This window comes from Kribbella sp. NPDC050459 (assembly GCF_040655315.1).
GTDB lineage: Bacteria > Actinomycetota > Actinomycetes > Propionibacteriales > Kribbellaceae > Kribbella.
Map to the genome: position 1 here is coordinate 55,587 of NZ_JBFAJQ010000016.1, position 111,559 is coordinate 167,145.

Annotated in this window: 111 protein-coding genes, 2 tRNA genes and 4 pseudogenes (2 of these 117 only partly in view); 63 read left to right on the forward strand and 54 right to left on the reverse strand. The window is 68.1% G+C overall.

The window, feature by feature from the left end; all coding sequences use genetic code 11:
• The 5 genes in view from AB0I12_RS36275 to AB0I12_RS36295 are tightly spaced (at most 24 nt apart) and all read left to right on the forward strand, a layout consistent with a single transcriptional unit that may run on beyond the window.
• A protein-coding gene (locus tag AB0I12_RS36275) for a hypothetical protein (protein ID WP_359938894.1) crosses the window boundary here: on the forward strand, positions 1–531 show its 3' portion. The gene continues 453 nt to the left of window position 1, outside the view; only the last 531 of its 984 coding nucleotides appear in the window; the start codon falls outside the window, past its left edge; the stop codon is at positions 529–531.
• 6 nt (positions 532–537) lie between these two features.
• Positions 538–1,890: an SRPBCC family protein gene (locus tag AB0I12_RS36280; protein WP_359938896.1), complete on the forward strand. Its 1,353-nt coding sequence runs from the start codon at positions 538–540 to the stop codon at positions 1,888–1,890.
• A gap of 24 nt (positions 1,891–1,914) precedes the next feature.
• The gene (gene gvpJ, locus AB0I12_RS36285) at positions 1,915–2,391 is read left to right on the forward strand and encodes a gas vesicle protein GvpJ (RefSeq protein ID WP_359938899.1); all 477 of its coding nucleotides are present in this window, start codon (positions 1,915–1,917) and stop codon (positions 2,389–2,391) included.
• A 2-nt stretch (positions 2,392–2,393) separates the two neighbouring features.
• Positions 2,394–3,149 (forward strand): GvpL/GvpF family gas vesicle protein, encoded by a 756-nt coding sequence (locus AB0I12_RS36290; protein ID WP_359938902.1) that lies wholly within the window; start codon positions 2,394–2,396, stop codon positions 3,147–3,149.
• A gap of 8 nt (positions 3,150–3,157) precedes the next feature.
• Positions 3,158–3,385: a gas vesicle protein GvpG gene (locus AB0I12_RS36295; protein WP_359938905.1), complete on the forward strand. Its 228-nt coding sequence runs from the start codon at positions 3,158–3,160 to the stop codon at positions 3,383–3,385.
• 114 nt (positions 3,386–3,499) lie between these two features.
• Here the strand turns inward: AB0I12_RS36295 and AB0I12_RS36300 are convergent.
• Positions 3,500–3,739 (reverse strand): annotated as a pseudogene (locus tag AB0I12_RS36300) (pentapeptide repeat-containing protein); the annotation flags it as partial.
• Between AB0I12_RS36300 and gvpO the strand changes: the two are divergent.
• From gvpO to AB0I12_RS36340, 8 genes and pseudogenes are all read left to right on the forward strand, one after another.
• Positions 3,692–3,955, forward strand: a pseudogene (gvpO, locus tag AB0I12_RS36305) (gas vesicle protein GvpO); the annotation flags it as partial. The pseudogenes AB0I12_RS36300 and gvpO overlap by 48 nt on opposite strands.
• 4 nt (positions 3,956–3,959) lie before the next feature.
• Complete coding sequence (locus tag AB0I12_RS36310) at positions 3,960–4,301, forward strand: gas vesicle protein (RefSeq protein WP_359938908.1); 342 nt, start codon at positions 3,960–3,962, stop codon at positions 4,299–4,301.
• Positions 4,294–5,055, forward strand: a complete 762-nt coding sequence (locus tag AB0I12_RS36315; RefSeq protein WP_359938911.1) for a GvpL/GvpF family gas vesicle protein — start codon at positions 4,294–4,296, stop codon at positions 5,053–5,055. Before AB0I12_RS36310 ends, AB0I12_RS36315 begins: the two co-directional genes overlap by 8 nt.
• The gene (locus tag AB0I12_RS36320) at positions 5,052–5,240 is read left to right on the forward strand and encodes a gas vesicle protein (protein ID WP_359938914.1); all 189 of its coding nucleotides are present in this window, start codon (positions 5,052–5,054) and stop codon (positions 5,238–5,240) included. Before AB0I12_RS36315 ends, AB0I12_RS36320 begins: the two co-directional genes overlap by 4 nt.
• Complete coding sequence (locus AB0I12_RS36325; protein ID WP_355697486.1) at positions 5,233–5,526, forward strand: gas vesicle protein K; 294 nt, start codon at positions 5,233–5,235, stop codon at positions 5,524–5,526. Before AB0I12_RS36320 ends, AB0I12_RS36325 begins: the two co-directional genes overlap by 8 nt.
• 17 nt (positions 5,527–5,543) lie before the next feature.
• Positions 5,544–5,882 carry a hypothetical protein gene (locus AB0I12_RS36330; RefSeq protein ID WP_359938917.1) on the forward strand — a complete coding sequence of 113 codons (339 nt, stop codon included), beginning with the start codon at positions 5,544–5,546 and terminating at the stop codon, positions 5,880–5,882.
• 14 nt (positions 5,883–5,896) lie between these two features.
• Entirely contained in the window at positions 5,897–6,268 is a 372-nt protein-coding gene (locus AB0I12_RS36335; RefSeq protein ID WP_359939336.1) for a phage holin family protein, read from the forward strand.
• Positions 6,269–6,307: 39 nt separating this feature from the next.
• Positions 6,308–6,571 (forward strand): hypothetical protein, encoded by a 264-nt coding sequence (locus tag AB0I12_RS36340; protein WP_359938920.1) that lies wholly within the window; start codon positions 6,308–6,310, stop codon positions 6,569–6,571.
• 66 nt (positions 6,572–6,637) lie between these two features.
• Here AB0I12_RS36340 and AB0I12_RS36345 read toward each other — a convergent pair whose 3' ends face one another.
• Positions 6,638–7,621: an iron-containing redox enzyme family protein gene (locus AB0I12_RS36345; RefSeq protein WP_359938923.1), complete on the reverse strand. Its 984-nt coding sequence runs from the start codon at positions 7,619–7,621 to the stop codon at positions 6,638–6,640.
• Positions 7,622–7,674: 53 nt separating this feature from the next.
• Here AB0I12_RS36345 and AB0I12_RS36350 point away from each other — a divergent pair, with 53 nt between their 5' ends.
• Positions 7,675–7,872, forward strand: a complete 198-nt coding sequence (locus AB0I12_RS36350) for a CDGSH iron-sulfur domain-containing protein (protein WP_359938926.1) — start codon at positions 7,675–7,677, stop codon at positions 7,870–7,872.
• A gap of 3 nt (positions 7,873–7,875) precedes the next feature.
• Here AB0I12_RS36350 and AB0I12_RS36355 read toward each other — a convergent pair whose 3' ends face one another.
• The 4 genes from AB0I12_RS36355 to AB0I12_RS36370 form a co-directional block, all read right to left on the reverse strand.
• Positions 7,876–8,955: a glutamate-cysteine ligase family protein gene (locus AB0I12_RS36355; RefSeq protein ID WP_359938929.1), complete on the reverse strand. Its 1,080-nt coding sequence runs from the start codon at positions 8,953–8,955 to the stop codon at positions 7,876–7,878.
• Between the two features lie 10 nt (positions 8,956–8,965).
• The gene (locus AB0I12_RS36360) at positions 8,966–10,468 is read right to left on the reverse strand and encodes an FAD-dependent oxidoreductase (RefSeq protein ID WP_359938931.1); all 1,503 of its coding nucleotides are present in this window, start codon (positions 10,466–10,468) and stop codon (positions 8,966–8,968) included.
• A 74-nt stretch (positions 10,469–10,542) separates the two neighbouring features.
• Positions 10,543–10,920 (reverse strand): VOC family protein, encoded by a 378-nt coding sequence (locus tag AB0I12_RS36365; protein ID WP_359938934.1) that lies wholly within the window; start codon positions 10,918–10,920, stop codon positions 10,543–10,545.
• Positions 10,921–10,968: 48 nt separating this feature from the next.
• Positions 10,969–11,526 carry a hemerythrin domain-containing protein gene (locus AB0I12_RS36370; protein ID WP_359938937.1) on the reverse strand — a complete coding sequence of 186 codons (558 nt, stop codon included), beginning with the start codon at positions 11,524–11,526 and terminating at the stop codon, positions 10,969–10,971.
• A 682-nt stretch (positions 11,527–12,208) separates the two neighbouring features.
• Between AB0I12_RS36370 and AB0I12_RS36375 the strand changes: the two genes are divergently transcribed.
• From AB0I12_RS36375 to AB0I12_RS36385, 3 genes are all read left to right on the forward strand, one after another.
• Positions 12,209–12,715 (forward strand): pyridoxamine 5'-phosphate oxidase family protein, encoded by a 507-nt coding sequence (locus AB0I12_RS36375; RefSeq protein ID WP_359938940.1) that lies wholly within the window; start codon positions 12,209–12,211, stop codon positions 12,713–12,715.
• On the forward strand, positions 12,715–12,936 hold the full coding sequence (locus AB0I12_RS36380; RefSeq protein WP_359938943.1) for a DUF2945 domain-containing protein: 222 nt from the start codon (positions 12,715–12,717) through the stop codon (positions 12,934–12,936). Before AB0I12_RS36375 ends, AB0I12_RS36380 begins: the two co-directional genes overlap by 1 nt.
• A 113-nt stretch (positions 12,937–13,049) precedes the next feature.
• The gene (locus AB0I12_RS36385) at positions 13,050–13,502 is read left to right on the forward strand and encodes an SRPBCC family protein (RefSeq protein ID WP_359938945.1); all 453 of its coding nucleotides are present in this window, start codon (positions 13,050–13,052) and stop codon (positions 13,500–13,502) included.
• A 10-nt stretch (positions 13,503–13,512) separates the two neighbouring features.
• Here the strand turns inward: AB0I12_RS36385 and AB0I12_RS36390 are convergent, their stop codons facing one another.
• Together AB0I12_RS36390 and AB0I12_RS36395 are read right to left on the reverse strand one after the other, a co-directional pair.
• Positions 13,513–13,887, reverse strand: a complete 375-nt coding sequence (locus AB0I12_RS36390) for a hypothetical protein (protein ID WP_359938948.1) — start codon at positions 13,885–13,887, stop codon at positions 13,513–13,515.
• A 173-nt stretch (positions 13,888–14,060) separates the two neighbouring features.
• The gene (locus tag AB0I12_RS36395) at positions 14,061–14,303 is read right to left on the reverse strand and encodes a hypothetical protein (protein ID WP_359938951.1); all 243 of its coding nucleotides are present in this window, start codon (positions 14,301–14,303) and stop codon (positions 14,061–14,063) included.
• A 947-nt stretch (positions 14,304–15,250) separates the two neighbouring features.
• Here AB0I12_RS36395 and AB0I12_RS36400 point away from each other — a divergent pair.
• On the forward strand, positions 15,251–16,075 hold the full coding sequence (locus AB0I12_RS36400; protein WP_359938954.1) for an aminoglycoside adenylyltransferase domain-containing protein: 825 nt from the start codon (positions 15,251–15,253) through the stop codon (positions 16,073–16,075).
• Between the two features lie 220 nt (positions 16,076–16,295).
• Here the strand turns inward: AB0I12_RS36400 and AB0I12_RS36405 are convergent, their stop codons facing one another.
• Complete coding sequence (locus AB0I12_RS36405; protein ID WP_359938957.1) at positions 16,296–16,601, reverse strand: hypothetical protein; 306 nt, start codon at positions 16,599–16,601, stop codon at positions 16,296–16,298.
• A 419-nt stretch (positions 16,602–17,020) separates the two neighbouring features.
• Here AB0I12_RS36405 and AB0I12_RS36410 point away from each other — a divergent pair, with 419 nt between their 5' ends.
• The 4 genes from AB0I12_RS36410 (at position 17,021) to AB0I12_RS36425 (ending at position 19,786) form a co-directional block, all read left to right on the forward strand.
• Positions 17,021–17,905 (forward strand): oxidoreductase, encoded by an 885-nt coding sequence (locus AB0I12_RS36410; RefSeq protein WP_359938960.1) that lies wholly within the window; start codon positions 17,021–17,023, stop codon positions 17,903–17,905.
• Between the two features lie 425 nt (positions 17,906–18,330).
• Positions 18,331–19,254: a hypothetical protein gene (locus AB0I12_RS36415; protein ID WP_359938963.1), complete on the forward strand. Its 924-nt coding sequence runs from the start codon at positions 18,331–18,333 to the stop codon at positions 19,252–19,254.
• A 72-nt stretch (positions 19,255–19,326) separates the two neighbouring features.
• A complete protein-coding gene (locus AB0I12_RS36420) occupies positions 19,327–19,536 on the forward strand; it encodes a hypothetical protein (RefSeq protein ID WP_359938966.1) in 210 nt (69 codons plus the stop codon).
• Complete coding sequence (locus AB0I12_RS36425; RefSeq protein WP_359938969.1) at positions 19,478–19,786, forward strand: enolase C-terminal domain-like protein; 309 nt, start codon at positions 19,478–19,480, stop codon at positions 19,784–19,786. Before AB0I12_RS36420 ends, AB0I12_RS36425 begins: the two co-directional genes overlap by 59 nt.
• 2 nt (positions 19,787–19,788) lie before the next feature.
• Here AB0I12_RS36425 and AB0I12_RS36430 read toward each other — a convergent pair whose 3' ends face one another.
• The gene (locus AB0I12_RS36430; RefSeq protein ID WP_359938971.1) at positions 19,789–20,259 is read right to left on the reverse strand and encodes a VOC family protein; all 471 of its coding nucleotides are present in this window, start codon (positions 20,257–20,259) and stop codon (positions 19,789–19,791) included.
• A gap of 201 nt (positions 20,260–20,460) precedes the next feature.
• On the opposite strand from AB0I12_RS36430, the gene AB0I12_RS36435 reads away from it, so the two are divergent.
• A complete protein-coding gene (locus AB0I12_RS36435; RefSeq protein ID WP_359938974.1) occupies positions 20,461–21,687 on the forward strand; it encodes an MFS transporter in 1,227 nt (408 codons plus the stop codon).
• Positions 21,684–22,148 (forward strand): helix-turn-helix domain-containing protein, encoded by a 465-nt coding sequence (locus AB0I12_RS36440; RefSeq protein WP_359938977.1) that lies wholly within the window; start codon positions 21,684–21,686, stop codon positions 22,146–22,148. The genes AB0I12_RS36435 and AB0I12_RS36440 overlap by 4 nt, the downstream gene beginning before the upstream one ends.
• Before the next feature lie 28 nt (positions 22,149–22,176).
• Here AB0I12_RS36440 and AB0I12_RS36445 read toward each other — a convergent pair whose 3' ends face one another.
• A complete protein-coding gene (locus AB0I12_RS36445) occupies positions 22,177–23,550 on the reverse strand; it encodes an NAD(P)/FAD-dependent oxidoreductase (protein WP_359938979.1) in 1,374 nt (457 codons plus the stop codon).
• A 131-nt stretch (positions 23,551–23,681) separates the two neighbouring features.
• A complete protein-coding gene (locus AB0I12_RS36450; RefSeq protein WP_359938982.1) occupies positions 23,682–26,459 on the reverse strand; it encodes an AAA family ATPase in 2,778 nt (925 codons plus the stop codon).
• A gap of 223 nt (positions 26,460–26,682) precedes the next feature.
• Here AB0I12_RS36450 and AB0I12_RS36455 point away from each other — a divergent pair, with 223 nt between their 5' ends.
• From AB0I12_RS36455 to AB0I12_RS36470, 4 genes are all read left to right on the forward strand, one after another.
• A complete protein-coding gene (locus tag AB0I12_RS36455) occupies positions 26,683–27,813 on the forward strand; it encodes an alpha/beta fold hydrolase (protein WP_359938985.1) in 1,131 nt (376 codons plus the stop codon).
• A 31-nt stretch (positions 27,814–27,844) separates the two neighbouring features.
• Positions 27,845–28,132 (forward strand): DUF3040 domain-containing protein, encoded by a 288-nt coding sequence (locus AB0I12_RS36460; RefSeq protein WP_359938987.1) that lies wholly within the window; start codon positions 27,845–27,847, stop codon positions 28,130–28,132.
• 126 nt (positions 28,133–28,258) lie between these two features.
• Positions 28,259–31,063 (forward strand): AAA family ATPase, encoded by a 2,805-nt coding sequence (locus tag AB0I12_RS36465; RefSeq protein WP_359938990.1) that lies wholly within the window; start codon positions 28,259–28,261, stop codon positions 31,061–31,063.
• A gap of 136 nt (positions 31,064–31,199) precedes the next feature.
• Positions 31,200–31,865, forward strand: coding sequence for a DUF6875 domain-containing protein (locus AB0I12_RS36470; RefSeq protein ID WP_359938993.1), 666 nt, complete (start codon positions 31,200–31,202; stop codon positions 31,863–31,865).
• A 276-nt stretch (positions 31,866–32,141) separates the two neighbouring features.
• Here AB0I12_RS36470 and AB0I12_RS36475 read toward each other — a convergent pair whose 3' ends face one another.
• Together AB0I12_RS36475 and AB0I12_RS36480 are read right to left on the reverse strand one after the other, a co-directional pair.
• The gene (locus AB0I12_RS36475) at positions 32,142–32,960 is read right to left on the reverse strand and encodes a serine hydrolase (protein ID WP_359938996.1); all 819 of its coding nucleotides are present in this window, start codon (positions 32,958–32,960) and stop codon (positions 32,142–32,144) included.
• A 174-nt stretch (positions 32,961–33,134) separates the two neighbouring features.
• Positions 33,135–33,800: a fasciclin domain-containing protein gene (locus tag AB0I12_RS36480; protein WP_359938999.1), complete on the reverse strand. Its 666-nt coding sequence runs from the start codon at positions 33,798–33,800 to the stop codon at positions 33,135–33,137.
• Positions 33,801–33,990: 190 nt separating this feature from the next.
• On the opposite strand from AB0I12_RS36480, the gene AB0I12_RS36485 reads away from it, so the two are divergent.
• From AB0I12_RS36485 to AB0I12_RS36510, 6 genes are all read left to right on the forward strand, one after another.
• Entirely contained in the window at positions 33,991–35,079 is a 1,089-nt protein-coding gene (locus AB0I12_RS36485; RefSeq protein WP_359939002.1) for a hypothetical protein, read from the forward strand.
• A 195-nt stretch (positions 35,080–35,274) separates the two neighbouring features.
• Complete coding sequence (locus AB0I12_RS36490) at positions 35,275–36,654, forward strand: glutamate decarboxylase (RefSeq protein WP_359939005.1); 1,380 nt, start codon at positions 35,275–35,277, stop codon at positions 36,652–36,654.
• 27 nt (positions 36,655–36,681) lie between these two features.
• The gene (locus AB0I12_RS36495; RefSeq protein WP_359939008.1) at positions 36,682–37,509 is read left to right on the forward strand and encodes a hypothetical protein; all 828 of its coding nucleotides are present in this window, start codon (positions 36,682–36,684) and stop codon (positions 37,507–37,509) included.
• A 177-nt stretch (positions 37,510–37,686) separates the two neighbouring features.
• Positions 37,687–38,715 (forward strand): thiamine pyrophosphate-dependent dehydrogenase E1 component subunit alpha, encoded by a 1,029-nt coding sequence (locus AB0I12_RS36500; protein WP_359939011.1) that lies wholly within the window; start codon positions 37,687–37,689, stop codon positions 38,713–38,715.
• A gap of 9 nt (positions 38,716–38,724) precedes the next feature.
• On the forward strand, positions 38,725–39,771 hold the full coding sequence (locus AB0I12_RS36505) for an alpha-ketoacid dehydrogenase subunit beta (protein ID WP_359939014.1): 1,047 nt from the start codon (positions 38,725–38,727) through the stop codon (positions 39,769–39,771).
• Complete coding sequence (locus AB0I12_RS36510; protein WP_359939017.1) at positions 39,768–40,001, forward strand: lipoyl domain-containing protein; 234 nt, start codon at positions 39,768–39,770, stop codon at positions 39,999–40,001. The genes AB0I12_RS36505 and AB0I12_RS36510 overlap by 4 nt, the downstream gene beginning before the upstream one ends.
• A 36-nt stretch (positions 40,002–40,037) precedes the next feature.
• Here the strand turns inward: AB0I12_RS36510 and AB0I12_RS36515 are convergent, their stop codons facing one another.
• The gene (locus tag AB0I12_RS36515) at positions 40,038–40,379 is read right to left on the reverse strand and encodes a nuclear transport factor 2 family protein (protein WP_359939019.1); all 342 of its coding nucleotides are present in this window, start codon (positions 40,377–40,379) and stop codon (positions 40,038–40,040) included.
• Between the two features lie 207 nt (positions 40,380–40,586).
• On the opposite strand from AB0I12_RS36515, the gene AB0I12_RS36520 reads away from it, so the two are divergent.
• The 5 genes from AB0I12_RS36520 (at position 40,587) to AB0I12_RS36540 (ending at position 45,197) form a co-directional block, all read left to right on the forward strand.
• Entirely contained in the window at positions 40,587–41,027 is a 441-nt protein-coding gene (locus AB0I12_RS36520) for an SRPBCC family protein (protein WP_359939022.1), read from the forward strand.
• Between the two features lie 135 nt (positions 41,028–41,162).
• The gene (locus AB0I12_RS36525) at positions 41,163–42,047 is read left to right on the forward strand and encodes an ATP-binding cassette domain-containing protein (RefSeq protein ID WP_359939025.1); all 885 of its coding nucleotides are present in this window, start codon (positions 41,163–41,165) and stop codon (positions 42,045–42,047) included.
• Positions 42,044–43,339 carry an ABC transporter permease gene (locus tag AB0I12_RS36530; RefSeq protein ID WP_359939028.1) on the forward strand — a complete coding sequence of 432 codons (1,296 nt, stop codon included), beginning with the start codon at positions 42,044–42,046 and terminating at the stop codon, positions 43,337–43,339. The genes AB0I12_RS36525 and AB0I12_RS36530 overlap by 4 nt, the downstream gene beginning before the upstream one ends.
• Positions 43,340–43,381: 42 nt before the next feature.
• Positions 43,382–44,413 (forward strand): alpha/beta fold hydrolase, encoded by a 1,032-nt coding sequence (locus AB0I12_RS36535; RefSeq protein ID WP_359939031.1) that lies wholly within the window; start codon positions 43,382–43,384, stop codon positions 44,411–44,413.
• A gap of 49 nt (positions 44,414–44,462) precedes the next feature.
• A complete protein-coding gene (locus AB0I12_RS36540) occupies positions 44,463–45,197 on the forward strand; it encodes an isoprenylcysteine carboxylmethyltransferase family protein (RefSeq protein ID WP_359939034.1) in 735 nt (244 codons plus the stop codon).
• On the opposite strand, the gene AB0I12_RS36545 is transcribed toward AB0I12_RS36540, so the two are convergent.
• Entirely contained in the window at positions 45,194–45,874 is a 681-nt protein-coding gene (locus AB0I12_RS36545) for a response regulator transcription factor (RefSeq protein ID WP_359939037.1), read from the reverse strand. The two genes, AB0I12_RS36540 and AB0I12_RS36545, sit on opposite strands and share 4 nt — an antisense overlap.
• The gene (locus AB0I12_RS36550) at positions 45,871–47,097 is read right to left on the reverse strand and encodes a sensor histidine kinase (protein WP_359939040.1); all 1,227 of its coding nucleotides are present in this window, start codon (positions 47,095–47,097) and stop codon (positions 45,871–45,873) included. The genes AB0I12_RS36545 and AB0I12_RS36550 overlap by 4 nt, the downstream gene beginning before the upstream one ends.
• A gap of 188 nt (positions 47,098–47,285) precedes the next feature.
• Between AB0I12_RS36550 and AB0I12_RS36555 the strand changes: the two genes are divergently transcribed.
• Positions 47,286–49,472: an MMPL family transporter gene (locus AB0I12_RS36555; RefSeq protein ID WP_359939043.1), complete on the forward strand. Its 2,187-nt coding sequence runs from the start codon at positions 47,286–47,288 to the stop codon at positions 49,470–49,472.
• 160 nt (positions 49,473–49,632) lie between these two features.
• Here the strand turns inward: AB0I12_RS36555 and AB0I12_RS36560 are convergent, their stop codons facing one another.
• On the reverse strand, positions 49,633–51,900 hold the full coding sequence (locus AB0I12_RS36560; protein WP_359939046.1) for a N,N-dimethylformamidase beta subunit family domain-containing protein: 2,268 nt from the start codon (positions 51,898–51,900) through the stop codon (positions 49,633–49,635).
• Between the two features lie 363 nt (positions 51,901–52,263).
• On the opposite strand from AB0I12_RS36560, the gene AB0I12_RS36565 reads away from it, so the two are divergent.
• On the forward strand, positions 52,264–52,440 hold the full coding sequence (locus AB0I12_RS36565) for a hypothetical protein (RefSeq protein WP_359939049.1): 177 nt from the start codon (positions 52,264–52,266) through the stop codon (positions 52,438–52,440).
• Between the two features lie 539 nt (positions 52,441–52,979).
• The gene (locus AB0I12_RS36570; RefSeq protein WP_359939051.1) at positions 52,980–55,178 is read left to right on the forward strand and encodes a hypothetical protein; all 2,199 of its coding nucleotides are present in this window, start codon (positions 52,980–52,982) and stop codon (positions 55,176–55,178) included.
• Between the two features lie 36 nt (positions 55,179–55,214).
• Here AB0I12_RS36570 and AB0I12_RS36575 read toward each other — a convergent pair whose 3' ends face one another.
• The 5 genes from AB0I12_RS36575 to AB0I12_RS36595 all read right to left on the reverse strand — a co-directional run bounded on the left by AB0I12_RS36575 (position 55,215) and on the right by AB0I12_RS36595 (position 58,105).
• Positions 55,215–55,361, reverse strand: a complete 147-nt coding sequence (locus AB0I12_RS36575; RefSeq protein WP_359939053.1) for a hypothetical protein — start codon at positions 55,359–55,361, stop codon at positions 55,215–55,217.
• Positions 55,362–55,529: 168 nt separating this feature from the next.
• Positions 55,530–55,703, reverse strand: a complete 174-nt coding sequence (locus tag AB0I12_RS36580; protein ID WP_359939055.1) for a hypothetical protein — start codon at positions 55,701–55,703, stop codon at positions 55,530–55,532.
• 522 nt (positions 55,704–56,225) lie between these two features.
• On the reverse strand, positions 56,226–57,005 hold the full coding sequence (locus AB0I12_RS36585; RefSeq protein WP_359939057.1) for a hypothetical protein: 780 nt from the start codon (positions 57,003–57,005) through the stop codon (positions 56,226–56,228).
• Positions 57,006–57,026: 21 nt separating this feature from the next.
• Complete coding sequence (locus AB0I12_RS36590) at positions 57,027–57,581, reverse strand: DUF2510 domain-containing protein (protein WP_359939059.1); 555 nt, start codon at positions 57,579–57,581, stop codon at positions 57,027–57,029.
• Complete coding sequence (locus AB0I12_RS36595) at positions 57,581–58,105, reverse strand: toll/interleukin-1 receptor domain-containing protein (RefSeq protein WP_359939062.1); 525 nt, start codon at positions 58,103–58,105, stop codon at positions 57,581–57,583. The genes AB0I12_RS36590 and AB0I12_RS36595 overlap by 1 nt, the downstream gene beginning before the upstream one ends.
• 397 nt (positions 58,106–58,502) lie before the next feature.
• On the opposite strand from AB0I12_RS36595, the gene AB0I12_RS36600 reads away from it, so the two are divergent.
• Entirely contained in the window at positions 58,503–59,339 is an 837-nt protein-coding gene (locus AB0I12_RS36600) for a zinc ribbon domain-containing protein (RefSeq protein WP_359939065.1), read from the forward strand.
• Between the two features lie 558 nt (positions 59,340–59,897).
• Here AB0I12_RS36600 and AB0I12_RS36605 read toward each other — a convergent pair.
• The 3 genes from AB0I12_RS36605 to AB0I12_RS36615 all read right to left on the reverse strand — a co-directional run bounded on the left by AB0I12_RS36605 (position 59,898) and on the right by AB0I12_RS36615 (position 63,299).
• Positions 59,898–61,130: a TRAFs-binding domain-containing protein gene (locus tag AB0I12_RS36605; protein WP_359939068.1), complete on the reverse strand. Its 1,233-nt coding sequence runs from the start codon at positions 61,128–61,130 to the stop codon at positions 59,898–59,900.
• 191 nt (positions 61,131–61,321) lie between these two features.
• The gene (locus AB0I12_RS36610) at positions 61,322–62,017 is read right to left on the reverse strand and encodes a hypothetical protein (protein ID WP_359939071.1); all 696 of its coding nucleotides are present in this window, start codon (positions 62,015–62,017) and stop codon (positions 61,322–61,324) included.
• A 163-nt stretch (positions 62,018–62,180) separates the two neighbouring features.
• Entirely contained in the window at positions 62,181–63,299 is a 1,119-nt protein-coding gene (locus AB0I12_RS36615; protein WP_359939074.1) for a patatin-like phospholipase family protein, read from the reverse strand.
• Positions 63,300–64,451: 1,152 nt separating this feature from the next.
• Here AB0I12_RS36615 and AB0I12_RS36620 point away from each other — a divergent pair.
• The gene (locus AB0I12_RS36620) at positions 64,452–65,768 is read left to right on the forward strand and encodes an IS110 family transposase (protein ID WP_359939077.1); all 1,317 of its coding nucleotides are present in this window, start codon (positions 64,452–64,454) and stop codon (positions 65,766–65,768) included.
• A 238-nt stretch (positions 65,769–66,006) separates the two neighbouring features.
• Here AB0I12_RS36620 and AB0I12_RS36625 read toward each other — a convergent pair whose 3' ends face one another.
• Positions 66,007–66,663, reverse strand: coding sequence for a helix-turn-helix domain-containing protein (locus AB0I12_RS36625; RefSeq protein WP_359939079.1), 657 nt, complete (start codon positions 66,661–66,663; stop codon positions 66,007–66,009).
• 93 nt (positions 66,664–66,756) lie between these two features.
• On the opposite strand from AB0I12_RS36625, the gene AB0I12_RS36630 reads away from it, so the two are divergent.
• The 3 genes from AB0I12_RS36630 (at position 66,757) to AB0I12_RS36640 (ending at position 70,651) form a co-directional block, all read left to right on the forward strand.
• Positions 66,757–67,695 carry an NADP-dependent oxidoreductase gene (locus AB0I12_RS36630; protein WP_359939082.1) on the forward strand — a complete coding sequence of 313 codons (939 nt, stop codon included), beginning with the start codon at positions 66,757–66,759 and terminating at the stop codon, positions 67,693–67,695.
• 27 nt (positions 67,696–67,722) lie between these two features.
• Complete coding sequence (locus tag AB0I12_RS36635; RefSeq protein WP_359939085.1) at positions 67,723–68,403, forward strand: SDR family NAD(P)-dependent oxidoreductase; 681 nt, start codon at positions 67,723–67,725, stop codon at positions 68,401–68,403.
• Between the two features lie 781 nt (positions 68,404–69,184).
• Positions 69,185–70,651, forward strand: coding sequence for an alpha/beta fold hydrolase (locus AB0I12_RS36640; RefSeq protein ID WP_359939337.1), 1,467 nt, complete (start codon positions 69,185–69,187; stop codon positions 70,649–70,651).
• 45 nt (positions 70,652–70,696) lie between these two features.
• Here AB0I12_RS36640 and AB0I12_RS36645 read toward each other — a convergent pair whose 3' ends face one another.
• Together AB0I12_RS36645 and AB0I12_RS36650 are read right to left on the reverse strand one after the other, a co-directional pair.
• Positions 70,697–71,266 carry an OsmC family protein gene (locus tag AB0I12_RS36645; RefSeq protein ID WP_359939087.1) on the reverse strand — a complete coding sequence of 190 codons (570 nt, stop codon included), beginning with the start codon at positions 71,264–71,266 and terminating at the stop codon, positions 70,697–70,699.
• 12 nt (positions 71,267–71,278) lie between these two features.
• The gene (locus AB0I12_RS36650; protein ID WP_359939090.1) at positions 71,279–72,442 is read right to left on the reverse strand and encodes an NAD(P)/FAD-dependent oxidoreductase; all 1,164 of its coding nucleotides are present in this window, start codon (positions 72,440–72,442) and stop codon (positions 71,279–71,281) included.
• A gap of 166 nt (positions 72,443–72,608) precedes the next feature.
• Between AB0I12_RS36650 and AB0I12_RS36655 the strand changes: the two genes are divergently transcribed.
• A complete protein-coding gene (locus AB0I12_RS36655) occupies positions 72,609–73,286 on the forward strand; it encodes an AzlC family ABC transporter permease (RefSeq protein ID WP_359939093.1) in 678 nt (225 codons plus the stop codon).
• The gene (locus AB0I12_RS36660) at positions 73,283–73,600 is read left to right on the forward strand and encodes an AzlD domain-containing protein (protein ID WP_359939096.1); all 318 of its coding nucleotides are present in this window, start codon (positions 73,283–73,285) and stop codon (positions 73,598–73,600) included. The genes AB0I12_RS36655 and AB0I12_RS36660 overlap by 4 nt, the downstream gene beginning before the upstream one ends.
• Before the next feature lie 1,224 nt (positions 73,601–74,824).
• Here the strand turns inward: AB0I12_RS36660 and AB0I12_RS36665 are convergent.
• Positions 74,825–75,193: an SbcC/MukB-like Walker B domain-containing protein gene (locus AB0I12_RS36665; protein WP_359939339.1), complete on the reverse strand. Its 369-nt coding sequence runs from the start codon at positions 75,191–75,193 to the stop codon at positions 74,825–74,827.
• Between the two features lie 411 nt (positions 75,194–75,604).
• Between AB0I12_RS36665 and AB0I12_RS36670 the strand changes: the two genes are divergently transcribed.
• Positions 75,605–75,769 carry a hypothetical protein gene (locus AB0I12_RS36670; RefSeq protein WP_359939099.1) on the forward strand — a complete coding sequence of 55 codons (165 nt, stop codon included), beginning with the start codon at positions 75,605–75,607 and terminating at the stop codon, positions 75,767–75,769.
• Positions 75,770–75,778: 9 nt separating this feature from the next.
• Here the strand turns inward: AB0I12_RS36670 and AB0I12_RS36675 are convergent, their stop codons facing one another.
• From AB0I12_RS36675 to AB0I12_RS36685, 3 genes are all read right to left on the reverse strand, one after another.
• A complete protein-coding gene (locus AB0I12_RS36675; protein ID WP_359939102.1) occupies positions 75,779–76,069 on the reverse strand; it encodes a hypothetical protein in 291 nt (96 codons plus the stop codon).
• Positions 76,070–76,625: 556 nt separating this feature from the next.
• Entirely contained in the window at positions 76,626–78,098 is a 1,473-nt protein-coding gene (locus AB0I12_RS36680; RefSeq protein ID WP_359939104.1) for a family 20 glycosylhydrolase, read from the reverse strand.
• A 1,463-nt stretch (positions 78,099–79,561) separates the two neighbouring features.
• Positions 79,562–80,104 carry a PadR family transcriptional regulator gene (locus tag AB0I12_RS36685; protein ID WP_359939107.1) on the reverse strand — a complete coding sequence of 181 codons (543 nt, stop codon included), beginning with the start codon at positions 80,102–80,104 and terminating at the stop codon, positions 79,562–79,564.
• Positions 80,105–80,221: 117 nt separating this feature from the next.
• Between AB0I12_RS36685 and AB0I12_RS36690 the strand changes: the two are divergent.
• Together AB0I12_RS36690 and AB0I12_RS36695 are read left to right on the forward strand one after the other, a co-directional pair.
• Positions 80,222–81,045 (forward strand): annotated as a pseudogene (locus tag AB0I12_RS36690) (SDR family NAD(P)-dependent oxidoreductase).
• A complete protein-coding gene (locus AB0I12_RS36695; protein WP_359939110.1) occupies positions 81,042–81,869 on the forward strand; it encodes an SDR family NAD(P)-dependent oxidoreductase in 828 nt (275 codons plus the stop codon). Before AB0I12_RS36690 ends, AB0I12_RS36695 begins: the two are co-directional and overlap by 4 nt.
• 273 nt (positions 81,870–82,142) lie before the next feature.
• Here the strand turns inward: AB0I12_RS36695 and AB0I12_RS36700 are convergent.
• Both AB0I12_RS36700 and AB0I12_RS36705 read right to left on the reverse strand, forming a co-directional pair.
• A pseudogene (locus AB0I12_RS36700) lies at positions 82,143–82,325 on the reverse strand (IS110 family transposase); the annotation flags it as partial.
• A 203-nt stretch (positions 82,326–82,528) separates the two neighbouring features.
• A complete protein-coding gene (locus AB0I12_RS36705) occupies positions 82,529–83,227 on the reverse strand; it encodes a helix-turn-helix domain-containing protein (RefSeq protein WP_359939114.1) in 699 nt (232 codons plus the stop codon).
• Positions 83,228–84,374: 1,147 nt separating this feature from the next.
• On the opposite strand from AB0I12_RS36705, the gene AB0I12_RS36710 reads away from it, so the two are divergent.
• Together AB0I12_RS36710 and AB0I12_RS36715 are read left to right on the forward strand one after the other, a co-directional pair.
• The gene (locus AB0I12_RS36710) at positions 84,375–85,517 is read left to right on the forward strand and encodes a toll/interleukin-1 receptor domain-containing protein (RefSeq protein WP_359939117.1); all 1,143 of its coding nucleotides are present in this window, start codon (positions 84,375–84,377) and stop codon (positions 85,515–85,517) included.
• 104 nt (positions 85,518–85,621) lie between these two features.
• A complete protein-coding gene (locus tag AB0I12_RS36715; protein ID WP_359939120.1) occupies positions 85,622–86,251 on the forward strand; it encodes a helix-turn-helix domain-containing protein in 630 nt (209 codons plus the stop codon).
• An 86-nt stretch (positions 86,252–86,337) separates the two neighbouring features.
• Here the strand turns inward: AB0I12_RS36715 and AB0I12_RS36720 are convergent.
• The 3 genes from AB0I12_RS36720 to tenA all read right to left on the reverse strand — a co-directional run bounded on the left by AB0I12_RS36720 (position 86,338) and on the right by tenA (position 88,677).
• Positions 86,338–86,410: transfer RNA gene (locus AB0I12_RS36720), tRNA-Lys, on the reverse strand.
• 60 nt (positions 86,411–86,470) lie between these two features.
• A complete protein-coding gene (locus AB0I12_RS36725; RefSeq protein WP_359939123.1) occupies positions 86,471–88,018 on the reverse strand; it encodes an NAD(P)/FAD-dependent oxidoreductase in 1,548 nt (515 codons plus the stop codon).
• On the reverse strand, positions 88,015–88,677 hold the full coding sequence (gene tenA, locus AB0I12_RS36730) for a thiaminase II (protein ID WP_359939126.1): 663 nt from the start codon (positions 88,675–88,677) through the stop codon (positions 88,015–88,017). The genes AB0I12_RS36725 and tenA overlap by 4 nt, the downstream gene beginning before the upstream one ends.
• 92 nt (positions 88,678–88,769) lie before the next feature.
• Between tenA and AB0I12_RS36735 the strand changes: the two genes are divergently transcribed.
• Positions 88,770–90,494, forward strand: a complete 1,725-nt coding sequence (locus tag AB0I12_RS36735) for an aminotransferase class V-fold PLP-dependent enzyme (protein ID WP_359939129.1) — start codon at positions 88,770–88,772, stop codon at positions 90,492–90,494.
• Here AB0I12_RS36735 and AB0I12_RS36740 read toward each other — a convergent pair.
• Both AB0I12_RS36740 and AB0I12_RS36745 read right to left on the reverse strand, forming a co-directional pair.
• The gene (locus AB0I12_RS36740) at positions 90,427–91,593 is read right to left on the reverse strand and encodes an ankyrin repeat domain-containing protein (RefSeq protein WP_359939132.1); all 1,167 of its coding nucleotides are present in this window, start codon (positions 91,591–91,593) and stop codon (positions 90,427–90,429) included. The genes AB0I12_RS36735 and AB0I12_RS36740 overlap by 68 nt on opposite strands.
• A gap of 113 nt (positions 91,594–91,706) precedes the next feature.
• Positions 91,707–92,672, reverse strand: a complete 966-nt coding sequence (locus tag AB0I12_RS36745; protein WP_359939135.1) for an SMP-30/gluconolactonase/LRE family protein — start codon at positions 92,670–92,672, stop codon at positions 91,707–91,709.
• Between the two features lie 145 nt (positions 92,673–92,817).
• Here AB0I12_RS36745 and AB0I12_RS36750 point away from each other — a divergent pair, with 145 nt between their 5' ends.
• Genes AB0I12_RS36750 through AB0I12_RS36760 form a run of 3 tightly spaced genes read left to right on the forward strand, consistent with a single transcriptional unit; the run spans position 92,818 to position 95,637 of the window.
• Positions 92,818–93,990, forward strand: a complete 1,173-nt coding sequence (locus AB0I12_RS36750; RefSeq protein ID WP_359939138.1) for a sensor histidine kinase — start codon at positions 92,818–92,820, stop codon at positions 93,988–93,990.
• The gene (locus AB0I12_RS36755) at positions 93,987–94,631 is read left to right on the forward strand and encodes a response regulator transcription factor (RefSeq protein ID WP_359939141.1); all 645 of its coding nucleotides are present in this window, start codon (positions 93,987–93,989) and stop codon (positions 94,629–94,631) included. Before AB0I12_RS36750 ends, AB0I12_RS36755 begins: the two co-directional genes overlap by 4 nt.
• 13 nt (positions 94,632–94,644) lie before the next feature.
• Positions 94,645–95,637: a cation diffusion facilitator family transporter gene (locus AB0I12_RS36760; RefSeq protein ID WP_359939144.1), complete on the forward strand. Its 993-nt coding sequence runs from the start codon at positions 94,645–94,647 to the stop codon at positions 95,635–95,637.
• Here AB0I12_RS36760 and AB0I12_RS36765 read toward each other — a convergent pair.
• From AB0I12_RS36765 to AB0I12_RS36790, 6 genes are all read right to left on the reverse strand, one after another.
• Complete coding sequence (locus AB0I12_RS36765; RefSeq protein ID WP_359939147.1) at positions 95,634–95,984, reverse strand: hotdog domain-containing protein; 351 nt, start codon at positions 95,982–95,984, stop codon at positions 95,634–95,636. The two genes, AB0I12_RS36760 and AB0I12_RS36765, sit on opposite strands and share 4 nt — an antisense overlap.
• Positions 95,985–96,173: 189 nt before the next feature.
• Positions 96,174–96,950: a hypothetical protein gene (locus AB0I12_RS36770; protein ID WP_359939150.1), complete on the reverse strand. Its 777-nt coding sequence runs from the start codon at positions 96,948–96,950 to the stop codon at positions 96,174–96,176.
• A gap of 15 nt (positions 96,951–96,965) precedes the next feature.
• Entirely contained in the window at positions 96,966–97,454 is a 489-nt protein-coding gene (locus tag AB0I12_RS36775; protein ID WP_359939153.1) for a SigE family RNA polymerase sigma factor, read from the reverse strand.
• 593 nt (positions 97,455–98,047) lie between these two features.
• Positions 98,048–98,120: transfer RNA gene (locus AB0I12_RS36780), tRNA-His, on the reverse strand.
• Between the two features lie 79 nt (positions 98,121–98,199).
• Positions 98,200–98,823: an oligoribonuclease gene (orn, locus tag AB0I12_RS36785; RefSeq protein ID WP_359939156.1), complete on the reverse strand. Its 624-nt coding sequence runs from the start codon at positions 98,821–98,823 to the stop codon at positions 98,200–98,202.
• A 51-nt stretch (positions 98,824–98,874) separates the two neighbouring features.
• Positions 98,875–99,768 (reverse strand): class I SAM-dependent methyltransferase, encoded by an 894-nt coding sequence (locus AB0I12_RS36790; RefSeq protein ID WP_359939159.1) that lies wholly within the window; start codon positions 99,766–99,768, stop codon positions 98,875–98,877.
• 77 nt (positions 99,769–99,845) lie between these two features.
• On the opposite strand from AB0I12_RS36790, the gene AB0I12_RS36795 reads away from it, so the two are divergent.
• A complete protein-coding gene (locus AB0I12_RS36795; protein WP_359939162.1) occupies positions 99,846–100,325 on the forward strand; it encodes a GNAT family N-acetyltransferase in 480 nt (159 codons plus the stop codon).
• A gap of 24 nt (positions 100,326–100,349) precedes the next feature.
• Here AB0I12_RS36795 and AB0I12_RS36800 read toward each other — a convergent pair whose 3' ends face one another.
• The 3 genes from AB0I12_RS36800 to AB0I12_RS36810 form a co-directional block, all read right to left on the reverse strand.
• Complete coding sequence (locus AB0I12_RS36800) at positions 100,350–100,553, reverse strand: cold-shock protein (protein WP_130381366.1); 204 nt, start codon at positions 100,551–100,553, stop codon at positions 100,350–100,352.
• Between the two features lie 94 nt (positions 100,554–100,647).
• On the reverse strand, positions 100,648–101,442 hold the full coding sequence (locus AB0I12_RS36805; protein ID WP_359939166.1) for a hypothetical protein: 795 nt from the start codon (positions 101,440–101,442) through the stop codon (positions 100,648–100,650).
• Between the two features lie 12 nt (positions 101,443–101,454).
• The gene (locus tag AB0I12_RS36810) at positions 101,455–102,009 is read right to left on the reverse strand and encodes a dihydrofolate reductase family protein (RefSeq protein WP_359939169.1); all 555 of its coding nucleotides are present in this window, start codon (positions 102,007–102,009) and stop codon (positions 101,455–101,457) included.
• Between the two features lie 191 nt (positions 102,010–102,200).
• Here AB0I12_RS36810 and AB0I12_RS36815 point away from each other — a divergent pair, with 191 nt between their 5' ends.
• Entirely contained in the window at positions 102,201–103,172 is a 972-nt protein-coding gene (locus AB0I12_RS36815; RefSeq protein WP_359939172.1) for a 2-dehydropantoate 2-reductase, read from the forward strand.
• A gap of 53 nt (positions 103,173–103,225) precedes the next feature.
• On the opposite strand, the gene AB0I12_RS36820 is transcribed toward AB0I12_RS36815, so the two are convergent.
• From AB0I12_RS36820 to AB0I12_RS36830, 3 genes are read right to left on the reverse strand one after another with little or no spacing between them, the layout of a single operon-like run.
• Positions 103,226–104,578 carry a sugar ABC transporter substrate-binding protein gene (locus tag AB0I12_RS36820; RefSeq protein WP_359939175.1) on the reverse strand — a complete coding sequence of 451 codons (1,353 nt, stop codon included), beginning with the start codon at positions 104,576–104,578 and terminating at the stop codon, positions 103,226–103,228.
• 11 nt (positions 104,579–104,589) lie between these two features.
• Positions 104,590–105,453, reverse strand: coding sequence for a carbohydrate ABC transporter permease (locus AB0I12_RS36825; protein WP_359939178.1), 864 nt, complete (start codon positions 105,451–105,453; stop codon positions 104,590–104,592).
• Positions 105,450–106,379, reverse strand: coding sequence for a sugar ABC transporter permease (locus tag AB0I12_RS36830; RefSeq protein WP_359939180.1), 930 nt, complete (start codon positions 106,377–106,379; stop codon positions 105,450–105,452). Before AB0I12_RS36830 ends, AB0I12_RS36825 begins: the two co-directional genes overlap by 4 nt.
• Before the next feature lie 135 nt (positions 106,380–106,514).
• Between AB0I12_RS36830 and AB0I12_RS36835 the strand changes: the two genes are divergently transcribed.
• Positions 106,515–107,552: a LacI family DNA-binding transcriptional regulator gene (locus AB0I12_RS36835; protein ID WP_359939183.1), complete on the forward strand. Its 1,038-nt coding sequence runs from the start codon at positions 106,515–106,517 to the stop codon at positions 107,550–107,552.
• 80 nt (positions 107,553–107,632) lie between these two features.
• Here AB0I12_RS36835 and sucD read toward each other — a convergent pair whose 3' ends face one another.
• Together sucD and sucC are read right to left on the reverse strand one after the other, a co-directional pair.
• Complete coding sequence (gene sucD / locus AB0I12_RS36840) at positions 107,633–108,532, reverse strand: succinate--CoA ligase subunit alpha (RefSeq protein WP_359939186.1); 900 nt, start codon at positions 108,530–108,532, stop codon at positions 107,633–107,635.
• Between the two features lies 1 nt (position 108,533).
• A complete protein-coding gene (gene sucC / locus AB0I12_RS36845; RefSeq protein ID WP_359939189.1) occupies positions 108,534–109,691 on the reverse strand; it encodes an ADP-forming succinate--CoA ligase subunit beta in 1,158 nt (385 codons plus the stop codon).
• A 133-nt stretch (positions 109,692–109,824) separates the two neighbouring features.
• Here sucC and AB0I12_RS36850 point away from each other — a divergent pair, with 133 nt between their 5' ends.
• Both AB0I12_RS36850 and AB0I12_RS36855 read left to right on the forward strand, forming a co-directional pair.
• Entirely contained in the window at positions 109,825–111,159 is a 1,335-nt protein-coding gene (locus AB0I12_RS36850) for an OFA family MFS transporter (RefSeq protein ID WP_359939192.1), read from the forward strand.
• Positions 111,160–111,248: 89 nt separating this feature from the next.
• Positions 111,249–111,559 carry the 5' portion of a hypothetical protein gene (locus AB0I12_RS36855; RefSeq protein WP_359939195.1) on the forward strand. Its footprint extends 160 nt past the window's final position, so the window shows 311 of its 471 coding nt (coding positions 1–311); it begins with the start codon at positions 111,249–111,251; its stop codon lies beyond the right edge, outside the window.

Here is a 111,559-nt window from a genome sequence, read left to right on the forward strand (position 1 = left end):
GGCAGCGACGAGGACTCCGCCGAATCGAGCGACGACGACAGCGGATCCGGCCGCCGGGCGGACGACAACGGATCCAGCGGCGGTGCGGACGACGACGGCTCCGGACGCGGCTCCGAACGCAGCTCCGGACGCAGCTCGGCGCGGCGCGGGTCGCGGGATCGCGGCTCGTCCGGTGAGGGCTCGCGCCGTACCGCCAAGCGGACGGCTCCGCGCGCGGCGAGCAGCAACGGCTCGGGCGGTTCGGGCAGTTCGGGCAGTTCGGGCAGTTCGGGCAGTTCGGGCAGTTCGGGCAGTTCGGGCACCGCGAAGAAGACCGCGGCGCGGAAGGCTCCCGCCAAGAAGACCGTCGCGAAGAAGGCGCCCGCCAAGAAGGCGACTGCGAAGCGGGCGCCCGCGAAGAAGACCGCACCGCCGGCGAAGAAGGCCGCCGCCAAGAAGACCGCGGCGAAGAAGACGGCTGCGAAGAAGACCGCGGCCAAGAAGAGCACGAGCAGGTCGACGAGCGGTTCGTCGGCCCGGAAGCGTGGGTGACCGGTGATGGCCGAACGATCGCGCGACGAGGAACAGAACGGCTTCAAGTCGATCCTCGACGAGCTCCCGGTCGACCGGCTGAAGGGTGAGCTCCAAGAGGCACTCTCGGTCGCCGCGGAGCGCACGGCAGAAGCGGCCGGGGACAAGATCTCCAGTCTCACCGAGCGGCTGACCGACATGGCCGCCGGTGGCGGTGTCGCGGGGAAGGCCCTGGCCGAGGGCGGGAAGGCGGCGGCCGGCGGCGGGTCGCCCTTGCTGGGTGCGTTGAAGGGCGGAGTCATGGGAGCCAAGGACAAGGCGGTCGAGGCGCTCGGCGGCGGGGGATCGGGCGGTTCCGGCGGCAAGAAGAACCCGTTGAAGGCGACGACGATCATCGAGTCGATCGACGTCGGCGTACCGATCGAGGTCGCGTACAACCAGTGGACGCAGTTCCAGGACTTCTCCGGCTTCATGAAGAAGGTCGAGCGGGTCGAGCAGCAGACCGACGAGAAGCTCGCCTTCAAGGCCAAGATCCTGTGGTCGCACCGGACCTGGGAGGCGTCGATCCTCGAGCAGGTTCCGGAGGACAAGATCGTCTGGCGCTCGAAGGGCGAGAAGGGCCACGTCGACGGCAGCGTCACGTTCCACGAGCTCGCGCCGAACCTGACCCGGGTGATCGTCGTCCTGGAGTACTACCCGCAGGGCCTGTTCGAGCGGGTCGGCAACATCTGGCGCGCGCAGGGCCGCCGGGCACGGGTCGAGCTGAAGCACTTCCAGCGGCACGTGATGACCGACGTGATCCTGCACCCCGACGAGGTCGACGGCTGGCGCGGCGAGATCCACGAGGGCCGCGCGCAGGAACCCGGCGAGGACGAGGACGACGCCGAGGAGTACGACGAGGACGAAGAGCCGGCCGACGAGTACGACGAGGACGAGTACGAGGACGAGGGCGAGGACGAAGCGCCCGAGGACGAGTACGACGAGGACGAGGAACCGGCCGACGAGGACGAGGACGAAGAGCCTGAGGACGAGTACGACGAGGACGAGTACGAGGACGAGGGTGAAGAGCCCGAAGACGAAGAGCCCGAAGACGAAGAGCCCGAGGACGAGTACGACGAGGACGAAGAACCGGCCGACGAGGACGAGGACGAAGAGCCCGCCGACGAGTACGACGAGGACGAGTACGAGGACGAGGGCGAAGAGCCCGAAGACGAAGAGCCCGAGGACGAGTACGACGAAGACGAAGAGCCGGCCGACGAGTACGACGAGGACGAGTACGAGGACGAGGGCGACGAGGAAGCGCCCGAGGACGAGTACGACGACGAGTACGACGAGGACGAGGAAGAACCCGAGAAGCGGCCTCGCCGCCGGGCGAGCTGATCGAGCCGATCGGAAGGAAGAGACATGACCATCGCGGCCAACGGCCAACGCCGGTCCGGAGGGTATCTGGACCGGCCCGCCCCGAGCAGTCTCGCGGACGTCATCGACAGCATCCTCGACAAAGGGCTCGTCATCGACGCCTACGTGCGGGTCTCGCTGGTGGGTATCGAACTGCTGACGATCGACGCACGCATCGTCATCGCCAGCGTCGACACCTACCTGCACTTCGCGGAGGCCACGAACCGGCTGGACCTGTACGAGAAGAGCAAGGACCTGCCCGAGGTCATCCAGGACATGACCGAGGGCACGGCGCAAGGCAAGACGAAGGGCCTGCTCACCGGCGCCAAGGAAGCGCTGTTCGGCTCGGATTCCGACGAGGACGACCGGCAGCTCGAGCGGGGCGACGAGGACGAGGAAGGCGAGGAGTACGAGGAGGCGCGCCCGCGTCGCCGTCGTCCCGCCAAGAAGGCCGCGGCCCGTCGCCGGAGGACTGAGGAGTGAGCGTGACGACACCGGGCGACGTCGGCCTGGGGTGCTACGTCTACGGCATCGTGGGCGCGGATCTCGTCGTACCGCCCGACCTGAGGGGTATCGGCGACCAGGTCGTCGGCGTGGCGCCATACGGCGATGTGGCCGCGGTGATCAGCCTTGTCGACAGCGAGGAAGCACGCGCCGGCCGGGCGGACCTGCTTGCTCACGGCCGGGTGCTCGACACGCTCGCCGGACTCGGCCCGGTGATCCCCGTGCGGTTCGGATCCGTGCTGCAGAACCGGGACGCCGTCACGAGCGAACTGCTCGAACCCGACCACGAACGCTTCCAGCTGATGCTCCAGGAGCTCACAGGGCGCGTGCAGTTCACCCTGCGGGCGCGGTACGACGAGCAGCAGGTGCTGAGCGAGGTCGTCGCGGAGAACGCGGAGATCGCCCGGCTCCGCGAGCTGACCCGTGAGCAACCGGACGAGTCGACGTACGGCGCGCGCGTCAGGCTGGGCGAGCTGGTTTCCCGGGCCCTGGAAGTCAAGAGCACCGAGGACGGGCGCACGCTGCTCGCCGAGCTCGACCGGCACGTGACCGCGCTGAACGTCCGGGAGAGCGCCGGGATCGACCGGCTGCTCGACGTCGCCGTCCTGGTCGAGCAGGCCCGCCGCGCGGAGTTCGAGCGCGCCGTCGAGGGCCTGGCCGAGACGTTCGCGGGCCGGGCCCGGCTGAAGCTGATCGGCCCGACCGCGCCGTACGACTTCGTGGATGCGGAGGCGTGATGGGCCTGATGACGAACCTGCTGACGTGGCCGCTGGCGCCGGTGCGGGCCACGGTCGCGCTGGCCGAGCAGATTCTCCGGCAGGCCGAGGCCGAGTACTACGATCCGGCCCGGATTCGTCTGCAGCTGGAGCAGATCGACGCCCTCCGGGAGAGCGGTCAGCTCGACCCGGAGCAGGCCGCGATCTGGGAGGACGAACTGATCAGCCGGCTCTCCGCACGACGCGAGGAGACCTGAGCTTCGATGGCAACTACGCGGAAGACCACACAGAGCCGGACGCCGGCCAAGCGGAGCACCGCCAAGACGAGCACCGCCAAGACGAGCACCGCCAAGACGAGCACCGCCAAGACGAGCGCCGCCAAGACGAGCGCCGCCAAGACGAGCGCCGCCAAGACGAGCGCCGCCAAGACGAGCACGGCCAAGACGAGCACGGCCAAGACGAGCACCGCCAAGAAGAGCACCACCAGGAAGAGCGCCGCGAAGAAGAGCGCCGCCCCGCCGCGGGCCGAGCCACAACCCAGGCCGGAGCCCGAGGAACAGACGGAGCGCAAGCCCCGTTCGCTGCGCACGGTGGCGATCTCCGCCGCGCACGAACTCTCGGAGCTGATCGGGCAGAGCCCGGAGGGCATCGTGGCGGTCGAGAAGCGCGACGAGGGCTGGCTGGTCCAGGTCCAGGTCGTCGAGTCGCGCCGGATCCCGGCGACGACCGACATCCTGGCGGTCTACGAGGTCGAGGTCGCCGACGACGGTTCGGTCACCGGCTACCGGCGCGCGGACCGCTACGTCCGTGGACGGATCCAGGAGTAGACCGATGAGCGAACCGACGATCTCCACGCGCCGGGCCGGGATGGACCGTTACGGGTTCACCTCGCCGGCGCCGCGTCCGGAGGGCCTGGCCGACATCCTCGAGCGGGTCCTCGACAAAGGCATCATCATCGCCGGTGACATCAGGGTGAACCTCGTCGACGTCGAGCTGCTGACCGTCAAGATCAGGCTGCTCGTGGTGTCGGTGGACAAGGCGATGGAGATGGGCATCGACTGGTGGAAACGCGATCCGATGCTGTCGGCCGAGGCCGCCGACGCCAAGGAGCTGGCCGACGAGAACCGCGAGCTCCGCGCGCGGCTGGAGGAGCTGGAGCGCGATCGTGAGTGAGACCGGAACCTACGTCTACGCCGTGGGGCGGAACATCGACGAGGAGCCGCTGACCGGCCTGGAGGGGGTCGGCGACGCGCCGGTCCGGCTGCTCGGTCACCGGGAGCTGACGGCCGTGGTGAGCAGCGTCGACCTGGCCGAGTTCGGCGAGGCCGCCCTGCGGCGCAATCTCGAGAACCTCAGCTGGGTGGAGAAGACCGCGCGCCGGCACGACGAGATCGTCCGGCGGGCGGCGGCGATCACGACCGCGCTCGCGCCGTTCCGGCTGGTGACGATCTACAAGTCCGACGACGCGGCGCGCGTCCGGCTCGAGGAGCTGTACGGCGACCTGGTCCGCGCGCTCGACCGGGTCGAGCGGCGCAGCGAGTGGAGTGTGAAGGCGTTCTGCCGGGTGCGGCCCGGACCGTCCGCGCCCTCGGCGCCGGCGGGTTCCGGCGTCGCCTACCTGGAACGCCGCCGGGCCGAGATCCGGGACCGGCACGAGGCCGCGACCGAGCAGCAACTGCTCGCCGACCAGCTGTTCTGGGACCTGGTTCCCGCGGCCGCGGCGACCCGGCGGCTCTCGGCGCAGGACCAGCGGCTCAGCGGGCGCCGCGAGACGATGGCACTGAACGTCGCGTTCCTCGTCGACGACGACCGCAGTACGGACTTCTTCGAACTCGTGGACGCGACGCGGGCCAGGTACCCGTCGCTCGACGTCGAGGTGAACGGGCCGTGGCCGCCGTACTCGTTCGCGGTACTGGACAAGCCATGACCGTCCAGGCCTCCGCGGCGACGGCGGCAGAGCCGAGCCTGGTCGACCTCCTCGACCGGCTGCTCGGCAAGGGCGTCGTGATCACCGGCGACGTCGTGGTGTCCCTGGCCGAGGTCGACCTGGTGCGCATCCAGCTCTCGGCGGTGATCGGCTCGGTCCGTGAGGAGATGGGGATGGATGACTGAACCTGTGCTGCCGCTGGCCGATCGGATCGAGGCCAACGCCGACAACGTCGAACGCGAGCTGCTCAAGCTCGTGCTGACGATCGTCGAGCTGGTCCGCCAGTTGATGGAACGGCAGGCCATCCGCCGGATGGATCAAGGTGACCTCAGCACGGCACAGGTCGAGGAGCTCGGGCTCGGCCTGATGCGACTCGAGGAGGCTATGACCGCACTGCGCGAGCAGTTCGGTCTGAGCGCGACCGACCTCAACATCGATCTCGGCCCGCTCGGCTCGCTCCTGCCGGAATAGGTCTGGACGTGGTGATGATGAAGGTACTTCGAGGAATCGGTGCGGCACTGATCTGGCTGCTCGCGACGGTCGTGATGATCCTGGCGGCGGTCCTGTGCATCACCCTGGTGCTGCTGCCGCTCGGTCTGCCCCTGATGGCGCTGGGGCTTCGCCTGTACGGGTACGGCGTACAGCTGCTCGTCCCGTCGGCGCCCGAGATGAAGCGCGGGATGCGCAAACGTCTCGGGCTGCGCGCGCACGGCGACCTGTCGGGTGATGCCCAACGGGCCGGCAAGCGGGTCCGCAAACGCGGCAAGAAGGCCGGCCGGAAGCTGCGGAAGAAGACCGGCCGGGTGGCCGGGGCGGTCGGAGGCTGACGATGCAACTCGTGATGAGACTGGTCGTGAACGCGGTGGCGCTGGCCGTCGCCGCCTGGCTGCTCCAGGGCATCACGTTCAGCGGTTCGAGTACGGCGAGCAAGGTGGTCACGCTGATCGTCGTCGCCGCGATTTTCGGCTTGGTGAACGCGCTGATCAAGCCGCTGGCGACCATCCTGTCGCTGCCGTTCATCATCCTGACGCTCGGCCTGCTGATCTTCGTCATCAACGCTTTGATGCTGCTGCTGACGTCGTGGATCAGTGACGGCCTCGACATCCCGTTCGAGGTGGACGGCTTCGGTACGGCGCTGATCGGCGCGCTGATCATCACCGTGGTCAGCTGGCTGATGAACGTCGTACTCCCGGACAGACTCGAGACGAACTGACCGGAGAGGGACAGAGATCGTCCGACGGAAGGAGTCACCATGTCCAAGAATTCACTGGGCGACAAACTCGAACGGCAGGTCGAGAATCTCAAGACCGGTCTGAAGGACGTCGCACACAAGTTCACCGAGCCCGACCCGGACCCGCACACCGAAGGCACGGCCGCAGCCATCACCAGCGCGCGGGTGCGTGGCCGGGAACCGTCGAAGGACGAGCTGTACGCGGACGCGAAACGGCTCGGCATCAAGGGACGCTCGAAGATGACGAAGGCCGAACTCGCGAAGGCCGTCGGGCGTACGTCCTGACACGAACGACGGGACTGCCCCGCGCCCGGCAGGCGTGGGTCAGTCCCGGACGGGGGCACGCCTGGATCAGCCGTAGCGGGCGGTTGTGTGGTTCGGGGTGGTCCACCTGGTCAGGAGGTTGTCGGCGAAGAGGTCGTCGAGGGTGAGGGCGCAGCGGGCGCCGAAGAGTACGTCGGGGAGTGCCTCGGGGTGTTGGCGGACGTAGCTGCCGCACAGGTCGTGGGCCGCTATCTGTTCGTGGACCGCGTCGGCTTCTACGTGTTCGGTGAAGTAGCGGGCCGCTTCCTCAGAGGCGCCGAGCCGGATGGCGCCGGTCGCGTACTGGCGGTTCGGGAGCGTGGAGGTCATCTCGAGCGCGGCGAGGTGGCCGAGCAGTGCCGCCGTCCACCGGCAGTGGATCGCGAACAGCGACATCACGTTCGACAGCGCCAGCGTGACCGCCGGTACGTCGGGGACGTAGCGCCCGTACGTGTCGTCGAGGTCGAGCCAGCGCATCGTCGTACGGAACAGCTCCGAATGCATCCGCTCGGCCCGCCCGCCGCCGTACTCGTCGGCCTCGATCTCGACCAGCGCGGCCTTCGCCGGGCCGTCGAGACGGGCGATGCCGAAGCTGTGCGGATCGGCCTCCTTGAGCTGGTACACGGACCGGTTCAGCACGAACTCGCGGAACTGCTCGCGGGTCGCATGCCGACGCAGGTACGGCGCGAACCGCGGCCCGTCCGCCTCGGTGATCAAGCCCCGCAGCTGCTCCGCGACCGGCCGCTCGTCCGCCGCGACCCGGCAGGTGGCCTGCAACCAGCCGATCCACGGCCGCTCCGCCCGGCTGCGGAACGCGACGATCGCCGGATCCCACTGCAGCTCGGGATCGACGCCGTCGAAGCCGCGGTACTGCAGCTCGTACGAGACCCAGAGCGCGAGCTGCAGATCGTCGTCGGCGTACGGGAGATCGCGGACGCCGACCTCGGGGCCGCCGCCGCTCGCAGTGTCGCCGTGCGTGAGTCTGTCGTTCAGCCAGGCGGTGAGTGGTCCGCGCGGCGGTGGTAGCTGCATACGGGACCGGTACCCGCGGGATAACCGTGGATTCCGGTGGGTACCGCGCTGTCATGACCGAGATCCGTGCCTACCCGGACGGTCCGTTGCTGGTCCGCGGCGAGTTCGAACTCCTGGACGAGAACGGCGATCCGCTGCCGGCCGCCCGCCGGACCGTCGCGCTCTGCCGCTGCGGCCGCACCAGCATCCCCCCGCTCTGTGACGGCACGCACACACTGCCGATCAGGAAGCCGCCGCAGCCCTCCGAATGAGGCTCATGGTGCGAAGACCTCCGCCAGCCAGGGCATGAGTTTGCGCGGGCCGAGTGCGCGGAGTTGTTCCACAGGCGGGTCGGCAACCAATGCCCGTACGTCGTCCAGATCGACTGGTGCGTAGGGCTCCGCGGCGTCGATGAGGTCGTAGAGGCAACGGCTGGTGGAGCGGGCCGTGCCGGTGCGGAGGTCGAGCAGCTCGCCTCGGACGCCGTGCCGCAGCGCGGCCCATCGGTTCTCCGCGATCCGCCACGTCGGCGCCGGAGGCGGCAGTTCGCCGCGGTAGTACAGGTCGGTGAGCCGGGCGACGAGCGCGGACACGAACCGGACGATCGCCTCGGTCCGGTCCGACGTCGCCTGTACGTCGAGCACGCGCAACTCCAGCGTTCCGTACCGGATGTGCGGGCGTAGCTCCCACCACCACTCCGACTCACGCCCTTGAACAGCCCACTTCAGGTCCTCGGCGAACTGCGTCCACGACGCGATGATCGGCGGCACGCCTTGGCGGGGCAGCTCGGAGGCGATGATCGGCCGGACCGAGCACAGCCCCGTGTCCCGTCCGGCGGCGAACGGTGCCGCGCCCGCAAGTGCGGCCAACTCGGGCAGTAGATCCCGTAGCGCGTGATAGACGCCCAACGTGCAGTCGGCGTCGCCGAAGGCCAGGTGGATCTGCAGCGAGGACACCAGTTGCCGGCCGATCATCTCGCCGTACCGAGCCTTCAGCCCGTCGGCGCGGTCGGTCGGCGCGAGCGCGACCGGAAGGTCGGCCAGCGGATGCACCGCTGCGGCGATCGGGACCACGTCCGCAGCGCACGCGGCGGCGATCCGTGCGCGACCCCAGCGCAGTTCGCCGACAGCGTCCACGGCGCTCATGTGCACCGACGTCGCGATCTCCACCTGGCAGGAGGGCAGCTCCTGCTTCACCCTCGGGTCGTCGATCTCCGCCACCACTTCGGCAGCCGGTGCGGGCCGCCAGGTGTCCCGCCGTACCAGCAGGATCTCTTCCTCCAGGCCGATCGTTCCGGCGACGGTACGGTCGAACACCGAGCGGACGCAGTGCGGACCGGCCTCGTCGGCGTGCATCGGAGACAGCTCACGACTCGGGCTTGGCGAGCGGTTCGGTGGCTGGACCGTCCAGAACCGCGCCGTCGGGTGCGAAGCGGGAGCCGTGACAGTTGCAGTCCCAGGTCGTGTCGCCCTCGTTCCAGCGCAGCGGACAGCCCAGGTGGGTGCAGACCGGTACGACGGTGTGCAGCCGCCCTTCATGGTCCAGGTATGCCCCGACTGTCTTGCCGTCAAGGTCGTACAGGCCGCCTTCACCGACCTCCACGTGGTCGAGGCCAGAACCGAGCAGTCGACGGAGGTGACCGGCGGCGAACTCCTTGCCCACCTTCAGGTTGTCCTGCACCAGCTTCGCCACAGACCGCGGGTCGCCGATCCGGCCGGCGTCGAACAGCGCGCTCCACCGGTTGTCGCGACCCAGCACGGTGTCGCGAAGGATGCCCGCGGCAACAGTTCCGTTGCTGAGCCCCCACTTGTGCATGCCGGTCGCGACCAGGACCGGTGAGCCCGGCGCCTTCCCGACGTACGGGAGCTGGTCCGGGGTGCTGTAGTCCTCTGCCGACCACCGGTACTCCGGCTGCACCCGCGTGCCCCACAACTCCTCGATCCAGTCGACGAGACCCTGGTACGACGCGTTCGTCTCCTCCTCGGCGCCCGTCTCATGGTCGCCGCCGACCACGATCAGCCCGCTCGGGCCGCCACCCGGCCACGGCCTGGTCGACCGGGTCGGCCCGTCGGCGGAGATCGTCATCGCTGTGGGCGCGTCGACGGGCAGCCGGACGGCGATGCCGTGGGACTGGTTCGGCCGGGTCCGCGCGAAGTACCCGCCCAGCGTTCCGAACGGCAACAGCGTCGCGACGACGGCATGGCGGGCCACGACGTGATGCCCGGTCTGGGTCTGTGCTGCGACGCCGTCGCCTTTCGCGTCGACATCGGTCACGCGGGTCTGCTCGAAGATCCGGCCGCCGGCGGCGCTGAACGCAGCCGCCAGACCGCCCAGGTAGCGGGCCGGGTGCAGCATGACCTGGTCGTCGAAGCGGACAGCAGCGGTGGCGGTGACAGGGAGTCCCATGTCGGCCGGGTCGGCGGAGTGCGCGGGAAGACCGAGCTCTCGCGCCACCTCTGCCTCGCGGTTCAGGTCGGTGTCACCGGTGGAGTAGACGAACGACGGCCCGCGGCGGAGCTCGCAGTCGATCCCGAGTCGGCGGGTGAGTTCGTCGACCTCGTCGACGGCTTCATGGTTCGCCGTGGCGTACTGCTGGGCGGCGTCACGGCCGTGCCGGTCGAGCACCGCGGCGTAGATCGCGCCGTGCTGGGACGTGACCTTGCCGGTGGTGTTTCCGCTCGTTCGCGCGCCGATCCGCCCGCCCTCGAGCAGGACGACCCCGAGCCCCTCCTGCCGCAGATACAGGGCGGTCGTGAGTCCGATGATGCCGCCGCCCACGACGACAACGTCGGTCTCCTGGTCGGCGTCGAGCGGCTCGTACGTCGGCAGGTCGGCGGTGCCCAGCCAGACCGAGTTCTGAATCGTCATGACCAGCCGGTGCCCGGTTGCGTAGCCGCCAACCGCCCGCCGTACGGGAGGAGGTCAGGTGCTCAGTGGGTCGGTCAGTAGCCGGGCAGGAACAGGCAGAACAGGTGGCCGTGCGGGTCGCGCATGACCCGCACGCCGCCGGGCTGCGGCTGGTGCGCTTCGAGGCCGGCGCCCAGGCCGAGAGCGCGATCGACCTCCCGCTCGAGGTCGTCGACCTGGATGTCCAGATGGGCCTGCATCTGCTGCGTCCCGGGTCCCTGGGGCCAGACCGGGGGCACATGGTCCGATTCCAGTTGGAAGCTCAAGCCGGGCCGCTCGCTGTCGGGGTGGCGCAAGCGGACCCATTCAGGCTCCCTGCTGACCTCTACCCAACCCAAGAGCTCCTTGTAGAAGTCGGCCAGTCGCTCTGGATCCGGAGTACCGAGGACCGTGGCGGCGAGGTCCGCGCTCATGCCGTCACCTCTCGCTGCGTCGAACGTGACACCGAGATCTCCATCGCGTCAGCGATCGGCGTGCTTCTGGACAGTCTTCTCGAGCTCGTCCTTGGACAGACCGGAGGTGCCGGCGATGTCGGCGTTACTCGCCTGCTTGGCCAGCTGTTCCTTCGTCATGTCGCCGGGCTGCTCGCCCAGGTGCTGTTTGCGGCTGGCAGCGAACGCCTCACCGAGCTCCGCCCTGCGCTCGCCGGACAGGTTGGAACGCATCCCCGGCAGGACCTTGGTCTCCTCCTCCTCGACGTGGTGGGAGACAGCGTCGACGAGATTCTGCAGAACCTTGTCGAAGTCGGCCGAGGTCGGGTCGGTGGCCGCGAGCGTGGCGAGGAGTTGGTCGGCCTCGATGTGTTCCTGCTGGCTGTGCGAGACCTCGTCCTTCTCGCCGGCCTCCGACGCCGCCACGGGATACACCTCGGCCTCTTCGGCGCGACTGTGTGCCGTCAGCAACGTGGTCAGCACGGGCAGCAGAGTGGGACGCTTCTCCGGACTGTCCTTCAACTCGTCGAACAACCGCTCGACCTCGCGGTGATCCTGCATGATCAGATCGACAACGTCGGCGCTCATCGCAGCTCCTCCCAGAGACTCAAGATGCACCGATCGGTACCCGGCCCGCCGCGGCGCATGCGCACGAAGCGCGCGCCGGGTCTCCTCAGCCCGCGCCACATCGCACCCGCACTGCCCCGGCCTCCGGCCTTGCATAGACGTTGCATAGAGCCGCGCTGTGCGGGCACCGGCCGATCTCGGATCGACCTGCGGTTCGTGACGGCGTCGGTGGTGCGGCCGGGCTTCAGTCCGACGCGGTCATGACTTGGTTGTGCGTGATCGCGATCTGCGGCGCAGTGCCGCAATCGCCACCAGCGGGACTCCGGCGGCCACGAGCGCCAGCAGCACCAGCGGGGTTCGATCCCAGTCGTTGATGTCACCGTCGGCGGCACCGCGCGGCGAGGCACTCGGCGAGGGCTCGGTGGACGGGCCTGCCAGAGGCCTCGTCGTGGAGCTTGTGCAGTACTGCTGAGCGGACTGTGAGACGCCGCCTGCCGTCCCGGCCGGACCCGCGCAGGCAAGCAACAGACACATGGCCGCCAGCAATCCGAAGTCGAGCCCGTAGCGTCCCCATTGCCTCGGGTGGATCTTCATCACACACCTGTACCCAACGCCGACCGTGAATAACATTCGCATAAGTTTGCCGCGTACAGCACCCGGACCCGGGGTACCGAGGCGGCGAAGGGACAGGTGATCAGGACACATGGCTGCTGACAACGGCTCGGTCGCGACCGTGGCGAAGCTGGTCGAACGGGCGACGATCTGCATGTTCACCACCATGACGCCGGACGGGCAGCACGTTGCGCGGCCGATGGCAGTGCAGGAGGTCGAGTTCGACGGCGATCTGTGGTTCTTCGCGTACGCCGAATCGGTGAAGGTCGGTGAGATCGGCGCGAACCCGCAGGTCAACGTGTCGTTCTCGAACTCCAAGCAGAGCGAGTGGACCTCGATCGCCGGCCGCGCCGAGGTGATCGTCGACCGGGCGAAGGCGGAGGAGTTGTGGTCCGCGCCGTTGAAGGCGTGGTTCCCCGACGGCCCGGAGACGGCCGGACTCGTCCTGCTCAAGGTCCACGCCGATGCCGCCGAGTACTGGTCCGGGCCGAGCAGCAAGGTCGTGCGCCTGCTGGGGGCCGCGCGTGCGGCCGTGACCCGCGACCCGGACAAGTTCCCGAGCGAGAACGAGACGGTCGACCTGTCGGGCAACGCCTGATGAGCGAGCAGAAGTTCCACCGGGGCGACGACGTCGAGTGGGACAGCCACGGCGGTACGGCGTACGGCAAGGTCGAACGCGAGATCACCGAACGGACCGAGGCCGGCAGGCGAACGGTCGACGCCTCACCCGACGAACCGCAGTACCTGGTACGCAGCGAGAAGTCCGGCGGTACGGCGGTGCACAAACCGTCCGCGCTCCGTCGTAGGAGGTCGAAGTAATCCGCCTCGGGCTCGGAGTCGGTCGGGCATCGCAGCGGCCGGTGCATCGTCGACCTGCTGAACACCGGGCAGAACGATCTGAGCGTAGGACAAACCCTTTGGAGGTAGGACAGATGGGCACCATCACGCAGTCGATCGACGTGGATGTTCCGGTGACGACGGCGTACAACCAGTGGACGCAGTTCGAGTCGTTCCCGCAGTTCATGGAAGGCGTCGAAGAGATCCGGCAGCTGGATGCCACGCACAACCACTGGGTGGTCAAGGTCGGCGGTGCGACCCGCGAGTTCGACGCGACCGTGACCGAGCAGCACGCCGACGAGCGGGTGGCGTGGAAGTCGGACTCCGGTCCGCGGCACGCCGGTGTGGTGACGTTCCACAAGCTGTCCGACACCAGCAGCCGGGTGACCGCCCAGATGGACCTCGACCCCGAGGGCTTCCTGGAGAAGCTCGGCGACAAGGCCGGTGTCGTCGAGGGCCGCGTGAAGGGTGACCTCCAGCGCTTCAAGGAGTTCATCGAGAGCCGCGGCACCGAGACCGGCAGCTGGCGGGGCGACGTACCGCGGTAGTAGCCGCCGGTTACCGCTTCGGCCTCGGGCCGGCCGACCGGAACAACCAGGGCCGGACGCGCCCGCTGACGAACGGCAGCACCACCCAGGTGAGTAGCGCGGTCAGCGTGCAGGAGCTGATCGCGAGCAGCGCCGGTTGCGGGAGGCCCGGGGCGATCCAGCGGAGAAGCGTTGCCAGTCCGAGCAGGATCGGGTACACCGCGAGCCAGGTCAGCAGGAACGACTTCCAGCGGGGTGACGTGGTCGGCACGGTGAACCAGCTGTGCAGACCGTCGGCGGTGGTGCGCCGTACGTCGGACAACTCATTGCCGCGGGCAATCAACTCGATCCGCCGCGCGGAGTTCTCCCAGGTGTCGAGGTGGCGGCGGTCGTCGAACAGATGCACGAGATGGTTCAGTCCCTGATCGTCGTGCAGCCGGACGGAGGCGAGGTGCCCGTCGCTGCCTTTCGCCGCGGCGTCGAGCTCGGCCGCCCAACGGTCGAACTCGGCCTCCCCGCCCGGGCCGCACGACCCGCGTCACGACGACCGTCACGCCCTGGGGACGTACCACCGGGCCGTCAGTCCGGCGGCTCAACAGGCTGACCTTGACCGGCGTCGGTGACGTCCTGGTCGTCCGGCAGGCGTCGGTCGTCGTCAGGATCAGTCGACTCCGGCCCGGGGGAGCGTTGGCCTTCGTCGTGCTCCACCTGGTCGAAGTGCAGTCCGCCCTTGTCGAGTTCGCCGCTCTCCAAGGCGTCATTGACCTCGGTATCGGAGACGGTCCCCTGCTTGTCGTCGAGACCAGGCCGTTCGAAGCTCATCGTCCACCTCCGGTGACTCGCGTGGACCCCCACCATCAGGACCGCTTCGAACCAGCCGCCCCGGGGGAGGCGCAGTCCGGTGCCCCACCGCGCCGGCACTGAAACCTTGAGGCCCGCGGACGGGGCGCCGGTGAGCCGAGTCAAAGTGCTCCGCGCCGGGCACCGAGATCGATTGCCAGGACGAGACCCGGCCTTCGAGCTTGGCTGCACTCGGCCTGGCCGGTGCGGCCCGACGCGAAGCGATCCAGTACGGCCCCAGTACCCAAGGCCAATCCCCAGATCCCGCTCGGCCGATGCTCAGCCGCCTTGGGCATCTGGGCCTCATGGACCACGACGAGAGCCCGGTCCTCGACGCGTTGGCGGACTACCACCGGCGGGACTACGCGACCTTCTGCCCACCCGGCCACAAACAGGGCCGGGGACCGCGACCCCAGTGAGTGCTGATCTCGTCCGGCCATGGATGTCTCACCCCGGCCGGCGTCAGCAGCTTCCCCGTCCTCGCCGCCTGCGCGTCCTGCAGCTTGACCGTACGGCCGACGACCTAGAGCTCCTTGCCCCGGTACCGGCCGACACCCGCTGGCCTTGAACGCCTTCAGCCACTCCTGGGCTCGGCGACGTCGGAACGGTTGGCCGGTGTGTGCGGGGGAGGACTGTTGCAGGCATGGCTTAGCAGGATGTCCGATCCGGTTGTGCATGCCGACGCTGCGTTCGGGCGTTGGGTCAGCAACCTGGATTCATCGGTGTCGACGCCGGGGGCCAGGAGTTCGGGCCGGGCACGGATTGGCTGTTGCAGTTGGTGGCCAATGATTGCTCGCGGCACACCGTGCGGCGCGACCGAGGATCACATCGCGCACCGTGCAGCCACAGCCGCGCCCGATCGTCCTCGCCAGCATGGTCCTGGTCCTGGCTACGGTGGGCCTTTCCGGCACCCTGACATAGGAGAACTTGTGACCCTCCCAGCCCCCGTCCAGGACCTGTGCGACCACTTCCTGTTGCTGGCCGAGCAGGAGCTCCCCACAGGGCTGCTGACCGGGCTCTATCTTCACGGTGGGTTGGTCTTCGGCGAGTGGGCGCCGCGGGAGTCCGACGTCGACTTCGTCGCCACGCTCGCCCACCGGCCGGAGCCGGCGGAGGTGGAGGCGCTGCGAGGCCTCCACGCGCAGATGGTGGCGTACTCCTCGATCCGGTTCGACGGGCCGCACGTGCTCGCCGCCGACCTGGCACGCGATCCGCGCACGCTGTCTCCGGTGCCGGAGATGATCCCCACCAGGAAGCTCGAGATTCTCGTCTCGCCGTCACGGATGATCACGTGGCACGAACTGGCCCGGGCCGGGATCACGGTCACCGGCCCAGAGCTGTCCACTCTCCGGATCTGGACCGACAAGCAGGCGCTGCATGACTACACCGTGGACAACCTCGACACCTACTGGCGCAGCAACGCCGAAGGCCTGGTCCGGGCAACCCTCGCCGACCTCCCAACGGACCAACGCGAACGCGATTATCTGCTCACGCACTGCATCCTCGCCTCCGTGCGTCTGCACCACCTCTTGGTCACCGGCGAGATGACCGCGAAGTCCCGCGCCGGCCACTGGGCATTGACCCATTACGACGAGCGCTGGCACCGGGTTCTGACCGAGGGCCTACGCCTGCGCGACGCCACCGGCACTTCCGGCTACGCCGACCAGGCCGATCTACTCGCGGACGTCCGAGACTTCCTGGCGCACGTTGTGGAGACCGCCACCGGCAAGCCCGTGGCCCCGACCAACGCCTGATAACCCTCCATCTGGTTCGCGACGGCGAGCCGGCGCGCTCGGTCGACCTGCGATGTCGCGCCGAGCGGGCAGCAGAGGGGGTCGCAATCCGGAAGTCACTCACGGAGCGTCGTGGGTCCCTCGAGAGCCATCGCGAGAGTCGTCTTGCTGGACGCGGCGAGTTTCGATCGCGACCTGCTGGCCAAGGTTGCGCCGGCGCGAACCCTAACCCTCAGGTCCATCAGACACCCATTAGTCCGGATAAGGCCTCCTCCAGCCGGGTCCGGCGATCGGTCCACCGCATCGGGCGTACGTCGACACTGCCGACCGCGAGCACGTCGAACACCACGAGCGACGCGGGTCCTGCGGGTGCGAGGCGGCGTCGTACGGTCGCCACGGTGTTGACCATTCGCTGTCGCAGCGCGTCGAAGTCGAGGCGGGCGCCGTTCCGGACCACCAGTTCGCCATCGAGAACGCAATCCACGCCGATCTGGGTCTGCAGCGCCGCTTGGATGTCGGGGAACTTCGCGGTGAAATCCTTGCGCACCTCACCGCCCTGGCAGCGGCGCCGGCCCGACCCATTGACTGAACTTTCACGCCGGCAACCGCTTCCACCCTCGGCAGTCCGCGGCCAGACCTTGCGCTGCCCGCCAGTTCTTGGTGACGAGCGGGGTAGCCGTCGTCGGGGCACTGGTGCCATGGTGGGTGATGGGGAGTGGTCTATGCCAGGGGGAATTATGGATCAGACAGTCGTAGGCAGATGCGATTCAGGTACTGGGCGCGGAGCCGACCGTGGCTAGGGATCAAGGCGCAGGCCCAGTCCCCCGTGTAGCCGGTGAGCCGGCTTGGCGTTTCATGCAGGCCCCAACCGCAAGCAACTTGGTCGGGATCGACGTCGTCAACCGCGAGATTGTCTGGGCCTGCGGTAGTTACCAAGGCCCAGGAGAAGATCCCGGTCCTGGAGCCGTGATCCGCACCATTGACGGCGGGCGGGCCTGGCAGGACGTCACCCCTCCCGGCGGCGAGCATTTGGCCTTTCATGATCTCGAGGCGTTCGACCACAACAATGCCCTCGCGTTGGCGGTCGGTGCTGGCGAGCTCTCGAAGATCTATCGGACCGCTGACGGCGGCCAAACCTGGGATCTGGTGTTCGCAAACCCGGCCGACGGCCCGTTCTACGATGGGATCGCCTTCTTTGACCACGACAACGGGATAGCCGTGAGCGATCCCGATCCCGATCCCGATCCCGTTCAGCGCAAGTTCGGCATCTTGACCACCAGCGATGGCGGCCGGAGTTGGCACGTTGCCCCCAGTAATGGAATGCCTCTGGCGCTGTCCATCGAAGGTGTCTGGGCGACCGGGACCAGTCTGGTCGCCAAGGGGCCTCGGGACGCTTGGTTCGGCACCGTGGCCGAACCAGACAACTCACGCCTGTTCCACACGCGCGACCGTGGTCGTACCTGGTCGGTGGCCAGCACCCCGATCCCCGCCTTGCCGGCGGACCGGGGCATCGTCTCACTGGCGTTCTGGGATACCCATCACGGCTTGGCCCTTGGAGGTGGTTGGCCCGACACCAACCGTCCAAGCGTGGCCGCTGTGACCACGGACGGGGGCGCGACATGGGCACAAGTCGGTTCACCAACCGGCTTCCGCACCAACATGGCCCTGGTGCCGACGAGTGGAGGCGACACCGCCATTGCCGTTGGCTACACCGGCAGCGACATCACCACCGACGGTGGGCGTAGCTGGCAACTCTTCGACCAAACCGACCTACGCGGCATCGACTGCGCACATGGCAGTTGTTGGGCCGTAGGGATGGGCGGCCGGACCGCCGAGCTAATGCGACGATGAGCGCACCCTACGCCCAGTACTGCCAGCCTCGACCAGGCCAGCTAGTTCAGTGAAGGACTCCGTCCCTCTTCAGCTCGAACCGGGAGCTGCCGGGCATGGCGTGCTCGCCGGGCTGTTCGACCGCCGGGGTCGGGTCCGGTCCGACCGGACCGACGAGATCGGGCGTCGGGTTGGCCGCTTTGTGAATGTTGCTAGCAGCAACCGGTAGGCACCGCCCCTGGGTCTCGCGAGTCCGTGCTGGACCGTCTCAGCTCAGCCGGTACCGGTTTTCTTCGTCGGCGACGGACACTGGGGCGGCGGCCAGGCACACAGCGTTCGTTGCCCGCTACAACCAGACATCGGACTCTGACTGCCGCAGGCGTGAGGCGGTCAGCGCTGAGCGGACGACGTTGCCCGGGCCGGATCGTTCTGCGCATGGTGGAGAGGTGGACACGGACGCGGTGGCGGTGGAGCTCTACGGGTTGGAGCCCGAACTGTTCACCACCGCGCGTAACCAGGTCGCGGAGACCGCCCGCGACGCCGGCGATGATCAGTCCGCCGCGGTGATCATGGCGCTGCGCAAACCCACCCTCGCCGCTTGGCTCGCCAACCAGTTGGTGCGCACCGACCCCGACGGGATTCACGCACTGACCGAGCTGGGGGAGGACCTGCGCCAGACCTACCTGTCGGCCGATGCGACGCGTCGCCGTGAACTTACCCGGCTGCGCCATGACCTCGTGAGTAATCTCGTGCGCACAGCGCGAGAACGCGCCGCCGGCGGACGCCGCGTCACCGCACAGACCGCCGAACGGCTGACCGAAACCCTCGACGCCGCGCTGGTCGATCCCGGCGCGGCGCAGCTGCTCCGTACCGGGCAACTGACCAGCGCCCTGCGACACGTCGGGTTCGGCGTGGTCGACGAAAACGGCGACCCAGCCCGGCTCGCGCCCGTCCGGCCCCGAGTCGTACGGAGCTCATCGCCTCCCCGGAAGACCCGGCCGGCCGCGGCCGCCGTCCAGCGGCAACCGTCAGCCGCGAAGAGGCGACCGACGGTTGATACGACACTGGCCAGTCGCCGGAACGCGCAACGCAAACGACTCGACCAGGCCGAACACGACTACGCAGCAGCGGAAGCTGAACGTGAACAGGCCGAACGGGTGCTGGACGCGCACCAGCACCGTCTCGCGGACCTCGAAGCCGATCTCGTGCGGTTGAACGAGCAACTCGAGCAGACCCGGCAGACGCTGCGGGCGGCCCGCAAACAGACTTCCCGTCTGCAATCCGCCTTCAACCAGGCCGCGCGCAACGCCGCCGCGGTGAAGAAGCGCCGCGACATCGAGAACCAGCGGCTCGACGCACTCGAGCGTTAGTGGCGGCCGCATACGGACCGGACGATGGGGCACCGGGGGAGGGGCATCTGTCCGCGCTGAGAGGAGAAGGCCATGGCCGAGACTCGAGCGAGCCAGAGCAACAGTCGCGAGTGGACCAGCGAGCAGGTTCAGCAGCTACGTCAACTTGCCGGCGGCAACACTCCGGTCGGCGTGATGAGCATCAAGCTGGGACGCTCTGAAGCCGCTGTCCGGTCCAAGGCCGATGCCGAGGGCATTTCCCTCGCGCCCGCGAACCGACCGCCGTACGGCGAGATGCGCTGACCACTGCGCGACGTCTGGCCGGTGTCGAGCGACAGTCTCGACGGTCTGCGGCACGTGCGGTCGCATCGCCGCCCTCGCCGCGGTCCCGAACCTGCGCCACCTGGAGTGGTTCCATGATCACGTCCGGATCGAGCAGATGCTGTTCGACGGCACCGTGGACCCGCACGGTGGAACGGTGACCCCGAGCAGCGAACCGGGCAACGGCCTGACCTGGCGCGCGACCGCCGCTGCGCCGTACCGGGTGATGTGAGGTCAGTCTCTTCCCGGGATGCGTTGGGTGACTTCCTGGAGGACCCAGCGGTTGCCGTCGGGGTCGTCGAAGATCGCCTGGCTGACGTACGAACGGCCGGCCGGGTCGCGGCCTGGCTGGGGTGGTTGTCCGGGGGCGGCGTGCCAGATGTCGCCGACGTCGATGCCGCGGGCGATCAGCTCGGCGTGGGCCGCCTCGATGTCGTCGACGATCAGCAGGAGGCGCTGCAGCGGTCCGGCGGTGGCCGGAGCGAACTGGATCGATGCCGGCGAGCCCGGCGGCGTGAACTGCACACCGCGCACCTTTTCGCTGAACTGTGCGTCGATGTCGAGACGCCAGCCGAGGCGCTGGTAGAACGCCTTCGCGCGGTCGAAGTCGGTGACCGGGATCGGCGTCGCCTCGAACCGCATCGGGACTTTCGCGAGGTCCTGTCCCTCGGGTGGCGACGGGATGGTGAGCTCGGCGTTGCTCATGCTGCGCTCCTTCGATTTGTCAGCTGATGACCGTCCTTTCACTGTCGCGCCACGGCCGGCTGGTCACACCAGTGAGTTCCACGGGCGACCACCCTGGTGTCAGCACCGTGTGGCCGAGGTCACACCCGTTGCTGGATTGCTGAGAGCAATTCAGGTGTTCTGAGTTTCATCGCGCAACTCAGCCTTGGAAGGACTCCCGGCATGACCACCCTCGATCTTCCTGTTGCGGCCGGCTCACGGTCGCGTCGCGTGCTCGGCCGGCGCGGCAGTTTCTGGACCGCCGCAGCGGTCGCAGGGATCAGCCTCTGGACGAGCGCCGCTCCCACCACGTCGTACCCGCTCTACGCCAAGACCTGGCACCTCACCCCGACGGCGACGACGGCGATCTTCGCGGTCTACCCGGTCGTGCTGGTCGCGTTCCTGTTGCTCTTCGGGCAGCTCTCGGACTTCATCGGCCGGCGAGCCACGATGCTGTACGGCGTCGGCGCCATGCTCGTCGGCGTGCTGCTCTTCGCGCTCGCCCCGTCCGTGGCCTGGGTGTACGCCGGCCGTGCGTTCATGGGCGCCGGCGTCGGTCTCGCGTTGACCCCGGCGACCGCAGCGGCAGTGGAGTTCAGCGCTCGCGGCAAGGCCGACCGGGCCGCTCCGATCACGACGGCCGCGACCGCGGCCGGGCTGGCGCTGGCGACGATCGTCGGGGGCGGACTCATCGAGTACGCGCCCGCTCCGTTGCACCTGGACTTCTGGGTCCTGCTGGCCGTCGTCGCGGGCGTGTTCGCCGCGGTCTGGGCGATGCCGCGCCACACCAAGGACGAGGCTCAGGGCCGTTGGCGGCCGCGGGGCGTGACCGTCGCGAAGGGCATCCGACTGCTGTACCTGGCCGCGGCTCTCGCCGTCACCGCCGCCTACGCGTTCGGCTCGGTCTTCCTGGCCCTCGGCGCCCAGATCGTTCGTGACCTGGTCGGCACCGGCAACATCTTCGTCATCGGCCTGCTGCTCGCGATCTTCTCGGTCGCCACCGGGACGACAGCGATCATCGGCCGCCGCTTCCCCGCGCGTCGTCTGGTCCCACTGGGTGCCGTGCTCACGATCGTCGACCTCGGCCTGCTCGAGCTGGCCGCGACCGCGCACTCGCTCCCGTTCTTCGTCGCCACGACCGCGGTCGGCGGCACGGCGTACGGGCTCCTGTTCTCCGGTGGTCTGGGCCTCATCGGCACCCACGCGCCGGCGCACCACCGTGGCGCGACGGTCTCGGCCGTCTACCTCGTCGCGTACATCCTGCAGGGCGCGGCAGCCCTCGCTCTTGGCGTGGTCGCGACCGCTGCCGGCCTGAGTACTGCGTTGCTCCTCGGAGTGACCGTTATCGGTACGCTGGCCCTCCTGGTCCTGGCGGCTACCTTCGCACTCACCCGCAAGGAGGTTGCATGACAACCCAGCCGAGCTGCTCGATCGCCCGGACTCTGGAGTACCTGCGCGACCGCTGGACCTTCCTGATCCTCCGTGAGGCCCACCTCGGCACGACGCGGTTCGCGGACTTCCGGGACTACCTGGGGATCGCCCCGAACATTCTCACGAACCACCTGAACGACCTGGTGGATTCGGGCCTGCTGGAGAAGCGCGAGTACCGCGAGCAGGGGGAGCGAACCCGTTCGTCGTACCACCTGACACCCGCGGGCGAAGACCTCAAGCTCGTCCTCGCCGCCCTCCAGCAATGGGGCGACGTCCACGTGCCGCGCAAACAAGGCCCGACCGTCCTCCGGCACGCGAAGGACTCCGGCGAACTGGTCAACGTCACCTTCACCACCGAGAGCGGTACGCCGGTGGCGACCGAGGACGTGAGCTTCGACCCGGCCCCCGGCCTGCAGTCCAACCGCACCGGTTGGCGCTGACCGCAACGGACGTGGCGGTCGTGCTGAGCTAGCAGGCGTCAGGGCCGGCGGGCGGGATGGCGGCCGAGAGGTTGCAGACGGCTTGCAGGAACGCCTCGGAGAACGTGGGGAACGGCTGGATGACGTCCACCAGAACCGAGACCGGGACGCGGGCCCGGATGGCCACGGTCGCCTGTTGGAGCCATTCGCCGGCCTCGGGCCCGACGGCGTACGCGCCGGTCAGCTGATGACCGTCGGAGACGACGGCGAGGAAACCGGGGCGCACGTCGTACGAGTGGGTGTACGTCGCGGTGCGGGCGACGCCGGCCAGGGAGACGGTGGCGGCGTACAGCCCGACGCCGGACCCGACGGCTGCTGCCTGTGGATCGGTGAAGACCACGCGAGGTACGGCGTCGTAGTGGGCCTCGCGGTACCGGCCGAGGATGTTGTCGGCCACGACCCGGCCCTGGTACTTGCCGACATGCGTGAGCTGCCACAGCCCGGTGACGTCGCCGATGGCCCACAGGCCGGGCCCGGCGGCGAGCCGGTTGTCGACCGGGATGCCGCGCGGATCTGGTTCGATGCCGACCGTCTCCAGTCCGAGCCTGGCTGTGCGCGGTTGCCGCCCGGTGGCGACCAGGAGCCGATCACCGTGGACGTCCGTGCCGTCGGGGAACTTGATGACATAGTCGTCGCCGTCGCGGCGCGCACCGGCTGCGAACCGGCCGAGACGCAGCTCGATTCCGTCGGACTCGAGGACAGCGCCGATCGCCTCCCCGACCGCATTCGGCTCGCGCGGCAGGACACGCGCACTCGCCTCGACCAGCACGACCGACGACCCCAGACGGCTGATCGCCTGGGCCATCTCGACTCCGGTCGGTCCGGCTCCGAGGATGAGCAGCCGTGCCGGGATCTCCTTGGCGCTGGTGATGTGGCGGCTGGTCCACAAGCCCTGGAGCCCGGCCAGTCCGGGGATCGGCGGCAAGGCAGCGTCCGAACCGGTCGCGATCACGATGTGCTCCGCGGTGTACGTCGTACCGCCGACCGCGACGGTGTGCGGCCCGGCGAGCCGCCCGGTGCCGCGCAGGACCTGCAGACCCGTACGCTGCGCCCACGCCTCCTGCCCGGCATCGGAGTAGCCGGACACCACGAAGTCACGCCAGTCGAGAGCCGCGCCCGGGTCCAGGTCACCGGTCAGGGCCTCACCTGCGCCCGGCACCTGGCGGGCCGCTGACAACACCTCCCCGGGGCGGAGGAGGGTCTTGCTCGGGATGCAGGCCCAGTACGAGCACTCGCCGCCCATCAGTTCCCGCTCCACGACTGCAACTCGCAGACCACCGGCGGCGATGGCCGCGGCACAGTGCTCACCGGGCGGTCCCGCGCCGATGACGATGGCATCGAAGTCCCAGCAGTTCGTGGCCATGGCGGCCTCCTCGGGAATCCTGCGAGCGGCGGCGGCGCGACGTGTTCAGTCTCGATCGGCGGAGCCGGTTCCGTCGCCCGGGTGTTGCCCTGGTCCGGCCACGGGCACGTCCGACCGGCGTGCGGCCAGGCTCAGCCGTGGGCCGAGGGGGCACCCGCGCGGAGCGCGTCGCGCAGATGCCGCCGCGCGGCGATGCCGAGCTTGGCGAACACCTTCCGCAGGTGCCACTCGACCGTGCGCGGGCTGATGAACAACTCGGCGCCGATCTCGGGATTGGTGAGACCGTCCGCGGCGAGCCGGGCGATGTGCAGTTCCTGCGCGGTGAGCTTCTGCGGCGTCGTCGCCGTCTGCTTGCGGACCGAGTCGCCGGTCGCGGCGAGCTCACGGCGGGCCCGTTCGGCGAACGCGTCCGCTCCCATCGCCGCCAGGGATTCGTAGGCGATCCGCAACTGTTCGCGTGCCTCGGTACGGCGGTTGGAGCGGCGCAGCCATTCGCCGTACAGGAGCCTGGCCCGGGCGAGCTCGAAGCGGACGCTGGTGCGTTCGAGCCGGTCGATGGCCCGCCGGTACAGGTCCTCTGCCGCTGAGCCGTGGCGGAGCTGGGCCGCGCTCCGGGCGGCAACGCCGAGCGCCCAGTTGGTGCCACTCGCCCGGCTGAGCCGGGTGAGCTGCTCCACTGCGTCAGCCGCCGTGCCTGGTTCTCCGGCCCGCGCGGCCGCCTCGATCAACTCGACCGTTCCCCAGTTCGAGACCGCCATTTCCTCCGGGTACGTGGCGGCGACCCGGACGGCTTCCAGGGCTTCGGGGTACCGGCCGAGTCCGTTGAACAGCATCGCGCGGGCCCACTGCACCAGCGACACTGCGATCCCTTCGCCCCGAGCGTTCGCGTCGGTCATCGTCGCGTCGAAGAGCGGTATCGCCTGCTCCTCGTTGCCACGGAACGCGGCCAGGCCGATGGCGCCGTACGGCGTGAGCCGGGTTTCGGACGCCTGCTCGACGGCAGTGATCTCGTCCAGCAGCGTCGAGGCGGTCGTGAGATTGCCGTTGAACAGGTCGACGAAGACCCGTGTGTTGAGCGCCAGCGGCAGTGCGCTGAGTGCTCCGGCGGCGCGAATGATGTCCAGGTGCCGGGCAGCGAGGCGATCCCAGGCATGCTCGTCCCACAGATCCGCCGCCACGGTTGCTGCCAGCCACAGGAACCGCACGCCCTCCTCGAGGGAGAGCTGATCGGAATCGAAGGTCGCGACGGCGACCTTGAGCAGTGGCGCCGCTGCGGAGTAGCCATCGGTGAGGAGTGTGGCGACGGCCTGCAGGAGCATGTCTCCCCGGCGTGGTCGCAGCGACATCGGCGCCTTGCGCGCCGCGATGGCGACGCCCAGCACGCCCGGCTTCGATGCCAGCCGGCCCGCGAAGAACGTGGCGGTCAGGGCGTCGACGTAGCTGTCGAGCGCGAGCCTGATGTCCAGGGGCTCGAGTCGGCGCGCGGCCTCGAGGAGCAGGGGCAAGGCTTCGGTGCCGCGGTTGGACGCGAACCCGATCCGGGCCCGCAGTACGTCGACGCGGGCCTGCTGCAGGTCGTCGAGGGGCCCGTGCTCGGCCACGGTCAGCAGGTTCGACGCGGCGTCGAAGGTGCCCGCGTGCAGCATCGCCTGGGCCGCGTTCAGCTGACGCTCGGACCGATCAGCCTTGTCCGGGGTCAGCATTGCTGCTCGTTCGAGAAACGCCGCCGCGGCCGCGAGACCGCTTTGTGCCTGGGCCCGGCCGGCGGAGTTCTCGAGCTCCGCGGCCACGGCCTCGTCGGGCCTGGCGGCCGCGTGGGCTCGGTGCCAGGCGTGCCGGTCGGGGTCCACGCCGGGATCCGTGGCCTCCGCGAGAGCCTGGTGGGCGGCCTGCCGCTCGGACACGCTCGCGGACCGGTACGTCACCGACCGGACCAACGGATGCCGGAACCCGACCTTGTCGCGCAGTTCGACGAGTCCGGCTCGCGTGGCCGGGGTCGCCGCGTCGTACGCGAGGCCGAGTCGTTCGGCCGCGCGCCACAGCAGGCCGACGTCGCCCAGTGGCTCGGCCGCCGCGACGAGAAGGAGTCGCCGGGTGTGGTCGGGCAGCGTTTCGAGCTGGCGACGGAAGCCCTCTTCCATCCGGCTGGTGAGTGTCGGCGTCGCGCCCATCTCCAGGCCGAAGGTGAGCTCGGTCCGGGAGAACCAGCGTGGCATCTCGAGCAGTGCCAGCGGGTTTCCGCGCGTCTCGGCCAGGATGCGGTCACGGACGCGCTCCTCCAGCGGGCCGTGGACCGCCCAATCGAGGAGTGCCGCGGCGTGCGTGTCGGTCAGGCCGTGAACTGTCAGTTGCGGCAATCCCGCCCATAGTTCGTCGTCGGTCCTTCTGGCCGCGAAGGCCAGCACCACCGACTCGGCCGCCAGCCGGCGGGCCACGAACGCGATGGTCTGCGCTGATGCGGCGTCGAGCCATTGCGCGTCGTCGATCAGGCAGATCACCGGTTGTTCCTCGGCGGCTGCCGACAGCAAGCTCAGGCCTGCCAACCCGACCAGGAACGGGTCCGGCGGTCTGCCCGCCCGCAGGCCCAGGGCAGTACCGAGCGCGTCGCGCTGTGGAGCAGGCAGGTCGTCGATCTTGGGCAGGAACGGTGCGCACAGTTGGTGGAGGCCGGCGAACGCGAGCTCCATCTCGGACTCCACGCCCGCGACCCGGAGCACCCGGCAACCTGTCGCGGCCCGGCCCAGGTAATCGAGCAAGGCCGACTTGCCGATGCCGGCCTCACCGCGCAGGACGAGCACCGAACTGTTGCCGGATCGGGCACCCTGGATCAGAGCGTCCAACGTGTCGCGCTCGGTGCGCCGCCCGCGGAGCCCCGGCCCCGGCTCCGGCTTGCGCGGTTTCGAGAACACGACTCAGACTCGCACCTCACTTCGAGCCAGGCAATGCTCAACGCGCCTGATGGAGCGGGCCAGGCGGGCCGCGGTTTCTCCCAGGAGCTGAGACCTGCCCACACCACGGGTCGGCGGGACCAGGGACCACACCAGGGTCTTCGACAGGCGCCGGCAGCTATCAACGCGACGAGGCTTCTCGGCGTCAGAGGCCCACATCGGTCACGTCGCGAAAGGAAGCCTCATGCGCACTCCCCACATCGAGCCGCCCGTTCCAGCAGCCAGCGAGCCCCGAAACGCTCTCTACGGGCTCTCGCGCCGCCGCCTGATCGGCACCGCCGCCGCAGCAACCGGAATGTCGCTGCTGGGCGGCCTGGCGACAGCATCCGCCTCCACGGCCGGCTCGAAGCCCGCCGACCTCGGGTCGGTCGGCTCATCGCCGCGGTTGCCGTCGGGGTTCACCAAGATCTTCAAGAGCCGTTTCGTCGAGGCCAACGGGATCCGTCAGCACGTCGTGGTCGGCGGTGACGGGCCGCCACTGCTGCTGGTGCACGGCTGGCCGGAGAACTGGTACGCGTGGCGATTCATGATGCCTGCGCTCGCCCGCGACTTCACGGTCGTCGCGCCCGACCAGCGCGGCATCGGGCTGAGCGAGACGGCCCGAGGCGGGTACGACGCGGCCACTCTCGGCGACGACCTGGCCGCGCTCATGACCGCACTGGGTCACTCGCGGTTCGCGGTCGTCGGTCACGACACCGGCTACATCATCGCGTACGCGCTCGCCGCGGATCATCGCGACCGCGTCGCCCGGCTGGCCGTCGCCGAGATCCCCGGCCCTCCGGGCGTCGCCGAGGACCCGAGCCTGTTCCTCCCGGACGCGTTCAACAACAGGGTGTGGCACATCCCGTTCAACCGGGTGAACGACGAGCTGATCGTGGACATGGTGCGCAGCAACGCCGACGGCTTCTACCGGTACGAGTACACGATCCAGAACGGCGGCATCGCGCTGCCGGAGTACGCAATCGAGTACTACATCAGCCTCTACAACCGCGACCGGGACACCCTGCGCGCGACCTTCGGGCTGTACCGCTCCTGGTTCGACACACTCCTGCAGAACATCGAACGCAAGAAGGCACTGCTGACGATTCCGGTGCTCGGCATCGGCGGAGCCAACAGCTGGGGTCCTCGTGCTGCTGGCGGTATGGAGTCCGCAGCCGAAGACGTGCAGACCCTGGTCATTCCCGGCGTCGGACACTGGGTCGCTGAGCAGGCCCCTGCGCAGATGCTGGAGGCGCTGACCACCTTCCTGGGCCCGTACCGTGAGGAAGCCGCCGCCCGCCTGCACAGCACGACCACGTCCGGCCTGCACCGTTGATCGACGTGGATTCGCACGCGTGAGGTGTGACATGCTCAATGACCACGAGCAGATGATGCTCGACCGGATTCGGCGTCAGTTGGCCGACGAGGATCCGAAGTTCGCGGCGGGCTTCGAGGCAAAGGCGCGCAGCCTCCCCGGCGGCCCGTCGGCAACGTCTCGCCGGCGCGCCTACGCCGTTCTGATCGTCGTCGTCATCGTGCTGGGGCTGATGCAGCTCATCGACGGGGAGAAGGGCGGCGCCCTCTTCATGGCCGTGATCGCCGGCGGCGTCTACATGGCCCGCCGTTTCGACTCACGAATCTCGCCACCCGGCTGACCTCCTGCGAGGTTCGAAGGTACCTGCTTGCCGGAGACTCACAGCGCGAGCATTGCGCGTCTAAGATCCGACCTAGGACAACGCTGCTCAACGCCAGAGGAGGGCCGGTGGGCAAGGGTTGGATGAGTGACGCGGCCGTGCGCTCCGGAGCCGGCGTTGCCTAGGCTGGAACCCGGCGCGTCCACGCTGGTCGATCGTCGCAGCGAACGTCAGGCGCTCGACCAGCTTGTCGCCGATGCCCTCGCCGGCGTGAGCCGGGTGCTCGTGCTCCGCGGCGAGCCCGGCGTCGGGAAGAGCGCTCTGCTGAGCTATTTGTCCGACCGTATCGTCCAGCTGCGTGTCGCCCGGGCGACCGGCGTCGAGTCGGAGATGGAGCTGGCCTACAGCGGTCTGCACCAGCTGTGCGCGGGCATGCTCGACCACCTCAAGCAGCTGCCGGCCCCACAGCGCGATGCGCTCGCGACGGTGTTCGGCCGGAGCAGCGGGCCTGCGCCCGACCAGTTCCTTGTTGCCCTCGCGACGCTGACGCTGCTGGCCGAAGTCGCCGAAGGGCAGCCGCTCGTCTGCATCGTCGATGACGCGCAGTGGCTCGACGATGCCTCTGCGCAGATCATTGGTTTCGTCGGGCGTCGTCTCGCGGCCGAGCGGCTTGCGATCGTGTGTGCCGCCCGTACCGGCAACGGCGCCGACGGCCTGGCCCGGCTCCCGGAGTTGTCCATCCGGGGGCTTCGCGACAGCGACGCCCGCGCATTGCTGCGACGCGTGATCCCGGGGCCGCTCGATTCGGCGGTCGTGGAGCAGATCATTGCCGAGAGTCATGGCGTTCCGCTGGCGCTGCTGGAGCTGCCGCGGACGCGGCAGAGCGCGGATCTTGCCGGCGGTTTCGGCGTGCTCGACAGTCGCCCGCTCGCGACCAAGATCGAACAGAGCTTTGCGGAGCGCCTTCTCCCGCTGGCTCCCGAGACACGGTTGCTCGTACTGACCGCGGCCGCAGAGCCGGTCGGAGATCCTTCGCTACTACGCCGCGCGGCCGAGATGCTCGGAATCGACATGGCCGCCGCCGCGGCGGCAGAGGATGTCGGTCTGCTCTACGTGCGCGAGCGCGTCGAGTTCGCCCATCCGCTCGTCCGGTCCGCTGCCTATCACTCGGCGACCGCGGCGGACCGCCGGCGGGTTCATCAAGCGCTTGCGGATGCCACCGACGTGGAAGCCGACCCTGATCGGCGGGCCTGGCATCGTGCCCGAGCCATCCCGGAACCCGATGAGGGCGTCGCCGCAGAGCTCGAACGCTCGGCCGGGCGGGCGCAGGCTCGCGGCGGTGTCGCGGCCGCAGCCGCGTTCCTGCGCCGTTCGGCCGCGTTGTCCGTCGACCGGACGAGCCGCGCGGATCGCGCGCTGGCTGCCGCGCAGGTGAGCCTCCAGGCCGGCGCGTTCGACGCGGCGCTCGAGATGCTGGCGGTCGCCGAGAGCACACCACTCGACGCTCTCCAGTCTGCCCGCGTGGGACTGCTGCGTGGGCATGTCATGTTCGCCCAAGGACTCGCCACTGATGCAGTGCCGCTGCTGATGGCTGCCGCCGAGCGGCTCACGCAGCTCGATCTCGGGCTCGCCCGCGAGACCTACCTGACTGCCTGCGGTGCCGCTCTGTACGGCGGGCCGGCGAGTGCCGACCTGCTGCTGGACACGTGCCGAGCCGCGCGTGCGCTACCGCATCCGGCGGGGAAGCCGCGGGCCGTGGACACGTTGCTGGACGGCATCGCGTTACTGGTCACGGACGGACGGGCGGCGGCAGCACCGACCCTGATGCGCACCACGAGCGACTTCTCCGGCAAGGACGTGCCGGTCGACGACTGCCTTCGCTGGGCGTGGGTAGCGACCACGGGCCCCAACGCCCTCTGGGACGACGACGGACTGCGCGCGATGTGCACCCGGCAGATCCGCGTCGCCCGCGACGCCGGCGCCCTGGCACGGATGCCCGCGCAGCTGGCCGCCCTAGGCGGTTCGTACGCTCGCAGCGGCGACTTCGCCTCCGCTGCCTCGCTCATGGCGGAATCGAACGCGATCACCGAGGCGACCGGAGCCCGCCTCGCGCCCTATGTGGAGATGGTGGTGCTGGCGATGCGGGGCAGCGAGACCGAGGCCGTGCGCCTGATCGAGGCGACGACGGAGCAGGCCGCTGAGCTGAGGCAGGGCATCGCGACGGACGTCGCGCGTTGGGCGGCCGCCATCCTCTACAACGGCCTCGGACGCTACGAACAGGCGCTCGGGCCCGCGATGGCGGCCAGCTCCTCACCGCTGAACATGTCGACTGCGATGTGGTCCTTGCCCGAGCTGGTCGAAGCGGCGGCACGGACCGGAGCGGTGGACGTCGCCCGCGACGCGGTCGAGCAACTCACAGCGACGACGCGGCCGGCGAGCACCGACTTCGGGCTGGGTATCGAGGCACGGTCGCGTGCGCTCGTCAGCGAGGGTGACGCAGCCGAGGCGATGTACCGGGAGGCGATCGATCGCTTGCGACGTACGCGCCTGCGGGCGGATCTCGGTCGCGCACACCTGCTCTTCGGGGAGTGGCTCCGCAGAGCAGGCCGGCAGTTCGACGCTCGCGAGCAGTTGCGCACGGCCCACTCCCTGCTCGGCGGCATGGGGGTGGATGCGTTCGCGGAGCGCGCTCGCGTCGAGCTCCTTGCCGCAGGCGAAACGATTCGCACGGGTGTCGCCGGAAGTCGCGACGATCTCACACCCCAGCAGGCGCAGATCGCGCGCTTCGCACGCGACGGCCTCTCGAACACCGAGATCGGCGCACGGCTCTTTCTCAGCGCGCGCACGGTCGAGTGGCATCTGCGGAAGGTGTATTCGAAGCTGGGCATCACGTCTCGCAAGCAGCTTCGCTCCGCACTGCGTGAGGGCGATCCGACGATCGCGCACCTCTAGCGATCCCTGGTCGCCAGGCGAGGGCGCAGGCCAGTGGGCTGACCAGGGTCTTCGACGGGCGTCACGCTGCCGCCTGCGGAGCACGCTTGTGGCGTCACGGACCACGACCCGCCAGGTCGTTGCGAAAGGAAACCCCATGACGACACCGACCACCAGTCTCTTCCTCCTCGATCACCTCGCGGACGACGCAATGACGAGTGAGCTCGCGCGGGGAGATCTCGACGCGCTTCGTGCTGTCGCGGACTGGATCGAGACGTTCGTCGTCAGGCCTCACAAGGATCTCGGCCGCCCTGGGCCTGTCTGTCCCTTCGTGCCAGGGGCGCTTGAACGCAACACGCTCTGGCTTGCTCCCGAGCAGCTGGCCGGTCAGGGAGTGCCGCAGGTTGTCGAGCTTCTGAACCGCTACCAGACCTTGTTCCTGGACACACCGCCGACCGACGGTGACGACGTGGACGGCAAGGTGATCGTTGTTGTCTTCACAGACTTGCCTGCCGATCGTGCACAAGGCCTTTTCGCTGATGCCTTGCAGCGGCTTGCGATTCCGTCGTACGGCGACCACGGAATCGTGTTCGGTGCGTTCTACGAAGGCAACGAGGGGACCGCGATCTACAACGGCAGCTTCCACCCGTTCACGTCGCCCGTGCCGTTCGTGTTCGTGAGGCGCGGCGTCATCAGTGACTGGAAGTTCTTCCTCGACAACGAGGAGTTGCTCAGGCTCTGGGGCCGTCGCTTCGGAGAATCGGCAGTCAGCACTCTCGCCGGGGAGCTACGCCGCCTGCCTTGGCGCGCGTGGCACGACTGACCCGACGCTGGCACCGTGGGCAGCCGTCGTGCTCGCGACCATCGTTGCCATGCCCTCGACCGTGCACGCTGAGCAACAACCAAGTCCAGTCCGGCGCGGCGACCAGGCAGCGTGTGCCCAACTGAAGCATCGACCGACGAGGCGCTTGGCCGCGGTCAAGCGTCCCGTAACGGTCAGCGCGCTGAACGAGCCGGCAACCTCCGCTGCTTGGCAAACCGTGCCGAGCGGGGACGTCGTCGGGACACAGGACACCGCCATCCCACCCGCCGGCCGGAGTCACCGTACTGCGGTCAGTTCGTGCCGGTTGTTCCAGGCTTCCAGCGCGATCGCCGCGATCAGCTGCTGCGCTGCCGACTCGGGGAGGTCGGACGTCGTACAGACGACCAGGACGAAGGGCTCCGCGTCCGCGGGGCGGACGATGCCGCCGTCGTGCAGGTTTCGGCCGGCCCAGCCGTTCTTGTGCTCGACACGGGTTCCGGCCGGCAGCAGCGCCGGGATCTCACCGTTCCACTGGTTCGCGGCCAGCAGGTCGCGCAGGTAGCCGTCGTTCTGCTTGCCGACAGCAATGAGCGCGCCGGCGAGTCCAGCTGCGCTGATCAGGTTGGTGATCCCCGCTTCCCGCGCGGTCGCGTCCTCGATACCGCGTTCGATCTTCGAGGCCGGATCGGCCGAGCTGGGAAGCGTGGACTCGATCAGAGCCGAGTGGGCCGCGTCGATGCCGACCAACTCGAGCACCAGGTTCGTCGCCAAGTTGCTCGAGCGGGTGATCATCTCGGTCGTCAGCCAGGCGAGTGACGCCTCGCGCCCCAGTCTTTCCCAGGTCGAGGGCGCGTCGTCATCGTCGCGGTCCATGCCGAAGCGGCCGCCGGCCACGGACGCGAAATCGTTGTGTACGGCGACTGGCTGGTCCAAGGCCAGCTCGCCGGCATCGACCTTTCGCAGCATCGCCATGGCGACCGGCAGTTTCATCGTGCTCGCGGCATAGTGAGGCGCCTCCGCCTCGTGCTCGAAGAGCACGGTGCCGTCCAATCGCCCGAGCCACACCCCGACCTGCCCGCTCCCGTCGATCCGGCCGAGCGTCTCCGCGATTCCCATGGGCCCACCCAATCACAAACCGTGAAGGTCGACCATGCAAGCAGACCCGGGCCCTTTCGCCGTACTGCCTCCGAGGCCGCCGATGAACCTGTGCGCTCTCGATGCACGCCGCAGACGTGCATCGAGAGCGATCAAGCTGCCTGAACGATTTCGGCGCCGGCGAGGCCGGAGAACTCAGATGTCGATCGGGCGGAGGACCAGCCAGATGCCGTGCGCGATCTGGCGGTTGCCCTTGTTGATGTCGAAGGCCCGCGGGTTGATCAGCGGGTTCGCGTCGTTGCGGTCCGCGTCGATCAGCCGGATCAGGCGGCAACGCCGGCTGAGCACGTCCACCTTGATGGTTCCGCCTGGCAGGGCTGTGGCCAGCCTGGCGCCGTCGGAGCGAAGCGCGGTCTTGCTGTTGATCGTCGCACCTGGGATCACGTGGTACAGCAGGACAGCTTCGATGGTGTTGACGCCGAGGAGACCGGCCAGGCGGCTGAAGAGCTGGCTCTCGGACCGGTAGGTCTTCCCGGTCAGGTCCTTTGCCAGACGCTGAAAAGCGCGATCGCTGGGCAGGAACGCGGTGAGCGGGACGGTCCCGTCGGCCAGCACCTTCACCGGGCTGTTCGGTTTGGCGGCCAGGACGGCGCCGACAGCCTGCGTCAGCACGTCGTAGTCGTACCAGTTGCGGTCGAAGGTGTCGCCGTCGGACGCCAGAACGCTGGCGAGGCTCTTGGTGCCCAGCGGGGCAGTGGCGCCGGCGGGCGAGGCGGTGGCGATGACACTGGTCGCAAGCATTCCGATCGTGACCGCTGCCGCGGCCAGGTGCCGGGTCAGCCGTCGTGAGGACTTGGGCATCGGACAACCTTTCGGAAGGGGAGCAGCTGCCCTTGGTGCAGCCGCTGTTGTGAGGTACTTCGCGTTCGTCACCCGCTGCGGATGCGACCCGGTACCGAAATCTTGTACCGCTGTCGTGCCTCAGGCTCCGTGGCGCTAAAGTTATGCACAATTTATGCACAACAGGCCGGACCGGTCGAGGGGGTTCGGGATGGACGGTAGTGACGAGCGGGCCGGCGACTCGCAGGACGACCCACCGGACCGACAGGTCGGATGGACCCGCGAAACAGCGGCGCGGTGGGCGCCGGAGTGGCTGGAGGTTCATGCCGCGCGCAGTCGGGCGTTGCTGCTCGATTTCGTCTCACAACGAGCGGAGGACCATCTCACGGCGCCGGGAGCGACCGTGCTGGACGCGGCTGTCGTGGGCGCGATCTCGAAGTCGGACATGGCGACCTCGACTCTCGCGTACCTCGGTTGGCTGTCCACTCGTCCGGAGTCCCAGGCGGCGGCAGCGGCCACTGCCGCACTGGAACTGCTGACGCTGGCTTCGGCCATCCAGCGCGAACTGTCCGATCGGCGGACCGGCGATCCCGGCGTTCAGGTCGAGATGACTCGCTGGGCTCGTTCCAGGGTCGAACGTCCGGGGACCTTCGGTAGATCGGCGACGGTCGTCCTCGGCGATCTCTGCCTGGTCTGGGCCAATCAGATGTTCGAGGAGGCAGGACTGCCGGCAGCGCTGATCGACCCCGCCCGTCCGATCTTCGAGCAACTGAGGGCGGACCTGGTGCTCGGTCAGCTCCGCGACCTCTACTTCTCCGACCTGCAGCCGAGCGTCACCCTCGCCGCCGACCAGATCGACCTCGGGGTGCCGGCGGTCGCCGGGCCGCTGCAATTCGGCGCGTCACTGGCCGGCTGCACACCGAGCACCCGCGACGTGCTGCGGCAATGCGGCGTCGCGCTGGGCCAAGCAATGCGGCTCCGGAGCGACCTCGTGCGGCTCCCGGAAGACCTGCGCCGCGGCCGGATGTCCACCACGATCGCCACGGCGTTCGAGTACGCCGATGCCGAGCTCGTACGCCGGATCAGTTGCCTGCCAGTCACCCCACTCGTACGCGCCGGCGAACGCGAACTGTGGATCCGCCAGTGGAACCACATCCTGGAAACGACCGAAACCGTAGCCAGGATCGAGACGCTGATCGCCGACCGCCTCCAAGAGGTCCGATTCTGCCTAGGCGTGCTGCCAGACCTCCCAGCCCTACCCCGCGCGGCCCTTCACATCCTGGCCGACCGAGTCGCTTGAAACCCCACCGCCCACCGCCCTGGCCGCCTCCGGAAACTCGTGACCCTCAGTCATCTCTTGGAGCGTACGGTCCGCGACCATCCACGCTCACCGGCAGCGCCTCGGCGTGTAGTCACCCCGACGGGGTGATGTTCGGTCGGAGCCGAGGTGCTGATGATGGCACGTCAGCAGGAGGGGCGCGGCAAAGGAGTCGTCGTGGGTGAGACGGAGCGGTCGTACGAGAAGAGCGCCGAGCTGTTCGGCAGCAGGTTTCTGGCGCAGGAGGTGCCGACCCACGAGTTTCCCCCTGCGGGGATGACGGCAACCGACGCGATGCGGCTGGTGGCCGAGGACCTGGCGCTCGAGGGGCTGCCGGCGCGGAACCTCGCCACGTTCGTGACGACCTGGATGGAGCCGGAGGCGCAGAAGCTGATCGCACTCAACCTGCACCGGAACTTCATCGATCACGCTGAGTACCCGCGGACGGCCGAGCTCGAGCAGCGCTGCATCCGGATGCTGGCCGATCTCTTCCACGCCCCCGGCGAGACGACGGGCGCGCGGACGCAGGGCTCGTCCGAGGCGATCATGCTCGGCGCGCTGTCGCTGAAGTGGAACTGGCGCCAGCGCCGCCGCGACGCGGGACTGCCGACCGACAACCCGAATCTCGTGTTCGGTGGCGACGTCCACGTGGTCTGGGAGAAGTTCTGCCGGTACTTCGACGTCGAACCGCGGATCGTCCCGCTCCAGCGCGGCAAGTACACGATCGGCCCCGAGGACGTCGAGCCGCACATCGACGAGAACACGATCGGCGTCGCGGCCGTCCTCGGTACGACGTTCACCGGCCACAAGGACGACATCGGCGGCATCAACGACCTGCTCGTCCGGATCAAGAAGGAGCGGCACCTCGACGTTCCACTGCACGTGGACGGCGCCAGCGGTGCGTTCGTCTGGCCGTTCCTGTATCCGCACTCCGAGTGGGACTTCCGGCTCGAGCAGGTGCGGTCGATCAACACGTCCGGCCACAAGTTCGGCCTGGTGTACCCGGGCATCGGCTGGCTGATCTTCCGGACCAAGGACGACCTCAACCCCGACCTGGTGTTCAAGGAGAACTACCTCGGCAAGACCGACTCGACGTTCACGCTGAATTTCTCGACCGGGTCGGCGATGGTGGTCGCGCAGTACTACAACCTCGTCCGCTACGGCCGCCCCGGCTACACCTACATCATGGAGAACATGCAGCGGAACGCCGAGGTGCTCGCCGACAAACTCGAGAAGATGGGCGATTTCCGCGTGATCGGACGCGAGTACGAGCGGCTTCCGCTGGTCGCGTTCAAGCTGACCGAGGGGCACGCGTACGACGAGTTCGACGTCGCCTGGCAGTTGTCCGCCGAGCGCGGCTGGATGGTCCCGGCGTACACGATGCCGCCGGACGCGCAGGACGTGACGATCATGCGGGCTCTGGTCAAGCAGACGCTGAGCCGCGAGCAGGTCGACACCCTCGCGCGGGACATCGAGGAGGCGTGCCGGACGCTCGAGAAGAAGGGCGGGGCGCACGAGTCGGAGCGCCAGAAGATGGTGGTCGGCTCCGGCCACTGACCAGGCAGATCGTGACGAGTCGCGACCGTGACCAGGCTGCCGGTCGACGTGCCGCCGGACGCGACCGATCTCGTGGTCGAAGGCCCGCGCCCGTTCGTCACCCGCGTGCAGTACCGGCGTGCCGACGGCCGCGTGGTGCAGTGGGAGGCACGAGCAGGCCGGAAGGCAGCCGGTGCGCGCGGATTCGGTACGACGTGGTGGGCGGGACTGTTGTTCGCCATCGGGTCGGCGTGTTTCGTCGTGGGGCCGATCCCGGAGTACGCGCAGGCCGTGGGTGGACACGGCGACGCGCTCACGTACTTCATCGGCTCGCTGTTCTTCACGTCCGGCGCCTACCTGTCCTACCTGCAGGTGGTGCGGCAGGCCGGCCATCGCTGGTTCGCGTGGGCGCCGCGCAGCCCGGGATTCTGGGCCTGTGCGATCCAGTTGGTCGGCACGCTCTACTTCAACGTGACCACGTTCGCCGGGCTGTTCGACGTACCGTCCGATCTGGAGAACCGGATCGTCTGGCGGCCGGACGCGATCGGCTCGGTGTGCTTCCTGGTGTCGTCGGCGATCGCGTTCGCGGAGGCTGGGCACCGCTGGTGGTCGTGGCGGCCCGGCCAACGCGACTGGCACATCACCGCCCTCAACCTGTGGGGCTCGGTGTTCTTCGGCCTGTCCGCGATCGGCGCCCATGTCACCTCCGCCGGCGAGTTCTCCAACGTCCAACTCGCCAACGGCGGCACCTTCCTCGGCGCCGTCTGCTTCCTCATCGCCTCCCTGCTGATGATGCCCGAGGGCCGCACCGCGGCCGCGTCGTCCGGTTCAGGTGATGCTGTTCATGATCGCGAGCCCAAAGACTCAGGCGCATGACGCCTTCCCGCGCTGCCGCTCGCCGCGGCCCACTTCCTGGACGTAGCGGTGGTGACGTGCATAGTCTCGAAAGTGGCCAGTCGGCCTCTCATGTGATGTCCGCGCTGGCCGTCAGGGAGCCCAGCGATCTGCACGCCGGCACGTGTCCGGCGCGAGACTCATGCACTGGAGGTCGCGATGACGACACACGCTGCACCCTCGACGTCGAGCCCAGAGCCGGGCGGAGGCTTCGTAGACCCCGACGTGCGGGTGAGGCTCTACGAGACCATGGTTCTCTGCCGCACCTACGAGGAGGCGATCCTCCGGGAGTACCACGCAGACAAAGGGCCCGGCTTCGACATCGGCAAGGGGCTCGTCCCCGGGGAAATGCACCTGTCCGCGGGGCAGGAGCCAGTAGCCGCCGGCGTGTGCGCACACCTGACCGAGGAGGACGCGGTCACCGCGACGCACCGCCCGCACCACCTGGCGATCGCGCATGGTATGGACCTGCGGAGGATGACCGCGGAGATCTTCGGCCGGGAGACCGGTCTGGGCCGCGGACGCGGTGGCCATATGCATTTGTTCGATCCCGCTACGCATTTCTCGTGCTCTGGGATCATCGCCGAAGGCTATCCGCCCGCGCTGGGGCAGGCGTTCGCGTTCCAGCGCCGCGGCGGTGGCCAGGTCGCTGTCGCGGTGACCGGTGAGGGCGCCGCCAACCAGGGCGGGTTCCACGAGTCGCTGAACCTGGCGGCCCGCTGGGCGCTGCCCGTGGTGTTCGTGGTCGAGGACAACGACTGGGCCATCTCGGTGCCGCGGTCGGCGTCCACGGCGGTCGGCTCGAACGCCGACCGTGCAGCGGCGTACGGCATCCCGGGCGATCGGGTGGAGGACAACGACGTCGAGGGCGTCTACGACGCCGCCCGGCGTGCGGTCGCCCGAGCCAGGGCGGGGGAAGGGCCTTCGCTGATCGAGGTACACACCCTGCGGCTGTGGGGCCACTTCGAGGGCGACGCCCAGGGATACCGTCCAGAGCTCGCCGACGTGTCGGCGCACGACCCGATCCCGCGCTACGAGCAGACACTCCGTGCGGGCGGCCACCTCGCCGACGCGGCCGTGGCCCGGATCAAGGACGCGGCGAAGGAGCGGGTCGAGGACGCGATCACCTACGCCAAGAACAGCCCCGTGCCCGACCCTGCGTCGGCCACTTCCTACGTGTTCGCCTAGGAGACGACGATGACGATCATCGACACCCCGGCTGCACCGGCGCCCCGGGCAAGCCACCGGCTGACCACGTCCAAGGCGATGGTCGAGGCCATCGCTCAGGAGATGGAGCGCGACCCCTCGGTGTTCTACCTGGGCGAGGACGTCGGCGCGTACGGCGGGATCTTCAGTTCGACCACCGGGCTGCTCGAGCGGTTCGGGCCCCAGCGGGTCATCGACACCCCGATATCGGAGACCGCGTTCATCGGCCTCGGCATCGGTGCGGCGGTCGAGGGTATGCGTCCGATCGTGGAGCTGATGTTCGCCGACTTCATGGGCGTGTGCCTGGACCAGATCTACAACCACATGGCCAAGATCCACTACGAATCCGGCGGCAACGTGAAGGTCCCGATGGTGCTGACCACTGCCGTGGGCGGAGGCTATTCCGACGGCGCGCAGCACTCACAGTGCCTCTGGGGCACGTTCGCACACCTGCCGGGCATGAAGGTCGTGGTCCCCAGCACCCCCGCCGACGCGAAGGGTCTGATGACGTCGGCCATCCGTGACGACAACCCCGTGATCTACCTGTTCCACAAGGGCGTCATGGGTCTGCCCTGGATGGCGAAGGACGCCCGCTCCACCGACGAGGTACCCGAGGGCGACTACACCGTGCCCATCGGCAAGGCGAGGGTCGCCCGCGAGGGCAGCGACGTCACGGTGGTGACCCTGTCTCTGTCGGTGCACCACGCCCTCGACGTCGCTGAGAGCGTTGCCGGTGAAGGCATCGACGTGGAGGTGATCGACCTCCGCAGCTTGGTGCCGCTGGACCGCGAGGCGATCCTGACGTCGGTGGGCAAGACCGGCCGGCTCGTCGTCGTCGATGAGGACTACTCCTCGTTCGGTCTGTCCGGTGAGGTGGTCGCGACAGTCGCCGACCACGACCCCAGGATGCTGCGGGTCCCGGTGCAGCGGGTCGCGGTGCCCGACGTACCCATCCCGTACGCCCACGCACTCGAGTACGCCGTCCTGCCACGCCAGGACAGGATCGAGAAGGCCGTACGCACTGCGGTGGCCGGATGACCGACGTCGTTTTCCCCGCACTGTCGAAGGAAACACCGGACGCGGAGGGAGTCCTGGCTACCTGGTTCGTGAGTGACGGCGCCACCGTCACCGCTGACCAACTGGTTGCGGAGGTCCAGGTCGAGAAGGTTTCGGCAGAGGTGGCGGCACCCGTCGGCGGTGTGGTGCACCTGTTGGTCGCGGAGGAGGCGACCGTGAAGCAGGGGAGCCCGATCGCCCGCATTGAGTGAATCGCGGGCGAGAAGGCCGCGGCGGCGAACCGGCGGTCAGCCGGGTTGGACGGTGTAGACCACGGTCTGCACGCGGATCATGCCGTCCTGGAAGATGAAGGTGTCGATGCCGTCCTCGACCTTTCGGCCACCTCCGGTCGCCTTCCACTCCAGGTACAGCACATCGTCGGCGAACACCGTTTCCAGGTCCCAGGACGCCTGCGGGACGTCACCGAGCAGCTGCGTGAAGACCTGCCGGGCTCCGTCCTTGCCGCGGTAGACCTGTTTCTGCACGACGAGGATCGCGTCGTCGGCGTAGTCGCTGATGATGTCCTCCAGGTTCTCCGCGCCCAGCGAACTGCCGTGGTGGGCGAAGATTTCTTCGGGAGTTCTCGCCATGATCGTCTCCTCGCTCGAACAGTGGGCAACTCGCTGCCGATCCGCCTGTTTCCTTGAGTTTCTGCCGGTCCGCGGAGCTTGTCCACGCCCCAGCATCACAGCCGGTCCCAGGATCCCGGCTGCGCATCGTGGAACGATGGACGCGGACGCAGTACCGCACTCGAGTCGTACGGGGCCTCGGCTGGAGGACCGGAGGGGAGGGCCGCCATGGCGCGCATGGGTGGAGAGGTCACGATCGACGCGCCGGTCGAGGAGGTCTTCGACCTGGTGGCCGACGAGAGCAACGAGCCGCGCTACAACCCGCGGATCGTTCGTGCTGACAAGGTGAGTGACGGACCGATCGGCACAGGTACACGCTTCGTCGCCGAGCCCAAGGGGATGGGCAACCGCGGCCGGATGACGGTCGAGATCCTGGAGTACGACAGGCCGCGTCGGCTCCACAACATCGTGCGCTCGTCGTACATGCAGGTCGACGGCACGCTGACCTTCGAGCAGGTCGGGGGCCGGACGCGCCTGCGGTGGGACTGGGACATGCGTTTGATCGGGCCGATGCGGGTGCTGTCGCCGGTCCTGAGCCTGGTCGGCCCGAACTGGGAGCGCCGGAACTGGGAGGGGTTGAAGCAGTACATGGAGTCCGGCCGCCGCTGAGCTGCGTTGCCGGCACCGCCCTGGATCCGGTTCACCTCCAGCCGTTCGGATGACGGCCATGTGCCCCGCTCCGGAGGTGCCTTTGTGCCCTGACCGTGAGGGGCATGGCGGGGACGCTGGAGGTGGAGGTGGATCGTGCTTGCTTTCGATTCGGCGGTGAAACGGTTCGGCTCCGTCGCTGCGCTGGACGGATGCACGTTCGAGGCCCGACCGGGCCGGATCACCGGATTTCTCGGGCCCAACGGGGCAGGCAAGACCACAGCGATGCGCGCAGTGTTCGAGCTCGTCCGGCTGGACGCCGGCAGCGTGTCGTGGCGGGGTGCGCCGATCACCGGTGCGGAACGGGCACGGTTCGGTTACATGCCCGAGGAGCGTGGGCTGTACCCGCGGATGCGGATCCGGGACCAGTTGCTGTACCTCGGCGAATTGTGCGGCCGGACGACCAGGGACGCCGGGAGGATCGCGGAGCACTGGCTCGGGCGGCTCGGGCTCGCGGACCGGGCCGCGGACCGCCTGGACACGCTGTCGCACGGCAACCAGCAGCGGGTTCAGCTGATCGCCGCGCTGGTCAACGAGCCCGAACTGCTCGTGCTCGACGAGCCGTTCGCCGGGCTGGATCCCATCGCCATGGGCGCCATGGCGGATCTCCTGGCCGAACTTGCCGCAGCGGGCGCGACGGTGCTGTTCTCCAGCCACCAGCTCGACCTCGTCGAGGAACTGTGTGAGGACGTGGTCATCATCGACAAGGGGCGCGTCGTGCTCGCCGGCGATCTGACCGACCTGCGGGCGGCAGTCCCACAACGCTTTGTGGACATCCGCTACCGCGGGCTCCCTCCGGACTGGTCGAGGCTGTCGGCGGTCCAGGTCGTCGAGACCAAGGACGGCTATGCGCGTCTGCGAGTCGACCGCGACACCGACTTGTCGGCGGTCGTCGGCGCCGCAGGCTCCAGTGGTGTCGTCTCCTTCGCCTATCAGCCCCCGACGTTGTCGGAGCTGTTCCGGCGGGCGGTGGCGGCATGACCGGCCTGCGGCAGGCATGGCTGGTCGCTCGCCGGGAGCTCCGCGAGCGCAGCAGGTCACGGAGCTTCCGGGCAGGCCTGATAGTGATGCTGTTCGTCGTCATCGCCTTGATCGTGGTGCCGGCGAAGTTGGACATCGGTGGCGGACCCAAGGACGTCGGCGTGACGAGTGCCGTCCCCAGCGCGTTGTCATCGGCCATCCTCGCCCAGGGCGGCGCCGGCGGCGCGACCGTTCGCCTGCACAGGTACGGCGATGTGTCCACCGCGGAGGAAGCCGTCCGCGCGCACGATCTCGACGTGCTCGTGGTCGACGCACGCCGGGTGGAGTGGCCCGGCAGGGTGGACGAGGAACTGCAGGCTGTCGTCACCGGAGCCATTCGGCTGGTCGCTGTTCAGGAACGGGCCGCGGCCGCCGGCATCGGGCCCGATGACCTGCGTGCCCTGATGGCGCCCGTTCCGGTCGAGAACGTCGAGCTCGGCTCGGCCGCCGGACGCAGCCCGGACGACGAATTGGCCGCCATCGTGATCACGACCCTGTTGCTGATGGCAATCGTCATCTACGGGAACCTCGTCCTCACCGGCGTGGTGGAGGAGAAGTCCAGCCGAGTTGTCGAGGTGCTGCTCGCGCGCATGCCCGCCCGGGTGCTGTTGGCCGGGAAGATCGCCGGCATCGGACTACTGGGGTTCGCCCAGTTCGTCGTGACCGCGGTGGCGGCGCTGCTCGCCGCTCTGGTGATCGACTCCGTCGACCTACCGGCGGTCCGTGCCGGCGTACTCGCCTGGGCGGTCGTCTGGTTCGTGCTCGGCTATGCCCTCTACGCCATGGCGTACGGCGCGCTCGGCTCACTCGCATCTCGGACGGAGGACGCGCAGAGCGTCGCCGGGCCTGTCGGCTACGTGCTGATCGCGTGCTATTGGGGTGCATTCCTCACGGTCAGCGCGAAACCCGACGGGGTGTGGGCACGGACGCTCTCGCAGTTCCCGGCGACCGCGCCGTTCGCCATGCCCGGCCGGATCGCGCTCGGCTCGGTCGCCTGGTGGGAGCCGCTGCTCGCCGTGACCCTCACGCTCGCTGCCATCGCCGGACTCGTCGCGATCGCCGGGCGCGTGTACACCAACGCGATACTCCACAGCGGCGCGACGCTTCACTTGCGCGACGCCTGGCACAGCGAGGTCCGCCCGTCGCGCGGCATCGGGCAGGACGACCGCCGTGACTCCGGCGGAGCGCCCGCCTCCGACCGCGATCGCCGTACCACCGCACGATCCGCCACCGGTCGATTCGGACGCAAGTGACCGCCAGAGCCCTGGATGGTCCAGATGCTGTTCACTGGTGTCGTGGGTGCGCAGGATCAGCGCCGTGGGACGGCGCCTTTGGCCGACGGCGCGCGGGTGGCCTATGCCCTGACAGGCAGCGGACCGTACCTGCTGGTGGTGCCGGGATGGCTCAGTCATCTCGAGCTCGGATGGGCCATCCCAGCCGAGCGCATGTTCCACGAGTCGCTGTCGTCCGGCCGCACCTTGGTGCGCTACGACCGCCCTGGTTGTGGCCTCTCGGCGGCGTACGTCGGTCCTCGCACGATGGCGCTGGAGCTTGCCACGATTGATGCGGTCACCGAAGCGCTCGGCATCACCCGCTGTGACGTCCTGGGGTGGTCGCTCGGCGCGGCGGTGGCTGCGCAGTGGGCCGCCGATCAGCCGGAGCGGGTGTCACGTCTGGTGCTGTACGGCGGATGGGCGACCGGTGATGCCATCGGCGACGAGGACAGCAGGCGGCACGTGCTCGGACTGCTCGCATCGCACTGGGGTCTGGGATCGGACCTGCTCACCGATCTGTTCGCGCCCGAGGCTGATGCCGGCACGCGGCTCGCGCTCGCCCGCTACCAGCGTGCCGCCTCCTCGCCCGAGACAGCGGTCGCGTTGTTGGGTCTCGCCTACGCCCTGGACGTGCGTCCGAGCCTCGCGCGGGTGCGGGCGCCGACACTGGTGCTGCACCGACGCGGAGACCGCGCCGCTCCCCTCGAACAGAGCAGGGCTCTCGCCGACGCGATCCCAGGCGCCCGGTTCGTGGCGCTCGCGGGTCGCTCGCACCTTCCTGCCATCGGAGATGTGGAGTCGATAGTCGGACAGGTACGACAGTTCCTCGGACTGCCCCGGCTGCGAAGGACGGTTCCTACGGGCCTGACCGCCCGCCAGACAGAAGTCGCGGCGCTCGTGGCGGACGGCCTCACGAACCGGCAGTTGGCCGACCGTTTGGGCATCACCGAACGATCCGCCGAGTCGCATCTCGAGCGCATCCGGCTGCGGCTCGGATTCAGGTCCCGCTCCCAGATCGCAGCCTGGTACGTCGCGCGAGACGCGCACAAGTGAGGTAGTTCCACGGCTGCGCAGGGGACTACCCGGCCCGGAGCATGGAGACATGTCCCGACGCCGTGTCCAACTCCTCGTCTCGGCCGCTGCCTGGTTGGGGTTCGTCGTCATCACTGTGTGGACGATGGCCTTCCTCGCCGGAGTCGTCGTCCCCAGGACCGTCGACGGCCCGCACCGCACGACCACCGTTCATGCGATCGCTGTCGACCTCGCGCTGGTGTTGTTCTTCGCCGTCCAGCACTCGGTGATGGCGCGTCGGCAGGTGAAGTCCTGGCTGAGACGGTGGATCCCGGCGGCGCTCGAACGCACCACCTACGTGCTGGCGACAGACATCTGTCTCGCTCTCCTGCTGGTGCTCTGGCAACCGTGGGGCGGGCGGATCTGGCAGGTCGAGGGTTGGCTATCGGTCATCGCCTGGTCGCTCTTCGCCGTGGGCTGGGCGCTGGCGGTCTGCTCGACGTTCGCGGTCGACCACCTCGAACTCGTCGGGCTGCGGCAAGCCGGATGGGCGGCCGCTCGAGATCCGGGTCAGACGGCCGACCTGTACGTCGGCGGTCTCTACGCCGTCGTCCGGCATCCGTTGATGACGGGCTTGGTCCTGGCGTTCTGGGCGACACCACGGATGGGCGCATCCCATCTTGTCTTCGCCCTCGCCGCGACCGGATACATCGCCGTCGGGATCAGGTTCGAGGAGCGCGACCTCCGCACCACGTTCGGAGCGGCGTACGACGACTACGCTGCCCGCGTGCCGGCCGTCGTGCCCAGACTGCCAGACAGGGCCTAGGGCGTGACGAGACCGGTTTGGAAGGCGATCACCACGAGCTGTGCCCGGTCCCGGGCTCCGAGTTTGCCCATGGCGTGGCTCACGTGGGTGCGGGCGGTGGCGGGGCTGAGGAACAGCTTCGCGCCGATCTCGTCGTTGTTCAGCCCTTGTCCGACGAGTGCGAGGATCTCCCGTTCCCGGCCGGTCAGCACTGCCAGGCGGGCCTCGGCTGTCCCGTTGGCAGCCCGGCGTGTGGCGAACTGTGCGATGAGACGCCGCGTGACCCGGGGTGCGAGCAGCGCTGCGCCGGCGGCCACGACGCGGATGCCGTGGAGCAGTTCGGCCGGTCCGGCGTCCTTGAGCAGGAAGCCGCTGGCACCGGCTTGGAGGCCCTCGAAGACGTAGGAGTCGGTGTCGTAGGTGGTCAGGATGAGGACCCGCACGTCCTGCAGCCCTGGGGTGGACGCGATCGCCCGGGTCGCCTCGATGCCGTCCATCGTCGGCATCCGGATGTCCATGAGTACGACGTCCGGGCGTTGGACGCGGGTCTGCTCGACCGCGTCGGCTCCGTTGACGGCTTCGCCCACCACGGTGATGTCGTCCTCGGCGTCCAGCAGCAGCCTGAATCCGGACCGGACGAGACCCTCGTCGTCGACGAGCAGGACGCGGATCGGCTCGACGGCCGGCGAGGCGTTCATGCGTGCACGGGCGCGGTCGGCGAGAGCGGGAGTCTCGCGGCTACCTCGAAGCCTGCCGCAGTGGTCGGCCGGGCGTCGAACGAACCACCGAGCAGCTGGCACCGCTCCCGCATCCCGAGATGGCCACGGCCACGTCCGTCGGTGCCACCTGGTGGCGTGGGTGCGCTGCCGTCCGCGCGTCCGTCGTCGGTGACACGCACGTCGATCGCGTCACCGTCCGATCTCACGGAGATGACGACCCGAGTCGGGCCAACGTGGCGGATGACGTTGGTGAGTGACTCCTGCACGATCCGGTAGACCGCACTGTCGACCGCGCTCGGCACGGGCCGCGTGGGCTGCGTGGGCATGGCTGCCTCGATCTTGACGTCGAGCCCCGCGTCCCGGGCCTGTGAGATGAGATCGTCGAGCTGACCGATGCCCGGGTGCGGCGCTCGGCCGTCCTGGTCGTCGCGGAGTACGCCGAGGATGGTCCGCATCTCCTGCAGTGCCTGGGAACTCGTCCGCTCTATCGCCTCCAGCGTCTCGCGCGCCCGCTCCGGGCGCTTGTCCAGGACGTACGCGGTGACGCCGGCCTGCACGTTGATGACAGCGATCGCGTGCGCGACGGTGTCGTGCACCTCGCGAGCGATCCGCAGCCGTTCCGCGTCGACCCGGGCACGCGCCTCCTCCTCGCGGGTCCGTTCGGCCAGTTCGGCCCGCGCGACCGCCTCGGCCGCGATGACGCGTCGTGACCGCACCGATTCGCCCAGGGCGGCGCTCATGACCGCGGCGCCGATCCGGAAGTACACCCACCCGATCGCGGCCCGCGGCTCGATGTCCGCCGCCGCCACCAGCCAGACGGCACTCAGTACGGCGATCCAGGCACCCGCGATCAGCAGCGATCGCCGGCCGTCGCCGAGGGCCGTGAGCGTGTACAGAGCCACGAACAGCCCAAGCCAAGCCGGGCCGTCGGGAAAGTCGAGCGCGTAGTAGATCACGCTGCACAGGCCGGCGGCGACGAAGACCAGCACCGGCCAGCGCTGCCGGACGGCGACGACCGCGCCGCTGGCGACCAGTAGCACGTAGCCCAGGTGACCGAGATCGGTGAGCGGACGCAGCACCGCCGTGGGGTCGGCCGCGTTCCGCACGATGGTGCCTTGGATCTGCATCACGGTGACGAACAGCGCCAGCAGGATGTCGCCTGCCCACGACGGCAGGCGGAACGACCGGGCGCTGACTGACATGCCGAGATCATAGGCCGCGGTGCGAGCTCGGCGCCTACGATCAGGAGCGCGTGCGAGGTACTGCGAGAGGCGTAGCCGGCTTCGGGAACACGGGTCGAATCGCGTACCCGCTGACAACGGCAGCCCGACGACCCGCGGGTGTCCGGGCGGCCACCATCGGTGGAGTCAAACCACCGATGGAGGTTCCCGTGCCCGACCTGTCCCCGCCCGAGACCCGCAGGCCCGACAGCAGCAGGATGGAGCGCCTGGCCGGCTTCGCCCAGCGGCGCCGCTGGACCGCCCTGGTCGCCTGGGTCATGCTTCTGGTCGCCGTCACAATCACGGCCCGGGCCGTCGGCGACGGCTATGGGAACGGCAGTGACGTCTCGCTGTCGGGCACTCAGTCACAGCAACTGGCCGACCTGCTCGAGCAGCGTTCCCCCGAGCAGACCGGCGACAGCGTGACCGTGGTGATGCACGACGAGCGAGGCTGGGCCACCAGTGGGGATCTCGAGGCCCTGACGCGAGACCTGAACGCGATCGATCAGGTCGAGGCGGTCACCCCGCCGGATCCCCGGCAGGGCACGGTCTCCGCAGACGGCACCCTCGCGCTCGTCGAGGTTTCGCTGGCCGGAGAGCAGGGCGCCGCGCCGGCAGCGACGTACGAGCAACTCATCGCGACGGCCCGGGCGCATACATCCGGCGATCTGCAAGTCGAAGTGGCCGGCAAGGGCATCCGGAAGGTCGAGCGCGGCGGAGGTGGAGGAGCTGAGGGCGCCGGACTGCTTGCCGCGCTGGTGGTCCTGGTCTTCATGTTCGGCTCCCTCCTGGCAGCGAGCCTGCCGCTGATCACCGCGCTCTTCGCCGTGGGCACCACCATGGGGCTGGTCGCCTTGCTGTCGCACGCAATCGACATCCCGGACTACACCACCTCCCTGCTCGTGCTGGTGGGGCTCGGCGTCGGCATCGACTACGCCCTGCTGGTCTTCAGCCGCTATCGCAGCGAACTGCTGCACGGTGCCAGGCGGGTACAGGCAACGAGTCGTGCGCTCGACACCGCCGGGCGCTCGGTGCTGTTCGCCGGCGCCAGCGTGATCCTTGCCCTGCTGGGGATGTTCACCCTCGGGATCCCGGCCTTCGAAGGCATGGTCGCCGCGGTCGCGCTCACGGTACTCGTCACGATGGTCGCCTCGCTGACCCTGCTTCCGGCTCTGCTCTCCCTGTTCGGCAAGAAGATCGAGAAGCGAGTACAGAAGCAGGCGGCGAAGAGTCGGCGATCTCCCGGCGAGCGCTGGCGACGGTGGGCCCGGTTCGTGCAGCGCAGGCCGTGGCCGGCCTTGGTCGTCTCGGTGATCGCGCTCGGTGCGCTGGCCGCGCCGGCGCTGGACATGCATCTGGGGTTCAACGACGCGGGGAACGACGCCGAAGGTACGACGTCGCGGGCCGCTTACGACTTGATCAGCAACAAGCTGGGTGCGGGCGCCAACGGTCCGTTGGTCATCGTCACAGAAGGTTCCCGTGCGCAGGCGGACGCCTCCTACCGCCACCTCGTGAGCCACCCGGGCATCGTGGCCGACCGGGTCAGCCCGCCGATGCGGCTGGACGACGACGTCTTCCTGATCCGGGCTCAGCCGACGACCGGACCGCAGGACGAGGCCACCGCGGACCTGGTCATCGGCCTGCGCGACGACCTCGGCGACTCTTCCCTCGTGGGCGGGATCACGGCGGCCCAGGTCGACTACTCCAACGCGATCTCGGAACGGTTCCCGCTCTTCGTGCTCGTGGTGGTCGGACTGTCCGGACTGTTGCTCATGAGCGTGTTCCGTTCGGTCCTGATCGCGGTCAAGGCCGCGCTGCTGAACGTACTGTCGATCGGCGCCGCGCTCGGCGCGATGAAGCTGGTGTACCAGGACGGTGTCCTGTGGGGCGTTCCGGGCCCGATCGAGGCGTTCATGCCGGTGTTCATCTTCGCCATCGTCTTCGGCCTGTCGATGGACTACGAGGTGTTCCTGCTGTCCCGAATGCGGGAGGAGTGGCTGCGGACCGGCGACGCGCAGCTCGCGATCCGGGAGGGTCTCGCGCACACCGGCGGAGTGATCACCGCCGCTGCGGCGATCATGTTCGTGGTCTTCGGGTCCTTCGCGCTGTTCCCGGACCGGATGCTCCAGCAGACCGGGTTCGCGATGGCTGTCGCGGTGCTGCTCGACGCCGTGGTGATTCGGTGCCTGGTGGTCCCGGCGGTGATGCGGCTGCTCGGGGCGCGAGCGTGGTGGCTGCCCCGCTGGCTGGACCGCTGGACGCCCCGCGTCCACGTGGAAGGCCGCCCTGACCGGCCGTCACCGTCCGGACCCATCCGCCCAGAACCAGTACCTGCCACGACACCGGACCGCACCTGACCCGGCTTCCCCAACCGCGTCCAGGGATTTGACCGAGGCAAACGCGTCCGGCCAGAACGGTGTCTGGCCGGACGACATGGCTTGCGGGTACTGAATCGAATCGGAGGACTGACAGTTGCTCTGTTTACCTAGCCGTCATTGGGGCGCGCTTCAGGCCGCCTCACGGCTGGGTGTTGGTTTGCAGCGGGTGCTTAGGTACGGCGACGCGTAGCTTGGCAGCGGTGGTGTCGGCGGGGACTGCGATGGTGCCTTGGGAGACCCATTGGGCGATGTTGCCGACGATGGTTGCGACGGCCTTCTGTGAGGCGGCGTCCGGGGACGGGACTGTCCAGTTGGATGGGCAGCGACCGACGAGGAAGCAACCGTAGGCGAAGGTGGATCCGTTGAGGACCCGTGCGCCCGAGGGGGCCGTGTACGTGGTGATGTGCATCGGGGCGGCGCGGCCGTTCGAGCGGCAGGTACCGGTGCCGCTGGCTACCGTCGTCTGGCCGGGATTCTTGTAGAGATCAGGCCACACGTAGTCGACCTCGCCCGCAATGAAGCCGGGGAGCTGCGTACCGCTGGGGACGCCATCGAAGATCCAGCCCGTGCCGGTAGTCAGCGTGTTGCCCAGAACCGGGCAGATGTAGTCCGCGCCGAGCAGCGGCTGGGACGCGTACGCGTCACCCTGGTAGCGCCACGTCGTCGAGTTGTAGCCGTCGGTGTACCGGTCGATGTCCCATGCTCGTCGGGTGTCGTCGGTGAACGTGATGAGGCGGTAGGCAGTGTTGGCGCCGAGGTTGGCCACGTTGACGCCGCGGGCGATCGCCTGGCTGAGTGCGGCCCGCATCCGCAACGAGTAGTACTCGTCGTGCCCGGGCAAGAAAAGCGTTTTGGCGCGAGTCGGGAGCTGGCCGCCGTACTGGTCGAGGTCGTTGTTGGTCCAGTACGTGACGTCGAGGCCCTTCGACTCGGCCCAGAACACCAGCCCCTGCTCGAGGCTGAGGTACTGGCCGGAGCCCTGCCCCTCGCTGTACGGCCTGTCGAACGTCAGCCGGCCCGATCCGCCGTCGACTCCGCCGGTGTAGAAGCCCGATCCGCCGTAGTTGTTGTAGGCCTGCCAAGTCGCGGTGGCCTGCTGGATCATCAGGTCGTGCTTCGTGGCAGTGTCGTCGCGAACCGTCAGCGGCGCGTAGGTTGCGACCGATCCGTCACTGACCTTGATCAGGTAGGTGCCCGGCGCCCAGTCCTTGTCGACAGGGATGCTGAGCGTCTTGGTCCAGTGCTCGGCCGACGTCATCCGCAGTTCCTTGCCGTCGCCGGTGATACCGCCGGTGACCGCCTTGTCCTGGACAACGGTCGGTACGTCGTCCTTCCGCCAGACTTCGCGCGCGCCGAGGCCCGCGTAGTACCCCATCCGGTAGGCGACGACGCTCACCAGGTTCCCGGAGGTGACCTTCAGGTCCACGGTGTCACCACACGCGGCGGACACCTGGGTCAGGTAGGCCGCCATCGATCCGTTCATGCTGGTCGGGATGACCCAGTCGCCGGTGCCGGGCTTGGCGTTCTCTGTGGTGGTCGACGGCCAGTTGGTGGGGCACCCGGCGGGTGGTGAGGCGAAGCCGGCAGCCTCGACGACGGGCATCTCGGCGGGCGGGGCGATGAACGGCACGCTGGCGCTGCCGCTGGTCAGGACGGTGCCGGTGGCGGTGGTCGCGGACACGGACAGCGTCATCGTTCCGCCGTACCGGGAGAGCTGGACTCCGTTCACCGGGATTCCGAGGCGTGCACCGGCGGCGACGTTGATCGGTGACTTGGGCTTCCAGGTCGCGTAGCCGCTGTCGACGGAGAGCGTGCCGTTGATGGTGGTGTACGTGCCGGTGGCTCCGGTCGGCAGTTGCATGCGGACGGCATCGAGGGTGCCGGCCTTGGTGACGGTGGCCTGATACGTGAGATTCGTTGTCTGGCCCGGGATCGGGTTGGACGCGACAACCGCGACCTGCGCGGTGTAGGTCTTGATGGGTTGGAGTACGCCGGCGCCGGAGGTGATGACCTGCCCCGCCGTACCGATCGACTTGAATCCCAAGGTCCATGGTCCGCCGGCCGGCAGCTTGAGACCGTACAGCGGAATCGCCAGCCTGGCGCCGACCGCAACGGTGATGTTCCGCGTCGGGCGCCAGCGGAGAACGGTGCTCGTTACCGAGCTCACAGTGCCGTTCGCCGAGGTAACGCGTCCGGTGGTTCCGGCGGGGATCGCCATCGTGATCTCGCGGATCGTGCCCGCCTTGAGGACAGTTGCCCGGTACGTCAGCGTCGTCGTGCCGGTGGTCGCCTGCGTTGCGGTGATGCTGATGTTTGCGGCGTCGGCGTTGGCGGCACGGACAATGAACAGAACCGCCGCACTGGCAAGTGTCAGCGCGGCAAGCGAAGCAAGGAGCTTGCGAAACAAGGTTCCCCCCAGGGACCGGTCGAAGGCATCGGAGCGAGGTTACGGATCCCGGCCCGGTTTCGGCAAAAACGTTACGAGTCAGTGATTAATCCGGCTCAGACCGGAACCCTGGGTAGCCACTCGAATCCGCTGGGTAGGCCGAATCGACGACTGTGGCTTCACGAGACCAGAAGACTGCACTGCGGCCACTCCGTGGATCAACCTGGGCAACTACTCGTTCCCGAACGACGTCGCGAAGACGATCACACTGAACCCCTCGGCGACCGGGGTCGTCAGCGCGGATGCGATCAAGCGGTCTCGACCAGCCCGGCCGAGTCCCGGTCGTTCAGCTACGCCTACGACCTGAATGATCAGTAGACCGAGGTGAAGGACAACGCCCAGTGCAACCCGGACACCAGCGCCGGCACGCCGGCGATGGGTCGCTACACCGGCTACACGTGGGATGTCCGGAACCTGGTCGCCACGGTCAAGGAGGGCACGTCGCCAGCGGGGCCGCTCGACCGTGGTCATATGACGGGCGTGGCCTGCGGTGCACGATGACGAAGCCGAACGGGAGCCTTGCGACCTTCACCTATCACGAGGACGGCCTGCCCCGGATCCAGACCGAGAAGACCAAGATCGGCCCACTGGTCTCGTCGCACTCGCTGCAATACACGGCTGACCGACCCCTCCCTGGACGTCGAAGTACACCTGCACCCCGGCTCGGCAACTGGCCGCGGTGACCAAGACCGGCGTTTCGGGGCCGGTGACTGACGGGAACTGCAACAAGCTGCAGGAGGGTTGCCCTCGGCGGGTTTTGAACGATACATATCTGTTTGACCTTCGCCGGTGTCGCTCGGGGTGCGCCGGATCCGCCCGATCATGGAGTGTTGATGCGTCGCGCCCGTCTGCTGCTGACGTCTGCCCTTGTCTTGTCGTTGCCCTTCACTGCGGTTGTCCCTGCGGCTGCTGCACCACAGTGGTCCGCGCAGGTGGACATCGCCCCCGGGGCACCAACTGTCGTACAGACTTTTCCGGTCCTCGGCGGTCTCGGTGTCGCCTGGACTGCGCCCGTCGATGGGGGTGCTCCCGAGGGATATGTGGTCCAGTCTCTTCGTACCAACGGCGCGTGGGCTGATGCCTCGAAGCAGTTGCCAGCCGGTGCGACGAGTTGGGTCGACTCCCGTGTAAAGGCGGGCGCCAGTGCGACGTACCGGGTGATCGCGGTGAACGTCGACGGCGAGAGCCAGCCGAGCGCGACCGCAACAGGCATCAGGCCGGCGACGGACCCCGCTGTCGGTAGCAATGACGTCCTGACCGTCGACGCCGATGTCGCGTCGTACCTGACGGCTCCCGCGTTCACCGACGGGGTGGCCGGCTCGGTAGCGCAGTCCTCGTCCGGCGGAGTCCGGACGCTGTCCGCAGGGGATCTGCAGATTGCGTTGCCGACGTTCCTCTCAGGGCCCGGAAGCCGTGCGGTCGGCAGCGGGGGCCAATCCTTCGTCGTGCGCCAGAACGACCACGAATGCAACCTCAACGGCACTTTGAACGTCGCCGAGATCGCTTACAGCGCGGACCTCCAGGTCGCGACGATGAGTGCGACGTACTCCGGCACCTGCCCCGAGGGCAACTCCCTGTACGGCGAGATCAGGATCAAGAGCACGCAGAAGTACGCCGCGTTGGCGATCGACACGCCGCGCGTGGATCTCGGCCGGATCGAGCTCAACACCGCGCCGAGGACCGTCCGGGTGACGCTGACGAACGTTGGCACCAAGGACCTCGTCGTGGGCATCAGGCCACTGCCTGCCGATCCCACCTGGACACGCCAGGAGGACTTCGCCTGCCAGCAGCTTGCGCGCGGAGCCTCGTGCGCCGTCGTCGTGACGTTCACGCCGGATTATCCCAACGACCCGTTGACTTCGCTGCAGATCGACGACAACACCGCGCGAACGCAGCACCGCGTCCGTCTGAGCGCCAGCGTGTACACCGTCCCCGGTGCGCCCGACAAGGTCGCGGTGGATGCGACGTACAGCGGGGTGGACCTGTCCTGGAGCCCGGGATTTTGGGGCAACGCCGCACCTGTGGGATTCGTCGTCGAGCGTTCGGTCAACGGGATCGAGACCAGGTTCACGGTGCCGGCGGACCAGACGCACTGGACCGAGGCATGGAACGGAGACTCGTTCGCGACGTACCGAGTGTCCGCTGTCAACGAGTTCTTCGAAGGGCAACCGAGCGACCGAGTGTCGCTGGCCAGGGCGAGGGAGCAGGTAACAGCCCTCGTCCGGCGGCCGAACGAGCCGGTCGTGCTTGGGAGTCTCGCGGTGCCGAAGGCCACTCAGATCGTGCCGGTCGAGAACGCGCCGACGGACGCCACCGAGGTGACGGGCGCGCCGAACGGCATCGACATCGCGTACGTTCTCGGCGACAACCTGTGGGTTCGTCAGCAGGGCGCCGACAGGCTTGTCCGGTCCGGAGCCGGCATCGCGCATCCGGCGTGGTCGCCGGACGGCACCCGGATCGCGTTCAACGTGGTGGGCAGCGATTCGTCCGCCTGTGTCGACATCCTGACGTTGTCCGACTCGTCCGTGGTCAGGGTGGGCTGCAACCTGGATCATCCGATCTGGCACCCTGACAACCACTCGCTGATCGTGCAGGACGGCAGCCTCGCCGGGGCGCCGCTGACCCGTGTCGAGGCGGCGGGGCAAGGGGCACGGATCGCCACTCTCGAGGGTTCTGAGGGTGCTACGCGAGCTGTGCTGTCACCGACGGGGAACGTCCTGGCGTACGCGCCGGCGGGCACGCGCGGACTGGTCGCGTTCCTGCCGCCCGACGGTGGCACGGCCACGGTGGCCGACCTCGGCTTCGTAGAGGGACAGACCATCGAGGATCTCGAGTGGGACACCGTCGGCCGGCAGCTCGCCGTCCTGACCAGATCTGGGGATCGTGACATCATCCAGTCTTTCGACGCCGGTGATTTTCTCGGTGGTGGTGGGCTCAGCTTCAGTGCCCCCGTGTACAACACCACGACCGAACGCATCGTTGACCTCACCTGGCAAGGACACAACGTCGTGATCGCGGACGTCCCGGCCGTGAACGGTCCGGACGTGTCGATCCCGTTCGACACCTCCGCCGTGAACGGCGATGGCACCCAGTGCATCCTGGACGGCGAGTTCCTCGGTTCCTGCACGTCGCCGTTCACCGCGACCGGTTTGGCGAGCGGCCAGCACACGCTCCGGATTTCCCCCAGCATCGTGGGCGGCTATTTCGCTACCGCCACTCGCACGTTCACTGTCCAGTAGCCAGGCAACCGCGAACATGCCGCGCGTCCCGGTCTCTCAGACCGGGACGCGTATCCGCCACTGGACGGTGACGTACTGCGCCTGGCGCGGGATCTGCAGCTCCGGGGCCGCGGCGGTCAGGAAGAGCAAGAGCGTCGGCTGGTACAGGGACACGGCGGTCAGCGCGAGACCGATCGGGAACAAGACCGTGCCGACCGCAAGGACTTTTGGATGCGTGAGGCGGCCGAGCGCAAGTTGTGCGCTTACGGACGCTGCGGACCTCACGAACGGCGCCAGCCCGGCGACGAAGTACGAGTTGTAGCCGAGCTCCCCACGGGACGATGATCTCGCCGAGGGACGAGAACAGCCCGATCAGCGCGAATGCGCCCGCCAAGGCGAACGCCTCACGCAGCCGAGAGCGAACCGCACTGGCCGGGCCCGGTCCGCGAGCTCGATGTCGACTTCCTCGGCGTCGAGCGCCATCACCAGCCGCGCCACCATCAGCGCACCGAAGACGACGTACGACGTCCGGATCGGCGCTGGCAATGGGGCCCTGCAGTCACCGTGACGCGCAACTGAGCACAGCGTCTCCAGGTAACACGCAGAGCCAGGCCAAGCGCCTCAACGTCATGCGCTGTGAGATTTCTCCAGGCATCGACCGGTGGGCCGTCGAGGATGCCGCGAGGTGCGAGCGGACAACGTCGTAGTCGACCCAGATGTTTACGACACCCTCTTTCAGCGGCCGCCGCACCGGGACGTGACGACGGCGTTGGACGTGCGGACTGGAGCCGGTGTCGCCGGAGTCAGCCACCCACGTCGAATGTGTGGGCGCCGTGAACCCGCAGCCGTCAACAGTGAGCCGTCCAGGACAACTCACGACCTGACTGCCTAATCTGCGACGGAGCTGGGATCGAGCGCCCGCTGGGCGTTCTCGATCACCTCTGTGCGCCGCTCGGTGGAGCTCGCTCTGCGTCCCCCTGCTTTCAGCGGCCCCCGTGGTGTGAGTTGGGCGCGGCGTCCGGCGTTGCCCAGTCCCGTGGGACTCGGCGCCAGAATGCCGACTCGCTGCTACGGGCGTCCCAGACTTCGTAGTCGGTCTTCTCGGAGGTCCCCGGCCAGCCTGTAGAGCTGGTTGGCGAGTCGCATGTGCTTGCGGTCGATGAATGAGTACAGCGAGAAACCCTCCCGAATCGACAAGACGATCCCGCTCTTCTGGAAACGGTAATGGAGGCGAACTGTGATCGGCAGCAATAGCAGGCTCAATCCGAAGAGGAGGATCACGCCGGCAAACCCGAAGTAGCTCCCCATGATCGCGAACACAAGTGAGACAAGGCATGTCGTGACGTAGAGCAGAACCTTCGACGGTTGGAAGACAGCTGCCGCGTTGATGAACTGGAGCAGGCCGTCCTGGTACTGAACGCCCCCGGCAACGGAGATGCGTAGCGTCGCGACCCGCCGGCGCGTGACAGCAGCAAAACTGTGTGTCCCTATGCCCCAGAATCCCAGCACGCCGAGATAATGGCACTCGAGAACTTCTTCACCTTTCGGCAGAAACTGCCTGAACATCGTCGCGATAGCTTCGCGGTCGCCACTCCGGGCTCGGGCGAAGAGACTCTCCCGAGTTGCTGCCGACATGTCCCCCAGCGGGGCCCATCCGGGCGACGACGACTGGCGCGGCGCGTCGGTGGTCATCCGATCCGCCGATGGACCGGGCGATGCATCGCCCGGTGCGGCCGACCAGGCATCCGGTGGTACCTGCGGTGAAGTGTGATCGGCGCCGGGTACCACCGGCGGCTCGATCGGAGGCCCTGTCGGGGGAGGGAATCGCGGGTTGAGGCGCTCGGTCATGATGCTCCTTCCTGAATGGCGCTAGCGCGTCTTGTCAGTCCACTCCACGCCGTCCCAGTAGCGGAGTTGGGTTTGCTCGGAGGGATCCTCGTACCAACCGGCCGCGGGCCGCCCGGGTTCGAAAGCAGAAGACCTGGCCGGCTCGACGGGATCTGCCAGTGGGGCTTCGGCCGGCAAGAAGGCCATCCCTGCTGGTTCTGCCATTCGGCTGGCCAGCATCGGGCTCATGGCAATTGCGGTGCCGAGGAGAGTGATCGCAGAACCTGCGATGCCGATGGTCCAGGCCGTGCCCAACCCTTCGAACTGGACCCAGGTGATCACGAAGAACCCGAGGAGGAAGCTGGCGATCAGTGCCGCCCAGAACAGGAGCAGCTCGGTGGCGACGAACAGGCTGACGATCAACAGGACGATCGCGATTGTCGCCCCGCCGACGACGAAGTAGCGCCCGCGGTCGATGGCGAGCCAGAAACTCCCGCCGCCCTCCACCGTGGGCTGAGTCAGCGATACTCCGACGACGACCGCACCGACCAGGGCGACCGCACGCCCGATCATGGCTGTAACGGACGTTCTGACCATCATCGGTCCTTGAACATTCCACGGACGAATCCGGTGCGGCGCCGTGACGACCGGTTGAAGTCGTCCAGGTCGACCTCGACAAACTCCGGACTCTTGGGTGACTCCTCCACGGGGGGCACCGGCGCCCCGACAAGCCCGGCAGCGACCCGGGCGAGCCCTGCGAGCCGCTGCTGTACCGGTCCCGGGAACGCATCGACCCACTGCACAGACGAAACGAAGTAGGCGAGGTCGGGCGACGGTTGAATGTCATCGATCCGGACGCCGATGACTGTCTTCCGTCCCCGCGCAGCCAACTCGACTTCACGGAGGACTTCGACCGACGCATTCGCCGGCTCTGACAGTACGACGACGAGCGCCCGACTCTGCTGGATTGCCTTGACGATCGCGCCACTCCACGATTGCCCTGGCACGATGTCTCGGGGAGCGATCCAGCACGTGAGGCCGAGATCTTCCAAAGATGAACAAATCTCGCGTGCGATCCTGACGTCGACCGACGAGTGCGAAACGAAGATGTCGTGAGTCAAGGGGACCACCGCGATCACACAATAGAAGTCAGTCGTTGTGACGAGTCATCTCGGGGATGATCACACTCATCAGAGTCCGCCCGAGCCGCCCGTGATACAAGCCATCCGCTCCGCTCACATCTCCTGCGGCGAAACGCGCCCAATCGATTGCTGCAATTAAGCATTTGCTTGTTGGCGCTTTCCCGCTCCCCCCTTTCAGTCCTGATCTGGACCAGCCGAATCGATCGCCGTACCGTCGTCGGTGGGGGCAGATTCATATGGGACGGTTTTCCAACGTGTCGGTCGCGCGGCTTGCCGGCCGCTCCGCTCGAGTTGAGCTTCTTCATGGCTACTGTGCTCGGCGGCTGCTATCGACACGCCCACGCAGCACCGCACTGATCTACCGGCGCACGTGACCATGTCCAATTCGACATCTTCAGCCTGCACCGAATGCGGCGCCCGCCGCGGGTCGGGGCAGACGTTCTGCGCCAATTGTGGGGCACGGTTCGCGGACGGTGAGGAGATCTTTCTGCGCGACGACACTCTCAGCGTTCCGATCGCAGACCGCGCCAGCCGATACGTCGCGCTCAGCATCGCATTCGCCGTCATCATGATCGCCGGAATCGTTGGCGCGGCTGCCGTGGTCCACCACCGAATGATCGAGAGTTCGGGCAACGTCCCCGTCGCAGCCTCCTCGACATCTGCCGAGGACCCATCGGTGACCGAGTCCACCCTGCCTACGCCCTCCGAGCCCCCGCCACCGACAACCTCGGAAGAACCCACACCGACGAACTCCGATGAACCCACGCAGACGGATTCGGTGGAGCCGACGCAAACCACGACGCCGTACGTGGGCAACGAGACTGTCGCGGTAGCACCCGATGCGGCTGAGCACCCCGCCGCTCGAGCGGTCGTTGCCCTCCTCACCGATTACTTCGTCGCCATCAACCAGCGGAACTTCACCAAGTTTCGTTCGATCCACACGCAGAGCGAACGGGCGAAGCTGAGTCGGGACGAGTTCCTCACCGGATATCGCTCCACGTACGACTCGCAGGTGCAGTTGCTCGCACTCGAAACCACCGAGGACGGTCGGCTGCTGGCGAGCGTGTCCTTCGTCAGCACCCAAGACGCCGCGGACGGCCGCAACGGCCAGACCTGCACCCAGTGGAATGTCGAGAGGTTCCTGGAAGAAGAGAGTTCCGACCTCCGTGTCGGAAAGACCATCCCCGGCCGCACACAGTTCTCCGCATGCTGACCCCCACACCCGGCTGCGGTCGGCGAACGGTGCGAGAATCAGCAATCCGATGGTCGAGCGAGTCACCTTCGTGCCTCGCCGGTTCGGGTCGGCGGGCTACCTCGATGTAGGCACCCAACACCTTGCGTAGCGCCGCGGCGTACTTGGTCTCGAGGTCAAGTGCAGACGACGCCGTTACACTCCGATGACTCGCACTGGCCTGCAAACTGGTGCCGTCGGAGCGCGGCCGGGCCGGCCTCTCATGCGAAGCGGATCGACCCTCTCCGGCCAGGAACCCATAGCTCGCGAGCGGCACCTTTCCCCGATCTGCCGCCCTGCCCGACGGTATGCCCGCCGATACCTCGACCTCCGGACCGACCCCCGCCGCGATCGACTTCGCTCTTGCCGAGCGAATCTCCGTACTGGCGCCGTCAGGCCGCCTCCGCGGCTGAAGCCCGCACGCAATTCCCCGCCGACACCGTGATCTCGACGCCGGTTCCCCGAGCTCAGATCCGCGACGCAAGTCTCTACGGTTGCAGGGATTGCCAACCTACATCCCAAGTAGTTAGATGCGACGACCTATTTGTCGGGCGGTTTGATCTCATCGATGATGCCTGCCAAGCGGCTGACTGCCTGGCCCCGCTCACGGCGGACACTCTCGATGATCCGCAGATTGTCTGTGGTGGACTGCCGCTGCCAGCATTCAGCGCCAGCGGCAACGGCCTGTTGCAGCACTTCCTCAGCGCTGTCCATGTCGTTGTCGAGGACGTGGACCTCAAGCATCGTGGCGAAGTCCCAGTATTCAGGCGCCATTGCTCGGAGCCGTTGTTTCGCGGCAAATCGGACGACAGGCAGCAGCTCGTTCTTCCGGCGTAGCGCGCGCTCGGTGCCTTGAGCTTCCAGCAGGGTCACCGCGTTCACTCCGGGGTAGACGTCGCGCCAGTCGGTCTCGAAGCCGCGGTCGTAGGCTCGCACGGCGAGATTCAGACGTTCCCGAGCGCGATCCGAGTCGTGGGCTGCGCGCGCCCGGAGCCACTGTGCCTTGTAGATGCGGCCGAGGAGTCCGGACGTCTCGGAGCTGGGTCCCTGATCCTTCTCCAGTTGCTCCAGCATGCTGATCGCCTCGGGCCTGTCCGCGGCCGCCGTGGGACCATCCAGCTCCGCACGGCGGTTGTAGGCGAGCGCCGTCTGCTGCCGGATCGGCGCCTGTTGCTGCAAGCCGTCGGGCATCTCGTTGTACACGTCGATCATGCCGGACCAGTCGCTGATCGATCGGTGGGCAAGGATCAGCTCGGTCAGCACACCGACGTCGGGCGAACCATCCGCGAGGGCTATCGCGCGGATCGCGGCCAGCTCGGTCCGGACGTGGTCGCGCTGGCTGGTCTCCTGACCGAGGGCGCGAAGTCGACCGAGCTTGACCTTCAGCTGCTCGTTCGCTCGCACATCGGCGCGGAACGCGTCGGCTGCTGCCTCGGTGAGCAGTTTCGGACTCCAGGTCGGCACCAGGTCGAAGAGTGGGCTGTCCTGCACCTGCTCATGACGGCTCTGCTCGCGCATCTCCTCGAGATGCTCGGTGATCTTCTTGCACAGCAAGTCCGCTGCACTAGCCGTGAACTGATTCTTGGCCCCGAGGGTGTACCGCTGCCGGCGGAGTATCCGCACGTCGAAGGGCAGCGGGGTCGACTGCGCGTAGATCGTGAGGGTCGTACCTGGCCGCGCGGTGTGCCGGACCCCGAGCTCGTAGAGCACGTTGGGATTGCTCGTGGTCAGGTCGGCGATCGCGTACTTGCAGACCAGCAGCCGCTCGAACATCGCCTTGTGGATGATGCCGCCGAGCTTCTCCTCGTCAGCACGGATCGGGTGCATGCCGGCTGCCACAATTGCCGGCCTGATGCCGGTCTCGTAGATCTGGTCGAAGGGGATGTCCGGCCGGCCTGTCGGGTCCGGCTTGCGGCCGAACGGCATCAGGACGAAACAAAGGGGAAGCTGTGCCATGGACTACCTCATTCGAGGGCCGATCCGATTGCTGCGCGCATCGGCTGCGGTTCGGGTGACACCGAGGACACCAGGCCCGACGTGCTCAGGTCTTCGGCTCGCTCGTCGGCGGGGTCGCCGCGGAGTGCGGCGGCGAACTGGTCGGCTGTGCGGCCGCTGCCCGCGATGACGAGGACTGGTCGGCCGGCCTCGACGCTGTTCGCGACGTCGGCGAACGCGATCTCGCCGCCGTTGACGAGAACGGTGACCGAGGGCGCGGGGCCGGCAAGGGCCGTTGCGGTGTGCGCGATCCAGGGCGCCTCGGCACCCCATTCGTCGCCGGGCACGACGACGAAGTGGGTGTGGTGGCGCTCCAGCTCCGCGGTGTCGTCCGAGGCCAGCTCTCCAGGCCAGTGAATGGTGCCGTTGGCAACGACTCCGATGAGCGGAAACGTTGCGGACCGGCGTACCCGTTCCTCGCCGACAAGACGCATGATGCCGGCATTGGTGCCGCCATCGATAGCGATCGCCTGTTGCTCTTCAAGGATCGGTATCAGACCGTCGGCAATCAACGGCCGCAGCCGGTCGAGGTCAGCAGGGGACAGCCGACCCGCCCCGCCGACGAGGACGACGACGGGGCGGGACCGGGGGAGTCCGAGCGCGGTGAGGCCGAGGACGAGCTCGTCCGGGTCGCGAACATGTATGCCAACCGCCTCGGAGCCCACAAGCTGCCAAGTATCCATGCCGGAGTCTAACGACGGACTCGTCGGTCTTGGGTCGCTGGCCGACGCGCCGCTGCATGACGAACGTGTATGGGACGACGCGGTACGACTGGTCGTCCGGGCGGGCCGGACGATGAGCGTGTGCGACGGAGGATCCATACCGTTCTCACTCCCCGAGGAAGCCCTCGAAGTGCCGCCGATCTACGTCCCGCGCCAACCGCATTCCCACCCGCTGCAGGGCGCCGATGTGAGCGATCGAGTCGAGCCGCTGCACGTCCTCCGGCCGAACGTCGTGCAGGCCGAGTTGGTTGAGCCCGGGCCGGGTCAGCTCCACGTTGTACCGGACGTACGTGAAAAGCCGCTCCTTCAACAGACCCGGCTCTCCCCGGAGATCGCCGATCTCGTTGTCGATCGACGCGCCGTGCCGGCAGCGACCGAAGGTCCGGCAGAGCATGTCCTGCTCGTTCAGCGCCGCGCTCATCAGCGCCGCCGGAACCGAGGATGCGTTGAACAGCAGGTTCATGTCGCCGGGCCGCAGCCGATCGTCGGCCTTCGGGCTGGTCCCGGTCCCGACCGACACGACCAGCATCTGTTGCTCGCCCGTGGGCCACCCGAGCTTGTAGTGCTCCATCGTCGCCATCAGGAACAGCTGGAACGCGGGGTTGTTGTACATCGTCAGCCCGCCGTCGACGAACACGAAGTCCTGCTCGCCAACGGACACGGCTTCGGCTGGGAAGAACGTCGGCGCCGCCGTGCTGGCGCGCACCAGTTTCCACAACGGCAGCCGCAGATTGCTGTCCAGCCGACTATCCTCGTTGTACTTTGCCCGCGGGTTGTTGCTCAGTGGCCATGGCGAGTCGGTCGTCGCGTTCCGCAGCACCATCATCAGCAACGACTTGAGCTGCGGGTCCCCAAGAGTCACCGCTGCCCCGAAGATGTCCTGCAGCAAGCCCTCCAGCCGCGTGCTGTCGTACTTGTACTTGAACCGTTTGATCAGCGAAGCCCGGTCGAACATCTCCGCCCCGTGCGTCGCGTACAGCTCCCGCAGTTCGTCGACTCGCATTCCACGCGCCAGCCCGGCCGCGATAATCGCGCCGGTACTCGTGCCGGCGATGTAATCGAAGTAGTCCGACAGCACGAACTCGTCGCCTGCCTTCAACTCCCGGCACAGCATCAGCTCGATCTGCCCCAGCACCTCGAGCGTCAGCACCCCGCGGATACCACCACCGTCCAGTGCCAGCAACTTTCGCGGCCCTGGCCCGTCCAGCCGATCCCGATACCCCATCACTCACCCCAGCTGCCGCCAGGCGCCCCCAAGCTCGCAGACCCGGCCCCCGAGCTCAACGCTGCTGCGCTTTCACCTTAACGATGACCATCCTCCGTGAACAGTCGCCGAGCCGCACCGACATCTGTTCCCGTTCCGGACTCAAGCGTTCCCTTCATCCGGAGCGGTGTGGAGGCCGCCGAGTCCGCGGTGATGAGGCTCGGTGAGGGACCTTGGGTGCAGCTTCGATGGTCTCGATCTCGCGGACCGGATTGACGGAGATAGCTCCGCAGCGGACAGCGATCGAGATGACCGCGCAGCAGGTTTTCGCGGTGAGCTCGCTGGACTGGTTCGCCTTGGCGCGGTCCTGGAGCTTCTGCTGCAGGGCGCGCTCGGCCGCCGTCTTGGTCTTGCCGAAGGCGACACCGGGCGGACGTGAAGATCGGGGCGGAGAGCCCGAGGGCTAGCGGGAGGCGGCGAACCGGGAAAATGGTGCGTAAGTGGTGTGCGGCAGACACAACGAAGCCCAGGACACTTGCGTGACCTGGGCTGTTGTGCGCCGCCAGGGACTCAAACCCCGAACCCGCTGATTTCCAGCTGAGGCTGATCGACGTTTGCCGATAGTGCGCGAAAGTTCTTACTGATAAGGGATTCGCGGGTGGCTGCGCTCGCATCGGTTCTCATCGCTGACCATCCTCTCGCGCTGATTGAGGTGCGTAAAGAGGTGGGTGGCAGGCTCTGCCGAGCCTGCTAGTCCGGCCTTCCAGTTCGAAAGCTGGTCCTGGCTTTCGCGTCATCCTCTGGTTGTATCGCTGGCTACAGAGAGTGGCGAGCTGAGGGTCGAGAATCGGGGTGCCCCGGCCGGATGGGCGAGCGGCAGATCTGCAGCCAGACCGCGGCATATTTGCAATCATCGGCCTGGCAGATTTGCAGGCTAGGAGGCGGCTACTTGTTGACTTCTTGTACGGCGGCAGCCAGGCCAGGCTGTTATCGAGGTGTCTGGCGGGACGCTCTCATATCAGCGGCTGCCCACCATGATGGGTGTGGCTCTCATCTGGCATGCGGTCTCGTCGGGCGCCGTGGTGAGGCGTGGCTCCAGAGGGGATTGCCCGGCTCGAAGTAGCTTTGCCCGTCCTTGCCGACCCTAGCTCGAGGGAGGAGGAGGTCGAACAGATGAGCCAAGTGATCGTAGGTGTGGACCCACACAAGAAGTCGGTGACGATCGAGGCGGTCAACGAGCACGGCCAGGTGCTGGCCACCGGTCGGTTCGGCACCGACAGCACTGGCTGCCGGTTGATGATCAAGTACGTGCACAAGCAGTGGCCGCATCGTCGGTGGGCGGTCGAGGGTGCTCATGGGGTGGGCCGACCACTTGCGCAGCGGCTGCTCGCCCAGGGCGAGGCGGTCGTCGATGTGCCTGCCAAGCTGGCAGCGCGAGTGCGCGTCTTCGACACCGGCAACGCACGTAAGACCGACGCCACCGACGCGCACGCCGTGGCCATGGTCGCGCTCCGCACGCCGCGGCTGAACCAGCTGGCCTTTGACGAGGAGCTGATCGCGCTGCGGCTGCTGACCGATCGTCGTGACGAGCTGTCCCATCGGCGGGTGCAGACGGTGAACCGGCTTCAACGCCTGCTCACGGAGCTGATTCCAGGCGGCGCCAAACGCGATCTGTCAGCGCTCCAGGCCAAGCGGCTGCTGGCGACGATGAAGCCGAGAACCCTTGTAGGTAAGACGATGCGGCGGATGGCCACGGAGGAGATCGAAGACCTGATCGCAGTCGACACCAAGCTGAAAGCGATCAAGAACGAACTCCGCAGCGCGGTCGTGGTTCGCGGCTCGCACCTGATGGACCTGCACGGGATCGGGCCTGCCGGCGCCGCCCGCATCTTGTCCGACGTCGGTGACGTGGCCCGGTTCCCCGACCGCAACCACTTCGCCTCCTGGACCGGCACCGCGCCACTGGACGCCTCCGGCGGAGACCAGATCCGACACCGGCTGTCGCGCGCCGGGAACCGCCGCATGAACCACGTGCTGCACATCGCCGCGATCGTGCAGATCCGCCACGACACCGAAGGCCGCGCCTACTACCGCCGCAAGCTCGCCGAGTCCAAGACCCCGATGGAGGCCCTGCGTTGCCTCAAGCGGCGGCTGTCCGACGCCGTCTACCGCCAGCTCGTCGCGGATGCGCACGCCGACGAAACCATCGCCGAACAAACGGATCCGGGTGGGCAATCGGGGGCGACTCCACAATCCAGCGCGGCCGACCTACACACCCCGGACATCGGCTCTTCGGATAAGCCACAGCCCGGACCCGCACCACCGACGCTACCCCGATCCCGGCCCAACTCAACCCCACGCGGCCTCGACAGCCAGCCCACTACGACGACGCGCCGGAGCCGTCAAGGTGCAGCGCCCCGTCGGACGAACGACCTTGACGGCGACAAGCCGCGGCGCACACTCCCACGGCGAAGAGACCGCCGCTCTTGACATAGAGGGGAACCAGATTTGCAGCCTGGTGCATACCCGGAGGGCGAGCGATTGATCTGGAACCCCGGGGCCGAGCCCGAGTCGCCGCTGGGACGCGTCCTACCACGCCATCCGCGTGCGCCTCCCGGACATCGATGTCGTCGACCGTGTACCACTCCGCATCCACCGCGGCCCCGACCAGCCTCATCAGAGTGCTCCTGCCGCTCTGCCGCGCACCGGTACCAGGCCGGCGATGAAGTCAGAGGTATGACGCTCTCGGTCGCCCGAAGCGGATCATCGCGCGGTAGAGCGCCGTACGCGTAGGCGGCTCGGCCAGCGGCGCCTCCGTGCCGGGAGAGGCGAACGAGCGGAGCATGTGGCTCACCAGGCGGCGCCAGGCGTCCGGAGCGGAGTCGGCGGTCGCGGCAACGACGCCCGCGTTGGCCATGAGGAGGATGACGAGGTCCTCCGGGCTGAAGTCGTCGCGCAAACGCCCGGCGGCCTTGGCCCTGGAGACGAGCTCGACGTACCCGTCGTACGCCTGGGCACGACGGGTCTCCAGCGCCTTGGCGGCCGGGAACGTCATGGTCAGGACGTCGGCGAAGCCGCGGTCGGCGGCCTGCATCGCGCAGACGGCCTCGATGTACCCGGTGAAGCCGCGCCAGGGATCGGGATCGGCGAGCGCCTCGTCGACGGCAGCGGCGTACGCGTCCATGCGGTCGGCGAAGACGGCGGTGACGAGCTCGTCGCGGGTCGCGAACCGGCGCGCGAGGGTCGCCTTGCCGACTCCTGCCTCGCGGGCGACCGAGGCCATCGACACGGCCAGCCCTTCGGAGGCGTACAGCCGGCGGGCTGCGGCCAGGATGCGGTCGCGGTTGCGCTCGGCGTCGGCGCGGAGTCCTGGCGGCTCGGTCATGGTCACAGTCTAGCGAACTGGAACGCCCGGCCCACTTATGCCTATGCTGGAACTGGAAACGGGTAGGCCGTTCCACTTATGGAAGGTGATGTCATGCGCGCCGTAGTCCTCGAATCCACTCCCGCCGCTCCGTCGGTCGGTGAGGTGGAGATCCCTCGCCCGGCGGCGGGTGAGCTGCTGGTGAAGGTGGCGGCCTCGTCGGTGAACGGCTTCGACGCCTCGACCGCGGCCGGTTACCTGCAAGGGGCGATGGAGCATCGCTTCCCCTTGGTGGTCGGGATGGACTTCGCCGGGACCGTTGAGGCGCTCGGCGACGGCGTGAACGGGTTCGCGGTCGGCGACGCGGTCTTCGGCGTCGTACGGAAGCCCTTCCTGGGCGCCGGCTCCATGGCGGAGTACGTCGCTGTGTCGGCGGCGGACGGTGTCGTCGCGATTCCGGACGGGCTGAGTCTTCAGCACGCGGGTGCCCTGGGGCTTGCCGGTACGGCGGCGCTGGACGCGGTCAACGCGGTGGACCCGGCGGCAGGGGAGACGCTACTGATCTCCGGCGCGACCGGTGGCGTCGGTGCACTCGCCGTTCAGCTTGCGGCCCAGCGCGGCGCGACGGTGATCGCGACCGCGCGCTCCGGCACCGAAGCCGAGTTCGTCTCTGGGCTGACTGGTTCGAGGATCCAACTGGTCGACTACACCGGCGACCTGGAGGCACAGGTGCGCGCGATAGCGCCCGATGGGGTGGATGCGGTGCTGCACCTCGCGGGTGACATCGAGCAGTTGGCGAGCTTGCTGCGGCCGGGCGGACGGATCGCGTCGACGCGCATCATGAGCGCGGACGCCATCGAGCGCCCGGACGTCGCCGTCCACGTGGTGATGGCCGACACCAACGCGAAGACCCTGTCCGACCTTGCCGCGCGATCCGCCTCGGGTGAGCTGCGCGTGCCGGTCACCGCCACCTACGGATTGCAGGAGGCACCCGAGGCTTTCGCTGCCTTCGAGGCCGGTGCCCTCGGCAAGCTCGCCATCACCTGCTCGTAAACCCCAACAAAAGAGAGAGTTCTGATCGTGCCCACTATCGCTATCGTCGGGGCAGGCCCAGGCATGGGTCTCGCCATCGCCTGTACGTTCGGCAGCCGCGGCTTCGACGTCGCCCTGATCGCCCGTACGCCGGCCAAGCTGGACGCCCTGGTCGAGCAACTCGGCCAAGACGGCATCAAGGCGGCCGCCTTTCCCGCCGACATCATGGATCGCCCCGCTCTGACTGCCGCACTCGACGCCGCCGCGGCCCGTTTCGGTTCAGTAGACGTCCTCGAGTACTCGCCGGCTCCGCATACGCCGGTTGCCGGTCTGACCATGGTCACGCCGAGCGAGTCGACCGTCGACGACCTCCAGCCGCAGCTCGAGTACAACTTGTACGGCGCGGTCACCGCAGCTCGCGCCGTACTGCCAGCGATGCGCGACGCGGGCGCCGGCACGTTGCTGTTCACCACCGGCGGCGGCTCGGTCAACCCGAACCCGATGCTCGGCAACGTCAACGCGGCCGCCGCCGCCCTGCGCAACTGGGTCCTCAACCTGCACAACGAACTCGCCGGCACCGGCGTGTATGCAGCCCACGTGGCAATCAGCACCTGGATCGGCGACAACGCCCCCGAAGGCTTCCCGTCGGCCACCCCGGAACAGATCGCCCCGCTCTACTGGGATCTGTACGAGGGCCGCGACCAGGCGGAGTACGTCTTCACCGGCTGACGCCTCAGAACGCATCCGGGCCGAGATGATCGACGATCCACTGGGCCGACAGTTGAGTTGACGTCACGTTGGTTTCGGCCTCCGGAACGTCGACCTCCACGATGAGCCAGCCGTCGAACGTCTCGGGAAGAGCGGCGATCGCGGCCAGGAGCTCGACGTCTCCGCGGCCGGGTCGGTCCAGACGGTGCGATGCGTTCGGCGGTGAGTCCGGTGGCCAGGAACACCTCGGTGTTGCCGAGCTCGGCCTGGACGGCGGCGTGCCGTTTCGCGGCCTCGGCAACGTCGCCGGGATCTGCGGCGACGTCGGCGGAGAAGTAGCCGGGGGCGGGCTCGGGTCCGTACTGGGTGAGGCGCGCGGACCTGGTGCTGATCGAGCCCTGTGAGGGTCTTGCCGGCCTGGAACGACACCTCGATCGTCCAGCGGCGTCCGGCCACGCGGACCAGCTCGCGCAGCGGCACCGGGCGCGGCGACCAGCAGCGGTAGTACGGCAGTTCGCCGGTGGTGTTGTTGCGGCGGATCAGTAGCCACCGGTACCCAGTGGCGCCGGTGCGGCTGGGCCGGATGCTGATCCAGGCCCAATCGTAGAAACGCTGCCCCTTGGAACCGACGCCGGCCGACAGCCGCGGCGTACCTGAAGGCGCAGCAGACCTTGACCCCGGCACCGCTCGACCGCGTGACGCAGAAGGGCTGACCCGGCATAGTCGTCATGTGGTGCTTGGGTTCGGTGGGGATGTGGAGTTCGACCCGGCGTTGTTCGAGGTACGGCGGGGTGGCGTGCCTGTGCCCCTGGAGCCGCAAGCGTTTGATGTACTCGCCTACCTCGTCTCGCACCGTGACCGGGTCGTTCCGAAAGAGGAACTGATGGATGGCGTCTGGGGCGGCCGGTTTGTCAGCGAAACGGCCGTCACCAGCCGGATCAAGCAGGTACGGCGGGCGCTCGGGGACGACGGCCACAGCCAGCGGATGATCCGGACCTTGCACGGCCGCGGGTACCGGTTCGTCGCGCCGGTCGAGTCCAGGTCCGAGGACCGGCCGAGCGAGCCGATCCGGTACACCGTCTCCGACGGACTCCACATCGCCTACCAGATCACCGGCGGCGGGGAGCTCGACATAGTGCTGATCTCGGGCTTCGTGTCGCACCTCGAACTGGACTGGGGAGACCCGCGGCACGCGCACTTCCTGCACCGGCTCGGCTCGTTCGGCCGGCTGATCCGGTTCGACAAGCGCGGCACTGGGATGTCGGACCGACCGTCCGGGCTCCCGGACGTGGAGACGCGGATGCACGACGTACTCGCGGTGATGGACGCCGTAGGATCCCGGCGCGCCGTCCTGGTCGGGTACTCCGAAGGTGGGCCGATGGCGATCCTGTGCGCCGCGGTCCACCCGGAGCGCGTGGCCGGACTGGTGCTGTACGGCACCTACGCGAAGCGGATCTGGTCCGAGGACTATCCGTGGGCGCAGAAGCAGGAGGAGCGTCAGGCCTACACCAACGAACTGGTCAGCAAGTGGGACTGGGGGGCCGACATGCTGATGCGCTGCCCGTCGGCCGACGCACCGATGCAGCGGTGGTGGGCGCAGCGGATGCGGTCGGCCGCGACGCCGTCGACGGTGCAGGCGCTCATGGACATGAACTCGCTCGTGGATGTCCGCGACGCGTTGCCGGCCGTGCGTGTGCCGACACTGGTGATGCACAGGATCGACGATGCGCTCATGAACGTCGGCGGTTCGCGCTATCTGGCGGAGCACATCCCCGGTGCACAGTTGGCGTTGCTCGACGGTGCGGACCATTTCGTGTCGGGGAACCCGGACCAGCTTCTCGACACGATCGAGCGGTTCCTGCGCGACCTGCCCACGCCGAGGGGGCATCCGATGGCGCTGGCCGCTGTCGCGGCACCGGCCGGACCAGGTGCCGCCGATTTGGCCGACGGGCTCGTGGCGGCCGGCGGCCGCCGCGCCTCTGGTCCTGACGGTCGTGCGCTGGTGCTGTTCGACGGACCGGCAACCGCAGTGCGCGCCGGCCTCGCTCAGTTGCACCGCACCGACAGACTTGGTGTCGCCATCGCGGAGGTGCCACGGCACGAGACTCAGCTCGACGCACACGGCGTACGGCTGGCCGTCTCACTGGCGGACCAAGCGACTCCGGGGTCGTTGTGGCTGAGTTCGGCTGTGAACGACTTGGTGGCCGGGTCCGGTGTTGTGACCGAGCCAGTGGAAGACGCGGTCTTCAGGGCCGTCGCTGCGGAGTGAAGGCCGGTCTGCCAGCCCCGAGTGGCAGACCGGCCCTGTGGGGGATCAGGCGGTCGCGACGTCGACCGATACCGGGACGCCGTGCGTCATGACGTCGTACACCGCGGAGCGCTTCATCGACTGCGCGACCAGTGCCTTGAGCTTGTCGGCTTCAGCGTCGCCCTTGACGTGGAAGACCACGCGGATCGTTTCGTAGCCGTTGCGCACCTCGGGGTCGAGTCCGAGGATACCGAGCAGGTTGATGTCGCCCTCGACGGTCGACGTGACCTCCTCGAGGTCGATGCCGCGGGCCGCCGCGATGTTCGCGAGTCCGGCGGTCAGGCAGGCGGCGAGTGCGTGCAGCAGATGCTCGGCCGGCGTGGGTCCTTGGTCGGTGCCGCACAGCACCGGCGGGTGGTCGGCGTCGAAATGAAAGTCCGCGGTACGGGCGTTCTCCTGACCGGCCCCGTAGTAGCGGTTGATCGTGCCGCGGTTGTGGGTGCCGCTGATCCACCGGTTGGTGGCGCGGAACTGGAACCGGGCGATTTCGGGTTGGGCCTTGACGGCGTCGAGGGTCGCGAACAGTGCGGCGGTGTCGACCCCGTTGCGGTGGCTGTCGGTGGCGGTTGCGGTCATGGTGCGGTCCTTTCAAGCGGCGAGATGCGCTGTGAGTCCGGGAAACGAGGCCAGTTCGTCGGCCTCACGCTCGAGTGCCTCGCTGAGCCGCAGCTGCAGTTCGACGAAGCGGTCGGGCGCTGGGAAGGCGGTGAGGGCGCGGGTCAGCTCGAACACCTCGCGCGCCATCAGATCGCGGTGCTGCTGGTACGACGTCATCGCGGCCGGCTCGTCGCGCGGGTCGCCAAGACTGTCGTTGACGGCGGTCGCGAGGAGCTCGGCGTCCCGGAACGCGTCGGTGATGCCGTGCCCGGTGATCGGGTCCCGGTGGTAGCCGGCGTCGCCGACGAGCGCCCAGCCGGGGCCGTGGGCCTGACGGCGGTAGTTCGGCAGATCGGCGGTACCACGGAGCCTTGTGGTGACCTCGCCGACTTGCTCGCCCAGGTGGGGCACGAGTTCTTGGAGCTGCTGGACGAAGACGGGGATGCGCGCCGAGCCCGCCGTACGGATCGGTTCGAGGAGCGGGGTCGGACGGATCAGCCAGACGCAGGCGGTGTCGTCATGCGTCGGGAAGACACCGGCGAAGGTGTCCTTTGCGATGTGGAACTCGTAGGTGTCGGGTCTGAGTCCGGTCACGTACGTGTAGAAGACCGCGCAGGGTGAGGTGAAGTGCTCGAGCGTCTCGGCGCCGAAGTATCCGGCCATCCGCGACCTCCTGCCGTCTGCGCCGATGACGATGCGAGCAGGTAGCTCGATCAGTTCGCCACTCGCGGTTCGACCGGTGATGCCAGTGACGCGCCCGTTGTCCGAGCGCAGTACGCCGGTCGCCGTCACGCCGGTGTGGAGTTCGGCCCCCGCCTCGACGGCTGCGTCGGCGAGCAGGCCGTCGAGGATGTGGCGACGTGGCGCGACGAGCGCATCCACGCCCGCGCGTTCCTTGATCCGCCGTACCTTTGTCTCGCCCTGCGCATCGAACAGCACCTGGGTGATCGCGGGTGCGCCGCTCGCGAGCACGCGATCGAGCAGTCCCCAGCGCGACAGCTGGACCACACCGCCGCGCAGCAGCCCGTGGGTCGACAGCGTGTCGCTCGGCAGTTGCGCCTTGTCGACCATCACGACGTTGCGGCCCAGCTCGGCCAGCAACTTCGCGGTAGCCGCACCGGCACAGCGTGCGCCTACGACGAGTACGTCGTACATTTTCTGCCCCCATCTCATCGTGATGGGACGACTCTGCGTTGTTGCGGCGGGCAGATGCTTGGAGAGGATGTGGAGGCCGGGTGGAGGGACAATCTCCACGAGTTCTCCACATTTCCTGCTGTCGCCAGCCAAGCGGTCTACGCGCGACCGGCCTGAAGGTTGTGGCATGAGGACTCTTGTCGACAGCCGGCCATCTGAGCTGGCATTACGCGACACCGCGTCGGTGGCGCTGGGGCTGGGCGCGTTCGGTGTGACCCTCGGGGTGACCATGTCCGCTCTCGGAATCGGCGCGCTGCCCGGCCTGATCGGTGCGGCCGCTGTGTACGGCGGCAGCGCGCAACTGACCGCGGTGACACTCATCCACGCCGGTGCCGCGTTTCTGGCAGTTGTCGTGTCGGCGGCGATCGTGAACGCGCGGATGCTTCTGTACGGCGCGTCGCTGTCGCCGCGGTTCAGCGACCAGCCGACCTGGTTCCGCTGGCTGGCGCCGCAGTTCATCATCGACCAGACGTACCTGCTGTCCGGCGCGCGGCCCGAGCTCGTCGGGCGCGCGTTCCGGCGCTACTGGGGATCTCTCGGCGCGTTCATCCTGGTGGTGTGGTGCGCCTCGATCGCTGTCGGCATGGTCGCCGGCCCCGCGCTACCGGACCTGCCGCACCTCACCTTCGTCGGCACCGCGATGTTCCTCGGCCTCCTGGCACCCCGGCTGACCAGCCGCCCTGCTGTCACTGCCGCTCTGACCGGCGGACTGGTCGCTGCCGTGGTTGCCCTGGTCCGCCCGGAGCTCGGCATCCTCTGTGGAGCCATGAGCGGCGTCATCGCCGGATCGGCGGCCCGACGATGACCGCGCTCCTCGCCCTCCTCGCTCTGGGCGCTATCAGCTGGGTACTCCGCATCACCTTCATCACCCTGGTCCCGGCCGACCGGCTACCTGCCCGCCTCCGCGACGGACTCGAGTACCTGGCGCCGGCGGTGCTCTCGTCGATCATCGCGGTGGAGCTCATGCGCCTCGTCCACGACGCAGAACCCCTCGACCTGACAATCCTCCTGGCCGGCGCCGCCACCATCGGCTGGGTAGCCCACCGCACCCGAAACATCTCCCTCGCCTGCGGGCTGGGCGTCGCCGTCGTACTCATCCTCGACTACGCACCCCTCTGAGCCCAGGCCTACCCGGCGCGGTGTTGTTCGGCCAGAGCGGGCAGCGTCAGCGGCTCCGGCGACGAGCTCGAGGAGGTCGCGGCGGAACCGCGAGCGTTTCGCTGTCTCGATCGCGGGGATCCGGCCGTCGCGGGCGCGGGCCTTCGTCTCGGCGATCGGCAGGTCGAGGATTCTCGCCGCGTCGCGGAGGCCGACCAGGACGTGGTCACCAGTCGGGGGCACTGCCCGGGGTGGACGGTGAGGATGCCGGCCTTCGCGAGCAGCTGGACCCGTTGCCGGGTGTCGTGGAGCAGGGCCGCGGCTTGGGATGCGGTGAGCATCGGGTCGGCGGCGAGGCGAGGCTAGCCGCTGCCCGGTTCGGCGGGAGCATCAGCTCGCCCTCGGATCCCCAGGAGCCGATCTCGAGCGGTGGTCTCGACATGTCATGCCTCCAACCGGATGAGGTTGGTGGCTCAACGCTGGCCCGCAGGGTCGGAACCGAGGTTTCGGCAAGGTTGCGAAACGATGTGACGTGATGTGACGCACAGTCACGATCAGATGAAGAGGCCGCGGCCGTCCAGTGCCGACGGCTTGGTGCTACTTCGGTCCAAAGAGGGACATAAAGGGGTAGCAGCAGACATGAAGAAGCCCAGGACACTCGCGTGGCCTGGGCTGTTGTGCGCCGCCAGGGACTCGAACCCCGAACCCGCTGAATTCCAGCTGAGGTTGATCAGCGTTGCTCAATGATGCTCGGAATCGCTTACAGGTAACGGATTCCATGCCTGCTTGTTGCGCGTAAGTTCTCATCGGCAACCATCGTCTCGCGCTGATTGAGGTGCGTAAAGAGGTGCGTCGTGGGTCCGCTGATGAAGCCTGGAGATCGTCGATGGACTCGTCGGGCAGTCTCACGGCTCGGTGGTCCTCAGCCGGATGTGCTGAAGCACGGTCCGGTGTGAGTGCCCAGGAGTTACACCGGTGGGAACAGGCCGCGGCCGCCGGAGACGCGGCAGTCGCCGGCTCCCGAAAGCTCGCCACTGGCACGTTCCCGGCAGACAGCAAGCTTCCGAACCTTGCCACCTTCGTGGACGGCCTAGCGGCGTCGGACGAATCGGGAGCCGTTCGCGGACAATCGCGCGCCTGACGACAACAGGCGCCGGCTAGATCTGTCGGCGGAGGTCCAGAGCGCGGAGTTGCAGTTCGTCTGGGATGACGGACGGGAAGAGCCGATCGATCAAGGCCAGGTATCTACGGCAGATCGGCAGAGTCGGTCAGTAGCCGGTGACCGTCCCAGGTGAATCTGGCGGTGGTGACTGCGTTGTCGCCGTCGCCGTCGGCGGCGGTGACGAGTTGGTGGATGCCGATGCCGGGCAGTTCGGCGTACGTGCACCATTCGTGGTCGGAGGTCAGCATGAGGTCCAGGTCGAGGGCTGCAAGGAGCGCGAAGACCTGGCCGCGGTTGGCGGTGTCAACACCGACGAAGACCTCGTCGAGGAGGATGACCCGTGGCGCGGTGGAAACGGTCCGATAGTGCGCCGCCACCACGGCGAACAGCGGAAGGTGCAAGGCGATCGCCTTCTCGCCGCCGGACAGAGCACCGTGCAGCTTCCTCGTCAGGGGCTGATCCCAGGTCCGACCGCATGAACCCGCGAGCCCCTCGACACCCGGACATACCTCGGCACCCTGTCCCGCGCCAGCGCACGACGAACAGCATTCCGCGAGATCCCCAGCGCACGCGCGATCGCGATGATCGCTTTGCCCTCCGACCTGTGCAGCCGACGGATCTAAGCCCAGTCCTCCACAGTCATCACCCTTCACAGGGTCACGCACGGGGCCCACTTTCAACCCTCGCGAGAGGGTCAGTCTTCACCCGTCGTCGATAGTAGGGATTCCTCTACACCAGGGGTGTTGGTGTTTAGGTTTTCCTGCGTGGGAGGAGTTGCAACGATGCCGACGATCGGTGAGCTGCTGGCTGAGTTGGGACTGTAAGAAGTTCGGTGTAACTCCCCGATCCTGGGAGTAGATCTGATGACCGAGATGATGTCCGATGTGGAGCGTGCTGAGGAGCCGAAGCCCGAGTCAGGGGTGGATGGCCTGGACGAGCAGCTGGTTGAGCAACTGGTGGGTCAGGCCCGGGCCGGCGGGCTGCAGTTGACCGGTGAGGGTGGGTTGTTGCAGCAGCTGATGGCATAGGCCGCGCCATCAACAATCAGCTGGAGCAGGCCGGCGGAGTGGGTGTCGGCGAAATGCACAGTGTGGCTGAGCGTGCGAGAGGCTGCCGAGCACCCCTCGGCCGACTCGCCGGACTTTGTGCGACACGAGCCCTGCACCCAGCCCGGAGCAGCCCGAGACCGTCACCGGTCCGAAGTCGAGGTCGTCGAGTTCGTCGAGCTGCTCGTGATCGAGTACGTCGAACAACTTGTCGGCGTTCTTGGGCTTGCGCCACAGCCGGTGAAGCGTGATCTGCCTGGTGCGCACCACCTTCTCGGCCACAGCCAACACCCCCCAGTGGCACTGTCCGTGCCGTTCCAGGACAGCACAGTGATGCCGGCATCGCACGTCCTCCCGGCGAGCCGAGGGATCAGACCGGATTCGCGTCGGAGTACTGCCGGATAGAAACTGATGGGAGGGGCGGTCGACTTCGTTTGCCGGTTGAGCATCCCCTGAACTCACGGTGTGGTGCGAGGCCGACCGTCCCGCGTTCGGCGCCATTGGCTAGAGGCCGAGGAACCTTCTGTGGGCGCCGCCGGCACTGGCGGCCGAGTGCAGCCAGGCGGATGGCGACGTCAAGACCAGAAGCACGGCCAGCAGGAGTATGGCGGCGCCGAGAACGGAGCTGAGGGCGACGGCAGTGCCTTGACCACCCAAGCGCCGGCCATCGCGTTCCCGACAGTTCGTGTCCTCGACTTGGTCGAAGCCGGAACACCTTCTGCGCCGTACACCGCGGCCGCCGTCGCCCTGACGAGACTCGATGACCTTCGTGGCGATGCTCCCCAGGTGCCGCATGCGGCACAGAATGGTGAGGACAGCACCGCGGACACGCGCGATCTCAGAGGTTGGGCGTATCGATCTTCTCAGTTCCGGGACCGGTGCCAAGGGACGCGACTCGAGCCATGAAGTCGGCATACGACAGATCTTGGACCGCTCCACGCCACATTTTGTGCGCGAGGACGCCGAAACTGGGTTCGACGAGCCGGTGAACATCGTCGCCGTCGTACGCCGCGTCCACCAGATCGTTCCATACCGCCGACATCGCACCGCGAAGCAAAGGATGGCTCGCCGGGACGTTCTTGCCGTCGGCAAAGACGTGCGGCTCCCAACTGTCGTACAGCCATCGGCCGTCCAGCCCTTGGCCGTGGTAATAGTTCGCGAATGGCACGATGTAGAGCAATGCATCGTTGCTGTTGATGACCGGGTAACCATCGGCGATTGCCTGCGGGGCGTCGTACCAGCCGTTGTTCCATGAGTTGATGGTGACCCCCCGGTCGTAGCCTGCGGCACCGCCGGACATCATTGTGAAGCTGCCCCACGCGGCCGGCTGTTTGCCCAGACCGCGAACGTACGACGTGATGTCGTTGAAGTACTGTTTGTACTCGGCGGCATGCGCCCGCGGGTACTCGTCCGCGCCGACATGCACGACCGGGCTCCGGAACCACGGCACGAATTCCGCGAACACCTCCTTCATGAACGAGGTCGCCTCCGGATTCGTCAGATCGAGATGATCGGAGTTGCCCCCGTCCAGGCCGATTTCGGGCTTGAACGCGATGAACGCCCGAGCGTGCGCCGGTGCATCGATCTCGGGCACCAGCATCACCTGATGATCGGCGGCCAGATCCTCCAGCCGATGCCACTCCCTCCGAGTCAAAGCACCGTCGGTGGCCGCCATCGGCGCGAATCGCGGGTTGTCGCTCGCGAGCCGGAACGCCGAGTACACCGTCGACCAGTCGTCTCCGTCCTTGGGCTTGAAGGCGTTGTCGTTGAGGTGCAACTGGAACGTGTTGAGCTTGAACCAGCTCATGTAGCGGATGTAGCCGGACAACTGCTCAGGCCCGAACCAACGGCGACCGAGGTCCATCATGAAGCCACGGACCGCGTAGTTCGGCCAGTCGACGGTGCTCCCCACAGGCATCGACACGCAGCCGGGCGTCTCCCTCCTCAGCATCTGCAGGGCGGTTCGGGTGCCCCAGAACACTCCGGTCGCGGTCCTCGCGGCGATTCGCGCCCGATCCGTCACTTCGAGCCGGTATCCCTCGCCCACCGCAACAGCCGTGTCCGGCCCGACCACAGCCTCGGGATCGAGAGCCAGCACCAGGTCACCTGGGCGCTCACCCTTCGTTGTGATCGGAACTCGCCACCCCGTGATGTCTCGCAAGTCGGCGGCGACCTGATTCGCGACTGCTCTCAGCGCGGGATCCGCGCTGACCACTCGAAGGTCTGCATCGATCGTCAGTTGACCAACGCCCCCTGTCCAAGTCTGCAGCGCCGGTACAACAGTCGGTGCAGGGTTCTGGGCAGATGGCATGAACTCTCCAAGGGGCAACGAGCGAACGAGGCAACCATGCAAAATAGTGCTCACAGTCAAGAAGAATCGTACAGTAATGTACAGATGGCGTTGAGGCTAGACGCTGCCCCCGCCTAGGCCTCTGCCCGGCCAACTGTTCACACAGCGCCAGCAATTGCTCCACCGCCACGGTCGGCGTAGCCTGCGGTGAGCCTTGGGCCATCGGAAGTACCGCTATGGACTCAACCACGCGGGTGAAATGACGCCGCTCCTGCAACGAGGGTAGGAGCATCGGCCGCTAGTGGACCCAGCATTGCTATCCGAGTCGGTAGCCTCCGTTCGGCCCGGGGGCGTGGAGGCGGCGAAGCCGAGGTGCTTGAGAGCACCGAGCAGGGGTGCAATGAGGTTCGCGCGCCAGCCGGGACGGACTGACTAGTGCAGGGTGATGCCGCAGAGCTGCATTGACAGCATTTGCAGGAGCCGCAACGCGCTGCCGAGGCTTGCGGCCGAAGACGCTCGATGAGGCATGGGAGCTACCGTTCGCCGAGACCGCCGATAAGGCGGCGGGCGGTGCCGGCGTACACGGCGCGCAACACATGGTCGGGGAGATGTAGCCCGCTGATCGTCCAGCGACCCATGTGCGTGGCACATGAATCTACGTGCTCGTGCCCGTAGGCAACTTCGTCATGAGGGAAGTCTTCGTCGGCGGTCTCGAGAAACCGGAAGTGTTTGCGGTACACATCCACGCTGGGTGCAACGTCAGTTCCGAACAAGACTCGGTCGGCGAAGTCGACGATCAATCTGCGGGCAGCGCGGATCGCGGAGCATCAAGCAGGCGACGATTCCGCATGGTCTGACTTCGCTGCCGAACTCGCTCGCGACGTGCGGAAAGAACCTCCGGCGGCGGTCGCTTTGGCGCTGCGAGTGTGGGTACGAATGCACGGCCTCGGGTCCTTGGAGGTGAATGGTTGCCGCCTCCGATTCGATCCCGATCTGCTCCCAAGCCGTGCCTGTGAAGAAACGGGAAGCTACCTTCTCGGCCGCGAATATGGAGTATCCATCGGCCGGTGTCGTACGAGGCGCCGTTGTTGTAGGGGTTGCGGCGTGTCCGTCGCACCAGGATCTGAGCGCGTGGATCAGGCGGAGGCCTTGATCAGTCATGCCTTCGTAGATGCGGTGTGCGGCAACTTGGTGTTCGGGGTCGTTTTGCATACCGCGGCAGCATCGCGGGCGTTGACGCGACCGGCCCTTCAGTCAGGCCGTTCGTCGGAGGTGCAGGGGGAGGGCGCGCTGCGGTGGCTGAACCATCTGAGGGGTAGACCCCTGACATGGTCGGTTGGCCCCCGGGATCCTGGTTGCGCAACCGATCGACTCAGAGCTCACCCTCAGTCGACCGATCGCCAGCGTCCGGAACTGCCCACCGCCGGTGTGAGTGAGCGGAATTCGGTCCCGCGCCACGATGAGAGCGCAGCGACAGCGACGGGTCAGTGTTCTTCTGACGGCATAGCCGGGGGAACCGTTTGCGCCCATTCGGCCCACTCGGCGAGGGCGGAGTAGAGGCGGACGCCGGCTTCGATGGTGACGCGCATCGACTGGGTCTGCGGGCTGTACCCGAATTCGCCGCGGTCCTTGCGGCCGGCGTACTCGCGGTAGTGCTCGGCCAGGGCGTGGTAGTACTGCGCCTCAGTCTCGAGGTGTCGCTTCAGGTCGTCGGTGTCCATTAGCCAGAAGAACAGTGACCGTAGCAGCGGTTGCAGGCGCATGGTGTGGTCGACGTCGACCTCGGTCAGCCAGCGCTTCACCTCTGCCATTCCAGCGTCCGTGATCCGGTACGCCTTCCGCCGGCGCGGTCCCTCGCTCTCGACCTCAACCAGCCCCTCGGCGGCGAGCTTGCCGAGCTCGGCGTAGATCTTCGGGTGCTGGGCCGGCCAGATCGACCCCAGAACCTCGGTGAACCGCTGGGCCAGGTCGTACCCACTGGCCGGCCCTTCGGCGAGCAGCCCGAGCAGCCCGTGCCGCAATGACATGCCGCCTCCTTCGATCGAGTCGTACCTCTACCGAGCATCTTGACATGTCCCAACGGACACGTGCATGCTCAGATATGTCCTTAGGGACATGTCCTAGGGAACATGACAGGAGTAGATATGGCGGCCAGTCAGGCGGTACTCATCACCGGGTCGACCGGCGGCATAGGCGCCGCGACGGTCGACTTGCTCAGACACCGCGGATTCATCGTGTACGCCGGGGCCCGCAGGCCGGCCGCGTTCGGCTCTGGTGTGCACGTGGTCTCGCTGGATGTCGCGGATCCGGAGAGCGTCGCGGCTGCGGCGAAGCGGATCGCGGGGGAGGTCGATGGGCTGCGGGCGGTGATCAACAACGCCGGCGTGATCGTGCAGGGGCCGCTCGAACTGGTGCCGGCCGACGAGTGGCGGCGGCAGCTCGAGGTGAACACGCTCGGTCCGTCGTACGCGAGTTCCTGCCACTGGTTCGGGCCGGGAAGGGGCGGATCGTGAACGTGAGTGCGCCTACGGGAAGGATCGCGATGCCCTTGCTGGGAGCGTTGTCCGCGAGCAAGGCCGGGCTCGAGGCGATGTCGAATGCGCTCCGATTGGAGCTGGCTCCGTGGAACATCCCGGTCGTCGTGGTCGAGCCGGGCTCCACCGAGACCGCGATCTTCACGAAGGCGGGGGCGGCTGAGCAAGCCTCGCACAAACAGGTCGGGGCAGATCGGGTCTCGCTCTATCGTGGGCACCTTGCCGCTTATGAGAAGGCGTCGGCGCGGTTCAAGCCGGGACCGGTGGAGAAGGTTGCCGAGGTCATCGTTCGAGCGGTGGAGGCGTCGCGGCCGAAGCGTCGGTACACCGTCGGCGATGCGCGAGCTCTAGGCGCCGTCCTCACTAGACTTCCCGCCGGTCTACGTGATCGTGTCCTGAGCAGCACACTCGGATTGAACGGCATCAAGGCGTGAGGACGATCGTCTTGATCGGCGCTACGTCCGGACTGGGCCGTCGGGCGGCTGAGCAGCTCGATGGACATCGACTGTTCTTGGTCGGACGTGACGCGGGCCGTGCTGCCGAGCTGGCGAAGCGATTGCCGCAGGCATCGGTCATTGCGGCGGACGTGTCCGTGCGGGCGGGAGTTGAGCGAGTGGCGGGCGAAATCACGGCCGCGACCGATCGGATCGACGTGCTCGTGAACAACGCGGGCGTGATGACGCCGGCCCGGCAGGTCTCCGGAGACGGGGTCGAGTTGAATCTTGCCGTACATCATTTGGCGCCCTGGTCGGTGACAGCGCTGTTGTCGCCACTGATTCCGGCCGGTGGACGGATCATCAACGTGAACTCCGAAGGGCATCGGTCGCCGATGCGCGGAGGCGTGGTGCGGATCGATCCGGAGCGGCTGCAGGACGGGCCGTCCGAGTTCGATCCGTTCCTCACCTACAGCAGGACCAAGCTGGCCAATCTGCTCTACACCTACGAGCTTCAGCGAAGGCGGCCGGAACTCAGCGTGGTCGCCGTACATCCGGGTGTGGTGCGGACGGATCTCGGGCGTCAGTTCCCGCGGCTGCAGGTGGCGGCCGTGCAGGCGTTCGCGCTGTCGGCTCGCCGGGGAGCGGAGCCGGTGGTGCGGCTCGCGGTCGGGGATGAGGCGCCGACCGGCTACTACGACCGCTTCACGCCGGCGCGGTCGTCGGCAATCTCGTACAACGAGGACCTGGCGCGGCAAGTGTGGGAGGCTACGGAGCAGCTGCGCCCACATCGTCGACAACCCGGAGTAAGCGCGGTGAATTAGTTCACCTCTGCCCATGTGGATGTCGCGGCTTCGATCTCGCGCTGGCCAGGTCGTGCGGGCACCGCAGGATGCGGATTTTGAGCCTGAGGTTGACGCCGACGCGACGCGCGATCTCCGCCGCTGGCCGCTCCATTTGGAGGCGGCGAGTAGGGCTGAGTACGGCGATCTGCCGGTGGCGCGCGTCCGCTCACGGTACTGAGCTGGGAGGTTGTCTGGGCCGATGATTGGTGCTTGCCGATCGCGGTGTGGCGTCGGTGGACTCTCCTATGTTTGTCAAGCGGGGAGTGATGGTGTGCCGGTGGCGTTGAGGTGTCGGTAGATCTGTCTGGCGAGGTAACGCTTGAGACAGCGTCGGATCTCTTTGGTGGTGCGCTCGCGGGTGGCGGGGTCATGAATCATGCGGGTGATGGTGGCCATGTGCAGAGCGCGGTTGAGGCGCCGGTCTCCGCCGCGGTTGGGTCAGCGCCGATGATCAGACTCTGGATCTGACTCGTGCCCCCGAAGACCTGGCCACACTGCCTTCCATGGGACGCTGGCAGACGTCGAGCATCGCGGAGTGGTGGCGCGTACCGAAGGGCTCCGCTCGGTCTCGTCGGCGGGTGGCGAGGGGCAGGCGAGTTGGCGAAGGGCCTGGACTCCCTCGGCGAGTCTCTTAGGCGTCAGAGGAGTTCGGGGTCGTCGAAGGCGTGTTCAAGGGCTTCGGCGGCGGCTGGGTTGGCGGCTCGGCGGCCGAGGTAGACGTCTTGGGTGATGGAGACCTTGGACTGGCCGAGTTGGTCTGCGATCTGGCGGGCGGTGTGGCCGGCGTCGTCGAGGGCGGTGGCGGTGGTCTTGCGGAGGGCGTGGGAGCGGATCCAGGCGAGCTTGTCGGACTCGGCCGGTTGGGCGGCGTCATGAAGTTGGGCGAGTAGCGCGTGGTGGTTGTCGAGCTGGATGCCGTAGGTCCCCACAAGGGTTGCGATGAGTTGGTGGTCGGCCTTGATGCGGCCGGTTTCGATGAGTTCGACTCTGGTTTGGGGCCAGCCGAGGTGTTCGGCGACTTGTTTGCAGGTCATGTGGGTGTGGCGGCGGAGGGTCTTGAGGCTTTCGCCTAGGTCGCGGCGGGCGCCGGCGGCGTGCCTGGCGCGGAGCGTGGAAGTAGCCCAGCGGGGGAGGCTGAGGACGCGCTCGCCGGCTCTTGACTTGGTGGTCTTGCGGAGGAGGCCTTCGCCGGGGATGCGGGCGATGGTGTGGGTGATCTCGACAGTCCCGGCTTCGAGGTCGACGTCGGGCCATCCGGTGGCGGGGCTTCGCCGATGCGGAAGCCGGTGCCGAGCATGAACGTGACCAGGTCGGGGAGGTCGGCTTGGACGGCCCATTCGTCGGCGGCGAGGCTGTTGCGGAGGAGGGCAACTTCGTTGGCGGTGAGGGCTCGGGTGGGTTCTTGGGTTTGGCTTCGATGGCGTCGACTTCGCGGACCGGGTTGACGGAGATGGCGCCGTAGCGGACGGCGAGTTTCATCGCGCCGGAGATGATGGCGCGGCAGGTCTTGGCAGTCGGGGCACCTGCGTTGCTCTTGATCTTGGCGAGCACGGTGTCGAGGCGTGGGGTGGTGGCTTCGCCGATGCGGAGTTCGCCGAGGGCGGGGCGGATGTGGTTCTTGAGGGCTCGCCGGTAGGTGTCCAGGGAAGTCGGTGACCTTGTGCCGTCGGCGATCAGGCCCTCGAATCTCTTCTCCCAGAGGTCGAGGAGGTGGTTGATCTTGTCCAGTGCGCTGAGCTCGCCGGACTGGTTGGTCTTGGCGCGGTCTTGGAGCTTCTTCAGCAAGGCGTGCTCGGCTGCTGTCTTGGTTTTGCTGTACGCGGATACCTGGCGGACGTGACCGTCGTGGTCGCGGAACTTGGCCTGCGACTTGTACTTGGTCGGCCTGCCCTTGTCGTCAGTGTCTGTGACCCAGGTCGAGATCTCGCCCCAGGAGCCGAGGGGGATCGGTGGCTTTCGCCATGTCAAGCCTCCAGCCGGTGTGATGGTTGGCTGCTCAACGTCGGCCGGTCGTCGGGATTGAGGATTCCGGTGACGATGCGAAACGATGTGATGTGACGCACAGTTACGATCACGTGAACCGTGATGTGAGCGTGAAAGGTGGCGGTGTGCGGATCAGTCAGGAGTCGGCGCGCGGCAAATGAGTGCGTATTGAATGCGTCGCGGACATGAAGAAGCCCAGGACACTTGCGTGACCTGGGCTGTTGTGCGCCGCCAGGGACTCGAACCCCGAACCCGCTGATTCCCGATATGCTCGCGTTGGTGATGCGCGTCGGTTCTCCTTCATGCGATTGACCTGGCGGATGATCCGCAGTCCGTGCCTCCAGGCGTCCCATCGAGCTTGTAGATGCTCGTTGATTTCAATGGGGTAAGGCATGGGGATGAGGGGATCGACGGCTCGCCCAACGTCAGTCGTTCCGGGCTGATGGCTGCCCCGGTAGACTCCGGCCCTCGGTACGAGGCATACGGAAAGAGGGGGAGAGCATGTCTGAGGACAATGTTGGACCTATCGGGTTTTGGAGCTATGTCCACAAGGATGACGAAGGTGTAGATGGTCGCATCTTGCGTCTAGCACGCAGGCTGTCCGATGAATTCTCACTGCTGACGGGGCAGGAGCTTTCGATCTTCATCGATAGGTCGTCACTGGAGTGGGGTAATGAATGGGATCAGCGCATCAACGTTGCATTGCAGGAGACCACGTTCTTCATTCCGGTGATCACCCCTCGCTATTTTCTCAGCAGCGCCTGTCGGGGCGAGTTGTTGAGGTTCTCTGGATATGCGCGAAGTCTTGGTGCTGAGGAGTTGCTGCTACCAATCTACTATGTGAATGTCGCGGACTTGGCGGATGACAGCGACGATGAGGCAAAGTCCCTGATTGCAAAGACTCAATATCAGGATTGGCGAAAGCTGCGCTTGGTTGACGAAGGCTCCGCGGAGTATGCGCAAGCAGTTAACGATATGGCGTTGCGCTTGGCCGATATCAGTAGAGACTACTCGGCCAAGCCGACGCTCACGCCTGATGAGGTTGCGAGTGAGCAAGGAGGAGGTGGAGTTGTAGACGATGAGCCCGGGGTCGGGGACCTGATTGCCCAACTCGAAGAGGCGATTCCAAAATGGCTCGAAACGATTGAGTCTCTGCCGCTGGTTACTCAGGAGATCACAGAGATAATTCAGCGAGCGACCGACAAGTTGAATGCTGGAAACGAAGAGGGGAAGGGATTCGCGTACCGCGTCCTCGTTGCTCGGGAGATAGCAGCTGAAATCGCTGAGCCGGCCGAGAGGCTAAAGAATCTGGGTGAGCGGTATGCCGCTCAACTTCTTGAGATGGACCCCGGCGTCCGTGCATTCATCTCCGTATCCGGTGAACCTGAACGAACCGAAGAAGAGCGACAAAGTGCGCTGGAAGCCTTTGATAGCATCGTAGAACTGGTAGCGACCTCGCAAGATACTCGGGATTCTATCAGTGGATTCGCCGATTCTGTGCGCGGTCCAGCGAAGCAATTCCGGGACTTGCGGCCAGGTATGAATACGATTGAAGCGGGTCTGCGGAATGTCATTGACGCTCAGTCGATCCTGGAGGAATGGGGTCGGCTCATCGAGACCTCGCCGCTAAAAGCAGTGGATTAGAGCGCGGGGGTGCCTCGGGCGCGACGGAGTTGGATGCGCCCGGGCCCGAGGCGTAGTCGCGCGCGGGAGAGCGGGTTCTCAAAGTGCCGGCATGGGGTCTTGCGATGCTCCGGCGGCGCCTGATGGACGGCGGGCGGTTGGATCAGCCGATATTCGCCAACCGCGACGGCGACTACCGCGATCCGACGAACGTACGACGCGCCCTGCGGGAGGCACGGTCACCGATCGGCAGCGAGACGCGCCGAGACCTGGGCAACCGACTGCGGAAGGCACGACGGGCAGCCGGGCTGTCGCAGGCGGACACGGCGGCCAAGCTCGGCTGGCCACAGTCTCGGGTCAGTCTGGTCGAGACAGCCCGGGTCCGGCTGGAGGTCAGCGACGCCGAGAAGGTGCTGGACCTCTACCGGGTCCCTGGCAGCGAGCGGGTCGAGCTGCTGGAGCTCGCGACCGAGGCCGCAGAAGGAAGCCAGGCCGACGCGCTCGCGTGGATCACGTCGCACTCGTTCCGGAAGATCACGGCGACCATCCTGGACGATGCCGGACAGAGCGCCCGGCAGATCGCCGACCAGCTCGGGCACGCCCGGCCGTCACTGACTCAGGACGTCTACATGGCGCGGCGGGCGAAGAATCCGGACGCGGCGGCCGCGCTGGAGACAGCTCTCAACCGGTCACCCGACGTCGCCGACCGACTCGGTCACGGTGACCCGGCTGACGCGACAGGCACCTACGGCTGAGTGTGCGGTAGGACACAAAACCATGGGATAAACCATGGGTCCCACATAAGCGAAAGCCCTGGTCACCTTCGTGACCAGGGCTTTTGTGCGCCGCCAGGGACTCGAACCCCGAACCCGCTGATTAAGAGTCAGCTGCTCTGCCAATTGAGCTAGCGGCGCTTGGTGTTGCCTTCGAACGAAGAGGATCGTAGCAGGGGGATCGGGGAGATGCGAAATCGGTTAGCGGGTGAGGATGGTCATGGCTGCGTTGTGGCCGCCGAGGCCGGAGACGGCGCCGCCTCGGCGGGCGCCGGAGCCGCAGATGAGGAGGTTCGGGACGTCGGTTTCGGTGCCCCAGCGGCCGGCGTCGGCGGGGTCGGTGGCCCAGGGCCATTGGAGGTCGCCGTGGAAGATGTGGCCGCCGGGCATGCCGACCGATTCCTCGATGTCGTACGGCGTCTTGGCCTCGACGCACAGGTTGCCGTCGGCGTCCCGGGCGATGCAGTCCTCGAGGGGTTCCGCGAGGTACGACTGGAGGCCGGCGAGCACCCGGCGTACGGACTCGGCCCGGGCCGAATCGTTGTCGGAGGCAAACAACCGGGCGGGGAAGTGCACGCCGAACACGGTGAGGGTGTGGTGGCCGGAGGCAATCAGGTCGGGGGAGAGGATCGACGGGTCGGTCAGCGAGTGGCAGTACACCTCCGACGGCGGTACGGCGGGCAGCTCGCCCGCCGCGGCGGAGCGGTACGCCGCCTCGAGTTGGCTGTAGTCCTCGTCGATGTGGAACGTGCCGGCGAAGGCCTGTGCCGGGTCGTCACCCGACTTGAGTGCGGGGAGGTGATTCAGCAGCAGGTTGACCTTCAGCTGCGACCCCTCCGGCTTCTCGACATCAGTCTGACCGCGCAGCGTGGCCAGTGTCGACGGGGCGACGTTCGAGAGCACCCAGGCGCAGTCCACGGATCGCTCACCGTCACCACCGAGCCAGGTGACCGATCCGCGGGTCCCGTCGACCTGGACCGAGGTGACTGCCGCGTCGGTGACCAGGGAGGCGCCGGCGCGTCGTGCTGCTGCCGCCAGCGCGTCGGTGACCGCTCCCATACCGCCCACCGGCACCCGCCACTCGCCGGTGCCGTTGCCGATCAGGTGGTACAGGAAGCACCGGTTCTGGATCAGAGACTCGTCGTGCAGCCCGGCGAACGTGCCGATGATGGCATCCGTCGCGACGACCCCGCGGACGGTGTCGTCGGTGAAGCGCCGTTCGATGGTCTCGCCGAGCGGCCGCTCGACCAGCTCGTCCCACAACGCGCCGTCGACGCGGGAGCGGAGGTCAGCCGCCGTCCTGAGCGGCTCCAGCAGCGTGGGAGCGACAGCAGCGGCCACTGAGCCGACTGCGCCGTAGAACGCCGCCCACGCGTCGTACTCCGCGTCACTGCCGGTCAGCGCGGCGAACGAGGCACGGGTGGCCGCCCCCTCGCGACGCTCGACCATAAGGCCGACGTCGCGCCCGTCACGGCGTACCGGGGTGTACGACGCGACTGTCCTGGACCGGAGCTCGAGACCGAGGCCAAGGTCGGCCACGATCTTGTCGGGCAGCAGGCTGACCAGGTACGAGTAGCGCGACAGCCGGGCGTCCACGCCCGGGAACACGCGCTGGCTGACCGCAGCGCCGCCGGTGTGCGGCTGCTGCTCGAGGACGAGGGTGGAGAGCCCGGACTGGGCCAGATACGCGGCCGCGACGAGCCCGTTGTGCCCGCCGCCGACAATCACGACGTCGTAGAAGTCCTTCATCCCACCGGCCAATCGAGTTTGTTGTACGCGGCGTCCCAGAACATCCATTCGTAGCGGCACGTCATGGCGAAGTGCTGATGACAGCGTTCCCGCTCAGCTGCTCCGACGTCCAGTCCGTCCGTGACGGCGAGTACCGACTCGACGACTGCGTCGAACTCCTCCGAGCCGTACGTCTCGATCCATTTCCGGTACGCCGGGTCGGGGGACGACCGCTTGAGCAACTCACGTCCCACGTCGCGGTAGATCCAGTAGCAGGGCAGGACAGCGGCCACTGCCTCGGCGTACGTCCCGGTGGCGCACACAGCGGTCAGATAGGACATGTACGCCGTGGTGGTGGGACCCGAGCCGGCTACGTCGACGTCCGCCGCCGTCAGCCCCAGAGACGCCAGCAGCGACGTGTGGAGCTCACGCTCGACGGCGATCGCGTTGGCGGCGTGCAGCGCGAACATGCTGACCGCGTCCTCGTCCAGGGCGCGTCCGGCGACCAGGCTGAGCGCTCGCGAGTACGCCCGGAGGTAGTGGCTGTCCTGGATGATGAAGTACCGGAAGGCATCGTGGTCGAGCGTCCCGTCGGTCAGGCCGGTGATGAACGGGTGCCGGACGATCTCGTCGTACACGGAGGCGGCCCCGCGGTTCCACAGCTCGCTGGAAAACGTCATCCCCACTCCTCGGCGTCGACTGCACCGACCTTATCCACGAGACGCGCAGCGATCACCGAGACGCAGGTCACGTCCGCGCCATACTCTGAGACATGGGTATCCAGGGGGAGCAGGCGGAGATGCCGCCGGAGTCGCCGTTGCTGCGACGGATCCGGGCGTCGGTGATCGGTGACGACCAGGTGATGCCGGGGCCGTACGGTCCGCGGCGCGTCACGTACGCCGACTACACCGCCTCCGGGCGGGCGCTGACGTTCCTGGAGGATTTCATCCGTGAGGAGGTCCTCCCGCGGTATGCGAACACGCACACCGAGTCGAGCGGGACCGGGCTGCAGACGACCCGGCTGCGCGAGGACGCCCGGCGCATCATCCACACCAGCGTCGGCGGTGACGACGAGACCGCGCTGATCTTCTGCGGCTCGGGCGCGACCGGGGCGATCGACAAGCTGATCGGGATCATGGGCCTGCGGATCCCCGCCGAGCTCGACGACCGGTACCACCTGACCGACCGGATCCCGCGCGACGAGCGCCCGGTCGTCTTCATCGGCCCCTACGAGCACCACTCGAACGAGTTGCCCTGGCGCGAGTCGATCGCCGACGTGGTGGTGATCTCGCAGGACGCGGACGGCCACATCGACATCGACCAGCTCGAGTCGAGACTGCGGGAGTACGCCGACCGGCCGCTGAAGATCGGTTCGTTCTCGGCGGCGAGCAACGTGACCGGGATCGTCAGCAACACGCAGCGGCTGTCGGCGCTGCTGCATCGCTACGGCGCGCTCTCGTTCTGGGACTGTGCCGCGGCGGCGCCGTACGTCGAGATCGACATGTACGGCGGGCGCGACCAGGACCCGTTGTCGTACAAGGACGCGATCTTCCTCAGCCCGCACAAGCTGATCGGCGGCCCGGGCACACCCGGCGTGCTGGTCGCGCGCCGCGAACTGCTCCGCAACCGGGTGCCCGATGTGCCGGGCGGCGGCACGGTCGCCTATGTGAACCCGCTCGAGCACCGGTATCTGGACGACCCGGTGCACCGCGAGGAGGGCGGTACGCCGGCGATCATCGGCTCGATCCGCGCCGGGCTGGCCTTCCAGCTGAAGCAGGCGGTCGGGATCGACGTGATCCGTGCCCACGAGGATGCCTACCTGCGGCGCGCGGTCGCGGCCTGGACGGCCGAGCCGAACCTGCAGATCCTCGGCAACCTGGACGCCGAGCGGCTGTCGATCGTGTCGTTCGTGGTCAAGGCGCCCTCGGGGCGGTACCTGCACCACAACTTCGTGGTCGCGCTGCTGAACGACCTGTTCGGCATCCAGTCGCGGGGCGGCTGTTCGTGCGCCGGGCCGTACGGGCATGCGCTGCTCGGGATCGATCTGGACCGGTCGCACGAGTTCGAGCACGAAATCATGCACGGCTGTGAGGGGATCAAGCCCGGCTGGGTGCGGGTCAACTTCAACTACTTCATCTCCGAGGCGGTGTTCGCGTACGTCGTCGAGGCCGTCAAACTCGTCGCCCGGGACGGCTGGCGGCTGCTCGGCGACTACCGCTTCGACCCGGCCAACGGCTTGTGGAGGCACCACCGCGGCCCGGTCGAGCCGCCGATGCGGCTCTCCCAGGTCGGCTACGACGCCGACGGCAAGCTCCGGTACCCGCGCCACGACCACACGGCGCCGGAGTCCGCCCTCGACGACTACCTCGCCGAGGCCCGCGACCTGCTGTCCACCTGTCAGCAGGACCGCAGCGACTCCGAGGGCAGTGTCAACACCGATTTCGATCACCTCCGCTGGTTCGAGCTCCCGTCCCGCTGTCTGACCCGCGACCGCTAGCTAGCTGTACTGACCGGGCTCCGGCGGCGCGGAGGGTCTTGGCGATCTCGTCATACCCGCGGGACTCGGCGTGCCGGAGCGGGCTGACGCCGTCGGCATCGACCAGATTGGGATCCGCGCCGGCGCCGACGAGGATCTTCACGATCTCCTGCCACTGCTGCGTGCCCTTGCCGAGGATGATCGCCTCCAGCAGGGCGGTCCAGCCGAGGTTGTTCACGTGGTTGACGTTGATCTTGGTCTGGACGACCCGCCGGACGTAGTCGACGTGGCCGCGTTCGCCGGCCGGGATGACCGAGATGCCGCCGAACCGATTCCGCAGGGTCAGATCCGGGTTCGCGGGCAGCAGGGTCTCCAGCATCGCGACACTCCCGGTGACGCCTGTGACGAGCCAGGCGGAGTCTTGCCGGTCGTCCTGCGCGTCGGGGTCCGCGCCGAGCGCCACGAGCAGCCAGGCCACGTCGACCCGGTCGTTGAGCGAGGCGAGCAACAGCGCCGTACGACGGTGGTCGTCGCGGGACTCGATCGGAGCGCCGGCAGCCAGCGCTGCGGCGACCTTGTTGGCGTCTCCGGCCGCCGCAGCGTCCAGCAGCGCGTCAGCCTTCGCGTGGGTGTCGAGGACGGCGCTGACGGCTGTCTGGCCGCGGTCCTTGGCGGCCTGGACCGGTGTGGCGCCGTCGCTGACGGCAGGCTTGGCGCGATCGGCCCCACCTGCGATCAGCAGCCGGACGGTGTCGACGTACTGCGGGGTGCCCTTGCCGAGCAGCACCGCCTCGTGCAAGGCGGTCCAGCCGAGGTTGTTGACGTGATTGACCGCCACGCCGGCCTTGATCAGCCGGCCGACCACGGCGGCGTGACCACGCTCGGCGGCCCGGATGAGCGCCGTGCCGTGATAGCTGTCGAGGCTGCGGACGTCGGCGCCGTGGGCCAGCGTCAGGTCGAGCAGCTCCAGGTAGCCCTCGCTGGCGGCGATCAGGAACGCGCTCTGGACAGTGTCGTCGACCGCGTTGACGTCCGCGCCCGCGGCGATCAGGCGCTTGGCCTCGGCCACGTCGTTCTTCCAGGCGGCGGCGATCAGCTGACTGTCGAGGGTGGACGGCACGGTTGCGCTCCTGGAGGGCGAGGGGGAGGTCGTAGGCGCACTGCTGGTCTCAGTGGAACACGCTGTGGTCGCCGCCATCAGCAGGACGGCGGCCACAGCGATCGGGCGGCGATTCATCGGCGGGGATCGAGCGTGATGACCTGGTACGGCGGGACCGCGGTCGCCTCGTCGAACTTGCTGTCGACGACCAGCAGCCGGCCCTGGGCGAGCTTCGCGGTGGTCAGCACCCGGTCCGGGTCGGTCGGCGTCGCGGACACCAGCCGCGCGATGCGTCCGTCGGCCGACACCTGCAGGGTGCTGAGCACCTTCGAGAAGTTGCGCACGACCCAGAGGCTGTTGCCCTGCTGGACGAGACCGTCGGCGTTCACGAGGTCGGCGCCCGCGGTGTCGACCGCGGTGGCCTCCGTGGTCCGCAGGTCGAACCGCCACAGCTTGCCGACGTTGCCCTGGGCCACGACCAGCGCCTTGCGATCCGGCGACAGCACGATCCCGCCGAGGTTGAAGCCGGTCGCCGTGTCGATCGTCTCGGTCGCGTCGGCCCAGGTCGTGACGGTCCACCGGCCGTGCTGCTCGGCGACCCGGAAGATCTGTGGAGCGTTCGAGTTCGTGAAGTACGCCGCGCCGTCCGGACCGATCACCAGATCGTTCAGGAACGCGTTCGGCACGCCGGTCCGCAGCGCGGCCAGCAGCTGCCCGTCGCGGTCATACACCCACAGGTCCGGCGCGCCTGGGTGGTCGATCCCGTTCGGCCCGCCGGCGACATATACCCGGCCCTGGGAGTCGACGTTGACGCCGCGGGCCGTCCAGCGGCCGTCGGTGCCGTCGCCCTGCAGCCACTCGGTCGCCGCACCGGAGCGCAGCTGCCCGCGGTGGATCTCACCGCCGGTGGTCTCGGACACGTAGTAGTTCTTCGTGCGCGCGTCGAACCCGATGCCCTCGAACTTGGAGCCGCCTGGGTCACCGGGGAGCTCGTAGGTGCTCGGCCGGGTGTGTGCCGGCGAGGCGAAGGCCGCCGAGGCTCCGGCGCCGAGCAGGGTGGCGGACAAGGCGAGGGTGGCGGACAGCGAACGGACAGACATCTGAACCTCTCAGGACGGTCGGTGGATTCGAGCTGCCTCCAGCCTCCGTCGGGGGGACCGGTCCGCACGACGGGTGTTCGGCCACCGATGGATAGCCGAACGGATGATTCGGATCCGGGGCTGAGCGGCCTACGATCGGCAGAACATGTCCACTGCGCACACTCCGTCGATCCTGAGTCACGCGACGCGGCTGGTGACCGCTCTGCACGCGGCGCTGGTCGTCCTCGTGCTGGCGTCCGCGATCCGCTACCTGACCGGTCACGGCCTGGGCGACCGCGCGCCGTGGGTGCTGCTCGGCGCAGCGGTGTTGCTGGCGACGTACGGCGCCTACCGGCTGCTCCCCAGCCGGGTCTGGCTGGCGCTGCTGGTCGTGGAGTGGTGCGCCCTGGTCCTGCTGGCGCCGTCGTTCGCCTGGTGCGCCGTGCCGCTCTCATTTGTTGCCCTGCGCATCCTGTCGTTCCGCCCGGCCTGTCTGGTCGTGGCCGGCATGGTGGTGGTCACCGTGGTCCAGTGGACCCGGATGACCGACCGGCTGGACCCGACGATCGTGCTGGGGCCGGTCTGTGTCGCAGTGCTTGCCGTGGGCGCCTACCGGGCGCTGGAGCGGGACGCGCTGGCCAGACAGGCGCTGCTGGACGAGCTGCATGCCGCGCAGGGCGACCTGGCCGACGCACAGCACCAGGCAGGAGCCATGGCAGAGCGAGCGAGGCTGTCGCGGGAGATCCACGACAGCGTGGCGCAGGGTCTGTCGAGCATCAATCTCTTGCTGCAAGCCGCCGAGCGCGAGTGGGACGCCCGGCCGGCTGCAGCGCGCGAGCACGCGGCCCAGGCGGCCGCCACCGCCCGCGACGGACTGGACGAGGCCAGGAGGGTGGTCCGCGACCTCGCGCCGGCCGAGCTGGCCGCGGGCTTGCCGGAAGCACTGCGCAAGACCTGCGAACGGCTGGCGGCCCACAGCGCCCTCGACGTCCGGGTGCAGGTGCACGGTGAGCCGGTGACTCTCGACTCGGAGGTGGAGACCGCACTGTTGCGCACCGCTCGCGGCGCACTGGCCAATGTGCTCGAACACGCGCACGCGGAAACGGCCTTCGTGACTCTCACGTACCACCCCGACGCGGTGGTCCTCGACGTTGTGGATAACGGCCGGGGCCTTCCGCGATCTCATGTCACCATCGATTCCGACCGCGGTCACGGCCTGGCCGGAATCCGGGAACGACTGAGACAACTGGGAGGAACGCTGGTGCTGGAGAGTGAACCGGGGGACGGTACGGCGCTGGCCGCGTCGATCCCGCTGCGGGCGACGGCGGAGCATTCATGACGAGCGATGCCGCGGCCCCGGCGATCCGCGTTGCGCTGGTCGACGACCATCCCGTCGTGCGCGCCGGCATCCGCGCGCTCGTCGAGGCCCAGGACGATCTGATCGTCGTCGGCGAGGCGTCCGACGCGCACAGCGCGGAGCAGCTCGTCGCGGGCCTGCATCCGGACGTCGTGCTGATGGACCTCAATCTCGGCCCAGGCCCCGGCGGTGCCGAGGTGACCGCGCGGCTGCGGGCACTGCCCGAGCCGCCGTACGTGCTGATTCTGACGACCTATGACACCGAGGCCGACATCATGAGCGCGATCGACGCCGGCGCCTCCGGATACCTGCTGAAGGACGCGCCGCCGGAGGACCTGTTCCGCGCGATCCGCGGCACCGCGCGCGGCGAGACCGTGCTCGCACCGGCCGTGGCGGCGCGGCTCGTCCGGCGCTCCGGCCCGATGCTCACCGAGCGCGAGGTAGAGATCCTCGGCCTGCTCGCCACCGGCAAGTCGAACCGGGACCTTGCGAAGAAGCTGTATGTCAGCGAGGCCACGATCAAGTCCCACCTGGCGCACATCTACTCCAAGCTGGGCGTGGACACCCGCGCGGCCGCCGTGGCACGCGCGATCGAGCAACGCATCATCCGGCCGGTCAGCTGAGTATGGTCGGACCGTGAGCAGCACGGACGACGAGGCGACCGGCGGCGAGAGCCTGCTGACCGTCCTGGTCGCGCTCACCGCCAACCTGCTGATCGCGCTCGCCAAGACAGTGGTAGCGGTGATCACCGGATCCGCCTCGATGACGGCGGAGGCGGCGCACTCGTGGGCCGACACCGGCAACGAGGTGTTCCTGCTGATCGGGGAGCGCCGGGCGCGAAAGCCGGCCGACCGGTTGCACCCGCTCGGGTACGGGCGGGTCAGCTACGTCTGGTCGATGTTCGCGGCGTTCGGCCTGTTCACGGTCGGTGCAGCGGTCTCGGTGTGGCACGGCATCCAGTCCCTGCAGCACGGCGAGGCGGAGGCCACGTCGTACGGCTGGGCGTATGCCGTGCTCGGGATCTCGTTCGTGCTCGAGGGGATCTCGTTCGCGCAGGCGCTGCGGCAGACCAAGGCGGGCGCGCTGGAGCGGATGCTGCGCCCCTGGCGGTATGTCCGGCTCACGTCGAACCCGGTGCTCCGGGCGGTGTTCGTCGAGGACCTGTCGGCGCTGATCGGCATCCTGATCGCGGGAGTCGCGATTCTGCTGCACCAACTCACCGGCAACGCCGTCTGGGACGCGATCGGCTCGATCGTGGTCGGCATCCTGCTCGGTACGGTCGCGCTGTTCCTGATCAGCCGGAACATGGATTTCCTGACCGGTGAGGCGGTCACCCCGCTGGCCCGCAACCGGGTGCTCCGCGCGCTGCTCGCGCACGAGGACATCGAGCGGATCAGCTTCCTGCACATGGAGTGGGTCGGCGCCGACCGGATCTTCCTGGTCGCCGCGGTCGACGTCGCCGGCAACGACGTCGAGTCCGAGGTCGCCGCCCGGCTGTACGCGATCGAGGACGCGCTGAACGCCCGCCCGGAGATCCAGCAGGCGATCCTCACGCTGTCCCGGCCCGGCGACCCGACGAGCCTGGAGCCCGGCGAGCTCCCGCGCTGGTACGTCGAGCCGCCGGTCTAGGGCACGTTCGCGAGGAAGCGTTCGCGGTCGACGACGACCCGTTCGAGCTCACCGTCCGCGACGAGCTGGCCGGCGGAGTTGGTGGCGCGCACCTGGAAGCGCAGGTGCCGGCCGTCCACCTCGGGGCCGTCGGCGGCGATGTCCACGGTGTCGCCGACACGGGTCGGGAGGCGGTGGCGGATGCGGACCGACGTACCGACCGAGGTCTGGCCGGGCTCGAGCGCGGTCAGGGCGAGCTGTGCGGTCGTGTACTCGAGCCAGGTGATCAGGCGGGGCGTGGCGAGGACCTCGACATCGCCGCTGCCGACGGCGAGTGCTGTGTCGGCGGCGGTGACCTCGTGGCGCACGGTGGCTCCCCTCAGAGGCTTGTACGCTCCCGACCGTGGAGCCGGTACACGTTGCGGTTTCGGCACTGGCTGCATTGTTGCCGATCGTGAACCCGATCGGTGCGCCGGCCCGGGCGCGATCGTACTCGCCGCGAAGTGAGCCCATCGCGATCGCTCCGGGGGAGCAGTCGCGATGGGCTCGGGGTGGGGCTACTTCGTGGGCTTCGCGCCCTTGGTGCCCTTCCACGCCTTGGTGGGGGAGACCGGTGGGAGCTTCCAGGACTTGCTCTTCGCGAGGGCGGTGAGGGCCTCGGTGGAGAGCAGCGGCTTGGGGCGCGTGTGTTGCTTGTCCTTTTCCGCGGGGCCGTTGTAGCTCGTGAGGCTGATGGCGCGGCCGTCGTGGCGGTACAGCAGCACGTAGTTGCTGATGACGCCGTACCGCGACTGGCGGCTGTCGCTGTACACGGGGGACTCCTTGGACACGTACACGACCGAGCCGTCGGGGAGGGTGCTGCAGCCCTGGCGGACCGGGACGCACGGGTTCGCCTCGCCTCCGCCGGACAGGAGTACGTCGACCCGGGCGGCGCCGTGCCCGTCGTCGACGACGTACGCCGCGCCGGCGTAGTCGCCGCCGCCCCAGGTCTCGGGGCTCGAGAGTGTCCGTCCGGGCGCCGTGACGAGCGTCTTCAGCGTCGCGAGTGTCTCTTTCAGGTTGACCGCGGGCGGCTTGGCGGTCGGTGTCGGCTTGGCTGACGGCACCGGGGAGCCGGCGACGGCGACGTTCGTCGGGGAGCCGGCCAGGTGGATCCCGCCGGCGATCAGGCCCGCGGTTGCGAGTACGGCGCCGGCGCCGGACGCGGTAAGCAGCGCCGTACGCCGGCGTCGCAGCCGTAGTCCATGCGCGACGGTGCGTTCGAGCAGGTCGGGTGTGACCGGCTCGAGGTTCTCGGTGGCGCGGTGCATCAGGTCGGTGAGCTGGGTGTTCATGGTTCTCCTCGCCTTTCAGAGCGCGATCAGCTGGTCGGCGCCTTCGCCGAGGACGGCGCGGAGGCGGTCCAGGGCGCGGGCGGTGCGGGTGGTGATCGCACTGGTCTTCTTGCCGAGATCGAGCGCCACTTGTTCGACGCTGCGATCTTCGAAGAACCGCAGCACCAACACGGCCCGATCCAGCGGCGCAAGCTCGGCCAGTGCGCTCTGCAGGGCCATCCGCAGCTCCGGATCCCCGGCCCGCTCCGCAATCTCCGGCACGTCGGCGGTCGGCCGCTCCGACCAGCTCTTACGCCGCCGCTGCGAGATGTACGTCCGCACCAGCGCGGTCCGCGCGTAAGCCCCCGGGCTGTCGATCCGCTGCCAGACTTTCAGCAGGTTCGCCAGCGTTTCCTGCACGAGATCCTCGGCGTGATGCCGATCGCCCGCCAGCAGCCAAGCAGTCCGATAAAGCCGCGGTATCTGTGCCCGCGCAAACTCCTCGAAGTCCCCGGTCGTACCCATCCACACCTCCTGTAGATGCCTCTGCCCCACAAGACGCACCCACGGCGGGCCTGGGTCACACCCAGCTCAGAAAACCTTCGAGAGAACCCAAACGGCAAACGCCAAGAACCCCACCACAAACGTCACCACAACCACGACGCCGTACCCCAACCAAGCACTCCCACTCAACTTCACCAGCGCATCCTCCCACGCCCACCCACCCACCCCGAGCCAACCGCCAAACCCAACCCCAGCGGCGACCGCAAAACCCAACCCAGGCCCCGAGCCAACCGCGAAACCCAACCCAGGCCCCGGCGCCGACCGCAAACCCAACCCCAGCGCCGACCGCAAACCCAACCCAGGCCCCGAGCCAACCGCGAAACCCAACCCCAACCCCGGCGGCGACCGCGAAACCCAACCCAGGCCCCGGCGCCGACCGCGAAACCCAACCCAGGCCCCGGCGGCAACCGCGAAACCCAACCCAGGAGCCGAGCGAAGCGAAGGCGAAAGGGGGTGCGGGTGGCGGAGCCCCCGCCGGCGGCAAGCGAAGCGCAGCCGCACAAAATGACGAAGCCGACCAAGCCTGCGCTCTCCGCAGGCATGGCCGGCCATCGGGTGAGTGACGGGACTCGAACCCGCGACCACCTGGACCACAACCAGGTGCTCTACCAGCTGAGCTACACCCACCATTGCCGTCCGAACCGCGACGGCTGAGCAATCATAGCGATGAACTGTCAGGACCAGAAATCGAGGGTGGATCCGCAGGTCAGGCGCCTGTTGGACTGTCCTCGGGGGCGCCGTCGACGATGAGGCTGGCGGCGGCCCGGGCGGTGGTGGAGTCGGGGCCGGGCTGTGGCACGAAGACGGTTTCCCGGTAGTACCGCAGCTCGTCGATGCTTTCGGTGATGTCGGCGAGCGCCCGGTGGTTGCCGGTTTTGGCGGGCGTCGCGTAGTAGACCCGCGGGTACCAGCGCCGGACGAGTTCCTTGATCGAGCTGACGTCGACGTTGCGGTAGTGCAGGTGGGATTCGACGCGCGGCATGTCGCGGACGAGGAAGGTCCGGTCGGTGCCGACGGAGTTGCCGGCGAGGGCGGCTTTGCGGGGTTCCTTGACGTACGACGTGATGTAGTCGAGGACCTGCTGTTCGGCGTCGGCGAGCGGGATGCCGTTGGCGAGTTCTTCGAGCAGTCCGGACCCGGTGTGCATGTCGCGGACGAAGTCGCCCATCTGGTCGAGGGCAGCCGGTGGGGGCGCGATCACCACGTCGATCCCGTCACCGAGCACGTTCAGTTCGTAGTCGGTGACGAGCACCGCGACCTCGATCAGGGCGTCGTTCGCCAGGTCGAGGCCGGTCATCTCGCAGTCGATCCACACCAGCCGGTCGTTCATGGGCACCCACCTTACGGTGGCGCGCCGACAGCGCGGTGACGGCGTGCCTTGTCAGCGCGGCGCGTGCCCCAGGTGGACGCTGCGGACGGACAGTACGGCGAGGTCCGAGCGCCGCCCGAGGTACTGCGGCCTGTCGGGGTCGAGCAGCTGCCGCCACACCTCGACATCGTCCGGCGTCAGCCAATCCTCATCACTCACAACATGCCCATGACCGTGCCCATGACCGTGCCCGCTGTCGCCGCCGGTCAGCCGCTCGATCCGCGTCCGGAACGCCTGTACGACGCCTTCCAGCCGCTCCGGCGGCAGCGGTGCCGGCGTCTCGGTCAGCACGCTCCGCGTGGTGGCTCCGGTCAGCCCGGCACGGGTCAGCGCCTCCGTCCACCCGTACGGCATCGGCACCGATCCCGGCAGCGAGTCGCGCATCACCTTGAACCACCGGTCCTGCGCCAGGTCGAGCCGCAGTTCCAGTCCGGGTTCGCCGACCCCCAGGTCCCACGGCAGGTACCGCGCCGGCAGACCGCCTTCGGCGAGCGCCAACCGCCCGCCGGGCGCGAGCAGTGAGGCCAGCGCGTCGACAGCGGCCTGCTGGTCGGCGGCGTGGTGCACCGAGGCCGATGCCCAGATCAGGTCGGCGGGCGCGGCGATTGCCCGGCGCAACGGTTCCGCGCCGTCGTCCATGGAGGCGAGCTCGCACCGCACCAGGCCGGCGGTGTGTTCGCGTGCCTGCTCGAGGACGTCGGGATCCGCGTCGATCGCCACCACTGTCGCACCGGGCAGTGCCTCGGCGAGCGCCTTGGCCATCCCGCCGCCTCCGCAGCCGACGTCCGCCAGGACCTTGTCGCCGTCGCGCACGAGGCTGCGGGCCACTGCCGCGTTCCAGTCCGTCTCGCCCTCGGCTGACGCGCGCAGCCGTCCGGCCTCTCCCGCCCAATCGATCTCGATCATGCCGACAGTCTCGCGCCGTCCAGGGACGTTGTCTGTCTCAGGTTGCTGTTTCGGCAAAGGGCGTTACCGTTGCGCGGGTGATCGCCACGGACCGCCTGACCTTGCTGCCGCTGCGGGTCGAGTACGCCGAACCGATGGCGGAGGTGTTGTCCGACCCCGCGCTCTACACCTTCACCGGCGGGGAGCCCCCGTCCGTGGCGGAGCTGGAGGCACGCTACCGCCGCCAACTGGCGGGTCCGGGACGTCCGGACGAGCAGTGGCTCAACTGGGTGATCGAGTACGACGACGCGCTGGTCGGCTACGTCCAGGCGACAGTGACCGACGGTACGGCGGAGATCGCCTGGGTGATCGGCACTGCCTGGCAGGGCCGGGGTCTGGCGAAGGAGGCCGCCCAGGGACTGGTCACCTGGTTACGGGCTCAGGGAATCGGCCGGATCGTCGCGCACGTCCATCCGGATCACGATGCGTCGGCCGCCATTGCGGCCGCGGCAGGTCTCGCGCGCACCGACGTACTGGACGACGGCGAGTACCTGTGGTGCACGGCAGACCCGGCCTGAACCGGGTCTGCCGCCAAGCTCAGATCAGACCGGGCGAACGTTCTCCGCCTGCAGGCCCTTCGGGCCCTGGGCGATCTCGAACTCGACCCGCTGGTTCTCGTCCAGGGAGCGGAAGCCCTGGGTCTGGATCGCCGAGTAGTGCACGAACACGTCGGCGCCGCCGTCCTCCTGGGAGATGAAGCCGAAGCCCTTCTCGCCGTTGAACCACTTCACTGTTCCCAAAGCCATTTTTTTCTCCTGATACGACAAAACGCCCAGCGGATCACAAATCCGCGGGCGCTTCGACACGAACGTGGAACTGCAACTGCAACAATCAGAAACCCTAGCACGCTGGATGAGCCGTCAGCCAGCCCTGATCGCGGCGCGCGTCGTACTCGTCCGGTGTGCCCGCCCATGTGGCAGCACAGCCGGACGTCCCGCACTCGCAGGCGAACGGGTACGGCGGCAGCTCGGCCAGCCCGATGTCCGCCTGCCAAAGCCGCCCCTGCCGGCACGCTGCGACGTTCTCGTACCGTCGCTGCCGGCTCAGCTCCGCGCCCGGCGCAAGGCGCGGTAGGACCCCCAACGCGCCCTCGACCGCTTCGGTGATACCTGCCCAGTCCGGTTTCGCGGACACCTCGATGAGTACCCGCCCGCGTTCGAGCGCCTCTCGCCGTACCAGCTCAGCCAGTACGGCGTCCCGCGCCAGTAGCCTCTCGAGGCGTGCGCGCCCGGCCGGATCGTCTGCCCGGGCCAGCCGCTCCTCCCGCGCTCTGCGGGTCTGCTCGGCGTCCGGCAGCAACCACACCGCTGCCGGAACCGAGTCAGCCAGCGACGGGAAGAGCTGCGGTCCCTCCACCAGCGCGGGTACGCCGCCCAGGTCGCGCTCGCGGACGTCCGCGACAACGAGGTCCAGCCGCAGCCGCGCGACGTCCACGAAGGCCTCGGCGGCAGAGTCCGGTCCCTTGGCCAGCTCCTCCGTCAGGGGCCGGAGTGGCGGCAGCCGGTCGAGGTGCGCATACGTCCACAGGTCCACCGGGTGCAGAGGCAGATCGGCGCGCCGCGCGAGACGCCGCGCGATCGTCGACTTCCCCGCGCCCGGAGCCCCGCCGATCCACACCATCGCCGGCCAGGTCATCGGAACATCTTGCTAGGCCCGGACGTAGGTCGCCAGTGACGCCGCGCCGGTCTGCGCCACCGAGGTGAGCTGGAAGTGGACGGGTGCGTCCGACGGGCCGAAGAGCTGTGAGCCGGTGCCGACGATCGACGGGAACGTCATCAGCCGGTACTCGTCGACCAGATCCGCGGCCTGCAGCTCCCGGATCACGCTGAGGCTGCCGGTGACGGCGATGCTGCGCGACTCCGACCGCACGTAGTCGGCCAGAGAGCCCTCCATCAGCGTGGAGTTGGGGAAGGCGGACAGGTCGGTCAGCGAGTGCGACGCGACCACCTTCGCGATCTTGTTCATGCGGGTCGAGAACTCGTCGGTACGGCTCGGCCAGAGCCGGCTGAACAGCTCCCAGGTGGTCCGGCCGAGCAGCAGCACGCCGGTGTCCATCAGGTCGCCGAGGCGGAACTTGTCGCCGCCGACCGTCTCGGGACCGTGCCGGAACGCCCAGCCGCCGGCCGGGGTGCCGCCGGAGCCGTCGGGGTCGGTGACGATGCCGTCGAGGCTGACGAACGCGGTGACGATGACGTGGCCCATGGTTCCTGCTCCTTGCGTCGAGTGGGTTTGACGCAGGTACTTACCACCGGCGACGCGCCGATTCATCGGTCCCCGGCGAACTTTTGGGCGAGCGCTTGCCGGGGAATGTGATCTTGACCGCATTCGGCCTCCAGCCTACTGTATCCCGTATACCAAGCCCTATCCGGCATCCTCGGAAGGCAGGGACCCCTATGAGAGTTGCGGTTCTCGGCGCCGGTGCGATCGGTGCGTACGTCGGCGCGGCGCTGCACCGTGGTGGGACAGAGGTCCACCTGGTCGCCCGCGGCGCGCACCTGGACGCGATCCGGTCGAACGGTGTGACGGTGCGCAGTCCCCGCGGTGACTTCACCGCCCGTACACCCGCTACGGATGATCCGGCCGCGATCGGCCCGGTCGACTACGTCTTTCTCGGGCTCAAGGCGAACTCGTACGCGAGCGCCGGCCCTCTACTCGAGCCGCTGCTGCACGACCGCACGGTCGTCGTCGCCGCGCAGAACGGCATCCCCTGGTGGTACTTCCACGGGCTGAAGGGCCCGTACGAAGGCCGCCGGATCGAATCGGTCGACCCCGGCGGCGCCGTCACCGAGGTGCTGGACCTCGACCGCGCGATCGGCTGCGTCGTGTACTGCTCCACCGAGCTCGACGGCCCGGGCGTCGTCCGGCACCTGGAAGGCACCCGCTTCTCGATCGGCGAACCCGGCGGTGGGCAGTCGGAACGCTGCACCCAGTTCAGTACGGCGATGATCGCCGGCGGACTGAAGTGCCCGGTCGAGGACGACATCCGCAAGGACATCTGGATCAAGCTGCTCGGGAACGCGGCGTTCAACCCGATCAGCGCGCTGGCCCGGGCGACGATGGTGGAGATCGCCACGCACCAGGGCACCCGGCAGATGGTCCGGATGATGATGGAGGAGTCGCTGGAGATCGCCACCGCGCTCGGCTGTCATCCGGAAATCTCGGTGGACAAGCGCCTCGACGGCGCCGAACGCGTCGGGGAGCACAAGACGTCGATGCTGCAGGACCTGGAGAAGGACAAGCCGCTCGAGCTCGACGTCATCCTCGCCGCGGTCGTCGAGCTGGCTGACCTCACCGGCGTCAAGGCTCCGACGCTACGTGCGGTCCATGCCGTCGCCGATCTCCTGGCGAGCAAGGTCGGCGTGTAAAAGACCAGGTGGGTCCGACCACAGCGACGTCGGACCCACCTGTTCCATCAACGTCAGCCGTTGACCTGGAAGCCCTGCTCGTTGCCGTACTTCACCAGCGCTTCCTGCCACGCCGTGAGACCGGCGTTCAGGTCGGACTTGGACTGGTACGCCTTGCCGACGGTGTCGCCGTAGATGCTGTTCGCGTACAGCTCGTACGGAAGGTAGCTCCAGCCCTTCACGACCTGGCCGGCCGCGCTGGTGAGCACCTGGTTGATCTTCTGGCCGCCGAAGTACGCGCTCGCCTTGTCCACGAACGCCGGGTCCTTGAGGTCGGCCGTGGTCGCCGGGAAGCCGCCGCTGGCCAGGAACGGCTTCACACCCTCATCGTGGTTCAGCCAGCGCACGAACGCCGCCGCGAGGGCCGGGTTCTTGCTCTGCTTGATCACGGACTCGGTGCTGCCGCCGTTCTCCGCGGTGGCCGGCTGACCGTCGTACGTCGGCATCGGCGCGACTGCCCACTTGCCGGCGCCGGCCTTGACCGAGGACTCCATCACGCCGGGCATCCACGCACCGGTCGGCAGCGTGGCGATGGTGCCGTCGCCGAGCGCCTTGAACCACTCGTCGGTCCAGCCGGGGATGTTCGACACCAGTCCGCCCTGGACGAGCTGGTTCCACATCCCGGTCCACTTCTTGGAGCCGTCGTCCTGCAGGTTGATCGTGACGTTCTTGCCGTCGGTCTTGAACGGCTGCCCGCCGGCCTGCCAGATCATGCTCGTGGTGAAGCCGGCGTCACCGGAGTCGTTGGTGATGTAGGACTTCGGGTTCGCGGCGTGCAGCTTCTTCGCGGCCGCGACGTACTCGTCCCAGGTCTTCGGTACGGCGATGCCGTACTTGTCGAAGACCTCCTTGTTGTAGAACAGCGCCATCGGCCCGGAGTCCTGCGGCAGGCCGAACAGACCGCTGCCGGCGTGGACTGCGCCCCAGGTCGAGGCCGTGTACGCCGACTCGTACTGCGAGAACCCGAACTGGTTCAGGTCGACGAGCGAGCCGGGCAGCGCGAACTGGGGGAGTGCCTGGTACTCGATCTGGGCCACGTCCGGGGCACCGGAGCCGGCCTTGATCGCGTTCTGCAGCTTCGTGTAGTGGTCGTTGCCGGTACCGGCGTTGACGTAGTTCACCTTCACGTTCGGGTACTGCTTCATGAACGCGGTGACCTGGGCCTGCGCCGACGGCGTCCAGCTCCAGTAGGTGATTTCGCCGCCCGCCTTGAGCGCGGCGTCGACGGCGTCGGCCGAGCCGGTCGTCGTACCTCCGCCGGCGGCGTCGGTCTTGGAGCCGCCGCCACAGGCGGCCAGCACCGCGAGCGCTGTGAGAGCGGCTCCGGCAACCACCAGCTGCCGGATGCCCCGCCGATGAGACTTCATCCTGTTCCCTTTCATTTCACACTCCCGGCGGACAGGCCGGACTGCCAGAACCGCTGGAGAAGGAGGAAGGCGACCACCAGCGGAACGATCGTCAGCAACGATCCGGTGACCACCAGGTTGTAGATGGGGCGGGCGCCCACGCCGGTCGCCTGGTTGCTCCACTGGGTGAGCCCGACCGTGAGTGGGTAGAGGTTGGGTTTGCTGAGCATGATCAGCGGCAGGAAATAGTTGTTCCAGGTCGAGACCATCGCGAACAGCAGCGTGGTGACGATGCCCGGGGCCAGCAGCCGCAGCGCGACGGTGAAGAACACCCGGACCTCGCCGGCGCCGTCGATCCGGGCCGCCTCGAGCAGTTCGCCCGGTACGGCGTCGGTCGCGTACACCCACATCAGGTACAGCCCGAACGGGCTCACCAGCGACGGGATGATGATCGCCCAGACCGTGTTCGTCAGGCCGAGGTTGGAGAACATCAGGAACGTCGGTACGGCGAGCGCCGTCCCCGGCACCGCGACCGCGCCGAGCAGCACCGCGAACACCGCGCGGCGGCCGGCGAACTTGTACTTCGCGAGTCCGTACCCGGCAGCGGTCGCGAGCAGCGTCGCGCCGCCCGCGCCGACCACGACGTACAGCACCGTGTTGCCCAGCCAGCGCAGGAAGATGCCGTCGTTGTAGGTGAGCGTGTCCTTGATGTTGGTGAAGAACGCGAAGCTCTTCCCGAACCACAGGCCGGGCGTGGAGAGCAGGTCGTCCTGGGTCTTGGTTGTGCTGAGCAACAACCAGGCGAGCGGGACGATCGTGTAGAGCAGGTACAGCACCATCACGCCGGTGAGCAGCTTGGAGCGCTTCGGTCGCAGGGGAGAGGTCAGGGCGCTCACAGTGCCTCCCGGGATCCGCGGAGCTGGACGACGTACGCGATGACCGCGGTGATGACGCCCATCACGATCGCGATCGTGGCCGAGTAGTTGAACTGCTGGCCGGCGAAGGACAGGTTGTAGGCGTACATGTTGGGCGTGTAGTACGTCGTGATCACGTTCGGCGCCAGCGTCCGCAGGATGTTCGGCTCGTTGAACAGCTGGAAGCTGCCGATGATCGAGAAGATCGTCGCGATCACGATCGCGCCGCGCAGCGCGGGCAGCTTCACCGCGAGGATCGTCCGGAACGTCCCGGCGCCGTCGATCGCGGCCGCCTCGTACAGCTCACCCGGCACCGTGCGCAGCGCCGAGTAGAAGATCAGCATGTTGTAGCCGACGAACTCCCAGGTCACGATGTTGGCGATCGACGGCAGCATCCAGCTGCTGCTCAGCGGCTGGATCGCGGTCGTGCCGAGCAGGTCGTTGAGGTTCGCCGCCAGGCCGAAGTTGTCGCCGTAGATGTAGCCCCACATCAGCACGGCGACCACGCCCGGTACGGCGTACGGCAGGAAGATCACGATCCGGAAGAAACCGGCCGCGTGCAGCCGCGCGCTGTCGATCGCCAGCGCCGCGAGCAGCGCCAGCACGAGCATCACCGGCACCTGGACGACCAGGAAGACCGCCACCCGGGCGAAGGCCTCCCAGAACTTCGGGTCCTGCAGCGCCTGGGTGTAGTTGTCCAGCCCGACGAACACGGTGCCGCCGAAGAACGCCTGGTTGCGATACAGGCTCAGGTAGATCGCGTACCCGATCGGGGCCAGGAAGGTGAGCGCGAAAACCGCCAGGAACGGCCCGACGAACAGCCACCCCTTGCCGTCCTTGAACACCCTCCGCCGCCTGCCGGTCGCGCCGGCCCGTGCCACGTGCTGATGGGCCACGGACTCCGCCATGTCCGGGGACCTCCTCTCGCTTTCCGCGCCCGGAGGTGGGCGCGACGCGCGATGTTGACGTCAACATCGACGGCGCGACGGTAACGTGTTTACGTCAACATGTCTACACTCCGACGCAAGACCGAGGAGGTGCGGATGCCAGCGGAGGATTCAGCGGGCCGTCGGCGGCGCGGCCCGTCGATGGCGGACGTGGCGCGGCTGGCGGGGGTTTCGGGGCAGACCGTGTCGCGGGTCGCGAACGACCGGAACAACGTCGACGCGGTCACCCGGGACCGGGTGCAGGCCGCGATGCGCCAGCTCGGGTACCGCCCGAACAGCGCCGCCCGCGCCCTGCGCAACGGCGAGTACCGCAGCATCGGCGTGATCGTGTTCGAGTTGCACAGCTTCGGTACGACGCGGACGCTCGACGCGATCGCCACCGCCGCCACGATCAGCGGGTACGCGATCAACCTGGTTCCCGTGCTGGACGTCACGCAGAGTGCGGTCACGAACGCGTTCAGTCGGCTCGGTGAGCAGGCGGTGGACGGCGTCATCATTCTGATCGAGGCGCACACGCTGGACGAGGCCGGCGTACGGCTCCCCCACGGTCTTCCGGTCGTGGTGGTCGATTCGAGCGCGCACTACGACTACCCGATCGTCGACACCGACCAGCGGCAGGGCGCACGGCTGGCGACCGAGCACCTGCTCCGGCTGGGGCATGCCACGGTGTGGCACCTCGGCGGCCCGCCGACCTCGTTCGCCGCGGACCGGCGCCGGCGGTCGTGGGAGGCGACGCTGCTGGATCACGGCCGGGAGGTCCCACCGGTGCTCGACGGGGACTGGACGGCGACCTCCGGGTACTACGCCGGCCGGCGGTTGGCCACCAACGCCGAGGTGACCGCCGTGTTCGTCGCGAACGACCAGATGGCGCTCGGCCTGCTCCGCGCACTCCACGAACACGGCCGGGACGTGCCCGGCGACGTGAGCGTGGTCGGTTTCGACGACATGGAGGAGTCGGCGCACTTCTGGCCGCCGCTGACCACGATCCGCCAGAACTTCGTCGACGTCGGCCGGCTGAGCGTCGACGCGCTGATCCGCGAGATCCACGCCGGCGAACACCACCACGAGCCGGTCGCCGTCGCCGCCAAACTCGTCCACCGCAGCAGCACCGCACCCCCGCCCACCGCTGGGTAGGTTTCCCGTTTCGCTGGTCAACCAGCCAAGTGGGGGGTTTGCCACCCTGGATACGGGTGACAAACCCCGCATTTTGCTGGTCAACCAGCCAAATGGCGGGCGGCGGGGGTGAGGGTGGTGCGGAGGAGGTGGGCGGTTTCGGTGGGGGTTTTGCCGACGCGTACGCCGGCCGCCTCCAGGGCCAGCTGTTTGGCGGCGGCGGTGCCGGACGAGCCGGACACGATCGCGCCCGCGTGACCCATCGTCTTGCCCTCCGGCGCGGTGAAGCCCGCGACGTACCCGACGACCGGCTTGGTCACGTTCTCCTTGATGAACGCGGCCGCCCGCTCCTCGGCGTCACCGCCGATCTCGCCGATCATCACGATCGCGTCGGTGTCCGGGTCGTCCTGGAACGCCTGCAGCGCGTCGATGTGCGTGGTCCCGATGATCGGGTCGCCGCCGATCCCGATCGCGGTCGAGAACCCGAAGTCCCGCAGTTCGTACATCATCTGGTACGTCAGCGTGCCCGACTTGCTGACCAGGCCGATCCGGCCCGGACCCGCGATGTCCGCCGGGATGATGCCCGCGTTGGCGCGGCCGGGACTGATGATGCCCGGGCAGTTCGGGCCGATGATCCGCGTCCCGTTGGCCTGGGCGGCGGCGAAGAACGCGGCCGTGTCGTGCACCGGCACGCCCTCGGTGATCACCACGACGAGCGGGATCCCGGCGTCGACCGCTTCGAGTACAGCGCCTTTGGTGAAGCGCGGCGGGACGAACACCACCGACACGTCCGCGTCCGCTGCCTTCACCGCGTCCGCACACGATCCGTAGACCGGGATCGACTGCCGCGCGAAGTCCACCGACTGGCCGCCCTTGCCGGGTGTCACGCCGCCGACCACCGTGGTGCCGGCGGCAAGCATCCGGCTGGTGTGCTTCTGTCCCTCGGACCCGGTCATGCCCTGCACGACGACCCGGCTCTTCTCGGTCAGGAAGATCGCCATGTCAGTTTCCCTTCTCTGCGGCGAGTTCGGCGGCGCGGGCGGCGGCGCCGTCCATCGTGTCGACCACGGTGACGAGCGGGTGAGCGGCCTTGGCGAGGATCGCGCGGCCCTGCTCGACGTTGTTGCCGTCCAGCCGGACGACGAGCGGCTTGTCCGCCCGGTCGCCGAGCACGGCGAGCGCCTGCACGATGCCGTTCGAGACCGCGTCGCAGGCGGTGATCCCGCCGAAGACGTTCACGAAGACACTGCGCACCTGGGGGTCGGACAGGATGATCCCGAGCCCGTTCGCCATCACCTCGGCCGACGCGCCGCCGCCGATGTCCAGGAAGTTGGCCGGCTGCACGCCGTACGCGTATCCCGCGTACGCGACCACGTCGAGCGTGGACATCACCAGGCCCGCGCCGTTGCCGATGATGCCGACCGAGCCGTCCAGCTTCACGTAGTTCAAGCCCTTGGCGTGCGCCTCGGCCTCGAGCGGGTCGGCGGCCGTCTTGTCGTCGAAGCCCGCGTGGTCCGCGTGCCGGTACGCCGCGTTGTCGTCGAGCGTGACCTTGCCGTCGAGCGCCTCCAGCGATCCGTCGCCGAGCTTCACCAGCGGATTCACCTCGACCAATGCGGCGTCCTCGGCGACGAACACGTCCCAGAGCCGCTGTACGACGGCCGACGCCTCGGCAGGAAATCCGGCCGCCGTGACGATCTCCGCGGCCTTCGCGTCGTCGACGCCGACGGCCGGGTCGATCGGCACCTTCGCGATCGCGTCCGGGTTGGTGTGCGCGACCTCCTCGATCTCCACACCGCCTTCGGTGCTGGCGATGCAGAGGTACTCGCGGTTCGCGCGGTCGACCAGGAACGAGAAGTAGTACTCCTCGGCGATCTCCGCGGCCGGCGCGAGCAGCACCCGGCGCACGGTGTGGCCCTTGATGTCCATCCCGAGGATCTCGCCCGCCCGGGCCGTCGCCTCGTCCGGTCCGGCGGCCAACTTCACTCCGCCGGCCTTGCCGCGCCCGCCGGTCTTCACCTGCGCCTTCACCACCACGCGCCCGCCGAGCTCGCGGGCCGCGGCGGCCGCGTCGGCGGGGTCCTCGATCACCCGTCCGAGCGTCACCGGGACGCCGTGCCGGGCGAACAGTTCCTTCGCTTGGTACTCCATGAGGTCCACGTCGCCTCCCAGAAAGTGTGGTGACGACTGTATTCGGTATGCAATCTGCCCACAAGACCCGCTCAGGTCTGGACAGGTCGCGACGGGAGGAGTACCACAGACTTCATACGGTATGCAGTAGTCAGGAGGCGAGATGGATCACGCAGATGTCCGTGACGTCTACGGCCGGCGGTACCGGATCGGCGAGGATGCCCGCGAACTGACCGGCCACTCACGCCGCTGGCAACTCTGGGCGGCCTGGGCCTGCATGGTCGCGATCAGTCCGCTGCAGTACTCGTTCGGCGCGGCGGCGCTCGGTCTGTCGTCGGATCGCGGGTGGGGCCCTGCTCGCACACTGTGGCTGCTCGCGGTCTTCGTTGCCTGCCAGGCGCTGGTCGCGGTCCCGGCGGCCTGGGCCCATCGGGTACGACGGGCCACGCCGACGCAGCTCGTCATTGCGGGCGGGGTGCTCTCGGCGATCGGACTCGTCACGCTCGCGCACGTCGACGCGTACGTCGCGGTCGTGGCCGGCTACTCACTCCTCGGCGGCACCGGCGCGGGCCTCGTGTACGCCGCCTGCATTACCACATCGGCCCGCTGGTTCCCGGACCGGCGGACGGCGACGATCGGATTCGTCACCGGCGGCTTCGCGGTCGGCGCGGTGCCGAGCATCTTCTTGCTTACCTGGCTGGACGAGTCGTTCGTGTTCGACCTGACTGCGCTGGTGGCGGTGCTGGTCGTGATCGTCGCCGGCGGTCTGTTGAAGGATCCGCCGCGGTACTGGTGGCCCGCGCACATCGACGCTCAGGCGTGGGCAGTCGACCGGAAGCTCAACCGCAGTATTCCGAACAATGCGCCCGCCGTCCGGCAGTACCGTCCCGCGGAGGCGATGAAGACCGGTGCGCTGCCGCTGATGTGGTTGCTGCTGGCAATCAGCGCGGCGTTGTCGCTGCTCGGGATCGCGTTCGTGGCCGGCTACGCCGTCGAGACCGGACTGGGGACGGCGACGTCAGCATGCGCCGCCGGATTGCTTGCCGCCGTCAACGGTCTCGGGCGATCGTCGGCGGGCCACCTCTCCGACCGCTTCGGCCGCCGCCGCGTGCTGGCCGCCGTACTGATGGTCGAGGGGTTCGCGCACATGGGACTCGTGACCGCCGGAGCCGGATGGGTGTTCGTGGTGTGTGCCATGTTCGCCGGCCTCGGCGGCGGTGCGTTCTACGCGATCATGGCCAACCTGGTGCTGGAGTTCTTCGGTGAGAACAGCCTGGTGCAGAACCAGGCCATCCTGTACTCCGCGAAGGCGGTCGGCGGGCTGGTCGGTATCGGTGTCGCCGCCTCGGTGATCGCCGCCGTTGGATACCGGCCGGTGTTCCTCGCCGCAGGGCTGCTCGGCGTACTGACCGCGCTGAGCGTGCGGCTGCTCAAACAACCCGGCCGGCCCGCGCTGCCCGTCCGCCCGCAGCTCGGTACGCCGGTGGCAGGCGAGTGAGCGGCTACGGGAAGGTTCAGCGGGATCCCTGTGTGATGGAGCTGGTGTCCCGTTTGGCACGAGAGCCCTGGACGGATCGCCCTGGATGCGTGCACCCGGTACTGAGTGCCGTGGCGCGGGTCGCCCACGACCACAGCACGTCGACCGGTCGACGCGAGTTGCTGCCGCTGGCTCCGCGGTTCATCGACACCAACCGGGCGGGCTTCGAGTCGTCCGCCCGGTTGGTCGCGCTCTGCGTGTCGACAGCGCTGACGACCGGCGAGCTCCTGCGTGACGAGCGCCGCCGCTTGACCGAGGCACACCAGACAGCCCTGCACCTGCTCGGTTCCGAAGACAGCCCTGGGGGAGCGGCGCGATGGTGGCTACCGGTGCTTTCGCCGCTCAAGTGGAGCGAGCCCTT

Coding starts and splice junctions, on each gene's coding strand:
- AB0I12_RS36280 (WP_359938896.1), top strand. CDS start 538: ATGGCCGAACGATCGCGCGACGAGGAACAGAACGGCTTCAAGTCGATC.
- gvpJ (WP_359938899.1), top strand. CDS start 1,915: ATGACCATCGCGGCCAACGGCCAACGCCGGTCCGGAGGGTATCTGGAC.
- AB0I12_RS36295 (WP_359938905.1), top strand. CDS start 3,158: ATGACGAACCTGCTGACGTGGCCGCTGGCGCCGGTGCGGGCCACGGTC.
- AB0I12_RS36310 (WP_359938908.1), top strand. CDS start 3,960: ATGAGCGAACCGACGATCTCCACGCGCCGGGCCGGGATGGACCGTTAC.
- AB0I12_RS36320 (WP_359938914.1), top strand. CDS start 5,052: ATGACCGTCCAGGCCTCCGCGGCGACGGCGGCAGAGCCGAGCCTGGTC.
- AB0I12_RS36325 (WP_355697486.1), top strand. CDS start 5,233: ATGACTGAACCTGTGCTGCCGCTGGCCGATCGGATCGAGGCCAACGCC.
- AB0I12_RS36330 (WP_359938917.1), top strand. CDS start 5,544: ATGAAGGTACTTCGAGGAATCGGTGCGGCACTGATCTGGCTGCTCGCG.
- AB0I12_RS36335 (WP_359939336.1), top strand. CDS start 5,897: ATGAGACTGGTCGTGAACGCGGTGGCGCTGGCCGTCGCCGCCTGGCTG.
- AB0I12_RS36340 (WP_359938920.1), top strand. CDS start 6,308: ATGTCCAAGAATTCACTGGGCGACAAACTCGAACGGCAGGTCGAGAAT.
- AB0I12_RS36345 (WP_359938923.1), bottom strand. CDS start 7,621: ATGCAGCTACCACCGCCGCGCGGACCACTCACCGCCTGGCTGAACGAC.
- AB0I12_RS36350 (WP_359938926.1), top strand. CDS start 7,675: ATGACCGAGATCCGTGCCTACCCGGACGGTCCGTTGCTGGTCCGCGGC.
- AB0I12_RS36355 (WP_359938929.1), bottom strand. CDS start 8,955: ATGCACGCCGACGAGGCCGGTCCGCACTGCGTCCGCTCGGTGTTCGAC.
- AB0I12_RS36360 (WP_359938931.1), bottom strand. CDS start 10,468: ATGACGATTCAGAACTCGGTCTGGCTGGGCACCGCCGACCTGCCGACG.
- AB0I12_RS36365 (WP_359938934.1), bottom strand. CDS start 10,920: ATGAGCGCGGACCTCGCCGCCACGGTCCTCGGTACTCCGGATCCAGAG.
- AB0I12_RS36370 (WP_359938937.1), bottom strand. CDS start 11,526: ATGAGCGCCGACGTTGTCGATCTGATCATGCAGGATCACCGCGAGGTC.
- AB0I12_RS36375 (WP_359938940.1), top strand. CDS start 12,209: ATGGCTGCTGACAACGGCTCGGTCGCGACCGTGGCGAAGCTGGTCGAA.
- AB0I12_RS36380 (WP_359938943.1), top strand. CDS start 12,715: ATGAGCGAGCAGAAGTTCCACCGGGGCGACGACGTCGAGTGGGACAGC.
- AB0I12_RS36385 (WP_359938945.1), top strand. CDS start 13,050: ATGGGCACCATCACGCAGTCGATCGACGTGGATGTTCCGGTGACGACG.
- AB0I12_RS36395 (WP_359938951.1), bottom strand. CDS start 14,303: ATGAGCTTCGAACGGCCTGGTCTCGACGACAAGCAGGGGACCGTCTCC.
- AB0I12_RS36420 (WP_359938966.1), top strand. CDS start 19,327: ATGGCCGAGACTCGAGCGAGCCAGAGCAACAGTCGCGAGTGGACCAGC.
- AB0I12_RS36425 (WP_359938969.1), top strand. CDS start 19,478: ATGCCGAGGGCATTTCCCTCGCGCCCGCGAACCGACCGCCGTACGGCG.
- AB0I12_RS36430 (WP_359938971.1), bottom strand. CDS start 20,259: ATGAGCAACGCCGAGCTCACCATCCCGTCGCCACCCGAGGGACAGGAC.
- AB0I12_RS36435 (WP_359938974.1), top strand. CDS start 20,461: ATGACCACCCTCGATCTTCCTGTTGCGGCCGGCTCACGGTCGCGTCGC.
- AB0I12_RS36440 (WP_359938977.1), top strand. CDS start 21,684: ATGACAACCCAGCCGAGCTGCTCGATCGCCCGGACTCTGGAGTACCTG.
- AB0I12_RS36445 (WP_359938979.1), bottom strand. CDS start 23,550: ATGGCCACGAACTGCTGGGACTTCGATGCCATCGTCATCGGCGCGGGA.
- AB0I12_RS36455 (WP_359938985.1), top strand. CDS start 26,683: ATGCGCACTCCCCACATCGAGCCGCCCGTTCCAGCAGCCAGCGAGCCC.
- AB0I12_RS36460 (WP_359938987.1), top strand. CDS start 27,845: ATGCTCAATGACCACGAGCAGATGATGCTCGACCGGATTCGGCGTCAG.
- AB0I12_RS36470 (WP_359938993.1), top strand. CDS start 31,200: ATGACGACACCGACCACCAGTCTCTTCCTCCTCGATCACCTCGCGGAC.
- AB0I12_RS36475 (WP_359938996.1), bottom strand. CDS start 32,960: ATGGGAATCGCGGAGACGCTCGGCCGGATCGACGGGAGCGGGCAGGTC.
- AB0I12_RS36480 (WP_359938999.1), bottom strand. CDS start 33,800: ATGCCCAAGTCCTCACGACGGCTGACCCGGCACCTGGCCGCGGCAGCG.
- AB0I12_RS36485 (WP_359939002.1), top strand. CDS start 33,991: ATGGACGGTAGTGACGAGCGGGCCGGCGACTCGCAGGACGACCCACCG.
- AB0I12_RS36500 (WP_359939011.1), top strand. CDS start 37,687: ATGACGACACACGCTGCACCCTCGACGTCGAGCCCAGAGCCGGGCGGA.
- AB0I12_RS36505 (WP_359939014.1), top strand. CDS start 38,725: ATGACGATCATCGACACCCCGGCTGCACCGGCGCCCCGGGCAAGCCAC.
- AB0I12_RS36510 (WP_359939017.1), top strand. CDS start 39,768: ATGACCGACGTCGTTTTCCCCGCACTGTCGAAGGAAACACCGGACGCG.
- AB0I12_RS36515 (WP_359939019.1), bottom strand. CDS start 40,379: ATGGCGAGAACTCCCGAAGAAATCTTCGCCCACCACGGCAGTTCGCTG.
- AB0I12_RS36520 (WP_359939022.1), top strand. CDS start 40,587: ATGGCGCGCATGGGTGGAGAGGTCACGATCGACGCGCCGGTCGAGGAG.
- AB0I12_RS36530 (WP_359939028.1), top strand. CDS start 42,044: ATGACCGGCCTGCGGCAGGCATGGCTGGTCGCTCGCCGGGAGCTCCGC.
- AB0I12_RS36540 (WP_359939034.1), top strand. CDS start 44,463: ATGTCCCGACGCCGTGTCCAACTCCTCGTCTCGGCCGCTGCCTGGTTG.
- AB0I12_RS36545 (WP_359939037.1), bottom strand. CDS start 45,874: ATGAACGCCTCGCCGGCCGTCGAGCCGATCCGCGTCCTGCTCGTCGAC.
- AB0I12_RS36550 (WP_359939040.1), bottom strand. CDS start 47,097: ATGTCAGTCAGCGCCCGGTCGTTCCGCCTGCCGTCGTGGGCAGGCGAC.
- AB0I12_RS36585 (WP_359939057.1), bottom strand. CDS start 57,005: ATGACCGAGCGCCTCAACCCGCGATTCCCTCCCCCGACAGGGCCTCCG.
- AB0I12_RS36590 (WP_359939059.1), bottom strand. CDS start 57,581: ATGGTCAGAACGTCCGTTACAGCCATGATCGGGCGTGCGGTCGCCCTG.
- AB0I12_RS36600 (WP_359939065.1), top strand. CDS start 58,503: ATGTCCAATTCGACATCTTCAGCCTGCACCGAATGCGGCGCCCGCCGC.
- AB0I12_RS36605 (WP_359939068.1), bottom strand. CDS start 61,130: ATGTTCGAGCGGCTGCTGGTCTGCAAGTACGCGATCGCCGACCTGACC.
- AB0I12_RS36615 (WP_359939074.1), bottom strand. CDS start 63,299: ATGGGGTATCGGGATCGGCTGGACGGGCCAGGGCCGCGAAAGTTGCTG.
- AB0I12_RS36620 (WP_359939077.1), top strand. CDS start 64,452: ATGAGCCAAGTGATCGTAGGTGTGGACCCACACAAGAAGTCGGTGACG.
- AB0I12_RS36625 (WP_359939079.1), bottom strand. CDS start 66,663: ATGACCGAGCCGCCAGGACTCCGCGCCGACGCCGAGCGCAACCGCGAC.
- AB0I12_RS36630 (WP_359939082.1), top strand. CDS start 66,757: ATGCGCGCCGTAGTCCTCGAATCCACTCCCGCCGCTCCGTCGGTCGGT.
- AB0I12_RS36645 (WP_359939087.1), bottom strand. CDS start 71,266: ATGACCGCAACCGCCACCGACAGCCACCGCAACGGGGTCGACACCGCC.
- AB0I12_RS36650 (WP_359939090.1), bottom strand. CDS start 72,442: ATGTACGACGTACTCGTCGTAGGCGCACGCTGTGCCGGTGCGGCTACC.
- AB0I12_RS36655 (WP_359939093.1), top strand. CDS start 72,609: ATGAGGACTCTTGTCGACAGCCGGCCATCTGAGCTGGCATTACGCGAC.
- AB0I12_RS36660 (WP_359939096.1), top strand. CDS start 73,283: ATGACCGCGCTCCTCGCCCTCCTCGCTCTGGGCGCTATCAGCTGGGTA.
- AB0I12_RS36670 (WP_359939099.1), top strand. CDS start 75,605: ATGACCGAGATGATGTCCGATGTGGAGCGTGCTGAGGAGCCGAAGCCC.
- AB0I12_RS36680 (WP_359939104.1), bottom strand. CDS start 78,098: ATGCCATCTGCCCAGAACCCTGCACCGACTGTTGTACCGGCGCTGCAG.
- AB0I12_RS36685 (WP_359939107.1), bottom strand. CDS start 80,104: ATGTCATTGCGGCACGGGCTGCTCGGGCTGCTCGCCGAAGGGCCGGCC.
- AB0I12_RS36705 (WP_359939114.1), bottom strand. CDS start 83,227: ATGGGCCGTCCAAGCCGACCTCCCCGACCTGGTCACGTTCATGCTCGG.
- AB0I12_RS36710 (WP_359939117.1), top strand. CDS start 84,375: ATGTCTGAGGACAATGTTGGACCTATCGGGTTTTGGAGCTATGTCCAC.
- AB0I12_RS36715 (WP_359939120.1), top strand. CDS start 85,622: ATGCTCCGGCGGCGCCTGATGGACGGCGGGCGGTTGGATCAGCCGATA.
- AB0I12_RS36725 (WP_359939123.1), bottom strand. CDS start 88,018: ATGAAGGACTTCTACGACGTCGTGATTGTCGGCGGCGGGCACAACGGG.
- tenA (WP_359939126.1), bottom strand. CDS start 88,677: ATGACGTTTTCCAGCGAGCTGTGGAACCGCGGGGCCGCCTCCGTGTAC.
- AB0I12_RS36735 (WP_359939129.1), top strand. CDS start 88,770: ATGGGTATCCAGGGGGAGCAGGCGGAGATGCCGCCGGAGTCGCCGTTG.
- AB0I12_RS36745 (WP_359939135.1), bottom strand. CDS start 92,672: ATGTCTGTCCGTTCGCTGTCCGCCACCCTCGCCTTGTCCGCCACCCTG.
- AB0I12_RS36750 (WP_359939138.1), top strand. CDS start 92,818: ATGTCCACTGCGCACACTCCGTCGATCCTGAGTCACGCGACGCGGCTG.
- AB0I12_RS36755 (WP_359939141.1), top strand. CDS start 93,987: ATGACGAGCGATGCCGCGGCCCCGGCGATCCGCGTTGCGCTGGTCGAC.
- AB0I12_RS36770 (WP_359939150.1), bottom strand. CDS start 96,950: ATGAACACCCAGCTCACCGACCTGATGCACCGCGCCACCGAGAACCTC.
- AB0I12_RS36775 (WP_359939153.1), bottom strand. CDS start 97,454: ATGGGTACGACCGGGGACTTCGAGGAGTTTGCGCGGGCACAGATACCG.
- orn (WP_359939156.1), bottom strand. CDS start 98,823: ATGAACGACCGGCTGGTGTGGATCGACTGCGAGATGACCGGCCTCGAC.
- AB0I12_RS36790 (WP_359939159.1), bottom strand. CDS start 99,768: ATGATCGAGATCGATTGGGCGGGAGAGGCCGGACGGCTGCGCGCGTCA.
- AB0I12_RS36800 (WP_130381366.1), bottom strand. CDS start 100,553: ATGGCTTTGGGAACAGTGAAGTGGTTCAACGGCGAGAAGGGCTTCGGC.
- AB0I12_RS36805 (WP_359939166.1), bottom strand. CDS start 101,442: ATGACCTGGCCGGCGATGGTGTGGATCGGCGGGGCTCCGGGCGCGGGG.
- AB0I12_RS36810 (WP_359939169.1), bottom strand. CDS start 102,009: ATGGGCCACGTCATCGTCACCGCGTTCGTCAGCCTCGACGGCATCGTC.
- AB0I12_RS36815 (WP_359939172.1), top strand. CDS start 102,201: ATGAGAGTTGCGGTTCTCGGCGCCGGTGCGATCGGTGCGTACGTCGGC.
- AB0I12_RS36820 (WP_359939175.1), bottom strand. CDS start 104,578: ATGAAGTCTCATCGGCGGGGCATCCGGCAGCTGGTGGTTGCCGGAGCC.
- AB0I12_RS36830 (WP_359939180.1), bottom strand. CDS start 106,379: ATGGCGGAGTCCGTGGCCCATCAGCACGTGGCACGGGCCGGCGCGACC.
- AB0I12_RS36835 (WP_359939183.1), top strand. CDS start 106,515: ATGCCAGCGGAGGATTCAGCGGGCCGTCGGCGGCGCGGCCCGTCGATG.
- sucD (WP_359939186.1), bottom strand. CDS start 108,532: ATGGCGATCTTCCTGACCGAGAAGAGCCGGGTCGTCGTGCAGGGCATG.
- AB0I12_RS36850 (WP_359939192.1), top strand. CDS start 109,825: ATGGATCACGCAGATGTCCGTGACGTCTACGGCCGGCGGTACCGGATC.